Here is a 115,343-nt window from a genome sequence, read left to right on the forward strand (position 1 = left end):
CCGCCATGTGTCGGAGCCCTCGGCCCTGAAATTTTCAATAAGAAATGCTATGGTTCCAGCACATCAATTTCATGCTCAGGGAGTGAAGACCCGATGAACACGTTGGCACGCATCACCTCCCTGGCCACGCAAGATCCAGACATTGCCGCGCTCTGGCTGTATGGTTCGCGGGCGAGGGGAGATCATTATGCCGACAGCGATTATGACCTGGCCGTCGTCTTTAGCCGTTGGGTGGATAACCCGTTGGAGCGAAGGTTGCGCCCCGAAGAGCTGGCCATAGACTGGCAGCAGCGGCTGGGTATGTCTGAAGGCAGCATAAGCATAGTGGACCTGAGCATAGCGCCCATCCCTCTGGGATGGAGTATTGTCAGTCAGGGTAAGCTATTGCTGGACCAGGTACCCGAGGCCAGAATGAGAGCGGAGCAGCGAGTCTACTCCATGTGGGAGCTAGACTATGTACATCACCATAAACACTTTGGATGACTATGCCCAACACGCAAAATAACGCTTATTTGCTGGCATTGGCGGAACATATCAGCCAATGCGAACTGGACATAACAGAGCTGAAGCAGCGCTTGCGTCAGGCCCCCTGGAGCCGTTTTGAGCAAAAAGCGGCCGAGCGCACTCTACAGGTGTTGATTGAGGCCTGCATCGGAGTTGCCAAGCATTGGGTAAAGAAGGAAGTCGGGCAAACCAGTACCGAAGCGCTTAACTCCTTTAACAGACTGGCCGACAAAGGACTGATAGACCCGCAGACTCCGTGGCGAAAAGTCATTGGTCTGCGTAATGCACTGGTGCATGATTACCTGGAAGTGGATCCGCGGATAGTGCAGGACGTTATCCAGTCCAATTATTATCAACAGCTGATCGATTTTGGCCGTCAGGCCATTAAAGCGTTGCAATAAGCCAGCGGCATTGTGGGAGCGTCGACCCCGGCGCGATAATATCCGAAGGATATTTAATGCTTTGAGCCCATCGCCGCGGGCCGCGCCTCCCACGCTCACCGCCAGGTTTTGATTTTGCTGTAGGAGGGGCGACCTCGCCGCGATAATATCCGAAGGATATTTAATTGCTTAAGCCAATGACCCCGGGTCAGGCCTCCTGCCACTACATTTTGATGGCCTGTCGGCCAACTCACCGTGAAGCCGCGCCTCCCACAGGCTTCATGCCACACTCTGCCGCCCTGCTCCCTTTATATTCATCGGTTGAACCATAGCGCCATTGCCTCTTGCCGCAGTTGTTCGGCCTGTTGTTGTGTCGGCAGCCATAGCCGGTATCCTTCGACTGCCCGCAGCAAGAAATCGATTAAAACCAGGTGGCGGCGCAACACCCGCTGCTGTCGGTGCGGCTTGACCGGGTTGAACAGGCCGGTAAAGCGCAGCAGCTGCAGCGGATTTTTACGAACCCATAACCAGGAGCCCATCTCCAGGGTAAAGGGAGTAAATACCCCGGGCCGGTGTTGGGCCTGCAGGGTAAGGTGATCCCAGAGGTCGCCATGGGTCATGTAATGGAGCCACTGGGGTTCGATGGCGTAATAGTTATGGTTGGGGTAACTGGTTAGAAACAGCCTGCGCAGGGCGGTAATTGTCGCGATATTGGGTGGCGGCTCGCGGCGGCCGGCAAAGGGGAACCAGAGCCTGTCTTGACGGCCGTAGCCGGAGTGGCAATCCAGTGCCAGGCTGAAGGGGCGATCCATTAAATAGTGTGTAACGGCGCTACACAGGGCACTGGCTTCCGGCTCCATGACCTGGCCGCGAAACCAGGGCAAGTGGCGGGTTAGTCGCTGACCCCCCAGGGGCCAGGTCACGGGGCAGCTGGCCTCCACCGGGCTGTTACGCATCAAATCCACGCCATTACCATTGGCGCGCGTGGCCCGCATCAGGCCGACAGGATTGACGATGGGCATAAACACCAGGCTTACCCGCTCCAGCAGATCGTGAGTCAGACCGGACCAGCGCAGACTTTCTACCAGGGAGTGCAGATAGGCCAGCACTACCTGGGTGCCGATCCGCTCCACGCCATGAACACCGCCGAACAGGCCCAGGGCCGGTGCGTCGGCGGCCCGGGAGCCCAGGCGCAATACCTGCACGGGAAAAGTACCCGCTTTGGACTCAACCCAGGCCAGGGTGTGTAATTCGGCATGGGCCCCCGCCCGGGAGGCAAGATCCGCCAGTTGCTCTAACTCGGGCAAGGAGGTCGGCAACAAAGGCGGGGTTGGGGTCATGGGAAGAGGGCTGGCTGAAGACTGCTTTTCAGTGTAGACGGGAATCCACAGCTTGCCATACAGGAGCATTTTCCGGATTTTAATTTTGCCGTAGGAGCGTCGACTCCGCCGCGATAATATCCGAAGGATATTTAATGGCTTGAGCCAGTAAGCCCGGAGCGGGCTTCGTGCAATGACATCTTGATGGCCTGGCGGCCAACTCGCCGCTGGGCCATGCATCCCTCAGGGTCACTGCCGGATTCCGGTTGTGCTGTGGGAGCGTCGACCCCGGCGCGATAATATCCGGAGGATATTTAATAGCTTGAGCCAATGACCCCGGGTCAGGCTTCCTGCAATGACATCTTTATGCCCTGGTGACCATATCGCCGCGAGGTCGCGCCTCCCACATGCCACATATCAGCCTGGAGCAGGACCATCCACATATCGCTCCAAACCTTACCTGGTTCTGCCTTTCTCATGTTTGTTGGCCAACACGGCGATGGCACACAGCACCACGAAGGTGGCGGCGTTGGCGGGAATTTGCAGGTTGAAATCGGTAAAGGAGTGGATCATCAGCGCCAGTATGCCCATGCTGGCGGCAAAGCCCACTCCGCTGCGATACCAGGATTCCCGGTTCCACAGGGCGCGCAGGGCATGCCAGAATGCCAGCAGCACAAAGGCGGCGAGGGGCAAGGTACCGATCAGCCCGTATTCAATGGCGAATTGGATAAAGTCATTATGGGCATGGTCAAAATGATTCACCAGATCCGGTCCGGCATATTGGGGGAAAACGGCCTCGAAACTGCCGGCGCCGGTTCCGGTCAGCCAGTGTTGTTCCAGCAGGGGGATGGCATCCAGATAGGCATCGGCCCTGATTTCATTTTTACGGGCGACCACTACCTCATTAACTACCTGATCTTCAAAGCGGGTATTAACCAAGCGCTCTTTTAATTGATCCAGACCGAAATACTGGCTGATAACCAGGATATCAATCAGCACAAAGCTGGCGAGCAAAATAGAATTTCTGACCCTGTTTTCTTTATTCAACAGAATAAAAACACCACCAATAATTATAAGGCTGATAAAAAAGGCGCTATTACCCATACGTGAGCGGCTCATTACCAGGCCGATAACCATAATTACCAACCCGATGCGTAGCCGCGCCTTGGGACCCATTAGCAACTCCAGTATTGCCTTCCAGCTGAAGGAACCGCCGTCTCGCAGGGCCATCAGCAAACCAATACCGCAAGCCATGGTCAGCTCCAGATAACCGGCCAGGTGGTTGCGGTTAACAAAGGTGCCGGTAGCCACATGGCTGGCCTTGAAAAAGCCCCAATCTACGCCGGAAAGCGCAATAACAGTGCCGACAAATGCCTGCACAGTACCACTGGCAACCAATACCGCCAGCAGCACGGTCAAACGGCGGCGGGTATGGAATACGCTAAGCACCATGATAAACAGCAATGAATAGGCCAGACCCAACATTAGATACTGGAAGCTGGCGCCGATATCCAGGCTGATGCCAAGCCACAACTGCAGGGCGACCCAGCCTTGGGCCATCAACAGTAAGGCCAGCATGGGCCAGGCGGCGCGCAGGGCCCGGCTGAACGGTTTTTCCTGCTTAAGCCGACCTATGGCCCACAGTGTGGCCAGCACACCAACCAGCAAGACCAGTAGGCCCATCGACCAGTCCCGGTTGCTGCCCAGAGGCAAAGGTAGCCAGAGCAACAGTACCAGCAGGCCAAAATAAACAGAAGAATCAACCAGAGAGCGTTTTTCCATATTTTATCCGTTAATAAAGGTGAATCCTGCAGGGGCCCTTTGTGGGCCAGGCCTCTCAAATCCAATGGCATGTGGCCATATCGTCCTGGGACCGAGCTTGCCGTAGGAGCGTCGATCCCGGCGCGATAACATCCGAAGGATATTTAATGACCTGAGCCAGTCACCCTGGGGCCAGGCCTCTCAAATCTTTATGGCCTGTCGGCCAACTCGCCACGGGGTCGCGCCACCCACAGGGGTATTGGCCTGCACCAGGCTTTGTTGCCGGAGGGCAGCCCTGTGGGAGCGTCGACCCCGGCGCGATAATATCCGAAGGATATTTAATGGCTTGAGCCAATCACCCAGGGCCAGGCCTCTTAAATCTTTATGGCCTGTCGGCCAACTCGCTGCAGGGTTGCGCCCCCCACAAAGGCAACTCACTACCATACCAAACAAAAACAGGCATATTAAACAAAAGCGCGCCGTTTGGCGCGCTTTTTGGAACCATTCCCTGATCCGCTATCGTCATTCCCTGTGTTTTGTAACCTGCTTAGCTGGGGCTGGAAGAAGAACCGCCGCCGCCGCCACCGCCACCGGCGGAAGGAGTAGAACCGGTGTTGGTAGAGCCGGTCGCGGCACCACCTGTGGTACCACCGGTAGTGCTGCTGCCGGCAGCGGCTGCAACACCCTTAGCTACGGCGTTCTGCACGGCAACGGCAGCGGCAGGGGCTGCCTTGGTAGCAGCGGTGCTGATGCTGGCGGCAGCGGCAGGGGCAGATTGGGCGGCACCCTGGGCTACTGCGGCAGCCAGTGCCGGCTGGCTGGCAACCTTGGTGGCGGCAGCAGTGGTGATGCTAACCGCAGCAGCCGGGTTGGTAGCTACAACGGCAGCTACGGCGGCCTGCACGGCAGCGGCAGCCTGGGCGGCAGGCATGGTGGCGGCAATGGCAGAAACCACATTGGCTACTGCATCGGCAATAGCGGCTTCGCCTTCGGCAGCCAGCACTTCAGCAGCCAGTTCGGGGGTTAATTCCACACCGGCACCTTGCAGCGCGTCCAGCGCAGCCTGGTCGGCAAGGGCAGGGCCGGCGGCCAGGGCCGCAGCCAGAGAGAGAGCAGTAAGCGTTTTACGCATTGATAAACGTCCTCGTTTTAATATGTGGCCTGCATCCGTAGTGGCCATACGGCCAAACATCAAGGCGCAACCACACTGTGGTTAGAAACAACCATGCTCAAAAAACATTCGATTTTGCTGAATTGAGAGATCGGTTCCGATTGTATATCCCTCCATCACTGTGGGCAATCCGCTTTACAAAATTTCATAAAAGTAAAATGAAACCGTCGGATAAAAAACATGTGGGCCCTGGCACAGTGTAATAAATAAAATAGATCGGAATGTGTTGCCGGGAGGGAGATTATCAGCAGATAGAAGAGGGATATCCCGGACGGACCGAAAATAAGTGACCGCAGGCGTCACAAAATCAAAAGTAATGTTAATATTTTGTGCTGTCCCACTGGTCAGCTTTCTACCCCGGATGGCCATATCAATTTATGACAAGCACTTTATTAATGTATGCCTGTTGTGTAAAATCTTGGCCAAATTAGCGTGCGATAACCTGTCAGCAGCTTATAAGTGATTATAACTAACTGATTAATGAATTGTTTTATAAATGGCTCATTTTTTGGCCCTGCCATTGATTTGTCATTTTTATGCGGTAGGCTGGCATGCAAAGTTGCGATAGCAGCTACCGAAGCCGGCAAGCTGAACCCAGCCAACAGGTATTAACGGGGCTAAAAGCGATTTTTTGTTCATAAAATGGCCAACGGCCGGAGTTGAACACAAAATGCACGCTCGGTTAGTGTGGGTATGGGGCAGCGAGTTGGGTTGATGGAATGAGCTGGATGGCTCGCCCGGGGGAGAAGAGCACGGCAAGCCGGGATACTCCCCAGAAAGACAGCTTAATTTAGAAGAAGATAAATTAATAAAAACACGTTCAATTCCCCTTGCAAGCTGTAGTCATAAAGGGATTGCACATTTTTTAGTGGAATTTACAGGTGAAGGAATCCTGATTTATGAGCAAACAACACACACTGTTTACTCTGTCGGCGGTGGCAACCGGCATTATCTTTGCGGGCCAGGCGAGCGCCATCGAACCGCAACCCATAGATCTTGGCGGTGTTGGCCTGGTGCCCACCCTTAAAATCAGCGAAACCTATGATGATAACGTCAAGGAGGCCTCTGGCATTCCGGGCGATGAAGAGCGCTCGTCTTGGGTAACCACGATTGAGCCGAGCCTGACTCTGGCGGCCCGAGAGCGCCTGAACACCTATCAACTTAGCTATAGCCTGAGCAACTCTATCTACCATTCCAGCCATGAAGACGATCACACCGATCACTTTCTGCGAGCTGACAGCCACATGGAATTCAGCGCCCGCAGCCGCCTGGATTTGAATGCAGGTTACAGCAAGCAGCAGGATACCGTCGACAGCACCAATCGTGAGTTTGATGAGATCGGCAACAAGTATCACAGCACCAACGTCGGTGGCCTGTACGGCTTTGGCGCCCAAGCCGCCAAGATGCAGCTGGAACTGGGCGCCAATCACGAATGGCGCAAGTACGACAACAACCGCGACAGCGGCTCGTTGACCCGCGAAAAAGACCGCGACACTCTGAGCCTGGTCACCACCGGATATTATCGCGTGGCCCCCAAGACCCGTCTGCTGGCCGAAGTGCAGTATAGCGACTACGACTACACCACCAGCAATCTAGACAGCGAAGACTATCGTTACCTGGTGGGCGTGACTTGGGACGCTACCGCCAAGACCACAGGCACAGCCAAATTCGGTTACCAGGAAAAAGAATTTGATGACCCGAGCAAAGGCAGCACCAATGGTGGTGCCTGGGATGTGGGTGTTAGCTGGTCTCCAGTTACTTACTCAACCTTCAGTTTGAACACAGGCAGCAACATAGGCGAGGGCAGCTCGACTGAGGACTTTATTGATACCGACACCTATAGCCTGACCTGGTCTCATACCTGGGCACCCCGCTTCAGTTCTGATGTAGGTTACAGTCTGACCAAGAAAGATTACGAGGGCGGTTCCGGCAGCAGCAACGCTGGCCGTAAAGACGAGCTGGACAGCTACAACCTCAGCCTGAACTACAATATGCGTCGCTGGCTGGATCTCGGCCTGGGCTACAGCTACAAAGACAACAGTTCAAACTTTGACGATAGCCGTTTTGATCGTAACCAAGTGTTCTTTAACGTCAATATGAGCCTGTAATTTTCTAAACATGCCGGTGGTTTCGAGAGAGGCCACCGGCAAGCTGTGCTTATTTAAAGGAAAAATCAACGATGAAGGTGATAACCACCCTTTGCATCATGCTGAGCTGGTTGATAGCAGCTGGAGTGGCTCATGCCCAAAATGGTGACTCGCGCTACACCTTGGGCTCTGGTGATCAAATCCGGATCAGCGTGTTTGGCGAGCAAGATCTGAGCTTTGAGCAAATTCAGCTTAATGATGCAGGCACCTTCTCCTACCCCTTTTTAGGCTCGGTCAACGCTAAGGGGAAAACCGCCAAAGAGGTAGAAAACCTGATAGCGGGCGGACTGCGCGGCGATTATTTGATAGACCCAAAGGTATCCGTCAGCATACTTCAGTACCGTGAGTTCTATGTGAACGGTGAAGTCGGCAACCCCGGCGGCTACCCGTTCCAGCCCGGCATGACTTTGCGCAAGGCGGTGGCCCTGGCCGGCGGCTTTAGCGAGCGGGCGTCGCGCAGCGCCTACTATATTATTCGCGACACCGATCCCAGCCGTAAACCGCAAAAAATCACCCTGGACAGCCCGGTGATGCCAGGGGATATCATCACCATTGAACAGAGCTTCTTTTAATATGGATATGAACAAACTTCCCGGCATTGGCAATCAGGAGCAGGGTGAAGAAAGTGCCATCGATCTGGGGCAGCTGTGGCTGGCCGTCTACCGTCGCAAGTGGAGTATTATCGGCCTGACCCTAGTGGTGGCTATGCTCAGCGTGCTGGTGGTGTCTAATATAACCCGTATTTACAAGGCCAGTGCTACTCTGCTGATAGAGAACAAGGCTGCCAATGTAGTGTCTATCGAGCAAATCTACGGTATGGATGGCGCCGGTAACGAATATCTGCAGACCCAGTTCGAGCTGCTCAAGTCCCGGGCCATGGCCGAGCGGGTGGTACGGAAACTCAATCTGGTTACCCACCCGGAATTTGACCCCCGGCAGCAGCCCGCGCCGTTGGTGGACTGGCGCGGCATGATCAAGGGTGTGCTGCCGACTCTGCCCGGTGACCTGGAAGCAAAGGCACCGCCCACCGAAGCTCAGATTTTTGATTCGGTGGTGCGCGCCTTCCGCGGTCGCATCAGTGTATCGCCTCAGGGCAAGACCCAACTGGTGGAAGTGAGTGTGGAGATGGCCGATGCGGCCACCGCCGCTCTGGCCGCCAACGCCCTGGCCGACGGTTATATCGAAAGCCAGCTGGAAGCCAAGCTGGAAATGACCCAGACCGCCACCAGTTGGATGAACGAACGGCTTGTGGGGCTGAAAGACAACCTGGATAATTCAGAGCGTCGACTGCAGGCGTTTCTGGAACAGGAGAACCTGGTCAACCTGGATGGTATTACCACCATCAGTGCCGGTGAACTTAGTGGCATTAGCAGCAAGCTGACCGATGCCCGTCGCGAACGCAACGCCGCCGAAAGTATGTATCGTCAGGTCTCGGCCATCAGCGGCTCTGACTATCGCCGCTTGGCGAGTGTACCGGCGGTCATGTCTGATCCCCTCGTCTCCCAGTTCAAGGCGGCGGAAGCCACCGCCAGTGCCAAGGTACAGGAGCTGAGCCGCCGTTACGGGCCGAAACATCCGGTAATGATCGCGGCCCAGACCGACCTCAACTCTGCTCGGAGCAACCTCAAGGCTCAGGTAGAACAGGTGGTGGGCGGCATCGAAAATAATTACCGGCTGGCCATGGCCAACGAGCAGGGGCTGCAGAGCTCGTTCGAGCAGAACAAGGAGCAGGTACAGAGCATCAGCCGAAACGAATTCCGGCTGCGTGAACTACAGCGTGAGGTGGATACCAACCGTTCCCTGTACGACACCTTTATGACCCGGTTGAAGGAAACCAGCGCCACCCAGGATCTGGAAACCGTCAGTGCTCGGGTAGTGGACAGGGCGGTGACGCCGAACAGCCCGATCAAGCCGAAAAAGAGTATGATAGTCATGATGGCGACCCTGCTGGCATTGATGTCCGGTGTGGGACTGGCAGTACTGCTGGATATGCTCAACAACACCTTCAAGGGCACCTCCGACATAGAAAGCAGGCTGAACCTGCCGGTGCTGGGTATTCTTCCTCTGCTGAAGGACAAAACCGGCAACGTGGCGCGCCACTTCAAACAGGGCAAAGACAAGGCCTTTGCCGAGTCTGTGCGAACCATTCGCACCGGCATGGTGTTGTCGGGCATGGACAACCCCTACAAGGTCACGGTAGTGACTTCGTCGGTGCCCGGAGAGGGCAAGAGTTCGGTTTCCAGCAACCTGGCCGTAGCCCTGGGCCAGATGGAAAAGGTGCTGCTGATCGACGCCGACATGCGCCGCCCGACCGTGGCCAAAAATTACGAGTTTGCGGTGGGTACCCCCGGCCTGGCCAACCTGATTGCCGGCACCGCCCAGCTCAAAGATTGTATTCAGCAGACTGACGGCATAGATATTATGGCCGCGGGCATGGTGCCGCCCAACCCGCTGGAGCTGCTCTCCAGCGAGCGTTTCGGCAAGCTGCTGACGGAGCTGGGCGAGCAATATGAGCGCATTATCATCGACTCGGCCCCGACCCAGGCGGTGAGCGATGCCTTGGTGCTGGCCCAGCACGCCAATGCCGTTATCTATGTGGTTAAGAGCGAGTCTACCGCCATTCCCCATGTACAGGCGGGCATTGGCAAGCTGTTGCAACTGGGCGCACCGGTCAAGGGTGTGGTGCTCAACCAGCTGGATGTGAAAAAGGCCGCCAAATATGGCTACAGCTACGGTGGTTACTACGACTACTACGGCTACAGCAAGACAGCGGCAGAGGCATAAATGATGGCTGCACGGCTTGTTGACATTCATAACCACTTGCTGCCGGGCATAGACGACGGCGCCGCCAGCCTGGCTGACGCGGTGGCCCTGGCCCGGGCAGCGGTGGCGGATGGCATTACCCACTGCGTGTGCACCCCGCACATGCAGCCGGGCAAGTTCGACAATGACCGTGCCTCTATCAGTGCCACCTTCCATCAGCTGAAGGCGGCACTTACAGAGCACGCCGTTCCCCTGCACATCGCCATGGCCGCCGAAGTGCGTTTCGGCCTGGAACTGATGGCGCAGGTGAGCAACAACGAGATCCCCCTGCTGGGCGAGTGGCAGGGCAAGCAGGTGCTGCTGCTGGAATTCCCCCATAACGAGATCCCCTTTGCGGCGGAAAAACTGACCGAATGGCTGCTGAGGCAGGGCATAGTGCCGATGATCGCCCATCCGGAGCGCAACCGAGGCGTGCAGGAAAGCCCGCGTAAGCTGACTCCCTTCATCAACCAGGGCTGCCTGTTCCAGGTGACCGCCGGCTCGGTGACCGGTTACTTTGGCAAGCCCAGCCAGCAGCTGGCGGAGCAACTACTGAAAGAAGGCATAGTGACGGTGCTGGCCAGCGACGCCCACAACCTGCAATACCGCCCACCCATGCTGAAGCAGGGTAGGCTGGCTGCAGAAGCCATTGTCGGGGAGGTGGCCGCCATGCAGTTGACCAGCATCAACCCCTGGACCATGACCAAAACCCTGTTCACGGAGCAGCCGTGAGCCACAAAGAAGCCGTGAGCCAGAAACTCCCCCTGATCGCCCTGCTGCTGGGCGCGGTGACATTAAGCCTGACCGGCGGCTGCCTGCTGCTGGCCGGCACCTACCAGTATCAGACCGACTTGTTCCTGGATGACTGGGCCGCAAAAAATCGCCAGCCCGAACCCCTGGCCTGGATGGTGGCGGAAGAAGCCGCCCGCAAGGCTGCTTCCCTCTATCCGGTTGCCAATGGCGACTATCTGGACCGCCTGGGCCGGGTATATGACTGGCAGCAAATCAACGAACCCATCGCCGGTGAGCAGGCCAAAGGTAGCCGCCAGCAAGCCATCCATGCCTATAGGGCCGCGATTAAAGCCCGCCCAAACTGGCCCTTCAGCCATAACAACCTGGCCACCGCCAAGTTGCGGCAGGGCGAACTGGACGACGAATTCAAGCTGGCCATGGTAAACGGCTTTACCCTGGGCCCCTGGCGACAAAACGCCTACCGGCAAACCGCCTATCTGGGCCTGGTAAGCTGGCACACCTTAAATGCACAGCAACAACATACGGTAACAAAGGCCATTCACAATGGCCTGACACACACAACACAAAGCAAGCGCCAGACAGAACAATTACTAGCGCGCCTGCAGCGCCAGGATCTGCTAACAACCGCTGACTAGCTTCGTGGGAGGCGCGACCTCGCGGCGATATGGCCACCAGGCCATAAAAAATATAAGAAGCCCTGCGGGAAGGCCGACCCAGCAGCGAGATGGCTAACAGGCCATAAAAGTGCAGGCGACCGCTCGGTGTAAATTAACTAATAACCAACAAAAGGGAATATCAGCAGGGAGAGCTGCAGCACCTCTGAATATTTCCCCACAATCTATCAATCCGGCCCTAGGGGAAGCGCCAATAAAACCCTACGGGCGGTAGCTTACCTGTAACTCACATAATTTACTTCTGACCTCGATTCTAACTCGAATTGATTTGGGTTACTCGATTCTGCGTTTTGCGTAGAACCTCAATACTTAAAACACGGAATAAAAACAATATGAAAGCCATCATCCCCGTTGCTGGCCTGGGCACACGTATGCTGCCCGCCACCAAAGCCATTCCCAAAGAAATGTTGCCCATTGTAGATAAGCCACTCATTCAATACGTGGTCAGCGAAGCCATTGCAGCGGGAATAAAAGAAATTATTCTCGTCACTCACTCCAGCAAAAATTCCATTGAAAACCACTTTGATACCAGCTTCGAGCTAGAAGCCACCCTCGAAAAACGGGTCAAGCGCCAGCTGCTGGAAGAAGTGCGCAGCATTTGCCCGAATGACGTTACCATCATGCATGTGCGCCAGGGCGTGGCCAAAGGCCTGGGCCACGCGGTAATGTGTGCTTACCCGCTGGTGGGCGACAGCCCCTGCGTGGTGATATTGCCCGATGTGCTGATAGACGACGCCCAGAGCGACCTGAGCAAAGACAACCTGGCCAAAATGCTGGCCCGCTTTAATGACACCCAGCGCAGCCAGATAATGGTAGAGCCGGTAGCTCAAGTGCTGGTAAACCAATATGGCGTTGCCGACTGCATGGGGCATGCCCTTGCCTGCGGTGAAAGCAAGCTCATGACTGCCATTGTAGAAAAGCCCAAGCAAGAAGAAGCCCCTTCCAACCTGGCTGTGGTTGGTCGCTATGTGCTCAGCAAAAACATCTGGCCGCTGCTGGCCAACACAGCTCCCGGCGCCGGCGACGAAATACAGCTTACCGATGCTATAGCCACACTCATGGAACAAGAGCAGGTAGAGGCCTACAACATAGTGGGCAAAAGCCACGATTGCGGTAGCAAGCTGGGCTATATGCAGGCCAATGTGGAATACGCCCTGCGTCACCCCGAACTTGGCCAGGCCTTCAGCCAATACTTGCAGGAGCAGGCCGGAGCAACTTCAATCGAGCAGGAACAAGCATCCTAATCAGTTTCCCCCCCCATTAGCTAAGCCAAGGCCCGTCATTCCCGCGAAGGCGGGAATCCAGTTTTCTGTAGCCGCCACTTTAGTCGACGGAGCCTGCGCAGCAGGCTATATGTAGGCCCCATTGCAATGGGGCAACGCTGTTCACATTCAAGCAGATCATTTCGAATCCAAGTCACGGAGCAACACCAATCATGCAAACCCTGTCTCAGCAAACCCGCATTGCCGTTATTGGCCTGGGATACGTAGGCCTGCCCCTAGCGGTGGAGTTCGGTAAAAAATACCCCACCATGGGTTTTGATATTAACCAGGCCCGGGTAGCAGAACTGCAGGCAGGGCAGGATCATACGTTGGAAGTAAGCCCCGAAGAACTGGCCGAAGCCGACAAGCTCTTCTATACCGCCTCACTGGGGGAGCTGAGCGCTGCTACTGTTTATGTGGTTACTGTGCCGACCCCCATAGACGAGCACCGTCAGCCGGATCTTATGCCACTGCTCAAGGCTTCCGAGGCGCTGGGCAAGGTGCTGAAAAAAGACGATATCGTTATTTACGAGTCCACCGTTTACCCAGGCGCAACCGAAGAAGACTGCATTCCTGTGCTTGAAAAGGTTTCCGGCCTTAGATTTAACCAGGACTTCTTCGCTGGCTACAGCCCCGAGCGCATCAACCCGGGCGACAAGGAACACAGGGTAACCAACATTCTCAAGGTGACCTCAGGCTCTACCGAAGAAGTAGCCGACTTTGTGGACGCTCTCTACGCCAGCATCATCACCGCCGGCACCCACAAGGCCGAAAGCATCAAGGTGGCCGAAGCCGCCAAGGTGATTGAAAACACCCAGCGGGATCTGAACATAGCGCTGATCAACGAGCTGGCCGTGATCTTCAATAAAATGGGCATCAATACCGAGGCTGTGCTCAAGGCCGCCGGCACCAAGTGGAACTTTTTGCCTTTCCGTCCCGGACTGGTCGGTGGTCACTGTATTGGCGTTGACCCTTACTACCTGACCCACAAGGCTCAGGCCATTGGCTATAACCCCGAGGTGATTCTGGCCGGGCGCCGCATTAACGACAACATGGGCCGCTATGTTGTCTCCCAGTTGGTAAAGGAAATGCTCAAGCGCCGCCTGCACGTAAACGGCGCCAGAGTGCTGGTAATGGGTCTTACCTTTAAGGAAAACTGCCCCGACATTCGCAACACCAAGGTAGTGGACATCATTAAGGAACTGAACGACTACGGCGTAACTACCGAGGTATTTGATCCTTGGGTAAATGTAGCCGAAGCCAAGCTCGAATATGGTTTTACTCCTATCAAGGAACCCAATCGAGGCGACTACGATGCCATTATCTTGGCTGTAGCCCATAATCAGTTCCGAGAAATGGGAATAAAGGGCATTAAGGTATTGGCCAAACCTGAGCATGTTATCTATGATCTTAAATACGTGCTGGCTGCAGACGAAGCTGATATCCGTCTCTAATGTTGTATTTGGAATTGAAAAGCAAGATCTGAGTTTTTCTGTGAGGCAGGCGTGATAGCTAAAAAAATAGAGTATCGTCCTGAAATAGACGGTCTTAGAACTATCGCCGTAATGTTGGTGATCCTCCATCACTTAGAATTGGGTGCTCTTCCCGGTGGTTATGTTGGTGTTGATGTTTTTTTTGTTATATCCGGCTATTTGATAACTTCGATTATTTATTATGAAATTAACTCCAAACGGTTTTCTGTTGTTGAGTTCTATAAGCGTCGAATAACCCGCCTGGGACCAGCATACTTTCTGGTGATTTCGGCAACAAGTATTGCAACATTTATTTATATGTTGCCTGCAGAGATGCTGAACTACGGTGAAAGCGTCATATACTCAACATTTTTCATGGCCAACTTCTATATGTGGAATGAGGTGGGCGGATACTTCGGTGCTCAGTCTGAGGTCGTACCGCTACTACATCTTTGGTCACTGGCGGTTGAGGAGCAGTTCTATATATTTTGGCCAGTAGCCCTGCTGCTTACCCAGCGTTTGTTTGGTGTGCGTGCGGTGTTCATGCTTGTAGCGGTGGGTATACTTTCCGGTATTTTTATATCAGAATGGGGAGTGAATAATTATCGTGCTGCTGCATACTATTTACTACCAACGCGGTTTTTTGAGTTGCTTGTTGGTGCATTTGTGGCTCTGTTGCCATCAATCAATAAAAAAAGTGTAACTACTGAAATTTTTTCTATCGTAGGGGCTTTGTTTATAGTTTACTCTGCGTTCTTTTTTTCTAAAGGTCAATTTTTTCCAGGTGTGTCAGCGCTTGTCCCAACTTTAGGTGCGGCATTAATAATATATTTCTTGAATGATTCGGGTATTCTTGGGCGTATCCTTTCCAATTGTGTCATGGTATATATAGGAAAGATTTCATATCCTGCATATCTTTGGCATTGGCCTATTATTGCGTTTTTGAATTTAAACCTTGTTACGATTGATCTGTATACAGGTTTCTGTGTTCTTGTAGTAACGTTTTTTCTGTCTAGTATCACATACCACTATGTTGAAACACCATTTCGGCGCGCTGTAAGTCATAGTTATAAGAGAGTCTTTGGTGCCGGGTTTGTACTTCCTTCAGTAGCGGCAGCGCTGCTAGTATTTTCTATTTTTGGGAGTGCTGGTTTTCCGGGGCGATTCGATGTGTCGATTAACAAGAAAAGTGAGGCACTACAGAGCTACTCTAATAAAATAAGAGGGCGTTGTAACGAAGGATCTATAGATAATCCTCTTTCTGAAGATTTATGTGTGCTCGGTGAGGCTGGTGGAGAAGTTGACTTTCTTTTGATCGGGGATTCACACGCCAACCATTTTACAGGAATGATTGATGTACTCGCCAAGGGTGCTGGAGTTAGAGGGTATGATATCACGCAAAGTAATACAATATATCTTCCTGATGTAAAAAGGTATTATGATGTGGATGGTGAAAAAGTAGAGCATAGGAACTTTGAGTTAAGAAACAAGGTTTGGTCTGAGATAATTGGAAGTGAGCGGTACAGAGCTGTTGTTTTAGGTGGATCCTTTGCAGCTTATTATAATGAAGGTGAGTTTTTTTTAGATGGTGCTAGTAATTCTACCGACGCTTTCGAATTAGGATTTCGTAAGGCGGTTCAAAGTATTATTAAAGCGGGTTCAAAAGTATTTATCATCAAAGGAACTCCTGTTCTGAGTGGGGTCGATTATGATTGCAGTATTAAAAATGAGCGTTTTGAACTCAATGAATACTGTGACTTAAGTAAGGATGTTCACGACAAGCACTTTAATAAGTGGAGTGCGTTCCTATTGAGAATAAAGGATGAGTTTCCAGAAGTGTCTTTTATCGAGCCAGATAAAGTTATATGTGGTGAGCTGAGCTGTAAAACAGAAATTGATGGTATTCCCCTGTATAGGGATGATAATCACTTGAATCATCTGGGGTCTGAATTTATAGGGAGTGAATATATCAAAAGATACGGTAACCCCTTTTCCATTTTAAAAGAGTCTTGATATTGGTTATGAAAATGAATCGTTATACTTCTGAATGTAAAAAGTTAGAAGCGTACCCAAAGACTTGGCTGATCACCGGTGTAGCCGGCTTTATCGGCTCCAACCTGCTGGAGACTCTGCTCAAGCTGAACCAGGCCGTGGTTGGACTAGATAACTTTGCCACAGGTCATAAGCACAACCTGGATGAAGTGCAGGGCTCCGTCAGTACCGAGCAGTGGACCCGGTTCTGCTTTATTGAGGGCGATATCCGCAACTTGGAACACTGCCAGCAGGTGTGCCAGGGAGTAGATTATGTCCTCCACCAAGCTGCCCTAGGCTCAGTCCCGCGTTCCATCGCCGACCCCATCACCACCAACGCCGCCAACATCACCGGTTTCCTGAATATGCTGGTGGCTGCGCGTGATGCCGGAGTAAAAAGCTTTACCTATGCTGCCAGCAGCTCCACCTATGGCGACCATCCGGCATTACCCAAGGTGGAAGAAAACATCGGTAAACCGCTGTCGCCTTATGCGGTCACCAAATACGTAAACGAGCTTTATGCAGATGTATTTTCCAGAACTTATGGCTTTAACACCATAGGCCTGCGTTATTTCAACGTGTTTGGTAAACGCCAGGATCCCAATGGGGCCTATGCTGCTGTTATCCCAAAATGGACTGCTGCCATGATTAATGGTGAAGATCTTTTCATTAATGGCGATGGTGAAACCAGCCGAGACTTCTGCTTTATTGAAAACACCGTGCAAATGAACATTCTGGCTGCCACCGCCCCGGATGAGGCGAAGAATGAGGTTTATAATGTGGCGCTGGGCGATCGCACCAGCCTTAATACCCTGTTCGATGCCCTGAAAACAGCCCTGGCCGACAACGGCGTTGCCTATACCAAACCACCCATCTACCGGGAGTTTCGTACTGGCGATGTGCGCCATTCCCAAGCCGATATCTGCAAGGCTCAGAGAAAACTGGGTTATGCCCCCATACATCGGATTTATGATGGGATTGGACAGGCGATGCCTTGGTATGTTCAGATGCTTTGTAAATAAATATTATGTGCATTTTTCATTCAATGGTGGTGTGGCCCGAAAATGTCAACCACTTTAAATAAAATACGAAATAGCAGTTTTATCACCGGGGCTGGTGTCTATTTTGTATCCAATATTTTAAATGCAGCGATACCTTTTGCATTACTTCCTATATTAACTCGATACCTAGATCCCAGTGAGTATGGCCAAGTGGCAATGTTCCAGATCTTGTTAGGAGCACTTAGTGCCTTTATTGGTATCAGCTTTGTCGGAGCTGCCAGTCGTAAATACTACGATGCTAATCTTAGCGCTAGTGACTTGAGTAAGTTTGTTGGAGTCTGTCTGCAATTAATTCTCGCGTCATCACTTATTGCTTTGGTGGTTTTGTTTTTACTTCAAGAAAAGCTGTCAAAGTGGGTGTCGCTGGATCCTAAGTACATTATTTGGGCAGTATTTGTATCATTTGGTGGGATTTTAATTCAACTACGACTCGGACAATGGCAGGTTAGAAAGGAAGCTGTTAGCTATGGTGTACTTCAGGTGTCACAAAGTATATTCAATATGCTGCTGTCGTTAATTTTTGTTGTTGCCTTGTTACAGGGTGCTGAGGGACGAATAGATGCACAGATATTGGTAACTATTATCTTCTCACTATTATCATTAGCTCTTTTTAAGAGAGATAGGTTGTTTGTTTTTTTTTGTTGGAGCCCTAAATATCTCAAAGAAGCGATGAAGTTTGGCCTGCCGTTAATACCACATTTAGCTGGTACTTTTCTGCTTACATCAGTAGATCGCTTTGTTATTAATCAGGAGCTTGGCCTTGTAGAAGCTGGTATTTATATGGTGGCAGTACAATTAACTAGTGCCATGGGGATTGTTTTTGATGCTATAAATAAAGCTTATATACCATGGCTCTATGAGCATTTGAAGGGAAATGAAATATTTAAAAAGTGTCAGATAGTAAGGATGACTTACCTTTGGTATTCAGTAATATTGCTAGGTGTAGCTTTTTCATTTTTGATAGGGAACCATCTGGTTATCTGGATTGCTGGTGAAAAATACGCGAGAGCGGGAGAAGTGTTTGGTTGGCTAGCGCTTGGACAAGGGTTGCAAGGAATGTATTTGATGATGACTAATTATATATTCTACTCTAAAAAAACAGGTGTACTTTCATTCGTGTCAATAGGTTCAGGTGTTTTTAATGTTTTGCTTTTGTTGTTTCTTATCCAGGAGTGGGCGCTATCTGGCGCAGCAATTGCGTTTGCTATATCCATGGGGGTTAGGTTCTTGTTGACTTGGTGGGTCGCACAAATACGCCACCCAATGCCTTGGTTCAGTTTTCTTAATGTAAAGGGTTGTACATGAATTCAATTATCTCATTAATTGGCCGGGATAAAGAACTTTTTTCTGCTGATATCAACTCCCATGAAAGCGAGTTGTCTGATGCTGTTGGCTCGTCTCGCTTCCTAGTTCTCGGCGGTGCAGGTTCCATCGGCCAAGCGGTAACCAAAGAAATATTCAAGCGCAACCCGGCCAAACTGCATGTAGTAGACATCAGCGAGAACAACCTGGCCGAGCTGGTACGTGACATTCGCAGTAGCTTTGGATATATCAATGGTGACTTTCGCACCTTTGCACTGGATATTGGCTCGGTCGAGTACGATGCTTTCTTCAAGGCGGACGGCGAATATGACTATATTCTGAACCTGTCTGCGCTCAAGCATGTACGTAGCGAAAAAGATCCCTACACCCTGATGCGCATGATCGATGTCAACGTGTTCAATACCGACAAGACATTGCAGCAGGCCATCGATGCCGGGGTAAAAAAATACTTCTGCGTCTCTACCGACAAGGCGGCCAACCCGGTCAACATGATGGGCGCTTCCAAACGTATTATGGAAATGTTCCTGATGCGCCGCAGTCTGGAGATTGATATTTCCACCGCGCGTTTTGCCAATGTTGCCTTTTCCGACGGCTCCCTGCTGCACAGCTTCAACCAGCGACTGGAAAAACGCCAGCCTATCGTGGCACCGAATGATGTGCGCCGCTACTTTGTGACGCCGCAAGAGTCGGGCGAGCTGTGCCTGATGTCATGTATCTTTGGTGAAAACCGGGATATTTTCTTTCCCAAGCTCAGCGAAGCATTGCACCTGATCACCTTTGCCGATATCGCCATCAAATACCTGCAGCAAAAGGGACTGGAGCCGGTGTTGTGCAACAGTGAGGAAGAAGCCCGCGAACTGGCCAAAACCCTGCCGGACCAGGGCAAATGGCCCTGCCTGTTTACCGGCAGTGACACCACGGGCGAGAAGGATTTCGAGGAGTTCTTTACCGACCAGGAAACCCTGGACATGGAGCGCTTTGTCAACCTAGGGATCATCAAAAACGACCCTGCCTTTGATGCCGAACGTTTGGGTACCTTTGAGCGCCGTATCAGCGAGATGAAGGGCAACCTGGCCTGGAACAAGCAGGAGCTGGTGGAACTGTTTTTTGAGATGATCCCCGATTTCGGCCACAAGGAAACCGGCAAATATCTCGATGGTAAAATGTGAGGCCGGAATGCATCAGCAACTAATCGACTTTATTCGGGATACTTACGCCACCAGCGACTTTATCCCGCTGCATGCCCCGACCTTTGCCGGCAATGAAAAAGCCTATCTGGCCGACACCATCGACAGCACTTTTGTTTCCAGCGTGGGCAAATTTGTCGATGAGTTTGAAGCGAAAGTGCGTGAGTTCACTCATTCGGGCCGGGCGGTGGCCACCGTCAATGGTACCGCCGCGCTGCATGCCGCCCTTCACCTGGCCGGGGTACGAGCGGGTGATCTGGTGATCACCCAGGCCCTGACCTTTGTCGCCACCTGCAATGCCCTGCATCATATGGGCGCCAGGCCAGTGTTTGTTGATATTGAGCCCGGTGCCTTTGGACTCTGTCCGGTGGCCACGGCAACCTGGCTGCAGGCGCATGCGAAGCTGGATAATGATGGCGTTTGTCGCCACCAAAACAGCGGTGCCGTCATCAAGGCAGTCATGCCCATGCATACCTTTGGTCACCCGGCCAGGCTGGATGAGCTGATGGCGGTCTGTCAGCAGTGGAACCTGTGCCTGATCGAGGATGCCGCCGAAAGTCTGGGCTCTTTCTACAAGGGCCGGCACACCGGTACACTGGGCCGGTTTGGAGCGCTCAGTTTTAACGGTAACAAGGTGATCACCACCGGTGGTGGTGGCATGTTGTTGTGCCGAGAGGCGGAAGACGGTACTCGCGCCAAGCATGTTACCACCACGGCCAAAGTACCACATCCTTATGAATTTCATCACGACGAGCCCGGCTTCAACTACCGCATGCCCAACCTGAATGCGGCACTGGGCTGTGCCCAGATGGAGCGGCTTGAACACATTCTGGCGAGCAAGCGGCAGCTGGCTGCGCGCTATGCCGACTTTTTTCAGGGCACGGACTACCGTTTTGTCAAAGAGCCGGCCTACGCCCGCTCCAACTATTGGCTGAATGCGGTGCTGTGCCCAAATGTGGCGAGCCGCAACGCCTTGCTGGAAATCACCAATGCACAAGGGGTGATGACCCGTCCGGTATGGCAGCTGATGCACCGGCTGCCGATGTTTGCCGATGCACTGCGTGGAGACTTGACTCACTCCGAATGGGCCGAGGCTCACTTGGTGAACCTGCCCAGCTCACCAACGGGAGTCTGACATGCGAAACATTGCGGTATTTACCGGTACCCGGGCCGAATATGGCTTGCTGTATTGGTTGCTGAAGGATATTCAGCAGGACTCAGAGCTGACATTACAGTTGCTGGTGGCCGGCATGCATTTCTCGCCAGAGTTCGGCATGACCTATCAACAAATAGAAGCAGACGGCTTTCGTATCGACGAAAAAGTCGAAATGCTGCTGTCTTCCGATTCGGCGGTCGGCACGGCAAAAAGCATTGGTCTGGGCGTGATTGGCTTTGCAGATGCGCTGAGCCGCATGGCACCCGATGCGTTGGTGATCCTCGGCGACCGGTTTGAGGCACTGGCGGCGGCCCAGGCGGCGATGATCCTGCGTATTCCCGTTGCCCATATTCATGGGGGTGAAATCACCGAAGGTGCCTATGATGATGCCATCCGTCATGCCATTACCAAGCTGAGCCTGCTGCATTTCACTTCTACCGCCGAGCATCGGCAGCGGGTGATCCAGCTGGGAGAGCACCCCGATCGAGTGTACAACGTCGGTGCCATCGGGCTTGATCACTTGCAGCGCAGCAGCAGGATGTCCGTGGCCGAGCTGTCAACGTCATTAGACTTTGCGCTTGAGCGTCCTTATTTACTGGTGACCTATCATCCGGTGACGCTGGCATCTGAGCCTGCCAAGGCTTCATTTGAGCAGTTGCTACAGGCCCTGGATTATTTTCCTGAGCATCAGGTGATTCTGACCTATCCCAATGCCGATGACGGTGGCCGTGACATTATTCCGCTGCTGGAAGCCTATGCCAGTCGGCAAGCCGGCCGGGTAATGGCGATCCCCTCTCTGGGGCAGCAGCGTTATCTGAGTGCGGTCAAGCATGCCGCCGCCGTGGTGGGGAATTCATCCAGTGGCCTGATTGAAGTGCCTTCATTTGGCGTGCCAACGGTCAACATTGGCGCCCGCCAGCGCGGTCGGCTGGCAGCAAACAGCGTGCTGCATTGCGACGCCATCACCCCTGCCATTGTTGACGCGCTGCAGGTGGCGCTGGCAGCCGATTTTGGTCAGGTACGGAACCCGTACGGTCAGGGCAATACCAGTCAGTCTATTGTCAATACACTCAAGACGGCGGAGTTGTCCGTGATTAAAACTTTCTACGATATCCACAAGGAAAGCCAAGCATGATCAAGATTATCGCGGAAGCGGGCGTTAACCATAACGGCAGTGCCGAGCTGGCTTTTAAACTGGTGGACGCGGCCCATGCCGCCGGTGCCGATATTGTCAAATTTCAGACCTTCAAGGCCGGCAATCTGGTGACCCGGGCCGCGCAACAGGCGGAATATCAGACTCGCAACACCGGCGTGGCCGAATCGCAATACGCCATGCTCAGCCGGCTGGAGCTGGATTTCGACACCCATAAAGCACTGATCGCTCGTTGTCATGAGTTGGGCATTGAGTTCCTGTCCACGGCGTTTGACTCCGAAAGCCTGCTCTTTCTGGTTAAAGAGCTGGGTCTGACCACCCTGAAAATTCCGTCTGGTGAGCTGACCAATGCGCCCTTTGTGCTGGAGCATGCCCGCAGCGGCTGTGATCTGATTGTCTCAACCGGCATGGCCAGTCTGGCCGAGGTGGAGTCCGCGTTGGGCGTTATCTCCTTTGGTCTGACGGCGGATGAAGGCACTGCACCCAGTGAGCTTGCCTTTGCCGAAGCCTATGCCAGTGAGGCTGGCCGAGCGGCACTGAAGCGCAAGGTAACGCTGCTGCACTGCACCACCGAATACCCGGCACCCATGAATGAAATCAACCTGCGGGCCATGCACACCATGGCCACCGCCTTTGGGTTGACGCCGGGCTACTCCGATCATAGTGCGGGGATCACCATTCCGGTGGCAGCAGCTGCACTGGGCGCCCAGCTGATTGAAAAGCACTTCACACTCGACAAAAACATGGAAGGGCCGGATCACAAAGCCTCTCTTGAGCCCGATGAACTGGCCGCCATGGTGCATGCGGTACGCGATGTGGAGCTGGCCCTTGGCAATGGCATCAAGGGGCCGCAACCTTCTGAAGTCAAGAACAAGGCAGTGGCACGCAAGAGCCTGGTGGCCGCGGCACCCATCCGCGCCGGTGAGCTGTTTACAGAGCACAACCTGACTGTAAAACGCCCCGGTGATGGTCTTTCTCCCTATGGCTACTGGACCTGGCTGGGGAAACCGGCGGGGCGCGATTATCAGGAAGGAGATCTGATCCGTGACTAAGTCGCTGGTGATCCTGGGGGCGGGGGGGCATGCGGCCGTGCTTGCCGAGATCCTGAAGAAACAGGGGCGCTCGTTGCTGGGGGTAGTGTCCCCTCATCCGCTGGCGCCCCGTGGCCCTCTGGCTGATGTGCCTCATATCGACGGTGATGAGCGCTTGCTGGCCCAGTTCGGCCCGGAGCAGGTAGAGCTGGTGAACGGTGTGGGGGCCCTGCCAGGCAAAGACCTGAACTGGACGCTGTTTCAGCAGTTTACCGGCCTGGGTTACCGTTTTGCTTCGGTGATTTCACCGTACGCCATCCTATCCGAGTATGTCACCCTGGGGCAGGGGGTTCAGATTATGGCCGGTGTCATTGTCCAGGCAGGGGTGCAGATCGGTGACAACACCCTGCTTAACACCGGCTGCATTGTCGAACACGACTGTCGCCTGGGTGCCCACAATCATCTGGCCCCAAGGGCAACTCTGAGTGGCGGTGTCACCACGGGCTACAGCGTTCATATCGGCACCGGTGCCAATATTATTCAGGGACTGACCATTGGTGAGCGAGCGGTGATTGGTGCCGGGACCACCATAGCCAGAGACGTGCCGGCTCATCAGACCCTGATCCCTGCCCGCAGCCGTATTCTCAATTAAGGATTTTCATCTATGACAGAATGGAACAGCGTCGTCCTGGCAACAGGAGCGACCATTCGAGACGCCATGCGTATCATCGACCGGGCTGCCCTGCGCATAGCCCTGGTCTGTGACGAGCAACAGCGTTTGCAAGGTACGGTGACGGACGGGGACATTCGCCGTGGCCTGCTGGTGGACTGCAATATGGATGACCCGGTCGCCCGGGTCATGAATTCCCAGCCTAAAACCGCCAGGATAACCGACTCACGCACGCAGTGCCTGAAAATCATGGATAAATATGATCTGCTGGCCTTACCGGTAGTGAACGAACTAGGAGAGCTGTTGGGGCTGGAAACCCTGCACCATGCCCTGCAACCCACAAAACGTGACAATCCAGTGTTCATCATGGCCGGTGGTTTTGGCACCCGACTACGCCCGTTGACCGATCACTGCCCCAAACCCATGCTGCGGGTGGGAGAAAAACCCATGCTGGCACACCTGATCGACCGTTTTATCCAATTGGGCTTTCACCAGTTTTATATCTCCACCCACTATATGCCGGAGCAGATCCGCGACTACTTTGGCGATGGCAGTCGGCTTGGCGTGAGCATCCGCTATGTTCATGAAGACATTCCACTGGGCACCGGCGGTGCCTTGGGGTTGTTGCCCGGGGATATACCCCAGCTGCCACTGATTATGATGAATGGCGATGTGCTGACCAAGGTCGATTTTACCCACTTGCTTGCTCACCATGAACAGCAAGGGTTCGATGCCACCATGTGTGTGCGCGAGCTGGAACATCAGGTTCCTTTTGGTGTGATTGAGAGCAATGACTCCCTGATCACCGGGATGGTGGAAAAGCCGACTTATCGTTACCGCATCAATACGGGTATTTACGTGCTCAGCCCTGCATGTGTTGCTTCGGTCCAATCCGGCACAAAAATTGATATGCCAACACTATTGGAACAACGGATGGCTGAACAACAAAAGGTCGGCATCTACACCAGCCATGATTACTGGTTGGACATTGGCAGAAAGTCTGATTATGAGCAAGCACAAGCAGATATCAAAAGCTTTACTAATTGAGTGAAATATGAAAATTCTCGCTATAATTCCTGCTCGGGCTGGCAGCAAGCGACTTCCTAATAAGAATGTTAAGCCTTTACTGGGAAAACCTTTGATTGAATGGAGTATAGATGCTGCACTCGGTTGCCAGGATATTACGAAGGTAATGGTCAGTACCGATAGTGAGCAAATTGGCTCCATTGCTCGAAGTGCTGGAGCAGAAGTACCTTTTGTTCGTCCTCCTGAACTATCTACAGATACCAGCAGCAGCGGTGATGTAATTAAACACGCAATAGATTTTTATCATCAAAAAGACGAAGTTTTTGACCTTGTTATGTTGTTGCAACCAACGTCACCACTACGTACTCAACAACATATACAAGAAGCAATTCAACTATTTTACGAAAAGTCAGCGGACGCTGTTATTTCAGTTTGTCCTGTAGAGCACTCGCCGTTATGGTCAAACACAATTGCAGATGACTTGTCGATGGATGGCTTTTTGAGAAAGGAGCTCAAAAACAGTCGCAGCCAAGACCTACCACAATATTATCGCTTGAATGGTGCGATATACTTGGCGAAAATAGACCGTTTCATGGCTGAAACTGGCTTTTTTCTGTCAAAAAACATTTACGCTTATGAGATGCAAACAAAAGTGTCGGTTGATATCGATGAAGAGGTCGACTTTCTACTAGCTGAAACCATTTTGAAAAATAAGGGATTTTAACTAATGCATAACATTATGCTTATTGGTGCGGGTCAGCTCGGCAGTCGACACTTGCAGGGGATGCTGTTAAGTCACCATGAATTAAATATAGTAGTCGTTGATCCATTTTCGGACTCCTTGGTGGTTGCTGAAGAAAGAGCAAGTCAGGTAAGTCCCGCACACCCGCAAACCCGGATTAGCTATGTTACAGCTATCCCAAACCTTAATGTTGATATCTGCATTATTGCCACCGCTGCTCATATCCGGGCACAAGTAACTGAAGAGTTGCTCACCAAATGTCAGGTCAGGCATATTATCTTTGAAAAAGTGCTTTTTCAGAAGGAACCTGAATACCAGGCTGTAGTTAACTTGCTTGATAATAATGATACTCAAGGCTGGGTTAATTGCCCGAGGCGTCTATATCCAACATACCGTCAGATTAAGTCCATGTTGGCGTCCAGTGATGCCGCGTTACAAATGAAAGTAAGTGGCAGTAGCTGGGGGATGGCATGTAATAGTATTCATTTTATTGATCTATTTTCATATCTAGTAGAGGTGCCCGAGTATAATATATGCCTGAGTAATCTGGATGAAAAAATTTTAAGTAGTAAGCGTGCCGGATTTTATGAAGTGACGGGTGAGCTTAAAATGCTTGCGGGGGAACATGAGCTGATTATAAAGTGTGGCCAAGATGATTCGGTTGCGATTAAAGTAGAAATTAAATCAGGTAACCAAAGCTTCATTATTGATGAAACGGCTGGCGTTTGGTTTGTTTCCTTAAGTGAAGGGGAACATGAAGAGAAAGAGCATATGCCAACCTATCAAAGCCAGCTAACTGGTCAAAATATAGATGAACTTCTTGAGCATAATAAGTCATCGCTTACCACTTTTCATGATTCTGTCAGAATACATATTCCTTTCATCAGGAGCTTACAGGCTCACATGTCAAACTCGATGGGGATTGTGCTTAACTCCTGTCCAATCACTTAATTTATAGAGGTTAAAGATCATGATCTGGCTTATTGGCTGTGGACAGATGTCCATCGATTACTCTCGTGTCCTTGAGGCCCAAAACCAGAGTTATCTGGTTATCGGGCGTGGAAAAGAGTCAGCAGAAAATTTTGAACTGGCTACAGGTAAATCTGTTGTTACAGGTGGCCTTGAAAGCTTTTTAATGAAGAAGCCTGAATTACCCATCGCTGTCATAGTTAGCGTGGGTGTCGAACAACTGTATAGTTCAACGGTGCAGCTACTAGAGTATGGTGTAAAATCGATACTGGTTGAAAAGCCCGGCGCGCTAATAAAAACACAACTCGAACATGTTCAAGAGCTGTGTCGTTCAAGTAATGCTGATGTCTTCATTGCCTATAATCGACGTTTCTTTGCTTCTACAGAAACAGCTCGTGAAATGATTGCTAGAGATGGTGGTGCAACTTCATTCAATTTTGAATTTACTGAGTGGAGTCATGTAATTGAAAAGCTGGATAAACCCAAAGAGGTGCTGGAAAATTGGTTTTTAGCCAATTCAACACATGTAACTGACTTGGCATTTTTTCTTGGTGGGGCACCAAAAGAAGTAGCTTCATTTACAAGTGGAAGCTTGCCTTGGCACCAGGCTGCATCATCCTTTGCTGGAGCAGGTATAAGCGAGACCGGTGCATTATTTAACTATGCGGCTAACTGGGAATCAGCGGGACGCTGGTCGGTAGAGGTGCTTACAAAAGAAAACCGCTATGTCCTCCGTCCTATGGAATCGCTTCAGGTTCAAAAAAGAGGGACTATTCCACAGGAAGGAGTAGAAATTGACGATAAACTTGATCGTGATTTTAAGCCAGGCCTTTATAAACAAGTGCAATCATTTTTGAAAGGCGATTATTGTTATCTTTGTGATATTCACGAGCAGAGCATGATGTTTGATGTATATGAAAAAATAGCAGGGCATTCACATTAGTTGTCGTATTTTATTTTAGAATGCTGACATAAATTTAGATGGTTGATACGTCATCTATAAATAATTAAAAAAACAAGAAAGAATAGAGAGCCTACTATTTACCTCATCACTCTAAAGGTTAAACTTATAGAGTGATGGCGAGAGGTTGGTTTTTCATTTGATGTGAAGAACAAAAGTATATTTTACCTAGTTGCTTCATAATGTATGTTAAATGGAACTATATTGTGTTTAATCATGAGTTATAAATATTTTTTCTATTCATCATCAGTAAAGCCATTGTTAATTTACTGTATGTGTTATCCAAGTAGACTGGGTGAAACATTTTTTTTTCTAGAGGAAACTATTCATCATCAAATTTCATCACAACTTGATTCGCATATTTTAAAAACAGCTCCATATGATAATAAAATTAAATTTGTTTTATATATGCTTTTCGTTAGATTAAAAATTTTTTGCTTGGTTAAGTTTATGTCCGGTCGGGGAGAAACAACATTTTTCGGTACTGACAACCAATTGTTTTCACCTTTTTTTTATAGAAAAGGTAAGTTCATCTTGATAGAAGAAGGTGAAGGGAATCATATAGAAGGCTTTAACATTAACTTTGAGCCTTCGGGTCTCTTTAGAAAAATAAAGGATTTTATTATCTATGGGGGGTTAAGAAAAGCATACGGCCGATCCCCATATATTGATGAGATAATTTTGACGAAAAAAAGTAGTGCATCCTTAAGCTACACAAAAGGAAAAAGGGTATCGTACATTAACTTGAAAGAGTTGTTTAAGTCAGAAACGGTATCAAAAACAGTAGGCGAGATATTTTCATTTGGAAAACTAAAGAGTGAATTAGAACAGTGTGATGGAATGTTGACTGTAATATTCTCTCAGCCTCTACACCTTGATGGGATTATGTCTATTAAGGAGGAAAACTTTTTTTATCAAAAGGCTGTTCGCTTGTCACCACATGATAATATCATTGTAAAACCTCATCCTCGACAAAAAAAACTTCCTGAAACCCTAAAGAAATATAAGTCAATTGAGGGGGTTGCCCCAGCGGAGTTGCTACTGCTACTAGAGTCAAGGATAAGTTGTGTTATTACATATAACTCTGCCGCTGTAGATATTTTCAGACACAATAGTAATGTTAAAATCATTACAGCAGATGAAGTAAATTAAATCGAGTGAAGGGGTGTAAATGTTTTTTTTATTTACCTTTATTAGGCAAATCTTTTCAATTGTTCATGATTATATTGTGCTCAACAGGGTTGGCGAGAGTGTTTTGAAAAGGAAGTCTGGTGAGCCTAGTTTAAAAGTTATAAGTTTCGATTTGTTTGATACATGTATATTGAGAAAAGAAAACCTTTCCTATGAAAATCAATATAAAGTATGTAGTTTGCTTTATGATTATCTGAAGTGCAACAAAGACGCATGTGATTTAGATGAATTTATTGGAATGAGAAACTTTTTTTTTAATCTTTCAAAACCATCGATAGGTTATGAAGTCAATATTAATAAAGCTTATGAGTCACTTCTGCAGCACCTTATATTAACGGATGCCATTGCTCTAACAAGTGCTGAAGTGTCAGCCACTATTGAAAAAATGATAGATATCGAGGTTTGCCATGAAATCTCGAATTGTATTGCGAATGACAATATTTTTGATCTGATTAAAGAGATTAAAGTTAAAAATCAGCGTGTTATAGCTATTTCAGATATGTATCTACCTTTGGGGTGCATTAATAGAATACTGGATAGCATTGGGCTTTCTGATGTTTTTGATTGTGTCTATGTCTCTAGTGAAATGGAAGTTACGAAGTGTGGTGGAGAAATATTTGAAAAAGTATGTGAGCTTGAAGGTATTAAATTATGTAATTTGATGCATGTAGGTGATAACTATACCAGTGATGTTATAAAGCCGAGAAAGGCTGGGGTTAATGCGTTTTTTTATTTTGATATTAAAAATGAGCTTAAAAGAGCATGGTCATCATCTAGGAATGTATCAAGTCATGTCAAAGATAGTGCGAAATTAAAGAGGCCGGATACTGCTGAGGGGAGTATAAAGAAAACTATCACGGAGTTTATGGCTGTTTATTTTGCTGAGGTTATACGTGTAGCAAAAATAAACAAAGTGGGCAAGGTTAATTTCTGCACCAGAGATGCATCAATATTATTGGTGGTCTCAGAAAAAATTCAGAGCAAAGGTTTTTTTAATGATATCGAGTTTTCGTCCCTTTCCTTGAATAGGAGGTTATCTAGCTTTTTGAATGCCCAATACGTATGGGTTTATCGTGACTACCTTACTCTATATGAAAAGGTTGGGTTCGACTCTAAGTTTTACTCAGTTCAAGATAATGGTGCTGGTTGGGTTAAGCTAGCAGAAATTAATGGAAGTGGTTATGAATTGCTTCTTCAAGAAAGCTTCAGACCTATTTTAAATGGCTTTATTGAGCAAATTTCGTTGTTGAATAAATATTTCCATGACAAGCTTGATGATAGTGTAATTGTTGATATTGGTTATGCAGCGACAGCTTTTGAGGACTTGTATAGATATCAATTGCGTAACCAATTCAGTTGCAACAACTTTTTCATTCTTGGCGCATCATCTCAAAGAGTTTATCATACTTTACAAAAAGCTAATTCTACCTTTCCTTTGTGGCCTGGGTTCCTGCTCGATCACAGCAAGATCCCAGATTTGGCGACGTTGAGCTTCTCTTGGTTGGAATCAATTGTCTCAGATAAGCAACTTGGTCGGCTAGTTAGATATGAGTATGATAAAGGCGTTGTTCAGCCTGTGTTTGAAGAGTCAAAAGGAATAAATGATGTCAGTTTTATTGATGATATCGTTAGTAATGTAATTGATCTTTTATTGGATGATTACCTTAAAAACCCTGAAGTTAGAAAGCGCAGGATAAACAATTTAATAGATTTAGTTGGCGGTTCGGTAATATCTCCAAGCAGAAATGATGTTTTGTCAGTGATCAAACAAAGCCACAATGTTGGCGAATGTGATGAGTCTAGCTCGTCAATTGTTCGTCGCTTAAAAATACGAAACCCCATCAAGGAGGTTCGGTGTCTGATAAAGGAAGACCGCTGGGTTAGTGGGTGTTTAAAACTGTCAGGTTTGGGGAGGATGAATGGCTTTTTTTCTGCACTAATTTGTGCTGAGAAATATATAAGATCAAATATTGCTGGTGGTAGGTGATATGGTCGAAACTTAAAGAGATGCATGGGTGTTGCCATTATTTAGCTGCATGTTTTTTGATGATGTTTGAGGTGATGATTGAAAATTGTTTTTCTTGGTGGGAATTTCAATAATTCAGGTGGCACTGAACGTGTAGCGTCCGTTATCGCTAATGAGCTTTCGCGCTCTGGTCATGAAGTGGTTTTAGCGAGTATGGTTGAGGGTAATACTCCATTTTTTCCATTAGAGTCAAAGGTTAGTATAGTTTCTGTGCTTAATGGAGCAGGTCGAATCCTGTATAGAGTGCCATCCCTAATACGAGGTATAAGAAGGCTTCTAATAGAAGAAAAAGCTGATGTTTTAATCGTTGTGGAAAGTATGTCGGTATTGTATACAGCTCCTGCAACAGTTGGGCTTCCTATAAAGCATATTTGTTGGGAGCATTTTAATTATAATATCGATCTGGGTCAGAAAGGGCGGCGTTTGGCACGCCATATGGCAGCTTGGCTTTGTGATGTCGTTGTTACACTTACCGAACAAGACAAGGAATACTGGCTAAAACATACAAGACATAGGGCTCAGATTACTACAATACCCAACCCCTCTCCATTTCCTGTGAAAAATGTTTCCTTAAATACTGAAAGTAAGGTTGTATTGGCTGCAGGAAGGCTAACCTACCAAAAGGGATTCGATCTTTTACTTCTTGCTTGGAAAAAGGTTAATAACTCCTACCCAGATTGGAAGCTTCATATAGTAGGTGATGGAGAGGATAAGAATGCGTTGGAAAATTCTGCTGCTGAGTATGGTATTTCTGGTAGTGTGGAGTTTGTAGGCAACAAACAAGATATGGAAAAGTATTATCAGAAATCTGCTATTTATTGCTTGAGCTCTAGGTTTGAGGGGTTTGGCATGGTTTTGGTTGAGGCAATGTCATATGGGCTCCCAATAGTAAGCTTTAACTGTGAATTGGGACCGTCAGAAATTTTGAGCGGTACTGACTCACGCCTGATTCCAGTGGGTGATACTGACGAGCTAGCAAACTCATTAATAGAGCTGATGGCAGACGAAAAGGAAAGAGAACGGCTTTCACGCCAGAGCGAAGTAAAGGCCAAACAATATCAGCCTGATAAGATAATTGGTCAGTGGCTGGAGGTTATTGTTTAGATTTAGCTGTTTTAAATGCGATGTGTTGTGTGGTCAATGAATTAATCTTTGAGGTATGGCTGAAGTGAAGATATTGCTTGTTATAACTGGGCTGGGAGTTGGCGGGGCTGAGCGATTAGTAGCCAATATGGCTGATCAGTATGTAGCTCATGGTCATGAAGTTGTAATTGCATTTTTTCATGGGCTTGTAGAAATTCAACCCCTTGATAAACGGGTGCGTTTGGTCAATCTTGGCCTGGAAAAAACATTGCTAGGTGTATTTAAAGGGTTATTGAACCTAAGGCGCCTAATTCAAGACTATCAGCCTGATGTAGTGAACAGTCATATGCTCCATCCTAATATACTGTGCCGGTTGCTAAGGGTTGCCACACCAATGAAGCGATTGGTAAGCAGCGCACATAATACCAATGAAGGTGATAGTGTTGTTATGCTGGCCTATCGACTTACTAATGGTCTGGCTGATGCTTTTACTAATGTATCTCATGAGGCAGTTAAGACTTTTGAGAAGAAAAAAGCAGCGCCCAGCGGGCATATTGTGGCAATACCTAATGGCATAGATACAACTACCTTCATATACGATGATCAAGCCCGTAAAAAAGTGCGTAATGAGCTTTGTTTAGATGATGGTACGCCAGTTTTTCTTGCTGTAGGTCGTCTTTGGGAACAGAAAGATTACCCTAATTTACTTTCGGCTATCAGTCATCTTTCTAAGCAAGGACATAAGCCCTATGTTCTCGTCGCCGGTGATGGTCCTTTACGAAGCAAGCTCGAAGAGCAGGCCAGATCACTATCCGTAGTTGAGCAATTTCGTTTTTTGGGTGTGCGAAATGATGTGCTTGACTTGATGTCTGCCTGCGACTTTTATGTTATGTCTTCCGCTTGGGAAGGTCTGCCTATGGTAATTCTTGAAGCGATGTCCTGTCATTGCCCGATTATCTCCACTGATTGCGGTGGAGTAAGAGAGGCTATTGGTGGTTCTGGTATTTTAGTCCCGACAAGCGATTCCTTGGCTTTGGCTAATGCCTTGAAAAGGGCTTTGTCGTGGAGTAAAGAAGAGCGGGCTGAGATAGGGAAGATTGCTCGCGAGCGTGTAGTTGAGAATTACTCTCTGAACAAAACAGTAAGCCACTATTTGGACTTGTATCAATCCAAGCAACCCCTTTAAAGAAGAACATTGAAGATATGTGCGGTTTAAACGGCTTTTTCAGCTTACAGCCAATATTGGCTACAGAAGAAATTATTCTCAATATGAATGCCTCCCTCCAGCATCGAGGCCCCGATGCCGGTGATTACTGGCATGATCAAGTTGCCGGCCTAGTACTGGGACACCGGCGCCTGGCCATTCAGGATGTTTCTCCGGCCGGTGCTCAGCCCATGCACTCGACTTGTGGTCGTTATGTGCTGGTGTTTAATGGCGAAATTTACAATCACCTTAAACTGCGTGATAAGCTGGCCCGGCATGGTCATGCCGTGGCCTGGCAGGGGCATTCCGATACCGAAACCTTGCTGGCCTGTTTTGCTACCTGGGGCATTGAACACACCCTGCAGGCCACGGTAGGCATGTTTGCCATTGCCCTGTGGGACAGGAAAAACAGCGAACTGACCCTGGCCCGGGATCGTATGGGGGAAAAACCTCTTTACTACGGCTGGCAGAGAGAAACCTTTCTGTTTGGCTCTGAGCTAAAGGCGCTGAAAGCGCATCCCGCCTTTACTGCGGAAGTGGATCGCAATGCCCTGACGCTGTTGTTGCGTCATAACTATATTCCAGCGCCTCACAGTATCTACCAAGGGGTTAGTAAGCTGTTGCCGGGCCACTTTCTTACTTTGCCTCTGGGTATACCAGAGCAGGCTAAGCTAGCGCAGCCCCAGGCGTACTGGAGCTTTAATCAGGCGGTAGAGCAGGGAAAGGCCAACGCCTTTGCCGGCACCGAGCAAGAGGCTGTTAATGCCCTGCGCCAGCAGCTGAGTGGCAGTATTGGTGAACAAATGCTGTCCGATGTACCCCTAGGTGCCTTTTTAAGCGGCGGGATAGACAGCAGCACCATAGTGGCGCTGATGCAGGAGCAAAGCCGCCAACCGGTGCGCACCTTTACCATGGGGTTTGCCGAAGGTGGCTATAACGAGGCGGAGCATGCCAAGCAGGTGGCTCGCCACCTGGGCACTGAGCATACTGAGCTGTACGTTTCACCAGACGACGCCCTGAGTGTTATTCCCAAACTACCTGCAATGTATTGCGAGCCTTTTGCCGACAGTTCGCAAATTCCTACCTTTATGGTCAGTCAGCTGGCCCGGCAGCATGTTACCGTGGCGCTCAGTGGTGATGGTGGCGATGAGCTTTTTGGCGGCTATAACCGTTATCTTATGGCACGGCGAGTATGGGGCAGAATGCAAAAGCTTCCCAACCCTGCTCGCAAAGCTGCTGCCCATGGCCTGAGGGCGCTTTCCCCTAATGCATGGGACAAGCTGTTTAGCCTGGCCGGTCCTGTATTGCCGGGTAAACTGCGCCTGCGCACCCCCGGCGATAAGGCTCACAAACTGGCTGGGGTACTGGATCTAAACAATGGTGAGCAGTTTTTTCATCGTTTAACCAGCCACTGGCAGGATCCTGCCAGTGTCGTATTGGGAGCCAGTGAACCGGCTACTTTGCTTACCACCCCAGAGGCATGGCCTGAAACCGACAGCTTTGAGCACTGGATGATGGCCATGGATGCACAAACCTATATGGCCGACGATATTCTGGTGAAGGTGGACAGGGCCGCCATGGCCACCAGTCTGGAAACCCGGGTACCCATGCTGGATCACCGGGTGGTGGAGCTGGCCTGGCAAATGCCGCTGCACTACAAAATTCGTAACGGCGAGGGCAAGTGGTTGCTGCGCCAGGTGTTGTACCGCCATGTGCCTGAAGAGCTGATAGAGCGCCCTAAAATGGGTTTTGCCATCCCGCTGGATGACTGGCTGCGTGGCCCGCTGCGTGAGTGGGCTGAAGCATTACTGAATGAACAGCGTTTGGCCGAGGAAGGCTTCTTTAATGTATCTGCCATCCGGCAAATCTGGCATGAACACATTAGTGGGAAATATAACCACGCCACCCGGCTGTGGCCGGTACTGATGTTCCAGGCCTGGCTCGAAAACGAGACAAACTGAATGTTTACCTATTGGATTATGTTTTTAATGGCGGCACTGGCCGCCAGCACTGGCCGGGTCCGGCAGGTACAGGGCGAGGTGGCTCGCCACAGTGGTGCCACCTTGCCGCTTTGGTGGCTGGCCTGGCTATTGCTGGCGCTGGTGGTGGGCCTGCGTTTTGAGGTGGGGGGAGACTGGTTTAACTACTTTCGCTACATCTGGATGGTGCAATCTCAGAGCCTGGGCCAGGTGCTGGCCATGAGCGACCCCGGCTATATGCTATTTAACTGGCTTGGCGTGCAAAGTGGTTGGGGTATTTATATGGTAAACCTGCTATGTGCGCTGGTGTTTGTTGCCGGGCTAGTGGTGTTTTGCCGGGCTCAACCCCGGCCAGCACTGGCACTGGTGATCGCCATTCCCTATCTGGTGCTGGTGCTGGGCATGGGCTACACCCGCCAGGGAGTGGCACTGGGCCTGGGGATGATTGGCTTGGTGTCACTGGTTCGTGGCTCTACCCTTTGGTTTGTGTTTTGGGTGGTGCTGGCCGCTACTTTTCATAAATCGGCAGTGCTGCTTATTCCTGTTGCAGCTTTGGCTGCCTCCAAAAACAAGTACTGGACGGTAGCTTGGGTATCGGTAGCAGCCCTTTTGGCCTATGCGGTATTGTTGGAAGACGAGGTTGAAGCGCTCTACGCCAACTATGTTTTGGCGGAATACCAATCCCAAGGCGCACTTATCCGTCTGTTAATGAATGCCGTGCCAGCCGCACTGTTTTTACTTTATCGCAAGCGCTTTCGTTTTAGTTCGGAAGAACACAAGCTCTGGCTGTGGATTTCCTTGATTTCTCTGCTGATGCTGGTATTGCTGGCGGTGTCTTCCTCCTCAACAGCGGTTGATCGGGTGGCTCTCTACTTTCTTCCTTTGCAGCTGGTTATTTTCTCCCGTCTGCCTGAGGTGCTGGGAAGCTGGAGTAAAAGTAATCAATCCTGGGTGTTGTTGGTTATTGCCTACTATGGGCTGGTGCAGTTTGTGTGGCTTAATTTTGCCAATCATGCCTATGCCTGGTTGCCATATAAGTTTGCACCATTTCAGTAGAAGCGCTGGCCACTTGCATACATTTCATCGTTTACGTCATAAAGGAGTGGTCACGTTTTGAGCGAGACTATCACCCTGTCTGCCAATACTTCCTGGTATTTATATAACTTTCGTGCTTCTACCATTCGCCGGTTACAGGCTGAGGGATACCGTGTGGTTTGTCTGTCTCCGATGGATGACTACAGTCAGCGCCTGGAGTCGGATCTGGGTTGTTGTTGGTATCCGCTGGCGATGGATAATCAGGGCAGCAACCCGGTCCGCGATTTGGGTCTGGTGTACCGCCTGTGGTGTTACTACCGGCGTGAGCGCCCGGTGGCAGCGCTGCATTTCACCATCAAGAATAATGTCTATGGCACCTGGGCGGCCCGTGCTGCTGGTGTGCCGGCACTGAACAATGTGTCTGGCCTTGGAACAGCCTTTATTCGCACCGGCCCCGTTGCAGCCATTGTGCGGATGCTCTACAAAACCAGCCAGCCGCTGGCGCAGCGGGTGTTTTGCCAGAATGAAGAAGATCACCAACTGCTGGTGGATAAACGCTTGGTGCCTCGTCAGCGGCTTGAATTGCTGCCGGGATCCGGCGTTAATCTGGAACGCTTTCACCCCAATAAACGTCGTGGCCATGATGGCCCATTCCGCTTCCTCTATGCTGGCCGCATGCTCGCCGACAAGGGCCTGCATGAATTGATTGAGGCGGTGCGTGGTATTAACGCCAGGGGGCAGGTCTGCAGCCTCTGGCTTTGCGGCTTTGCCGATGTCAGCAATGTGTCTGCCATCAGTGAGTCCCAGCTGGAGCAGTGGGCCAAAGAGCCGGGCATTGAATGGCTTGGGCCGACGGACGCCATGGAAGAGGTTCTGGCGCAGGTAGATGCCATGGTGCTGCCATCCTATCGCGAAGGCATGCCCCGCAGTGTGCTGGAAGCCGGCGCCATGGGGTTGCCGGTGGTCACCACCAATGTGCCTGGTTGCCGCAACGTGGTGAGCGACGGCGTTAATGGCCTGCTGTGCGAAGCGCGCAACAGCCGCTCGCTGCAGCAGGCGATGCAAAAAATGCTGAATATGAATGCCGAGGAGCGCCAGCGTCTGGCTGATAACGGCCGCCGGCTGGTTGAAGAAAAGTTCGACGAGAACCTGGTGGTTGAGGCCACGCTGAGGGCGATTTGAAGCGAGCAGTGTCAGCTGCCTGGCACTGGGATAAAAAGATATTAAAACCTGATGATAACCAATAAGAAAGGAGAGCACTCTCGTGGATAAGGTGATCCGTTTACGGGGTTCGATGTGGAGAGGGCAGTGGTTGCAAAAGTGGCCCATTCGCTTTTTGCTGGGCACTTTACTCGTTCTGGGAGGGCCTGCTTTGCTGGTGTGGGGCCCTGGATTTGTTATGGAACTGGACAGCTGGCGGCTTAACAGCCTTACAGGCGCAGCGCTGGCTTATGCCATCAGCTTTTTAACTCTTCGAAAATTGTTGAGTTTTCCAGGCTCCAGTTCAGCCAGCTATATTCTGCCAACCCTGCTTATATATTACAGTATGCTGGCATTGCTGTTTTGGGCCTTCCGTATGGACTACTCGGTGTATTACCTGAGTTATGCGTTGGGGCTGAATATTCTGTTCAGCTTTGGCTGTTATTTTACGGTGGTACGTCACATTCGTCAGCGGCTGGCGCTGGTGCCCATGGGTAAGGCGAAGAACATGGAAAAGCTACCTGGCGCTCACTGGTTGCGGCTTGAAGGCCCTAGGCTAAGTGGTGAGCGGGTAGATGCGGTGGTAGCCGATTTGCACGCAGACATTCCCAATGAATGGGAGCGATTTCTGGCCCGTTGCACACTGGCAGGTGTGCCCGTTTATCATTACAAGCACATTCGCGAGTCGCTTACCGGCAAGGTGAAGGTAGAACACTTGTCCGAAAATGAGTTTGGTTCGCTGCAACCCTCATTGATTTATTCCATCTTTAAGCGACTGGTTGATTTGGCGATGTCGTTGCTCATGTTGCCCTTGTTGCTGCCGGTGCTGGGTCTGGTATCTCTGTGGATTAAAAAAGATAGCGATGGTCCGGCCTTGTTTATTCAGGAGCGAATGGGTTACCGGGGAGAGCTGTTTCGGGTATACAAATTTCGTAGTATGTATATTGATCGTGAAGGTAGTGGCTTTACCGAAGGCGAAAATGATCCACGTATTACTCCTGTAGGAAAAATCATCCGTAAATACCGGATTGATGAGTTGCCACAAATTTTTAATGTAATCAAGGGCGATATGAGCTTTATTGGTCCAAGGCCTGAGTCTCGCTCTCTTTCTGAATGGTATGAGCGTGATGTACCTTTTTTCAGCTACCGGCACATAGTGCGCCCCGGTATTTCGGGTTGGGCTCAGGTAGAGCAGGGTTACGCCGCCGAGGTAGACGGCATGAAGGAAAAGCTTGAATACGATTTTTACTACATTAAAAACTTTACCCTGTGGCTGGATGCTCTGATTGTTTATAAAACTATCCGAACCCTGCTAACCGGCTTTGGGGCTAGGTAGGGTTAGGTCAGCGGATCACTATACGAAATGATATGTCGGTAGGGCAGCATTTATTTTGTTGGTAGCTTAGCAGGTTTGAAACCTGTTCTAAAAAGATATGCGGAATCTACGGGTGAGCTACCGGCAAGATGATGGATGTGAAAGGGTCGCTATAGCGTCTTTCGTCAAGTCGATATGACGATGATTGGACGGGAAAAAGATAAGTATGTGACATTTCAGCGTAGAAAAAGAGTACAGGATAATTTGTGGAAAATCAGGAATAGGCGTTTCATGATTTTGTCTTGGAATAGCGACATTATTAATAATAAATTATGGGATTGGAATGAAATCTTTGCACCAGCAGTCACGGATTGTAGCGTTACAGGAGCTCAGGCTTCGTGAAAAGGCAGTGGGTCTGAGCCAGCGTTTTGCCGATGACCCTGCACGGTTCGAACGTTTTTGTTTTTCATTTGGTCAACACATGCGAGTGGATTTGTCTCGTCAGCACTGGTCTGCCGACGTGCTGGCCATGTTGTGCGATCTGGCGCGAGACATGGAGCTGCTGCCGGCCATAGAGGCCTTGTTCGGCAACAATCTGTTTAACCATTCCGAAGAACGAGCTGTGTTGCACACTGCGTTACGTATGCCAGAGGGGGCGATTGCCGAGCTGAACGGGTTGAATGTGGTGCCGCGGGTTCATGAGGAACTGGCCCGGCTACGGGTTTTCTGTGAGCGGGTGCATGCCGGTGACTGGCGCGGCTTTGGCGGCCAACCCATTACTGATGTGGTCAACATCGGTATCGGTGGCTCCGACTTGGGGCCGGCCATGGTGGTCGAGGCCCTGGCGCCCTATCAGGACAAGGGAATTCGGGCACACTTTGTGTCTAATATGGACGGTGCCCAGCTGGTCTCGGTACTGGCAGAGGTGGAGCCGGCCCGTACCTTGTTTGTGGTATCTTCCAAAACCTTTACCACCGACGAAACAATGACCAACGCCCATGCCGCCAGGGCCTGGCTGCTGGCGGCATGTGGTGATCGGGAGCAGGTTAAAAAGCATTTTGTGGCGGTATCGACCAATGCTTCTGCGGTGCAGGCGTTTGGCATTGACCCCGAGCATATGTTCGAATTTTGGAGCTGGGTGGGCGGGCGCTTTTCGCTGTGGTCCGCCATCGGCCTGCCTATTGCACTTGCTCTTGGATTTGATCGATTTGAGCAGTTGCTGGCGGGTGCCCACGAGATGGATCAACATCTGAGAGAGACCCCCTTTGAGCGTAATATTCCTGTATTACTTGCGCTGCTTAGTATCTGGAATATCAATGTGCTGGGCCTGAGTAGCGAAGGGGTATTTCCTTACAGTCATCACTTGAAGCGTTTTCCGGCCTATCTGCAGCAGCTGAATATGGAGTCTAATGGTAAGAGTGTAGATAGCTGTGGCAGGCCGATAACCTATAGTACCGGCCCCTTGGTATGGGGAGAGGTGGGTACTAATGGCCAGCATGCGTTTTTTCAGCTGCTGCACCAGGGCAGCCTGGTCGTGCCGGCTGATTTTATCGGTTTTGCTCGAACCTCTTATCCGTATCCTGAGCATCAACGTAAATTGTTGGCCAACATGCTGGCCCAGGCCCAGGCACTGGCTTTTGGTAAAACTAGGCAGCAGGTAGAAGCTGAGCTTGAAGCTGAAGGGCTGAGTGCAGAAGAAATTGCACGGCTGGCACCCTACAAAACGATGGAAGGTAACCGCCCCAGCACGACCATACTGTGTGATGAGCTGAATCCTTATAACCTGGGCGCCCTGATTGCCATGTATGAACACAAGACCTTTGTGCAGGGGGTATTGTGGAACATCAACAGTTTTGATCAATGGGGGGTGGAGTTGGGGAAAAAGCTGGCAGCTCAACTTGTTGATGAACTGGCCGGCATTGGTAACGGGCAACAAGATTCAGCCACTCAGGGGCTTTTGCAGCAGATCGCCAGCTGGCAGGTGAAGTGTAAAGAGTAATATAGGTTGCCATTAGTGTGGGTGGGTTGGCCTCGCGCGATGATATCTGATGATGTTTGATGGCCTTACGGCCATATCGCCGCGAGGTCGCGCCTTCCACAAGGTTCTCTGCCGGGTTTAGGCTTTGCTGTGGGAGCGTCGACCCCGGCGCGATGATATTCGAAGGATATTTGTTGGCCTTAGGCCATATCACCGCGGGTGCGCGCCTCCACCGAGGGCTGTTCTCTATTTTATAAGGTGCTATGCGTGTGTTAGCGGTTGGTTCTTCCCGTTGGATGCTGGCTCTTTTCGGCCTGCTTTGCCTGTTAGGCCAGCATATTTTTATGCACCACCTGGGAGGGGTGGGGTTGGCATTACCCTTTAACGCCGTTACCTGGTTGTTTATTGGGGCCATGCTGGCCGCGGGGGCCTTTGCGTTGCGGCCCATGCTGGTGAGTTCCGATTTTTGGTGGTTTTTATTGTTGGGGGCAGCCATATTGTGGCTGCCCTTTTTTTATGCTCACGCCGAACCCACTCGGGTACAGGCATTACCGCGTTTGCTGGGGTTGAGCGGAGGCGTGCTGTTTTATCTGGTGTTGCAGCAATGCCGGTTTAATGCCTCGCAACGGCGTTTGTTGCTGTGCCTGCTGCTGGGGCTGGCAACCCTGCAGATGCTGTTTGGCCTGGTGCAGTTTTTTTTGCTGCCGGCGGACAACTGGTTTCGATTTAATACCCGGGTACGCTTGCCTTACGGCATTTTTATGCAGCGCAATGTGATGTCCAGTTTTGTGGGCAGCGGTGTGGTGCTGGCCTTGTATCTGCTGGTGGTCATGCGCGCCGGTCGGGCCCGGTGGCTGATGTGGCTGTGGTGTGTGCTGGTTGCGGTAATGGGCATTGTGCTGGTGGTGCTGTTGCAAAGCCGGGCCGGGTTATATGGCCTGCTGGCCGGTTTGCTGCTGTTGTTGCCGGTGTGCTGGTTGCGTTTGAGTACCTGGCCGCAACGCTGGCTGCTGGTTGGTATGGTGCTGCTTGGGGCCTGTGCCGGAATAGTGCTGTTACTGCAGAGCGATGCCTATAAACGCACCTTGGAGGTGTATGGTGAGCTGGGTGTGCGGTATGAGATCTGGGCGACGACTCTGAGCATGATTGTTCGCCATCTTTGGCTGGGCGTGGGCTATGGCGGTTTCGAGCCGGCCTATTATGCCGAGGCAGCCCGTTTGCTAGCGGCCGGAGGGCCAATACCGCAGATGCCTGGCGGCCTGCACCATCCCCATAACGAGGTGCTGCTGTGGCTGGCCGAAGGCGGTGCTATTACCCTGTTGGCTTTCATGCTGCTGGCCCTGGGGCTGTGCCGTTTATTGCTCCATCTGCCCTGGAGTGAACGGCTGGCGCTGTTGGCCCTGATCTTGCCCTTGATGGGCCACTTGATGTCGGAATATCCGCTGGGTCACTCCAGTGTGCATTGGCTGTGGCTGCTGGTGGTGCTGTGGTTTTTCGACAGCGAATATGGCCGGGGGCGATTGTACTATCGGTTGCCTGCCTGGCCCGGAAGAGCCTTGTTGCTCACGGTGGGCCTGGTGACCATGTTCTATATGGCCACCGGGCTGCAAACTACCTGGCAACTGACTCACTTTGAACGAGAGCGATTTGCCAATGAAGAGCGACTAACGGCAGTGTGGAACCCCTGGTTTTGGCAAGACAGGCGCGAACTGTATCAGCACAGTGCGGAACTAGAGGCGGCATTGGCGGAAGGCGACCAGTCCGGATTACAGGCCTATCTGGCCTGGTCAACACCCATGATTGCCCGCCTGCCGAGGAGCAGCCTGCTGCACAACCACCTGGTGGCGTTACTGGCTCTGGGTAGGGAGCAAGAGGCACAAACCCTGGCGGAGCGGTTGCGGCTGGAGTATCCCCATGCCCGGCAGTTTTCCGTTGTGTCATTGGCCGCCATCAAGGCAAGGCTGGCGGCAGGAGAGGCTTTGAAGGTGCACCGGCACTTGTCCGAGCCGGTGGGCAGTGCTACCTATTATCAGAATTGGTATTTTGAGTAATACTCAAATCAGTCACTGAAGGCGATACAACCGGTCATGCATTAATCGTGACTTACTTACCTTCTCGGTAGACAAACTGGCTCTCAAGCAGTGGTACAGCTATTAATATCATGGTCGCAGGGGCTGTGGTTTCCACTTGTTCAAGAGGTATTCAATGCAACTCCTGAGCTGTTTCAAGGCCTACGATATTCGTGGGCGGCTGGGTGATGAACTGAACGAAGACATTGCTTATCGCATTGGTCGGGCTTACGGCGAGGTCCTCAGGCCCAAAACCGTGGTGGTGGGGGGCGATATTCGGCTCACCAGTGAGGCGTTGAAACTGGCCGTGACCAATGGATTGGCCGATGCGGGCGCCGATGTACTCGATCTGGGCATGACAGGTACCGAGGAGGTATATTTCGCCACCTTCCACCTGGGGATGGACGGCGGTATTGAAGTGACCGCATCCCACAATCCTATCGACTACAACGGCATGAAGCTGGTGCGTGAAGGTAGTAGGCCCATTTCCGGCGATAGCGGCCTGAAAAACATCCAGCGGCTGGCAGAAAGCCAGGCATGGGGAGAGGTGGTGAAGCGGGGCAGTATCAAGCCGATAAGACTTAAAGCCGAGTATGCACGGCATATGGTGTCTTACATCAACCCTGGCCGGCTCAGGCCACTGAAGCTGGTGGTGAATGCCGGCAATGGCGCCGCCGGGCCGGCGCTGGATGCCATTGCGCGGGAGCTGAGTTCACTGGGGGTGGCCTTTGAGTTTATCAGGGTGCACCATCAGCCTGACGGCCACTTTCCTCACGGTATTCCCAACCCCTTGCTGCCCGAGAACCGCGTTGTTACACGTGATGCGGTGCTAGCCCATGGCGCCGACATGGGCATTGCCTGGGATGGTGACTTCGATCGCTGTTTTTTGTTCGACGAACAGGGCAACTTCATTGAGGGCTATTATATCGTCGGCCTGCTGGCTGAGGCGTTTTTGCAAAATCAGCCCGGTGGCCGAATCATTCACGATCCGCGCCTGATCTGGAATACCATCGATGTGGTTACCCGGGCCGGTGGGGTGCCGGTGCAGTCCAAAACCGGCCATGCCTTTATTAAGGAGCGGATGCGTCTTGAGGATGCCGTCTATGGCGGGGAAATGAGTGCGCACCATTACTTTCGTGATTTTGCCTACTGCGATAGCGGCATGATCCCCTGGCTGTTGGTGGCCGAGCTGATGTGTGTTAGTGGCAAAGCGCTGTCACAACTGCTAGCCGAGCGCATGGCGGCGTACCCTTCTTCCGGCGAAATCAACAGCAAGCTGCCCGATGCCAAGGCGACCATTGCGCGGGTGCAAGAGGCTTATCAGCCCCATGTGCTATCGGTGGATACCACAGACGGCATCAGCCTGGATATGGGCGACTGGCGGTTTAATCTGCGTAGTTCCAACACCGAGCCGGTGGTGCGATTGAATGTGGAAAGCCGTCATGATGTTGAGTTGATGCAGCAAAAGACCAAGGAACTGCTTTTATTATTAAGAGGCTCATAAGCGAAATATTGGTCAGGGTTGCTATGTGCATAGGCCGATTCCGGCGTGATGATCTTCTGGTTTTATTAGCCCGGTGCTGTGAGTCAGCACCGGGCTTTTTTGTTTCTGGTGAACTAAATTGGAGTTGTTTGAGTTCAGTTCTGGCCGGAGGTGGCATGAATAACGGCAGGATCGAGGTGTTGCATCACGGGGCGGTGAAGGGGGTGACTGGCTCCTGTCATGAACTGCGGCTGGACGGGGCCGGCATTCTTATCGATTGTGGCCTGTTTCAGGGTACGGAGCGGCGGGACGATCTGACCATCGATTTTGAGATCGGTCATATCAGGGCGCTGGTGGTAACTCATGTGCATATCGACCATGTGGGGCGCATCCCCTATTTGCTGGGCGCCGGTTTCAAGGGGCCGGTAATCTGTTCGGAGCCATCGGCCCTGCTGTTGCCAGCCATGCTGGAGGATGCGCTTAAAATCGGCTTTACCCGCGATAAAAAACTGATCAATCGGGTGTTGAAGGTACTCAGATCACGGCTGGTGCCGTTGCCCTATAACCAGTGGCATCGGGTGGCGGGAACCGATATGAAGGTTCGCCTGCAGCGGGCCGGGCATATTCTGGGCTCGGCCTATGTGGAATGCCAGGCCGGGGATGAGCGGTCGGTGTTCAGCGGCGATCTGGGTGCACCTTATTCCCCGTTGTTGATGTCGCCTGTGCCACCCGAGCGGTGCGATATGCTGGTGCTGGAAAGCACCTACGGCGACAGAGATCACGAAAGCAGGCGAGATCGGCGTCTGCGGCTGAAGGATGCCATTGAGCATGCGCTGGCCGATGGCGGTACCTTGCTGATCCCGGCATTCAGCCTGGGGCGCACCCAGGATCTGCTGTATGAAATTGAAAGCCTGATTGCCGAGTTCGGCAGCCAGGCTGCGGCCCCCGATTTGCCCTGGAACGAGTTGGAGATAGTAGTTGACTCGCCCCTGGCTGCCAATTTTACCTCCCTGTACCGCAAGCTTAAGCCGTTTTGGAATGCCGAGGCGAAAGCGCGGCTGGCCGAGGGGCGCCATCCGCTGTCATTTGAGCAATTAACGGTGATCAACAGCCACCGGGATCATCTGAACGCGGTGAATTATCTGGCCCGCTCGCACCGGCCCTGCGTCGTGTTGGCGGGATCGGGCATGTGCGCCGGGGGCCGGGTGGTCAACTACCTGAAAGCGCTGCTTGGTGATGCCCGCAATGATGTGTTGTTTGTGGGCTACCAGGCCGAGGGCACACCTGGGCGGGATATTCTGGAATACGGTGCCCATTACGGTTCTGGGTCCACTTCGGGTGGCGGCTGGGTAGAGCTGGATGGCGAGCGCTATCCAATTCGCGCCCAGGTACATCAGGTGAGCGGTTACTCGGCTCATGCGGGACGGCAGGATCTGATAAATTTTGCCACCGGCATTACCCCTGCACCGGCACAAATTCGGCTGATCCACGGCGATGCGCCGGCCAAACAGGCGCTGAAGGCGGATCTTGAAGGTGTATTGCCCAATACCGAGGTGGTGATAGCCCACTAGTGTGGCAGGGTGATTGAAGATAGGGGGGGAGTGGAAATGTCGGACTTGGTGGGGGGCACCCCTGGCACGATGATATATGGATGATATTTGATGGCCTTACGGCCAACTCGCCGCGGGGGCGCGCCTCCCACAGGATCACTGCCGTGTTCTGATATTGCTGTAGGAGGGCGCCCGGCGTGATGGTATGTGCTGATATTTGATGGCTTTGTGGGAGGGGCGACCTCGGCGGGATGGTTTGTGGTAGGATTCAATCGGTTTGGGGCCTACCAGCTATATCGCCGCAGGGTCACGCCTCCCACAAGGGGCTCAGCGGTTTCTTTTTATCATTTAATAATTTGAGCAAGCGGGAGTGATAATGACGATTTTGGTGACCGGTGGCGCCGGTTATATTGGTTCTCATACCCTGGTCGAGCTGCTGAATAGCGGTGAACAGGTGGTGGTGCTGGATAATTTAAGCAACTCGTCGCCCGAGTCGCTGAAGCGGGTTGAGCGGATCACCGGCAAGGAAGTGAGCTTTGTGGCCGGCGATATTCGCGACCGAGGTCTGCTGCAGTGTATTTTTGCCGAGTATGCCATTGAGGCCGTGGTACATTTTGCCGGGCTCAAGGCGGTGGGCGAAAGTGTGCAAAAGCCGCTGGATTACTACGACAACAACATCAACGGCACCCTGGTGCTGCTGGACGAAATGCGCAGGGCCGGGGTGTTCCGACTGGTGTTCAGCTCATCCGCCACCGTGTATGGCGAGCCGGAAGCCATGCCCATCAACGAGGACTTTGCTGTCGGCGGAACGACCAATCCCTACGGCACCTCCAAGTTTATGGTGGAACAAATTCTTAAGGACCTGGCACAGTCAGATGAGCGCTGGCGTATTGCGGTGCTGCGTTATTTTAATCCTGTGGGCGCCCATATTTCCGGGCTGATAGGGGAGAACCCCAACGGTATTCCCAACAATCTGTTGCCTTATATTGCCCAGGTAGCGGTGGGCCGGCTGGATAAGTTGAGGGTGTTCGGCAGCGACTACCCCACTAAAGATGGCACTGGTGTGCGCGATTATATCCATGTGGTTGACCTGGCCCTGGGGCATCTGAAGGCGCTTGATAAGCTGGCCAGTGCCTCCGGCTGGCTGGTGTATAACCTGGGCACCGGCAAAGGCTATTCGGTGCTGGAAATGGTTGCGGCGTTTGAGCAGGCCTCGGGCAGGCCGGTGCCCTATGAGCTGGTGGACCGGCGACCGGGCGATATTGCCGAGTGTTATGCCGAACCGTCCAGGGCGGCGGCTGAGCTAGGCTGGCGAGCGGAGCGCGGTCTTGCCGAGATGATGATGGATACCTGGCGCTGGCAGGCAGAAAATCCGCTGGGTTACGGAAACAGCGGCGATTTGTAGGAGGAGCGGCCCAGGCCATAACTCCTGCCAACTCATCGCGCCGATTTAGCTTCAAGGCCATTAAATATCCTTCGGATATTATCGCGCCGGGGTCGACGCTCCCACAGTAAAGTCCAAATTCGGTAGATGCCCTTGTGGGAGGCGCGACCCCGCGGCGATATGACCGGCAGGCCATAGAAAATAGCAAACCCGGCCCAGGCTAAACCCCTGCTAACTCATCGCGCCGGGGTCGACGCTCCCACAGTAAAGTCCAAATTCGGTAGATGCCCTTGTAGGAGGCCCGACCCCGCGGCGATATGGCCGGCAGGCCATAAAAAATAGCAAACCCGGCCCAGGCTAAACCCCTGCTAACTCATCGCGCCGGGGTCGACGCTCCCACAGTAAAGTCCAAATTCGGTAGATGTCCTTGTAGGAGGCCCGACCCCGCGGCGATATGGCCGGCAGGCCATAAAAAATAGCAAACCCGGCCCAGGCTAAACCCCTGCTAACTCATCGCGCCGGTTTGGCTTCAAGGCCATTAAATATCCTTCGGATATTATCGCGCCGGGGTCGACGCTCCTACAGCGGAGGTGCGACCCCGCGGCGAGTTGGCCGGCAGGCCATAAAAACACAGCAAACCCGGCCCAGGCCGATAAACTTTGCCTCCCCACCATGCGCCGTCGGCGCATTCTTTAGCTCCTCTTACTCCTTCAAACTTTTCTTCCCCCTCAGCTTGGGCTGGCGGGGTCATGTCTACTACTCCTGTTGCTTTCTGGTTGGGGCGCGTTTTGTGGCGATTTGTGCTGCTTGTAAATAACGGAAGACAAGCCATTGCTCACCGCATTGTCTATTGCCCGTGTGGCGCCGGGCACGGAGGATTTGGCGGCTTTGGCGATATTTTTAGATTGGTTGGGAGCGGCTGCTACCGCGGCTTCGACCACTGTCGCTACCAGGTTTGGAGAGTCGGCCAGCGCCCTGGAGGTGGCGCTCACAATGGCTGTGGCCAGATGTGGGCGAACGGTAACCATGGTGTTGACCGCAGCCTTGATGGTAACGGCAGCCTCATCGGCAGGGGTGATCGCCGCTACCGAGGCGACTAACTTTTCCATGGTAGCAGTGATATCCTCTGCTTCTCTGGCATTTCGTATGGCATTGCTCTGATCGTTGCTTAGCCTTACTCCGGCTGTGGTCAGTGCGTCCAGATCGGCCTGGGCGGCAAGAACAGAGCCGGCAGCGAGGAGGGCAACCAGCAATAAGGCGGGAGATGTTTTATGCATGGGGAGCTGCCCTCTCTAAGTATCTAATATCAGTGCAGTTACAACCAATACGCGCCGGCAAAAGCAGGCAAGTTTGAATCCTTCTTAATGCTGAGCGACCGGTTATCTTTAAATGGGCCTTACGCCTGAACCTAGTGTAGAACACGGATAAAAATTAGCCTACATACCCAATTCCGGTTCGGCTGGAGCAAAGAGACTTTCCATCGGTTACACAGATTTTGCGGCAAGGACTTTGTGCATATCCTATGCTTTTACCTATGAAGCATCCTGCTTTTGAAGCTTGTTTCACTTTTCGGATTCAAATGGATTGAACCGGAGAGAAATAGCAAAGTGCAAGGCTTTTGATGCCACTGATGGTTATAAAAGGTAAGCAAATGTTTGCCAATGGAAATATCAACTGAGCTAACGCTGTTTCAGCAATTAATACCGGAGGCTGCTTTACCTTTGTTAGTAGTTTAAAGGGAATTAACATGATGAAGGTGATAGGAATATTGTGCATCTTATTGGGTTTTGGGCTGACCATCGGGGCTGCTCAGGCTCAATATATCGACTCGCGTTATATCCTGGGTCCGGGTGATAAAATCCGCATCAGTGTATTTGGTGAGGCAGACTTGAGTTTTGACCGGGTACAACTCAACGATGCCAGTACTTTCTCCTATCCTTTCCTGGGCACAGTCAGCGCCAAAGGAAAAACCATCAAGGATGTTGAATATCTTATTACCAAAGGCTTGAGGGGCGATTATCTGGTCGACCCCAAGGTGACGGTGAGTATCCTTGAATACCGTGAATTCTACGTTAATGGTGAAGTGCGTAATCCCGGTGGTTATCCGTTTCAGCCCGGCATGACATTGCGCAAGGCGGTGGCGCTGGCCGGCGGCTTTAGCGAGCGGGCGTCGCGCAGCGCTTTCTATATTATTCATGACCAAGATCCAAACCGAAAATCCAGGAAGGCCAACCTGGATACCCAGGTGATGCCCGGTGACATTATCACCATAGAGGAGAGCTTCTTCTAATGGACATCATTAAACTCCCCGGTGTTGGCCATGATGAAAAGAAATCAATGGATCTTTTGGCCCCAGTTCTGCTTTGGCGTTTTATTGCCGGCCGTATATGGAGCATTATTTTTTTCACCCTGATCGTGGCCACCTTGACAGTTCTGCTGGTCTCTAATATGACCCGAATTTACCGGGCTACAGCCACGCTGCTTTTTGAAAACAAGGCGGCCAATGTTTTGTCTATTGAGCAGATCTATGGCGTGGAGGGGGGAGATGATTATCTGGTCACACAGTTTGAATTGCTCAAGTCCAGGGCATTGGCCGAGCGGGTGGTACGCAACCTGGGCCTGGATACTCATCCTGAGTTTGACCCTCGACAACAACCTGGGCCCTTCATTGACTGGCAGTTCTTGCTGAGCAAGCTGAATCCCATTATCAAACCGGAGCAGCTTGAAGAAGACGTAGAACCGGTAGCACTCAGTGAAATCGACATTTTCGATCAGGTGGTCGAGGATTTTCAGCGGCGAGTAAGCGTTTCGATAGTGGGTCGAACTCAGCTGATAGAGGTCAGTACAGACATGGCTGATGCCACCACCGCTGCCCTGGCTGCCAATGCCCTGGCCGATGGATATATAGAAAGCCAGTTGGAAGCCAAGATGGAAATGACCCAAACCGCCACCAACTGGATGAATGAACGTCTTATTTCCCTGAAAAACACCCTGAGTGATTCTGAGCGTCGGCTGCAAGAATTTCTGGAACAAGAAAACCTGCTGAATCTTGAAGGCATTACGACCGTCAGCGCCACCGAGTTGAGTGGGATCAGTGGCAAATTGACCGATGCCCGCCAGGAACGCAATGCGGCGGAAAGCCAGTATAACCAGTTGATGGCAATGAAAGGTGCAAGTTATCGTCGGCTGGCCAGTGTGCCGGCAGTGATGGCCGACCCGCTTGTGGCCCAGTTCAAGGCGGCCGAAGCCACTGCTAATGCCAAGGTTCAGGAGCTTTCCCGCCGGTACGGCTCTAAACACCCTGCCATGGTGGTGGCCCAGACCGAACTAAACTCGGCCCGGGCCAATTTGAAGGCCCAGGTAGAGCAGGTGGTGGCGTCCATTAAAAACAGTTATCAACTGGCGGTGGCCAGTGAGCGCGGCCTGCAAAGTTCGTTTGAGCAAAACAAGGAACAGGTTCAGAGCATTAGTCGCAATGAGTTTCGCTTGCGTGAGTTACAGCGCGAGGTAGAAAGCAACCGTACCTTGTACGATACCTTTATGACCCGGCTGAAAGAAACCACGGCAACCCAGGATTTGGATACGGTCAATGCCAGGGTGGTAGACCGGGCCTTGGTGCCCAAGAGACCCATTAAACCCCAGATGCTAACACTGGTTATGGCTGCTTCTGTGGTTGCCTTGATTGTCGCCACGGGAGTGGTGATTTTACAGGGGGTACTGGATCGCACCTTCAAGGGTGATGAAGAGGTGGAAAATAACCTGAATCAGCCGGTGCTGGGAGTCATTCCCCTGGTCAAGGGCAAGCCAGGCAAACTGACGCAATTATTCAGGCAAGACACCGATCCGGCATTTTCCGAATCGATACGCTCCCTGCGCACCAGTTTGGTGCTTGCAAGTATGGATCGCAGTTACAAGGTCATCATGGTGACCTCAAGTGTGCCAAGTGAAGGCAAGACGTCTCTTTCCAGCAACCTGGCTATGGCATTGGGACAGATTGAAAAAACGCTGCTGATAGATGCCGACATGCGCCGGCCATCCATCGCGAAAACATTCGACTTACCGGCAGGTACGCCGGGCCTGGCCAACCTGATTATCGGTAGCGCCGAAATTCAAGACTGTATTATTAAGCTTGAGGGAATTGATGTAATAACAACAGGTACAGTGCCACCCAACCCTCAGGAATTACTGTCTTCAGAGCGGCTTTCAGGGATTTTGAAGCAACTGGAAGCCCAGTATGAACGGATTATTATTGATACGGCACCTACTCTGGGAGTGAGCGATGCCTTATTGCTGTCGCGTTATACCAACGCGGTGATTTTTGTAGTGAAAAGTGATGCTACCTCTATTCCCGTTGCACAATCCGGGCTGGGTAAATTACTGCAGGTGGGAGCACCTGTGAAAGGAGTTGTACTTAATCAACTGGATGTGAAAAAGGCTCAAAAGTATGGCTATGGGTATAGCGGGTATTATGGTGATTACAATAAGCCTGAAGCCTGAAGCCTGAAGCCTGAAGCCTGAAGCCTGGAGTGTGTTTTGGTTAGTTTTTTTTCGTACTGCCGGCCAATTTGCTTATGGAACGGTTGAGTTATTATGGCCCTTGAATAAGGTGTGCTCGTTATCACTTATAATCTCTGGTTGATTATTATGTGATGCATTATGCTCACTGGTTATTTGTTTTCGAATTGCGGGTTGATAGGGATAAACCAATAAACCCGGCTGGCGGTAGCGTGCTTTATTATTGTGGGTTGTTTCTTCATGATGTTCTAATTATCGCGTTTAATAATGGAACTGTGTTTATGCATCGTGACTCAACACTTGTCAGCCACGCTGTACCATCTCTACATTTTAGGGAGTCTGGCAAGCCATTAATGTAACTTTGCCAGGAATGGTTGTTTGAAAGTTGTCTTGTTTTACCGATGTATTGTCTTGTTGGTAATGACAAGGGGTAATGTGTGTTAATGGAGTTATCATGCAGATACTATCGGAGCACACTCGGATTGCAGTTATTGGCCTGGGTTATGTAGGGTTGCCGTTAGCAGTCGAGTTTGGAAAGAAATACCCTACTATTGGCTTTGATATAAACAAACAGAGGGTGGATGAATTACACTCGGGGCGTGATCATACACTGGAGGTGAGTGCTGACGAGCTGAGTCAGGCAAATAAGTTAATATACAGCTCAGAAACAGAAGAGCTACGAGTTGCAACCGTTTATATTATTACCGTACCTACTCCGATAGATAAACATCGTCAACCCGATCTGACGCCACTTAAAAAAGCCTCTGAAATTGTGGGGGGGGTGATAAAAAAAGACGATATCATCATTTATGAGTCTACTGTCTATCCGGGGGCGACAGAAGAAGACTGTGTACCTGTGCTGGAGAGAATATCCGGTCTCAAGTTCAATGAAGACTTCTATGCCGGCTACAGCCCGGAAAGGATCAACCCGGGTGATAAAGACCACAGGGTCGCCTCCATTATGAAAGTGACATCCGGATCTACCCCGGAAGTGGCTGACTTTGTCGATGTCCTCTATGGCAGCATAATTGGTGCCGGTACCCACAAGGCCGGCAGTATCAAGGTGGCTGAAGCGGCCAAGGTGATTGAGAACACCCAGCGTGATCTGAACATCGCCTTGATTAACGAGCTGGCAGTCATTTTTAACAAGATGGGGATTGACACCGAAGCCGTGCTCAAGGCTTCTGGGTCAAAGTGGAATTTCTTGCCGTTCCGCCCCGGTCTGGTTGGTGGCCACTGCATTGGCGTTGACCCTTATTACCTTACGCATAAAGCACAGGCCATTGGCTACTATCCGGAAGTCATTCTCGCCGGCCGTCGCATCAACGACGCCATGGGCCGCTATGTGGCATCTCAGTTGGTGAAGGGTATGCTCAAACGCCGTATTCATGTCAATGGTGCCAAGGTGCTGGTCTTGGGCCTGACCTTTAAAGAGAACTGTCCTGATATCCGCAATACCAAGGTGGTGGATATTATCCGCGAGCTGAAAGAATACGGGGTAAAAGTAGACGTATTTGACCCTTGGGTAAATACAGCCGAGGCTGAACAGGAGTACGGTATTGTCCCTGTTCTGGCGCCGGAGCAAGGTGCATATAATGCGGTTATTCTGGCTGTTGCCCATCATCAGTTCCGCTCACTTGGCGCCGGGGGTATCAAGGCGTTTACCAAGCAAGAGCATGTTATCTATGACCTTAAGTATGTGTTAAGTGCCGAGGAAGTTGATATCAGGTTGTGATGGATGCATTGCAGCTTGCTGCCTGCACTTAGTCGGCTGACGAACCGAACATCCAGTGAATGTTTTTAACCTTATCCAACGCAGGTGGCCTTGGACTAGGGCGTGCCTGCTCTCGGATCTGATTTTTGTAGCACATTTAGGAACAGTTATTTATATATAAAGAGGGTTGCCATGACTCGTTATGGGAAAATCCAGAAAGACCTTCAAGCCAATCCAAAAGTGTGGCTTATTACCGGAGTCGCCGGGTTCATCGGTTCTAATTTACTCGAATCCTTGTTGAGGCTAAATCAGTATGTTGTAGGCTTGGATAATTTTTCAACCGGCTATGCACATAATCTTAATGAAGTCGAAAAGCAAGTTGGTCCTGTCCAGTGGGCGCGATTTCACTTTATAGAGGGTGATATATGTAGCAAGACAGATTGTCAGTGTGCAATGTATTATCCTGGGGCCTTATATGAAAAACAGGGTGAAAAAGACTTGGGCTCTTCAGGAGAAGAACTGATAGTGAGTGTTGATTACGTCCTCCATCAGGCCGCCTTGGGCTCAGTCCCTCGTAGTATTGCTGACCCTGTTGCTACCAATGCCGTTAATGTCGATGGTTTTTTAAATTTATTAAATGCAGCCAGAGAAGCGAGAGTTGAAAGTTTTATTTATGCTTCCAGTAGCTCCGTCTATGGAGATCATCCCACGTTACCCAAGAAGGAGGAGCATATCGGTAATCCACTGTCACCATACTCGGTGACCAAGTATGTTAACGAGTTATATGCAGGTGTATTTTCAAAAGTATATGGTATTAATAGTATAGGTTTGCGTTATTTCAATGTTTTTGGTCAACGACAAGATCCCAATGGTGCTTATGCTGCAGTGATCCCGATATGGACGGCAGCCATGATAAAAGATGAAATTGTGTACATCAATGGCGATGGTGAAACCAGTCGCGACTTCTGCTTTGTCGAAAATGTTGTACAAATGAATATCTTGGCGGCTACCGCCCCGGATGAGGCTAAAAACACCGTATACAACGTGGCCGTGGGAGATAGAACCTCACTTAACGCCCTATTTTATGCCCTTAAATCGGCCCTGGCCGGTTGTGGTGTTTTCTATGAAAAAACACCTGACTATCTAGGTTTTCGTGCCGGTGATATTCGACATTCCCAGGCAGATATCAGTAAAGCCAGAGATAAAGTGGGCTACACTCCAACCCACCGTATTGGTGACGGTCTCGGGCAAGCCATGCCCTGGTATGTAAAAAATATTAAAGGGGATCTTTAATGCCCGGCGGTAAAGCGTATTCAAGCAGGTGCAGTGATTGTCATGGCACACCGGAGAAAACAGGTTGTTGATGATATGATGAGGTTGATATCAAGGCGATGCTTTGGAATATTAGACTCTAGAGCAAACCATTGATGACCAAAGTAAAGTCTGCGACCGAAAACGGTTATGTGACTAATGTAGATAAAGCCGATATGGCCGGTAAGGCCCGCAAGGGAATAAAATGGTCTGCCGTGCAGATTATTGCCCGTAATGTCCTGAGTTTGGGAACGACGGCGGTATTGGCACGTCTTCTAAGCCCTGGTGATTTTGGCCTGGTAGGCATGGTCGCTACCCTTACGGCCTTGTTGCAGATATTTTCCGATATGGGCCTGAGCTGGGCCACCATCCAGAGCCAGCAGCTGAGCAAGGATCAAATCAGCAATCTATTCTGGATAAATACCGGTGTTGGCCTATTGCTCTGGGGTATTTGTATATTGGGTGCTCCCGGTGTAGCCAGTTTCTACGGTGAGCAGGAGCTTATAGGAATCACGGCCGTCCTTGGTGTCAGCTTCCTGCTGAGTGGCTCCGCCGCTCAACCCATTGCATTGCTGAACCGCACCATGAATTACAAAGCTGCAGCCCAGATCGAAGTTTTTTCCATCATTGCTGGTTGTGCTGCTGCACTGGTCAGTGCCTTTTGGGGGGCAGGCTATTGGGCCCTGGTTATTCAAAGCGTGGTGAATGCAGCTGTACGTGCGCTGTTGGCATTTCCCATGAGTGGTATTACCATTTTTTTCCCAAGGAAAGATGTGGGCACTCGTAAATTGGTCACATTTGGTGGGCTAATGGCTACAAGCGGGCTTTTTAATTATTTGGCCTGTAGTCTGGATAGTGTCCTTGTCGGTAAATACTGGGGGGCGGAAGCCCTTGGGTTTTATAATCGGGCATATTTTTTAATGTTGTTACCAAGTGTTCTCAGTTCGGGAGTGCTGACAAAGGTGATGGTGGCAGCACTCTCGGTTATAAACGATGATCAAGAACGTTTTGCTGCTGTGTTTAGAAAAGGCATTAAGTTCTCCTTGTTTGTTGGTTGCCCTATGGCGCTAGGATTGATACTGACAGCCGATGAAATGGTTTTTATCATATATGGCGCTCAATGGCAGCCCACGGTACCTATCTTTATGTGGTTAAGCATTATCAGCATAGCGCAGCCAATCAATAATGCTGCTAGTTGGCTTTTTACCGCAGCGGGCAAGGCAAAAGCCTACCTCTACTTCAATGTGATTGCTGGCCTTATTCTTGGTGTTTGTTTTTATTTTGCAGCGCCGTGGGGAACACTGGCCATTGCGAGGGTGAATGGGATTGTAATGGGGTTTGGTATTATATCCTTTTCTCTCTGGTTGTCTCACAGGGTTTCGGGGTTGTCTCTCAAAGAAACTGTTTTATGTGTTTTACCTGTTGCCCCCTGTCTTTTTTTGATGGCAGTTTCTGTACTTATTATTGAGTATGCTTGTGAGTTGTTTGTTCTTGGTTTTATGGCCACCTTGGTGCTGAAGGTTTTCGCTGGTGTTGTGTCATATATCTTGTTTTCCTTTATGTTTATGGGCGACTTTTTAAGGAAAGATATTATTCCTTTTTTGTGGGTGAATAAGTGAAGTGATTAATTTTGTGTTTTTATCTAAATGGCTGCTACTAATGCCACATAATGTCGAGACAGAACTCAGGATTCGATAAGCAGACACTCCGCAACAAGAGGGAGTTACGGCGAGTCTGCGTTCGAGCCTGATTTCTGTAGGCACAGTTAGGAACAGTTATTTAGGTTTACCTCGGAGCCTTGGTTGGCTGTCGGATATATAAAGGGTTGAGGCAGGTGATGAATGACCTTGTTCTTTTGAGCTACGATTATCCCCCCAATGATGGTGGAATCAGCCGGTTGGCGGCGGCGTTTTCATCGGGCCTTGCCGCTGATGGAGTGGCGGTAGAGGTTTGTACCCTTGGCGGTAATGCCACCTCGGAGGGGCTGCCCCGTCCCGAGTTGGCCACAGTCGAGCTGCCACGCAGCAGAATCTGGCGTGAGTTTGCTTTGTTGCGTTATCTGCTTTCCCGCCCCAAAAACATCAGGATCATCACCACGGTCTGGAATCCGGAGGCAACCTTGGCCTGGCTGTTGGGGCGACGAAATCTGTATGTACTGGCCCATGGCAATGAGGTCATGCCGTATCCCCAGGGAATGACATTCAGGCTGAAAGCCTGGCTGCGCAAGAAGGTGCTGGCTTCAGCCCGCTGTGTGATCTGCAATAGTCGCTATACAGAACATCTGGTCAGCTCGATAGCAGTCGATGCCACTACCGCCGTGGTAAACCCGGGTGTCGATACCGCACATTTCAATGTTGAGTTGACACAGGACGAGGCCAGGGCGCGGCTGGGTCTGCCTCAAAACAAGCGCCTGTTACTGAGTGTTTCTCGCATCGATGACTACAAGGGGCATGATGTCGTACTGGATGCTCTGGTTGCCTTAACAGAAGAGCAGCGCCGGCAGTTGCATTATGTGGTTGCGGGTAAGGGGGGGCACCTGAAAGCGCTGCAACGGCGAGCCAGCGAGCTTGGTCTGGAAGCCTCTATCAGCTGGCTGGGGTTTGTAGCAGATGAGTCATTGCCCCTGCTTTATAAGGCGGCAGACCTTTTTGTGCTGTGCACCCGCGAAGATAAAGCCCTGCGTGGTGTGGAAGGCTTCGGGATGGTGTTTCTCGAGGCGCAGGCTGCCGGTCTGGCGGTGGTCGGGACCAGAGCCGGGGGCATACCCGATGCCGTCCGGGAGGGGCGGGGGGGCTGGCTGATCGATCAGGATGACAGCCTGGCCTTTGGCAAGCACCTCGAAACCTTGCTTAACAGACCCGAACAAGTAAACGAGCAGGGACGTTTGGGTCAGGAGCGGGCCCGTACCGAGTGCGGCTGGCGTCAATACACGCAGAATCTACTGGATGTTCTGGAAAAATATTGATGAGTTACCTTAATTCTGGATCGATGAGGACGGTATTTGCATCAGTTATTATTTTCTCCCCATGTAAAGGCAATTACGTGAACGGCCGACTTATATGTTTTTAAATTTTGTTTTTTACAGTTTAATTGGTGTTTTTTTTATCGTTTTTTTTATAAAAAAAGACCATGAACTTGCCAGGGAGGGAATGGTCCTTTATGTATTTATCTCGGTGATTTGGCTGTGGATGATATTGGTTTTTCGCGAGCCTGTGGGAGATCCAGGGCGTTATGTCCTGGAACTCGATTTCATTGCTGGACTTGGTTTAGATGAGCTGCTTAGCTTCGATAAAGTGCCATTGGGGTTTGCCCTGTTAAACTGGCTAACCGCACTTGTCAGTACAGATTCTGCTTTTTTCTTCTCGATGGTATATGTTTTCTGCGTCGTTCCATTGTATCTATCCTTTCGGGAGCGATTCGACAAGGTTGATGCTGCCGTATTGATGATGCTGTATCTGCTATATCCTTTTTATCTAAGCGGTCTGGGTAACATTTTTAAGCAGGGAATTGCATCCGGATTTATGCTCTGGGGCTTAACCTGTCTGTTGGATCAGGAAAAGCCAAAGACAGTCAAGGGAATAATGATTCTTTTTTCCTCGGTATTATTCCATTCGGCATTTTTGATTCCAATTTTTTCTGTTATTGCCTGGTATGTTTTTTTCAGAAAAAGACATATTGCTTGGGCGCTGTGGTTGCTTGGAGGGGCTGTGACTATTGCCATGTTTGGTTTGAGCGAGGCGGTAGTTACAGCTTTTATTCCAAAGGATATCATTGAGGATCTGGGGTTTGGAGTATATTTTGATACTAACTACCGTTTGAATGGCAGTTTTTTACTATTGAACTATGTCACGGGGTTTAGACTGGATTTTACTCTCTTTACTATTATGCCTTTGCTCGGGGTTTTGTATGTTAGACGGAAGGTTGATTTAGCCGTTAGTGATGAGATGATTAAAGTTTATTGTCTTCTTTCAACTTCATATTTCTTGCTGTGTTTTATTCCGTATGCGGATAGGCTGGCTTCTATCTCCTGGTTTATTGTGCCTTATTTAATTTATTTTTATCTTTCAAAAAGTTACATGAAGGGTATGCGTGATCAGCTTGTTATTATCACAGTGGCTTTTCATGCAGTACTCATGCTGGATTATAACAAGGAGTATTTTCAATGGTTACCATTCTAACGCCGACCTATAATCGAGCACATACTTTGCCCCGGTTGTTTTATTCACTACTTGAACAGACCACACATGATTTCGAGTGGTTGGTGGTTGACGATGGCAGTGATGACAATACCGAGTCAATTATTGACGAATTCAAAAAAGATTCGCCATTTCCTGTTCGATATATTAAAAAAAACAACGGTGGAAAACATACGGCTCTTAATGTTGGGTTTATTAAGGCGGATCGAGAATGGATTTTTGTTTTGGATAGTGACGACTGGCTTAGAAATGACTGTATCGATAAGATAATATCAGAATTGACCAGCAATGACTTTAATTATAACTCACTTTCATTTTTGAGGGTGTATGAAAGTGGCGAGGTGATAGGTGATCCTTTTCCTGACGGGTTAAATGATTTTTTAGATAGGGAGCTATTTAAAGTAAAAGGAGATAAGGCCGAGGTGTTTAACAAGAGCTGCCTTGAGGGATTTTGCTTTCCATCATATGACGGTGAGAATTTTATGGCAGAGGCACCCTTGTATATATGGTATGGGCAACGTTTTAATACAAGGTTTATAAACTATGGTGGGTACATTTGTGAGTATCAGAGTGATGGCTTAAGTACTAATAGTATAATAAATAGATATAAATCATTGAATTCTACCCTTTATGTCACAGAGGTGAAGTACAAAGCGCATGATGATTTTCCATTTAAGGCTCGGGCGGCTATTAACTGGTGGCGCTTCAAATCCTCTCGTATTGCCATGAAGAAAGAGTGGCGACCTCCTCTTGTTTACCTTCCGATTGGTATGCTGCTGTTTCTTTTTGACTTGGTAAGAGGGAGAAGAATTCCACTATCAAGAGTTTGATTTTCAAAATAAACAACTGTATAGAAAGTTATTTATATTAGCGATTTTACCGCGGTCTGACTTTTTTGGGTGTTATTGTTGCGCTATATGGCTGTTGTGATATAACCAGGAGGTTAGGAAATCATGAAGGAGTTTATTTTAAAGTATGCGCCATTATTAATCCAGAACATGGCTATTAGCGTGTACAATAGCTTTTTATATAAAGTTCGGCATGCAGGAAAATATAAGGTATTAAGGGATTATTATGCTCTTTTCGATAGGGCGGATATAAAGCTGGTCGAAGAAGAGGCCAGGAGGCGTTTAAAAATATTTTTAGAAACAGCGACATCAGACTCTGAGTGGTATAGAAAATTCAAAGGAAAGTCATTGAATGAGTTTCCTGTATTGGAAAAAGAAGAGCTGATCAATAATTTTGAAACGATCAGAACAGTTCCAGATAGAAAATCCATTGTTAGTTATACGGGGGGGACTACCGGTGCATCGATGAAGGTGGTTTATACTTATCCAGATATGCAGGAGCGTTTTGCATTGATTGACCACTTTCGAGCTAAGTATGGATATAAACTAGGAAAGCGTACTGCCTGGTTTAGTGGTAGAACGTTAGTTCAGACTAAAGATTTGAAACGTGGAATATGCTACCGAGATGACTATATAAATAAAATTAGATTTTTTTCAAGCTTTCATATTAGCGAAGATAACTTTGATATTTATTGTCGTGCCTTTCGCGAATTCAAGCCTGAATTTATAGTGGGGTCACCATCCAGTGTGTATGATTTGTGTAAATTTGCCTTGAAAAGGGGACTTAAGGCAAAAGGTATTGTCAAAGTCTTCTTCTCGACGGCTGAAACTGTTTTACCTCACCATTGTGAAGTTATTGTTGATGTTTTAGGGTGCGAGATTGTTGATCAGTATGCATCATCAGAAGGGGCCCCGTTTATTCTTCAATGTAAATCCGGCTCTATGCACATTCACCCATTAAGCGGTTTTTTCGAAGTGGTAGATGAAGAAATGAACCCGGCAACAGAAGGTGAGATGTTGGTTACTTCATTTACCACACATGGTGCTCCATTAATTAGGTATAGAATCGGTGATAGAATCAAATTGGCCCCCAATGATTATAAATGCCCATGTGGGTCCCCTTTTCCGGTGGTTGAAAGTATTGATGGTAGGAGTACAGACTTTATATGGTCACCTGAGAACGGAAAAATTAACCTTGGTAATATAAGTAATTGTACAAAAAACATTTATGGGTTGATTTGTTTTCAAGTTATCCAATGCCATGAAAATGAAATTAATGTAAAGGTTGTCTGCTCCTCAAGATTCGATGAAAAGGAAGAGGCGAGGTTTTTGAAAGCGATTAAGGTGCGGGTAGGAATGAATATGGTAGTTAATATTGAGCGTGTTTCCAGTATACCAAGAGAAAAAAGCGGAAAGTTCAGGATTGTAAAAAATACATTGGTTTTAAATAACTGTTCCTAATTCTGCTACAGAAATCAGGCTCGAACGCAGACTCGCCATAAACCCATCCTTGGGGGCGCCGCCGCGCCACTGACCGCCACGCATGGCGGGAATACGGGAATGGCAGGCGCATTTTCCGGCCCAGGCGCGAGGGTCTGTTTACTGGACCCTGACCTCTTCCTCTTAATGTTGCGGTATTTGTATCGGTGATTTAAGGCCAGGCTTCATCAACAGTAACTGTGTTTGTTAACGGTGGATTTTATATGATTACTCCTGTGATTCTTGCCGGTGGTACCGGCAGCCGTCTCTGGCCTCTTTCCAGAGCCATGTATCCCAAGCAGTTTTTGCCCTTGATGGGCAGCGAAAGCATGCTTAATGCAACCATGGCTCGCCTGCAGGGACTTCCCTGTGGACCAGGTATTGTCATCTGTAACGAGGAGCATCGTTTCATTGCGGCCGAACAGTTGAGGCAGCTATCGAAAATGCCCGCTATTTTGCTTGAACCCGTAGCCAGAAACACGGCTCCTGCTGTCGCTTTGGCGGCTTTAAAGGCAGGGGAAGACGGCGATGATCCTATATTGCTTATCCTGGCCTCCGATCACATGATTGAAAACAAGGTCGCCTTCGGCAAGGCTATCAAGCAAGCTTTGCCATTGGCAGAACAAGGCAAACTGGTTACTTTCGGCATTGTTGCTACCAGCCCGGAGACAGGTTACGGCTACGTAAAACGTGGTGAACTGTTGGCAGACGAGTCCAGCTATGCTGTAAGCCGATTTGTTGAAAAACCAAACCTGGCAACTGCCGAGTCGTATATGAAGAGCGGAGACTATTACTGGAACAGTGGAATGTTCATGTTCCGTGCCAGCCGTTATCTGGAAGAAATCAAGGCTCATTGTCCGGACATCCTTTCAGCTTGTGAAAAAGCCATGGCGAATACAGTGACAGATCTTGACTTTATCAGGGTCGACAAGGACGCCTTTACTCATTGTCCGGAAGACTCTATTGATTATGCAATAATGGAAAAGGCCACTGATGCTGTAGTGGTCCCCATGGTGGCCGGTTGGAGTGACGTAGGTTCCTGGTCGGCATTTTGGGATATCGGCGAAAAGGATGACAGGGGTAATGTCATCAAGGGCGATGCTTTGGTTCACGACAGTGATAATAATCTGGTCTACGCCGGCAGCAGACTGGTAGCGACGGTGGGAATTGAGAATACTGTGGTTATCGAAACCAAAGATGCAGTTTTGGTAGCGGTTAGAGACAAGGTGCAGGATGTTAAGTGCATTGTGACCCAACTTAAAAAGGCTGGACGGGGTGAATCGGATTTACACCGCGAAGTATATCGCCCCTGGGGAAAATATGACTCTATCGATGCCGGTGCCCGTTACCAGGTGAAGCACATTACCGTAAAGCCGGGAGAAAAGCTGTCTGTTCAGATACATCATCACAGGGCTGAACACTGGATAGTGGTGTCCGGTACAGCGAAGGTCACCAATGGTGATAAAGAACTACTACTAACGGAAAATCAATCCACCTATATACCGGTAGGAGTGATTCATGCTTTGGAAAATCCAGGCAGAATTCCTCTGGAAATGATAGAGGTGCAATCAGGCAGCTATTTGGGAGAGGATGATATCATACGGTTTTCTGACAGGTATGGCAGGGACTGAGTGTAAATAACACGCTTGGTGAATGCTTTGTGATTTTCAATGTGGGTTATAGAAATGTTATTTATGTCTATCTCATATTGTAACTGTAGTGTGTTTTAGTTTAGAGCCAAAGTAACACTTTCCTAAATGAAAACAAATCTAAAAAGTTCGAGGGTGGTCGATGATGGCTGATGTTTTTCTACTTATTGCCAGCTACCCGGATTCCCTTATAAAGTTTCGTGGACCTTTGATTGACGCCCTGTTGGATAAGGGATTAGATGTACATGTGGCTGTGCCTGACCTGGCTGAAACCAACGAGATATATCATACACTCACAGACAAACATGTAATTGTGCATACCATTGGCCTGCAACGAACAGGAATAAATCCAGTGGTGGATTTGGGATCCATCATTGAGCTATACCAACTCATGAGAAGTATAGCGCCGACTTATGTACTGGGCTACACGGCCAAGCCTGTTATATATGGTTCACTAGCGGCCTGGCTTGCCAGGATACCCCATCGTTTTGTCTTGATTACCGGGCTGGGCTATGCCTTTACCGGTGAAGGTTATGGCGGGCGGCGTGGTTTGATCAAGGCCGTTGTCCAGTTGTTGTATCGCTTTGCTCTTGAGTGGGTCGAAAAGGCTTTCTTTCAAAATCCAGACGATGAAGGGCTTTTTCGGCAGCAAGGTATCCTGCCGGCTGCTGTACCCTCATGTATTATAAACGGCTCTGGAGTGGATGTGGTCGAGTATAGGCAGGCACCATTTCCCAGTTCACCCTGTTTTTTACTCATTGCCCGTTTATTGGGAGATAAGGGAGTAAGGGAATATGCGCTTGCTGCCGAACAGGTAAAACAGCATTTTCCACAAGTTCAGTTCCAGCTGGTAGGCTGGATAGACGATAACCCTGATGCCATTACCCAAAAGGAACTGGATACATGGGTTAAGCAGGGAACAGTCGTGTATTTGGGTAAATTGAGTGACGTACGCCAAGCGATTGCAGGGTGCAGTGTCTATGTGCTGCCCTCTTATCGGGAAGGAACGCCGCGGACCGTGCTGGAGGCCATGGCCATGGGCCGCCCGGTGATCACTACGGATGCCCCTGGCTGTCGTGAAACTGTAAAAGAGGGCGATAATGGATTTTTGGTGCCGGTTAAAGGGGTGGCTGAGTTAATTTCGGCGATGGAGCAATTTATTATTCATCCTGAATTGATGGCCCGAATGGGGCAGCGTTCCCGAGAAATAGTTGAAGAAAAATATGATGTACATATGGTAAATAGCATTATGTTGTCAGATATGGGGCTGAAAAAATAACTCAATTACGACTCTTTTATACTTGAGCATGATATTTGACTGGGATCTTTAGAAACGCTTCCTAATTGTGCTGCTGAAGACAGTATACGAACCTAGGTTTTTCGTAGCTTAAGGCGCATTTTTCGTTCCTGGCGCGGTGGGGCTGTTTTAGAATTATGATTTTTTATCTACATGGAGAGGTACTTCTCTCAGTTATCATATCAGTTGTACCTGTCGTAAAATTGCTTTTTACATCATTAAGATGTCAGGAGGGTGGGTGAATGAATATTGATATATACCCAAGAAACGTATTGATTGGTTTGTTGTGGATTATAACAGGGTTGTTGCTCTTAAATGTTTTGGGGGTAATATCTTCACTCTATATTAATAATCAATATATCAATGGTTTTGTTAAGTTGTTTAATTTTGATAGAGAGAGAAATATACCAGCCATTTATTCTTCGGCTGCTCTTTTCTTATCAGGCTTTTTGTTGTTTGTTATTGCAATGGCTCACAGAGTGAATTCCTATCCTTGTTTTTACTGGCTGGGGTTGACCGCGATTTTCTTGTTTTTATCTTTCGATGAGATGTTTTCAATCCATGAAAGGCTGTCGCGATTTATTCGGGAGTCATTTGATATGACAGGATTGTTTTATTTTTCATGGGTTATTCCGTATGGTTTGGCTTTGGTTTTTTTATTGTTGTTTTATATTAGGTTCTTGATAAGGTTGCCCAGAAATACCATAGTGCTATTTTTTGTATCAGGCTTGGTGTTTGTTTCCGGTGCTATAGGTTTTGAAATGGTTTCAGGTAGCTATGTTGAGATGTATGGCAGAGGAAGCCTTTTTTATGCATTGCTATATACATGCGAAGAGTTTTTTGAAATGCTCGGTGTTGTCATATTTATCTACGCTTTATTAATGTATATCGTTGATGAATTTAAAGTGCTTGCAATAAATGTTAATGATCCGAACACGAAACCAGTGGAAAGTATCTTACGTGCTGTTCCAAAGAGATCCTCAACAGCTGCTGATAACACGTGGAAGTGATGGATGCTCAATTGTAGTGGGTGTATTAGCTTTTTAATAATGGAGCTTGTGTCATGGTTAAGCGAGTATTTGATATGGTTGTATCACTTCTGGCTTTGATTACATTGTTTCCGGTTTTTTTTATTGTTTGTTTAGCGATTAAATGGAATATGGGGTCTCCTGTATTGTTCAAACAGCTAAGGCCAGGAAAAACGGGTAAGCCTTTCGAGATAGTTAAATTTCGAACCATGCGGGAGATAGTAGATGCAGCAGGAAATCCATTGCCAGATAAAAATAGAATGACACCCTTGGGTTCATTTTTACGCTCGACCAGCCTGGATGAATTACCAGAATTTTGGAATGTATTAAAGGGTGATATGAGCCTGGTTGGACCCAGGCCACTACTGATGGAATACTTGCCTTTATATAGTGAAAGGCAATCCCGGCGACACGAAATAAGACCGGGTATCACCGGTTGGGCGCAGGTAAATGGGCGTAATGCGATCACTTGGGATGAGAAACTCAAGATGGACGTCTGGTATGTCGATAACCACTCTTTCTTTCTTGATGTTAAAATAATTATTTTAACTATCAAAAAAGTGTTGGTACGTGATGGTATTTCAGAAAAAGGACATGTGACAGTGAGCTTTTTTAAAGGTGGTGATAAAGACTGATTTTATATTTAAGACTTTTGGTTGTTGGTTAAAATGAACTCAGTAAACATAATTAATGATAAAGTTGGTTGGGATAAAGCATTATCCAAGTGTACCAATTATGACTTTTATCATACATGGGAATACCATAGTGTTTCATGTTCAAATGGAGAAGGGGAACCCATTTTATTCGATACTTATATCGGTTCTATAGGTTTGGTTTTTCCGCTTTTGGAGCGTTCAATTTATGGCAGTGACAAGAAGGATTTGACGTCTGTTTACGGATATCCTGGCCCCTTGTTATATGGTGATGTTAATGCCTTAAATATTGAGAGAGTATGGCGAGCATTCAAGATTTTTTTAATTGAAAGTGAATATGTCAGTATTTTTTCAAGATGTCACCCCTTGTATGTTGATCATTGCCTTGAAAAATATTCATGTTGCAGTGGCAAAGTTGTCATTATAGATTTAGATAAACCTGAAGAGGAGCAGCTGAGATGTTATCGCTCAAATCATAAGAGAGGCATCAATAAGCTTAATAAGATGGGCATAGTGTGTCATTTCGATAATAGTCACCCCAGGCTATCTGATTTTATAGACAACTACAATGCAACAATGCAGTCACTAGCTGCTTCTGATTCTTATTTTTTTAATGATGCTTACTACTCTAAGTTAATAGGGTCAAAAGGGTTTAGTACAAGGTTGTACTCGTGTGAGTATAATGGCTGTGTTATATGTAGCGGTTTGTTTATGTTTTGCGGAGAGGTGGTTCAATATCACTTGGGAGGAACCAAACCGGGGTTCAATAATTTGTCACCCACTAAGTTGATGTTTGATCAGGTAAGAAAAGATGCAATGGCGTTGGGCTATAGGTACTTTTGTCTTGGTGGTGGGGTTGGTAGTTGTGAAGACTCACTTTTTAATTTTAAACTTGGTTTTTCAAAGCATGTTGAAAATTTTAGGCTAATTAAGATTATCTTGGATGAATGTGAATATAGAAAGCTAACTCGTAATATTATAGATAGTAGTTCATTTTTCCCTTTATATCGTGCCAAGCTTAGTCGTTAATTACCATGTTTATAATAGAGGGACGGTATGATAAATACACCATTTTCTCCATGGCCCAGCTTCACTGAAGACGAAGCCAATATGGTAAGCCAGGTTTTACTTTCCAATAAAGTTAACTACTGGACAGGTCAGGAATGCCGACAGTTTGAAAAGGAATTTTCCGCCTGGGTGGGGACCGATTATGCCGTCGCGTTGGCAAACGGCTCTTTGGCACTCGATGCCGCGTTAAAAGCGTTGGAGATAGGCTCTGGTGATGATGTTATCGTTACCCCTCGTACATTTTTAGCCTCTGTATCATCGGTTGTCTCTGCCGGAGCAAATCCGATCTTTGCCGATGTCGATCTCAATACCCAAAGCATTACCGCAGAGAGCATAAAGGCCGTACTTACCCCCAATACTAAAGCCGCTATCGTCGTACACTTGGGGGGCATGCCGGCTGAAATGGATGCTATTATGGCCCTGGCAGAAGCACACCAGTTTTATGTAATAGAAGATTGTGCTCAGGCCCACGGTGCCAGGTACAAGGGCCGCTCGGTAGGTAGTATTGGTCATATTGGTGCCTGGTCTTTCTGCCAGGACAAGATCATGACGACCGGCGGTGAGGGAGGCATGGTCACGACCCACAGCCGTGCATTGTGGTCCAGGATGTGGAGCTATAAAGATCATGGTAAAAGCTATGAAGCCGTCTGCGGATGCGGGCATCAATCAGGCTTCCGCTGGGTGCACGAGAGCTTCGGTAGCAACTGGCGAATGATGGAAATACAGGCGACCATTGGCCGGATTCAGCTCAGGCGAATGCGCGACTGGACGCTTGCCCGGCAGGCTAACGGCGCACGTATTGATCAGGTAGCCCGTCGTTATAGCGCAGTAGAGACAGTAAAAGTTCCCGGTTATGTCGAACCTGCCGAGTACAAGCATTATATTTTTGTCAATCCAGGACGGCTGGCTCCGGGCTGGAGTCGTGATCGTATCATCGATGAAATCGTGGCCCGTGGTGTACCTTGTTATCAAGGCAGCTGTTCAGAGGTGTATCTGGAGAAGGCATTTGATAATACTCCCTGGAGGCCGGCCAATCGTTTGCCCAATGCAAAACGGTTGGGTGAAACGAGCCTTATGTTTTTAGTTCATCCAACTCTTAAGGTTGAGGAGATAGACAAGACCTGTGTTGTATTAGATGAGGTGCTGAGGCAAGCCCAAAGATGATGGGGGTAATATATTAATAACTGTTTTAGAGTATATTGTTAGAGCTTTTTTTATTTCTATAGATACCTTCTGCTTAGCTGAATAACTTCTTCATCTTCTATTTGCTCAGTGTTTTTATTATTGGATGGTGAAGTTTTCATTTTTTGTTTGTTATCATGCGGGTTGATTATATCTTTGGTTTCATTGTTTTCCATCCATATTAGATCACAAATACCATCTTGAGGGTGAAACTCGGTCGGCGCTTTAATCAACAAGTCGCGGATACGAAACAAGTCATAGAGATCACAAGCAGTATGCAATTCGGCTAATAGTTTGGCAACTTGATCCCATGGCAAGTATGCTTCATTTGATGTTCTGATGCGAGGATGTTGAGTTGGCTTATTATCGCCACCGATAAGCAGTTCTTCATATAATTTTTCGCCCGGGCGTAGTCCGGTTATCTTTATTTCTATATCACCTCCAGGGTTATGTTTGTCTTTTATTCTATAGCCCATCAAATAAAGCATCTTGTGGGCCAAGTCTATGATACGTACCGGCTTACCCATGTCCAGAACAAATACATCCCCCCCCTTTGCCATGCTGCCTGCCTGGATTACCAGCTGGGCAGCTTCGGGGATAGTCATAAAGTAACGGGTTATATTCTCATGAGTAAGAGTGATGGGCCCTCCGGAGCGGATTTGCTTTTTAAAAAGTGGCACCACAGATCCTGATGAGCCGAGTACGTTACCAAAACGCACGATACTGAAGCGGGGGCCGTCTTGACGTAAAGCCAGGCCCTGTAATACCAGTTCCGCCAGGCGCTTACTGGTTCCCATCACATTGGTGGGGCGTACAGCCTTATCGGAGGAGATAAGTACAAATGTTTCCACCTTGCAGTTAATGGCAGCTTCGGCTGCCCGCCAGGTACCGAATACATTATTGCGCACTCCCTCCACGACATTATATTCAACCATAGGTACATGTTTAAAGGCGGCGGCATGGTATACCGTCTGTACACCAAAAGTTCGCATGGCCGTTTCCAATCTACTTTGCCGCTGTACCGTACCCAGTAACGGCATGACCCTGGCTTTCAAACCGCTGCGCTGGCATATGCCGGAAAGCTCTTGCTCTATCATATAAAGGGCATATTCCGACATCTCGAACAGCACCAGAATTTTGGGATTTTGTTGTATTATCTGTCGGCACAGCTCCGAGCCAATTGACCCACCGGCACCGGTAACCATGACGACTTTGTCGCGGATGTTTGCGGAAATCAACTCAGGAAAAGGGGCAACAGGATCGCGGCCCAACAATTCTTCTATACTGAGTTCACGCAAGTCATTAATCCTTGTCTTACCGCTCACAATATCTGCGATGCCGGGGATGGAGAGTATTTCCAAATGGATATGCTCCAGCCCTTCTACAATCTCTCGCCGGCGCTGACGGGTAATGCCAGGCATTGCCAACAGCAGTTTTTTTGCGTCAAAGTATTCGACAAGCCAGGGTATTTTAGATGGAGGATATACGGTCACTCCATGTAGCAAGCTACGGTGTAATGCACTATTGTCATCAATGAATGCTACAGCGCGATATTCGTTACCCAGCCGGAAGGCGATATGTAGTTGGCGTCCAGCGTCACCCGCACCGTAAATGATGACAGGTGTTTTTTTCCACTCGGTACTTTTGTTATAAATCGCATGAGCCGAGCTGCGAACACCACCACACAATATAAAAGCAAAGGCAGAGTAAATAACAGGTACCGAACGGGGGAGAAAAGCATCTAAATAATTACTGACAAGTACCATTACCACTGCAGACATGACGATGCCGAATAACATGTTCATAATGGCATGATATCCGAGGTAGCGTAGTACGGCTCTATATAGCCCCAGCCGGATAAAGAATAATAAAGAGACAGGCACCAGAACCATCAGTACCCACCAGTGATTAGGAGAGTTAACCTGTTCCAGGCTTTCCAGCCTGACAATAAAAGCAGACCAGAAAGCCAACGTTATAAATATTATATCCACTGCTAAAATAATTAACCGCTTGATCTTTCGCGGTTGACGAAACAGCCAACGAATTGCTTTATCCATTTTAGGTGCCCACTTCCCATGTGCTTCAGTCGAGGTAAAGGGCTGGTGTCCTCCATTCCTTGTATCCTCGACTGCGTCAAGGTGGCCGCTGTCTCATTGCCTGCTCCTTTTTCATACACTTGTTAATGTTAGTTTGAATCTATTGCTTTTGCTTGGATTTAGGTGGGATTTGTCAAGTTCTTTTATTTTTCAATTATCTAAGTTGTTAGGTATCTCTGTTACTGCACTATATAAGCCTTGGTCATAGCCAAATGGGTAACAAGGTGGGGCATGAAAAGCGGTTTCCTGTCGCAGCCGTTATCCGCACCCATATGCGCGAGTGGCTATTTAAATCCGGTAGTAGTCATACAGGACCTATTTACATTGGACAATCCCCCTGGGGTGTGCCGTGAGTTTTAATGATCAAGGTCGATGAGTGTCTCTTATGAATCTAATTTTAACGTTTTGTCTTGGAGTAGAAGGCCTGGACTTTCTTTGTTGCCTCTTCTTTAACACAGCGTTGTCCGATGACGGTGTTAACAGGCGACGCTGTCGCATCAGGGGGCAAAGGGAGCTCTCCTGCGAGCATCAGCTGACAGGGCCAACAACGGCTCCTGCCATGTTGGCATTCCCGCCATCTTTGGCTATCAGATGTCAGGGGCTGAACATCACACGGATATGCTTGAAGCGGGTCGGTGGAGCAGAGGCTTTGCCTGATATTGACACAGGATGAAAGGGATTAATTGATAACTGGGATGGATATTAACTGGTTGATACAAAACAAAAAGGCCCCTTGCGGGGCCTTTCCAATCGATTGGTGGAGCTGGCGGGATTTGAACCCGCGTCCGAAAAACCTACGTCGTCGGTACTACATGCTTAGTCAGTCATTAAATTCGCCACCTGCTGCGGACAGACACGCCACAGAATGACTATCCTGAATTGGTTTTAACGCTTCAACCGTCAGGCACGGCATCCACGCGATTCTGTGAAGGATGACCTTCCGATTCCCTAAGTCACAGACAAGTTAGGGCAGAAGGGCTCTATGCAGGTTATTAAGCTGCTAGTGCGTAGTTTTCGTCGTTTGCGACTATTTTTTTGCGATTGTTTAACGAGGCCTATCGCACCTCGGCATGCACCTAGGAGTTCGAGAATCTCGTCGAATCCTGAATCAGCCCCAAGTAACCTTCATGATATGGTAATCACCGCCTGATAACAAGCCTTAGCGGGATTTATGTTTCATCATGCGGTCTTTCTCCCGCTTCCAGTCGCGCTCCTTCACATCCTGGCGTTTGTCGTGGGATTTCTTGCCCTTCACCAGGCCGATTTCCGCCTTTACCCAGGATTTGTGCCAATACAGGGCCAGGGGCACCAGGGTATAACCTTCGCGTTCGGTCAGGCCGGCAAGGCGATCCAGCTCGCGTCTTTTCAGCAGCAGCTTGCGGGTTCGCTGTGGGTCACAGACCACATGGGTTGAGGCGACGTTTAGTGGCGTTATGGTGGCGCCAAACAAAAAGGCTTCACCGTTTTTCAGGAATACGTAGGCGTCACCGATGTTGGCCTTGCCGGCGCGCATCGCTTTGACTTCCCATCCTTGCAGTTCCAGACCGGCTTCGAATTTTTCTTCTACAAAATATTCGTGCCTTGCCTTCCGGTTGAGGGCAATGGTGCTGGAAGTGGATTTTTTCTTGGCGTTGTTTTTTGTCATAGTGGCGACATTATACGGTGCCGGCGGGTGCTTTGGAATTGGCTACTTGGCAACCGCTTGTTTTTTAAGCGATGTTAGTTGTGTGAGGGGGCATCATTGGTGATAAAATCCGGGGGTTTTAGTGGTAGGAGTGGTTATGCCGAGTATTACCCGTAGCGCACTGGTGATGTTCAGTGCGAAACAGATGTATGATCTGGTCAATGATGTGGATGCATACCCCAAATTTTTACCGGGGTGTGTTGCCAGCCGGGTGTTGTCGGAATCAGAGAACTCCATTACCGCGGCCCTTGAGGTGGCCAAGGCCGGGATCCGCAAGACATTTACAACCCGCAATCGCCTTGAGCAGGACAGCAAGATACATATGGAGCTTGTTGATGGTCCTTTTAAATCGCTGACCGGCGGTTGGACCTTCACCCCCCTGGATGTTGATGCCTGCAAGGTCGAGTTGAAACTGCATTTTGAGTTTACCTCGCGCCTGGTTGAGATGGCCTTTGGCGGTATATTTAAAGAGTTAACCAATGCCATGGTGCATGCGTTTAGTGAGCGGGCACGGGAGGTTTACGGCAGTGAATCTTATTCGGGTTGAGGTTGTCTATGCGCTGCCTCACAAGCAGACGGTGCTTACCCTGAAGGTAATGGCGGATGAGCCGGTACGTCAGATAATCGAGAATTCGGGGATTTTACAGCATTACCCGGAAATTGACCTGGACACCAATATGGTGGGCATATTTGGTCGTCAGGCCAAGCTGGATCAGCGGGTGCATGATGGTGATCGTATCGAGATTTACCGGCCTCTTTTGGCTGACCCCAAGGATATTCGCCGCCGCCGGGCCGAGCAGGCCAAGGCCGAAGGCCGGGCAGACAAGGTCACCGGTGGTCGTCCGGATCCTAAAAGAACGAAAAACTGACAGGGGCGGGACAGCTCTCCGTAGCTTGCTCCCAGGCCCTGAACATCAAATGCCTTGGTAGAAGGCCTCCGGTAACGGGAAGTCGCCGCTAACCGTCCCCAAGCCGTCGTTGACGAACTCCAGGATCAGCTGTTTCTGTTCCTTGTCACCGCGGCCTGGTTGGAAGTAATACATATATACCCATCTGTCGTTGTTGAAGCCGTCCAGGCTCATGGGATTGCCCAGCAGGAATTGTACCTGCTCCTTGGTCATTCCCTGGCGCAGCTGGGCGACCTGCTTCTCTTCTATGTAGTTACCCTGGGGAATATCCACCTTATAAACCAGGCCGCAGCCAGCCAGAGGCAGTGATAAAAGTACTGGTAAAATCAAGGTCTTGAGCTGCATAGGGAGCATTGTTTCCTGTGTGACTTGGGTGGCATGATAGCGGTTAGCGATTAGCTTGTAAAAGAGAGACCAAAAAACGGGTCATTGGTTCAGTGTGCCTTGTCGTGGCCATTTGAGTAAGACTGGCCTAGTATCTTCACATCTAATTATTGTTGTTGCGGGGAATGTAGGATGAACACACAGGTTTTTCATTTAGGTATTACCAAGGCGGATATAGAGGGCGCTACCCTGGCCATTATTCCCGGTGATCCCGAGCGGGTGAAACGTATTGCCGAGGGACTGAACAAGCCACGCCATCTGGCCAGTAAGCGGGAGTTCACTTCCTGGCTGGGAGAATTGGATGGCAAACCTGTCGTGGTGTGCTCTACCGGTATTGGGGGGCCTTCTACTTCTATAGCGGTAGAAGAACTGGCCCAGCTGGGGGTCACTACCTTTTTGCGTATCGGTACTACCGGCGCCATCCAGCCTCACATCAAGGTGGGTGACATGATTGTGACCATGGGCTCGGTACGGCTCGATGGCGCCAGCAGCCATTTTGCGCCGATGGAGTTTCCGGCGGTGGCGAATTTTGATTGTACCTGCGCCCTGGTAGACGCGGCACGGGAGTTGGGTGTGAGTCCACATGTGGGGATTACCGCTTCATCGGATACCTTCTACCCGGGACAGGAGCGCTATGACACCCATTCAGCCCGGGTGCTGCGGAAATATCAGGGCAGCATGAAAGAGTGGCAGGCAATGGGGGTGCTCAACTACGAAATGGAGTCGGCTACCCTGTTTACCATGTGCGCCAGCCAGGGGTTAAAGGCCGGCTGTGTGGCCGGGGTGATCGTGAATCGAACCCAGCAAGAAACGCCAGACGACACGACCATGCAAAAAGCCGAGCAACAGGCCATTGATATCGTGATCGGTGCCGCGAGAAGGCTGGTTTAGGCCGGTGCGGCGATGATATCCGAAGGATATTTAATGGCCTGAGCCAGTGACCCGGGGGCGGCGACCCATTTTTTTATGGCCTGGCGGCCAACTCGCCGAGAGGTTGCGCCTCCCACCGTAAATCTGAAGATCTTCGATGGCCTGTGGCCAACTCGCCCTGGGCTCGGGCCAGCTATGCATCCATCAGCAGTTCTCGCGCATTGGCCAGGGTGTTGCTGGTTATCTTGTTGCCGCCGAGCAGGCGGGCCAGTTCTTGCAGGCGGCTGGGGTTGTCCAGTTCGTGCATATGAGTCTGGGTATCGTTGGCGTCACTGCTTTTGCTAACGAAAAAGTGCTGATGGCCATTGCCTGCCACCTGGGGCAGGTGAGTGATCACCACCACCTGGGTGGATTCACCCAGCCGGCGTAATAACTTGCCTACCACGGCGGCGGTAGGACCGCTTACGCCGACATCCACTTCATCGAATATAAGAGTGGGGGTTTCCACCTTCTGGGCGGTGATTACCTGGATGGCCAGGCTGATCCGCGACAGTTCGCCACCGGAGGCGACCTTGGCCAGTGGGCTCATCGGCTGTCCGGGGTTGGTGCTGACCAGGAAATCGACCCTGTCGATACCGAGCGGGCTATAGCCGGTATCGGCATCCGGGGTCACCCGAATCTCGAAGCGGCCACGCTCCATGCTGAGCTGATGCAGGCTTTGGGTGATCTGTGTATTGAGCGATTCGGCATAACGCTGCCGGCTCTGGCTCAGTCGCTCCGAGGCCTGCAGGAACTCGCTTTTCGCCAGTGCTACTTCTTCATCCAGGCCATGCAGCCGGGAGTCATTTTGTTCCATCTGCTCCAGTTGGCGGCGAATATCCTGATGGAAGGCGGCCAGCTCGGCCGGTGGCACATGGTGCTTGCGGGCCAGCTCCATCACCTTGCTCAAGCGGGCTTCAATTTCATACAGACGCTCGGGATCCAGCTCTAGCCGATCGAAATAACGGTTGAGTTCGCTATGGCCTTCTTCCAGCTGGATCAGGCTGTTCTGTACCAGCTCCAGCACCGGGCCCAGGCGCTCATCCATCTGGCTGAGATCGATCAGGGTCTTCAGCCCCTGTTGCAGCAGGGAGAGGGCATTGGTTTCTTCACCGTCGCCCAGGATATTAAGTGCCAGCTGACAGTCATTAATCAGCTCGGCACCGTTGGCCAGCCGCTTGTGTTCGGCCTCCAGGGTGGGGAACTCATCGTCGGCCAGGGCCAGTTCATCCAGCTCGGCCACCTGATATTGCAGCAGCTGACGTTGGGCTTCCCACTGGCTTTGTTCTGCCTGCAGCTGTTTGCGCTCGTTACTGAGCTGACGCCAGTGCTGGTAGCCCCGGCTGACCTCTTGCAGCAGCTGATGGTGACCGGCATAGGCGTCGAGCAGGGTACGCTGGTAGTCGGGCTTTTGCAGCTCCTGGTGGGCATGCTGGCCGTGAATATTGACCAACAGTTGGCCCAGGGCCTTGAGTTGTGCCAGCGGCACGGGCGTACCGTTGATATAGCCACGGGAGCGGCCTTCCCGGCTCAGGGTCCGGCGGAGTATGCATTCGTCCTGTTCATCCAGCTCCTGGGCGCACAGCCAGGCCTTGACCTTGGGCAGTTTATCGATGCGGAAACGGGCGCTGATATCGGCTTTTTCGGCTCCGGGACGGACTGAATCTGCATCGGCTCTATCACCCAATGCCAGGGCGAGGGCATCGATGGCGATGGACTTGCCGGCTCCGGTCTCGCCGGTAATGCTGGTCATGCCCGGCCGTAAGTCGAGTTCCAGGAAAGAAACAATGGCAAAATTGCTGATGGTGAGCTGTAGCAACATGATGAATCCCCGAACGGAAATGTGCTGTATGTTGATACAGTATACTGGGCTTTTGTACAGTGGCAAGTGCCGGACATTGGGTTTGTTGTGGGAGCTGCGACCCAGTGTGCGGCGACTCCGGTGCGATAATATCCGCAGGATATTTATTGGCCTTGAAGCCATAGCGGCGCGATGATGGCAAGTGGGGTTATCGTTCTTGGCGCGGGTTTGCTACATCTTTATGGCCTTTCGGCCAACTCGCCGCGGGGTCGCGCCTCCCACAGGAAATCTGAAAATTTTCGATGGCCTGTGGCCCATTGCCCCGGGTCGGGCCTCCTGTAACTACATTTTTATGGCCTGTGGCCCATCGCCGCGGGGGCACGCCTCCCACAAACCGCCGCGAGTCGCGCCGCCTAATGCTCGCCCGGGGTCACTCAGGGTCAAAACAGCTTGCTGCCCCAGCCCAGCTTGCTGCGCAGTACATCAAAGTAGCTGTGACCTCGGGGGTGCAGCAGGCGTAGCTTGTAAGGGCTTTTGCTGATATGGATCTCATCGCCCGGCTGTACCGCCAGCGATACATGGCCGTCACAGCTCACCAGCATCTGATCGGTTTTATTGGTGGGGGCGACCATCAGTTTAATATGGGCGTCCGCGTCGATGACGATGGGCCGGCAGCTCAGGGTGTGGGGAAACATGGGCACCAGCGTCATGGCATTGAGGTTGGGGGTGAGGATAGGGCCGCCCGCCGAAAGCGAATAGGCGGTGGAGCCGGTGGGGGTGGCCACTATCATGCCGTCGGCCCGCTGGCTGTACATGAAGTTGCCGTTGATATAGACCTCGAACTCGATCATGTGGGCAATCTGCCCCGGGTGCAACACCGCCTCGTTCATGGCGGTGTTACTGGCCTTGAGCTGGCCATGTCTGTGTACCTGGGCCTCCAGCAGGAAGCGGTATTCGGTTTGAAAATCCCCGGACAGCAGCCGTTCGAGGGATTCCTCGAAGCTGTCCGGCGACAAGTCGGTCAAGAACCCCAGGTTGCCCCGGTTAACGCCGACCACCGCCACGTCGTAACGGGCCAGTACCCGGGCGGCACCCAGCATATTGCCGTCCCCGCCCACGACGATGGCGAGATCGGCCCGTTCGCCCAGCTCGACCATTTCCAGCAATTCGACATTTTCCAGGTTGAGCTGTTCGCCCACCCGCCGCTCGATAACGATATTCAGGTTGAACTGGTTCAGATACTGGTGCAGTGCGACCAGGGTCTGATTGGCACCCTGGTGATCCGGTTTGCCGATAAGGGCAATGGTATTGAAGCTGGTTTCCATAGTTGCGATATGCCTGGCTGGTGACGGGTGCGCAAGCGCAATTCCCTGGCGGACTTCGTTGCTGGCTATTCTAGCCGTGCAATTCAAGACTTGAAACTCTAATCAGAGGCCCCATATAGGCAAAAGTTGAATAACACAGATGGGAGACGACATGAGCAGCAAAAAGCACCAGGTTGAAACAGAGCAGGCCCCCGAGCAGGAAGAAGTGACGGTGGAAACGACCTCTGTCGAGCCTGAAGATACTCAGGCAGAACAGCCGGATGCAGCTTATGTGGCTGAATTAGAAGCAAAACTGGCCGAGGCGGAAGCCGCCGTGGCCGCCGAGAAAGACAATGCCCTGCGCACCCTGGCCGAGATGGAGAACATCCGTCGTCGTGCCGCCCAGGATGTGGAAAAGGCGCAGAAGTTTGCCCTGGAAAAATTTGCAGGCGAGTTGCTGCCGGTGATCGACAGCCTGGAGCGGGCGCTGGAGCATACCGATAAAGAAGACAATGCCTTCAAGGCGGTGATGGAAGGCGTTGAGCTGACCCTGAAGTCGCTGCTGAGCACGGTGGAAAAATTTGGTGTGGCCCAGATCGATCCCCAGGGCCAGCCTTTCGACCCCAACAAGCATCAGGCGATGAGCATGGTCGAAAATGCCGAACTGGCGCCCAACTCGGTGCTGGCGGTGATGATGAAAGGTTATGAACTCAATGGCCGTGTGCTACGCCCTGCCATGGTGATGGTCACCAAGGCACCCGAGGCATAAGTGGCTCAATAAAAACGGATGAGTGCCTAAAAAATTGTGATGCCTGTCTTGAAAGCGTAAAGCGGCAACCACATATAGGCACTAAAGCAAAAATGTAAAAACGCGTATTACCGTATTCAAGAAATTTAGAGAGGATTTTATGGGTAGAATCATCGGCATCGATCTGGGTACCACTAACTCTTGCGTTGCCATCCTGGACGGGGATACCCCGAGGGTCATTGAAAACGCCGAGGGTGCTCGTACTACTCCTTCTATCATTGCCTATACCGACGACGGTGAGACCCTGGTTGGCCAGCCCGCCAAACGCCAGGCGGTCACCAACCCGAAAAACACCCTGTTCGCCATCAAGCGTCTGATTGGCCGTCGCTTCGAAGATGAAGAAGTACAGCGTGATATCAAGATCATGCCGTTCAGCATCATTAACGCCGACAACGGTGATGCCTGGGTGAGCGCCAAAGACAAGAAAATGGCCCCGCCGCAGATTTCTGCCGAAGTGCTGAAAAAGATGAAGAAGACCGCCGAAGACTACCTTGGCGAAGCGGTGACCGAAGCGGTTATTACCGTACCGGCCTATTTCAACGATGCCCAGCGCCAGGCCACCAAAGACGCCGGCCGTATCGCCGGTCTGGACGTCAAGCGGATCATCAACGAGCCGACTGCGGCCGCTTTCGCCTATGGCGTCAACAAGACCAAGGGCGACCGCAAGGTAGCTGTGTATGACCTGGGTGGTGGTACCTTCGATATCTCCATCATCGAAATTGATGATATGGAAGGCGAAAAGACCTTTGAAGTACTGGCCACCAACGGCGATACCCACCTGGGTGGTGAAGACTTCGACAACCGTCTGATCACCTACCTGGTGGAAGAGTTCAAGCGTGAGCAGGGTTTTGATCTGCGCAACGACATGCTGGCCCTGCAGCGTCTGAAAGAAGCCGCCGAAAAAGCCAAGTGCGAGCTGTCTTCCGCCCAGCAGACCGAGGTGAACCTGCCTTATATCACCGCCGATGCTTCCGGTCCCAAGCACCTGAACATCAAGGTGACCCGCGCCAAGCTGGAATCCCTGGTCGAGGACATGGTGAAAAAATCCCTGGGTCCGGTTGCAACCGCGCTGAAGGATGCCGGCCTGTCCGTATCCGATATCGACGATGTGATCCTGGTTGGTGGTCAGACCCGTATGCCACTGGTGCAGAAAGCGGTCAGCGATTTCTTCGGTAAAGAGCCCCGTAAGGACGTAAACCCGGATGAAGCCGTGGCCGTGGGCGCCGCCATCCAGGGCGCGGTATTGTCCGGCGACAAGAAAGACGTGCTGCTGCTGGACGTGACCCCGCTGTCGCTGGGTATCGAAACCATGGGCGGCGTGATGACTGCGCTGATCGAGAAGAACACCACCATCCCGACCAAGAAGTCTCAGGTGTTCTCCACCGCCGACGACAACCAGTCTGCCGTGACCATCCACGTACTGCAGGGTGAACGCAAGCGCTCCGGCGACAACAAGTCTCTGGGCCAGTTCAACCTGGAAGGCATTCGTCCGGCGCCGCGCGGCCTGCCGCAGATCGAAGTTACCTTCGATATCGACGCCGACGGTATCCTGCATGTGTCCGCCAAGGACAAGGACACCGGCAAGGAGCAGAAGATCACCATCCAGGCGTCTTCCGGTCTGAGCGAGGAAGAAATCGAAGCCATGGTGCGTGCCGCCGAAGCCAATGCCGCGGAAGACAAGAAATTCGAAGAGCTGGTACAGGCCCGTAACCAGGCCGATGGTCTGGTACACGCCACCCGCAAACAACTGGAAGAAGCCGGTGATGCCCTGGCTGCCGATGACAAGAGCGCCATCGAGAGCGCCCTGAGCGCCCTGGAAACCGCCGTACGCGGCGAAGACAAGGCCGACATCGAAGCCAAGCAACAGGCCCTGATGGAAGTGTCGCAAAAGCTGATGGAGGCCGCCCAGGCCCAGGCGCAGGCCCAGGCATCTGACGCCGGTGCCCAGGATGCGGGCAAGGCGAAGGCCGACGACGACGTGGTCGATGCCGAGTTTGAAGAAGTCAAAGACGACAAGAAATAAGGGTCACCCGGCGCAGTGACGCTAACAGTGCGGGCGTTGGGACTCCAACGCCCGCCTTTGTGTAATTGAGACCAGGTAAAACGATAACCTATGTCGAAGCGAGATTATTACGAAGTGCTCGGTGTGGCCAAGGGAGCCGACGAGCGCGAAATCAAGAAGGCCTACAAACGGCTGGCGATGAAATACCATCCTGATCGCAACAAGGATGATGCCGACGGCGTTGAAAAGTTCAAGGAAGCGACCGAAGCCTATGAAGTGCTGACCGATGCCCAGAAGCGGGCCGCCTATGATCAGTTTGGTCATGCGGGCGTTAACGGCCAGCAAGGGGGCGGTCACGGCTTTGGCGGCGGCGGTGATTTCAGCGATATTTTTGGCGACGTGTTCGGTGATATCTTCGGTGGCGGCCAGCGCCGTCAGCAGCGTGCGAGCCGCGGTGCCGATTTGCGCTACAACATGGAGCTGACCCTGGAAGAAGCGGTACGGGGCGTGACCAAAGAGATCAAGGTGCCCACCCTGGTCGGTTGTGAGCTCTGTGACGGCAGCGGGGCAAAGCCCGGCTCCGAGGCGAAGACCTGTTCCACCTGTCATGGTGCCGGCCAGGTGCATATGCGTCAGGGTTTCTTTACCGTGCAGCAGGCCTGTCCCCATTGCCGGGGCAAGGGCAAGATCATCAGCGATCCCTGCCATAAGTGTCACGGCGAAGGCCGTTACCAGAAAACCAAGACCCTGTCGGTCAAGATCCCGTCCGGTGTGGATACCGGCGATCGTATCCGGCTGTCGGGTGAAGGGGAGGCCGGAGAATCGGGTGCGCCGGCGGGGGATCTGTATGTGCAGGTGCATGTACGTGAGCACGAAATCTTTGTACGTGACGGCAATAACCTCTATTGCGAGGTGCCGATCAGCTTCAGCGCGGCGGCCCTGGGCGGAGAGGTGGAAGTACCCACCCTCGATGGCCGGGTCAAGCTGAAGATCCCCGCCGAAACCCAGACCGGCCGTATGTTCCGCCTGAAAGACAAGGGTGTGCGCTCGGCTCGTAACGGGTTGATGGGGGATCTGGTGTGCAAGGTGTATATCGAGACGCCGGTGAAACTGACCGAAGAGCAAAAGAGCCTGTTACGCCAGCTGGAGGAGTCCTTCGGTGGGGCGGCAGGGAAAAAGCACAAGCCCAAATCGGAAGGTTTTTTCGAAGGGGTGAAACGCTTCTTCGATGATTTGACCCGCTAGCCCGACTGTATTAGTCTGAACAGCTGACACAGATTGGGCCGACAGGCCGAATTCTTGAGATATGAGCCCTATGCCGACTATTCGGACGGGCTCTTGTTGTTTTATTGTTGAAGGAACCAGGTTTCCACTATGAATCAAACGCCGATGACCATTCGCGGTGCGCAGAAACTGCGTGAAGAGCTGGACTACCTGAAGTCGGTCCGCCGCCCGGAAATTATCGAAGCCATCGCCGATGCCCGTGAACACGGTGACCTGAAGGAAAACGCCGAATACCATGCCGCCCGCGAGCAGCAGGGTTTCTGCGAAGGCCGTATTCAGGAAATAGAAGCGAAGCTGTCCAATGCCCAGATCATCGACATCACCAAGCTGGTTAACAACGGCAAGGTGATTTTCGGCGCCACAGTGACACTGTTGAAGATCGACGATGAAAAGGAAATCACCTACCGCATCGTGGGTGATGACGAATCCAACATCAAAGCCAACCTGATCTCTGTCAATTCTCCTATCGCCCGCGCGCTGATCGGCAAGGAAGAGGAAGATGAAGTCGTGGTGAAAACCCCGGGTGGTGATGTGGAATACGAAATCATCAAGGTAGAATATCTGTAAGCGCGGTATACCTGCGGGGAAGAGCGGGGGGATTGTTCCCCGCTCTTCCCTTACCGAGCCCTCAGCGGGGCAAGGTGATCTTTTTCAGCTCGCTGGCACGATACAGGGTCAGCACATGGCCGATGGTTTGTACCTTGATGGCATTGGTTTCACGGACAATGGCGTCCATGATCAGCGTTTTGACTTCCCTGTCTTCCGCGGCAACCTTTACCTTGATCAGTTCGTGATGGTTGAGCGCTAGCTCTATCTCGGCGAGAACGCCTTCGGTAAGGCCGTGCTGGCCGAGCAATACCACCGGCTTGAGGCTGTGAGCCAGCCCTTTGAGGTATTGTTTTTGCTTATTGTTCAGGGTCATTGCAAAATGCTTCGATTGTTTTAGGTTGAAAGATGGTCATTGTACCCCCATCTAGGCTTCAATGGTAAGAGTAGAGCGATAATTTAATGAGTAAGAGTAAACGCTCGGCCAGCTCGGCGCGCTGGCTGCAAGAGCATTTTAACGACAAATATGTCAAACAGGCCCAGAAAAAGGGCCTGCGCTCTCGTGCCGTGTTCAAGTTGGAAGAATTGCAAGGCCGAGATCGCCTGCTCAAGCCGGGGATGACGGTCGTGGACCTGGGCGCGGCGCCGGGGGGCTGGAGTCAGTTTGCTGTAGAGCAGGTCGGCCAGCAGGGACAGGTGATTGCCTGTGACATATTGCCGATGGACCCGATCGCCGGCGTGGACTTCCTGCAAGGTGATTTCCGCGACGAGGAAGTGCTCAACGCCCTGCTCGCGCGGGTGGGGGACGACAAGGTCGATGTGCTGTTGTCGGACATGGCGCCCAATATGAGCGGTACCCCCGAGGTGGATCAGCCCAGGGCCATGTATCTGGTCGAATTGGCGCTGGATATGTGCCGTCAGGTGCTGGCATCGAAGGGCAGTTTTGTGGTCAAGGTATTTCAGGGCGCCGGCTTCGATGAGTTCCTGCTGGAAGTCCGTCGTTCTTTCAGTGTTGTCAGGGTACGTAAACCCGATTCGTCCCGACCCCGTTCGAGGGAAGTCTACATTGTGGCTACAGGTTTTAAACTGTAGTACTCTCTAGGTCATAAACTGTCAGCCGGTGAGGTTAGTAATTTGAGTGACATGGCGAAAAATTTGATCCTGTGGTTGGTCATAGCCGTGGTGTTAATGTCTGTATTTCAGAGCTTTAGCCCCAGTGAACCGGCGGGACGCCAGCAGGACTATTCTGCCTTCGTGCAAGAAGTAGCCCAGGGGCAGATCCGGGAAGTCCGCATGGATGGCAAGACCATCAACGGTGTGAAACGCAGTGGTGATCGTTTTACCACCGTGATGCCGACGGAAGACCCCCAGCTGCTCAACGATTTGCTGAACAACAATGTACGGGTGGTGGGTGAGAAGCCGGAAGAGCCGAGCTTGCTGACTTCCATCTTTATTTCCTGGTTCCCCATGCTGCTGCTGATCGGTGTCTGGGTGTTCTTTATGCGCCAGATGCAAGGCGGTGGCGGTAAGGGCGCCATGACCTTCGGTAAGAGCAAGGCCCGTTTGATGGGCGAGGATCAGGTCAAGACCACCTTTGCCGATGTGGCCGGCTGTGATGAAGCCAAGGAAGACGTCAAGGAACTGGTGGACTACCTGCGCGATCCCAGCCGTTTCCAGAAGCTGGGTGGCCGTATTCCGACCGGTATCCTGCTGGTAGGTCCTCCGGGGACCGGTAAGACCCTGCTGGCCAAGGCCATTGCCGGTGAGGCCAAGGTGCCCTTCTTTACCATTTCCGGCTCCGATTTTGTCGAAATGTTTGTGGGTGTGGGTGCGTCCCGCGTGCGCGACATGTTCGAGCAGGCCAAGAAATCGGCTCCCTGTATCGTGTTTATCGATGAGATCGACGCCGTCGGTCGCCAGCGTGGCGCCGGTCTGGGTGGCGGTCATGATGAGCGTGAGCAGACCCTGAACCAGATGCTGGTTGAGATGGACGGTTTTGAGGGCAACGAGGGCGTGATCGTCATTGCCGCCACCAACCGCCCCGACGTACTGGATCCGGCGTTGCTGCGTCCGGGCCGGTTCGACCGCCAGGTGGTGGTGGGCCTGCCCGATGTGCGTGGCCGTGAGCAAATTCTCAAGGTGCATATGCGTCGCGTCCCCCTGGGTGACGACGTCAATGCCAGCGTGATTGCCCGTGGTACGCCCGGCTTCAGCGGGGCCGATCTGGCCAACCTGGTGAACGAGGCGGCCTTGTTTGCCGCCCGCTCGGCCCGCCGCCTGGTGTCGATGGAAGAATTCGAGAAGGCCAAAGACAAGATCATGATGGGTGCCGAACGCCGCTCCATGGTGATGTCCGAGTCCGAGAAGGAAATGACCGCCTATCATGAAGCGGGCCATGCCATCGTCGGCCGTATGGTGCCCGAGCATGATCCCGTCTACAAGGTGTCGATCATTCCCCGCGGCCGTGCCCTGGGGGTGACCATGTACCTGCCTGAGCAGGACAGGTTCAGCTACAGCAAACAGCATCTGGAATCGATGATCTCCAGCCTATACGGCGGGCGGCTGGCCGAAGAGCTTATTTATGGCTTTGACAAGGTCACCACGGGGGCGTCCAACGATATCGAGCGGGCCACCGAAATTGCCCACAAGATGGTCACCCAGTGGGGTCTGTCGGAGAGGATGGGGCCCCTGCTGTATGCAGATGAAGAAGGCGAAGTCTTCCTCGGCCGTACCGCGGCCAAGGTCAAGCATATGTCTGATGAGACCGCCAAGGCCATTGATGCGGAGGTGAAGCAGGTGATCGAGCGAAACTTCGCCCGCGCCAAGCAGATACTGACCGACAACATCGATATCCTGCACACCATGAAAGACGCGCTGATGAAGTACGAGACCATCGATGCCAAGCAAATCGATGATCTGATGGCCCGTCGTGATGTGCGGCCGCCGGCAGACTGGAAAGATGAGGTGGATGACACGCCCCAGGGGCCGACTTCCGGTGCCCAGGACAAGAAAGAAGCCGAGTCCAAACCGGGCACACCGGATTTGAACAAGCCTTCCGATGCCCCCAGCAACTAGGTTTTTATGATAAATTAGCCCCGTTCACCCTGTGACCGGGGCTTTTTATTTTTCGGGAACTCAGCCTTATGTTGTTAGCAAGCAAAACGCGTAGCCTTGACCTGAGCCGCCCCCAGGTAATGGGGATCCTCAACCTGACCCCCGATTCCTTCTCCGATGGCGGCAGCTATACCGACAGGGACGTTGCCCTGCGCCATGCCCTGCAGCTGGTGCTGGACGGCGCCACCATTATCGATGTGGGCGGTGAGTCGACCCGCCCCGGCGCCGCCGAGGTCGGTGAGCAACAGGAACTGGATCGCGTCGTGCCGGTAATCGAACGGTTACGGCAGGAGCTGGATTGCTGGATTTCGGTAGACACCAGCAAGGCGGCGGTGATGGGCGAAGCCGTGCATGCCGGCGCCGATCTGATCAATGACGTCCGTGCCTTGCGCGAGCCGGGGGCCTTGCAGGTAGCGGCGGACAGCGGGGCCGCCATCTGCCTGATGCACATGCAGGGACAGCCCAGAAGCATGCAGCAGGCGCCGGATTATCGGGATGTCACCGCAGAGGTGACAGGCTTCCTACGGGAGCGGCTGGTCGCCTGTGACGAGGCCGGCATTTCACGCGGGCGCATCTGCCTGGATCCGGGCTATGGGTTTGGCAAGTCACTAGAGCACAATTATGAACTGCTGGGAAAGCTCGGCCGGCTGCACGAGCTGGAGCTGCCTCTGCTGGTCGGCATGTCGCGCAAATCGATGCTGGGTCAGCTGCTTGAACGGGACGTCCATCAACGCCTGGCCGGCGGCCTGGCGGCCCATCTGTTTGCGGTCAGCCAGGGGGCGCAGATCATCCGGGTGCATGACGTTAAGGAAATGGCCGATGCCCTGCGGGTATGGCAGAAAGCAACACAATACAAGGGATAACAATAAATGAAGAGTCGGAAATATTTTGGTACAGATGGCATACGCGGCCGGGTGGGGGAGTATCCCATTACCCCCGAGTTTGTGATGAAGCTGGGCTGGGCCGCGGGCAAGGTATTGTCGCAGACCGGCACCCGGAAAGTGTTGATTGGCAAGGATACCCGTATTTCCGGCTATATGCTGGAGGCGGCGCTGGAGGCGGGATTATCTGCCGCCGGCCTCAAGGCGACCCTGCTCGGCCCCATGCCGACCCCGGCGATTGCCTACCTGACCCGCACCTTCCGGGGCGAGGCGGGTATCGTGATCAGCGCCTCTCACAATCCCTACTATGACAATGGTATCAAGTTTTTCTCCCATGACGGCACCAAGCTGCCCGATGAGGTAGAGTTGGCGATCGAGGCCATGCTGGATCAACCGATGGACTGCGTTTCTTCCGATCAGCTGGGCAAGGCCATGCGCATCAATGATGCGCCCGGCCGTTATATCGAGTTCTGCAAGAGTACCTTCCCCTCGGAAATGCACCTGGACGGACTCAAGATAGTGCTCGACTGCGCCCATGGCGCTACCTATCACATCGCACCGGCGGTGTTTGAAGAGCTGGGAGCCGAAGTGATTCGGACCGGCATCAGCCCCAATGGCCTTAACATCAATGATCAGGTGGGCTCGACCGCCCCCTCGGCCCTGGTTCAGGCGGTTGTGGAGCATGAGGCGGATCTGGGGATCGCCTTCGATGGCGACGGCGATCGGCTGATCATGGTGGATCACACCGGTGCTCTGGTCGACGGTGATGAAATACTCTACATCATGGCCCGGGATGCCCAGCGTCGCGGCGTTCTACAGGGCGGCGTGGTCGGTACCCTGATGTCGAACATGGCCCTGGAGCTGGCCCTGGCCCGGCTGGAGATCCCCTTCCTGCGCGCGAAAGTGGGTGATCGCTATGTGATGGAGCTGCTCAGGGAGCATGGCTGGCGGCTGGGAGGAGAAAACTCCGGCCATATTATCAGCCTGGAACACAATACCACCGGGGATGGCATCATCGCCGCGCTGCAGGTCTTGCGCGCCATGGTGGGAGAGGGCGTGGGCCTGGCTGCCTTGCGTAGCGAGCTGACCCTGTTCCCCCAGGTGCTGGTCAATGTGCGCTTCGAGACCGGCACGGATCCGCTGGCCAATGCCGAGGTGCAGGCGCGGGTACAGGCGGCCGAGGCCGAGCTGGCCGGCAAGGGCCGGGTGCTGTTGAGAAAATCCGGCACCGAGCCCTTGATCCGGGTGATGGTGGAAGGCGCGGATCAGGCTCAGGTGCAGCGCCTGGCCGAGTATATTGCCGCAGCGATACCGGCGCTAACAGCCTGAAGCTGTAAGCGATAAGCCGGAAGCGCTCAGCGGCCCGACGTGGTTTGGCGGTCTTGTATAGGGGCCATGATTTTCAGTTGCCCGTATCGATCTCAACAACAACGCCGGGCTGCTGCAAGCCTCCGGCTTCAAGCTTTCAGCTTGGGTAAAACGGTTTTTGCTGTCTTTTTATGCATTTGAACTTAAATCTTGAATTTACGCTTGTATCGGGGAAAGCGGATCGCTAGTATTAGCCCCGCTCCCGACAGCAGCCTGGTGACGGGGTTTAGGCGCCAAGCAAAGGTATAGCTTAAAATGTACGAGATTCTTCTAGTGGTGTATCTGCTTATCTCACTGGCCCTGATAGGCCTGGTGCTGATACAGCAAGGGAAAGGTGCCGATATGGGTGCCTCCTTCGGAGCGGGTGCATCCAATACGGTTTTTGGTTCCAGCGGGTCGGGTAACTTCCTGACCAAGGCGACAACGCTGCTGGCGACCGGTTTCTTTGTAGTAAGTCTGGTGTTGGGGAATCTGTCCACCAACGGCAGCAAGCAGGGGAGCGAGTGGGAAGACCTTTCTCAGCCCGAAGTGGTGGAAAGTCAGACCCAGGGTGATGTTCCGGTCAGCAATGACAGCGACATACCCAACTAAGTAAGAGTTTTGCCGAGGTGGTGGAATTGGTAGACACGCTATCTTGAGGGGGTAGTGCCTGTATAGGCGTGCGGGTTCAAGTCCCGCTCTCGGCACCAAGTTATAGATTAACTGAATAGGTTGAGATTTTTCGCCAAGTTAACTATAATCTCGCACGATTTCGGACGCGGGGTGGAGCAGTCTGGTAGCTCGTCGGGCTCATAACCCGAAGGTCGTCGGTTCAAATCCGGCCCCCGCAACCAATTTCACGTCCACTGCCTGCTCGCGGTGGATGGTCGTCGCGAGGCGACAATCAGGGTCCAGGAGAATAGCCCCGATTTGAAGATCGGGGCTTTTTGTTATCTGCACTTTGGCATCTGCAAGACAGATGCGGATTCACTGGGCTGCGAGCCCTTTTTTTGTTTTTGGAGGGGGTAGCTTTGGCTACATTGGAACAACGATTGACCGATATGCTCAGCGAGCCGGTAGAGGCGCTGGGCTTTGAACTGCTTGGGCTGGAATTTGTCCGTGCCGGGCGCCATTCCACCCTGCGCCTGTATATCGACAGTGAAAATGGCATCGAGGTGAATGACTGCGCGGAAGTCAGCCGGCAAGTCAGTGCCGTACTCGATGTGGAAGATCCCATCGCCACTGAATACGATCTGGAAGTCTCCTCTCCCGGTATGGCTCGCCCCCTGTTCAAACCGGCGCATTACCAGGCCATTATCGGCCAGGAGGCAGAACTGGCTCTGCGCATGGCGGTAAATAACAGACGTAAACTTAAAGGAAAAGTGGTGGCGGTTGAAGACACCCTGGTCCGGCTGGAGGTAGAAGGGAAAGAGTTTCCCGTTGCCTTTGCTAATATCCAAAAAGCGAATCTGGTTCCGAACTTTGACTAACGAGGCGATCGGACATGAATAAAGAAATATTGCTCGTTGTAGACGCGGTTTCCCATGAGAAGGCGGTGCCTCGTGAAAAAATCTTCGAGGCCCTGGAGACTGCCCTGGCGACGGCAACCAAAAAGAAATACGAAGGTGATATCGAAGTCCGGGTTGCCATCGACCGTAAGAGTGGCGATTTCGACACCTTTCGTCGCTGGCAGGTAGTGGAAGACCAGGAATCCCTGACCAATCCCTACCGGGAAATAACCCTGGAAGCGGCGCAGATCGATGAGCCGGAAATCCAGCCGGGTGACTACGTCGAAGATCAGATTGAATCTGTCAAGTTCGACCGTATCACCACCCAGACCGCCAAACAGGTCATAGTGCAGAAAGTGCGTGAAGCCGAGCGCATGCAGGTGGTCGAGCAATTCCAGGACCAGGAAGGCGAAATCATCACCGGTGTGGTCAAAAAAGCCACCCGTGAGAGTGTCATCTTGGATCTGGGTAACAATGCCGAAGCCGTGATCTACCGGGATGACCTGTTGCCGCGCGAGTCGTTCCGCTCCGGCGACCGGGTGCGTGGCCTGCTGTATGCGGTACGGCCCGAAGCCCGTGGTGCCCAGCTGTTTGTCAGCCGTACCCACCCGGACTTCCTGAAAGAGCTGTTCCGCATCGAGGTGCCGGAAATCGGTGAAGAGCTGATCGAAATCATGGGCGCCGCCCGGGATCCGGGCAGCCGTGCCAAGATATCGGTCAAGACCAATGATCGGCGGATCGACCCCATCGGTGCTTGTGTCGGCATGCGTGGTGCCCGGGTGCAGGCGGTGTCCGGTGAGCTGGGCGGCGAGCGGGTCGATATCGTGCTGTGGGACGACAACCCCGCCCAGTTCGTGATCAACTCCATGGCCCCGGCGGATGTGGCCTCCATCATAGTGGACGAAGATGCCCACTCCATGGACATCGCCGTCGAGTCCGGCAATCTGGCCCAGGCCATCGGTCGTAATGGCCAGAACGTGCGTCTGGCTTCCCAGCTGACCGGCTGGGAACTGAACGTGATGACGGTGGAAGATCTGCAGAGCAAGCATCAGATTGAAAGCGACAAGATCATGAATCTGTTTGTCCAGTATCTGGATATCGATGAGGATTTTGCCGCCCTGCTGATGGAGGAAGGCTTCTCCACCCTCGAAGAAATCGCCTATGTACCGGTCAGTGAGCTGATGAGCGTGGAAGGCCTGGACGAAGACATGGTGGAAGAGCTGCGTAATCGCGCCAAAGACGCTCTGACGACACGCGCCCTGGCGCAGGAAGAATCTTTTGAAGGGGTGGAGCCGGCAGAGGAACTGCTCGCACTGCCCTCCATGACCCGGGAACTGGCCTATCAGCTTGCCGCCCGTGGTATCGCGGATCTGGAAGAGCTGGCAGAACAGGGTATTGATGACCTTGAAGGGATAGAAAGCCTGGATGAGAGCCTGGCAGGCGAACTCATCATGGCTGCCCGCAATATCTGCTGGTTCGGAGACCAGAACGAAGAATAAGATCAACGGAGGTAAATGAATGGCAGAAGTCTCATTAACGCAACTTGCCAATGACATCGACACACCGGTTGATCGTCTAGTCCAGCAGTTTCGTGAAGCAGGTATGGAGAAATCCAGTGCCGATACGGTCACCGAAACCGAAAAGGCCGCCTTGCTGGCGTTTTTAAAGAAACAGCACGGTGCTAATGACGATAATGAACCTAAACGGATGACCTTGAACCGCAAGACCAAGAGCACCTTGAGTGTGCAGGGTGCCGGCGGTAAGAACAAGGCCGTACAGGTAGAGGTGCGCAAGAAACGTACTTATGTAAGACGCGATGCGGCTGAAGAGCAGCAGCGTCAGCAGGAAGCAGAAGAGCAGGCCCGTCTGGAAGCAGAAGCCCAGGCCAAGCGCGAGGCTGAAGAAAAAGCCCAGCGCGAAGCCGAGGCCAAGGCCAAGCGCGAGGCTGAAGAAAAAGCCAAGCGTGAAGCGGAAGAAAAAGCCCGCCAGGCTCAGCTGCAAGCTCAGAACACGACGGAGCAGGGCGCCAAGCCCCAAAGCAAAGAGCAGAAAAAGGCGGACGATATGGCCAAGAGCGAAGCAGAAAAATTAAAGCGTCAGCGTGAGGAAGAAGCCTTGCGCAAGGCCGAGCTGGAGGCCCAAATCAAGGCTGAAGAAGTACGTAAACTGGCGGAAGAAAACGAAAAGCGCTGGGCCGAAGAAGCAGCCAAGAAGCCGGAAGATGCGGACTATCACGTGATGACCAATCCTCACGCCAAGGCAGCCGAAGACGAAGCCGACCAGACCGAAGAGCAGAAGGCCCGCCGTACCGGTGGCAAGAAGCGCAAGGGCGGCAAGTCCAAGGAAGACAGGGAAGATCGTGAGAGCCGTGCCGATCGCCAGAGAAAAGGCAAGCGCGCCAAGGTGATGACCCCGAGATCCATGAAGCATGGTTTCCAGAAGCCGGCACAGCCGGTCAACCGGGACGTGGAGATCGGTGAAACCATCACGGTTGCCGAGCTGGCCAACAAGATGGCGGTCAAGGGTGCCGAAGTCATCAAGGCGATGATGAAGATGGGCGCCATGGTCACCATCAACCAGGTGATCGATCAGGAAACCGCCCAGCTGGTGGCGGAAGAGATGGGCCATAAAGTGACCCTGCGTCGTGAAAACGAGCTGGAACAGAAGGTGCTGTCCGACCGTGATACCGACGCCGAGCGCAGAACCCGCGCCCCCGTGGTGACCATCATGGGTCATGTCGACCACGGCAAGACCTCGACCCTGGATTATATCCGCCGTGCCAAGGTCGCCGCCGGTGAAGCCGGTGGTATTACCCAGCATATCGGTGCCTATCATGTTGAAACCGAAAACGGCATGATCACCTTCCTGGATACCCCGGGCCACGCCGCCTTTACCGCCATGCGTGCCCGTGGTGCCGGCGCCACCGATATCGTGGTACTGGTGGTCGCCGCCGATGATGGCGTGATGCCACAGACCGTCGAGGCGATTCAACACGCCAAGGCAGCCGGTGTCCCGCTGATCGTCGCCGTCAACAAGATGGACAAGCCCGATGCGGATATCGATCGGGTGAAGAACGAGCTGGCTCAGCACGGCGTCATGTCGGAAGACTGGGGTGGCGAGAACATGTTCGTCTACATCTCGGCCAAGACCGGCATGGGCATAGATGAACTGCTGGAAGGCATCCTGCTGCAGGCCGAAGTGCTGGAGCTGAACGCCGTACACGATGGCATGGCTTCCGGCGTGGTGATCGAGTCCCGTCTCGACAAGGGCCGCGGGCCGGTAGCCACTGTGCTGGTTCAGGAAGGGACCCTCAATCAGGGTGATATCGTGCTCTGTGGTCTGGAATACGGCCGGGTTCGCGCCATGAAGGACGAGCTGGGCCGCGAGATCAAATCTGCCGGCCCTTCCATTCCGGTCGAGATCCTGGGCTTGTCCGGGGTACCGGCTGCCGGTGACGAGGCGACCGTGGTTCGTGACGAGAAGAAGGCGCGCGAAGTGGCGACCTATCGTCAGGGCAAGTTCCGTGAAGTCAAGCTGGCCCGTCAGCAGAAGTCCAAGCTGGAGAACATGTTCTCCAACATGACCGAAGGCGAAGTAGCCGAGGTTAACCTGGTACTGAAGGCCGACGTGCAGGGTTCCATCGAGGCGATTTCCGATTCCTTGCAGAAGCTGTCGACCGACGAAGTCAAGGTCAAGATCATCGGCTCCGGCGTAGGCGGTATTACCGAGACCGATGCCAGCCTGGCGGCGGCGTCCAACGCCATCATCCTGGGCTTCAACGTGCGTGCCGATGCGGCTGCCCGCAAGGTGATCGAGGCCGAAGAAATCGACCTGCGCTACTACAGCGTGATCTACGAGTTGCTGGACGAAGTTAGACAGGCAATGACCGGCATGCTGGCGCCCGAGTTCAAGCAGGAGATTATCGGCCTGGCTCAGGTGCGTGACGTGTTCCGCTCGCCCAAGTTCGGCGCCGTGGCCGGTTGTATGGTCACCGAGGGCAACGTCAAGCGCAGCAACCCGATCCGGGTACTGCGTGACAACGTGGTGATTTACGAAGGCGAGCTGGAATCCCTGCGTCGCTTCAAGGACGATGTGCAGGAAGTGCGTAATGGCATGGAATGCGGCATCGCCGTGAAGAACTACAATGATGTACGAGTCGGTGACCAGATCGAGGTCTATCAGATCGTGGAAGTACAGCGTACCCTGTAAGGGTGATATCGGCTCCGGTTGCAGCCGGTGCCGAAAGGCACAGCCCGCCGACACGCCAGGGTCTAAGGTCATCGGCGCTTTGCACCCGCTGCGAACATTCACTGGATGTTCGTTCAGGCACAAAGCTTGATGCAGGCAGTAGGCTACCCCATCGGGGCTGACGGCGGCACTGACCGCCATGGATGGCGGAAATGTCGAAAAAGCAGGAGCATTTTTCGGCCTTGCCGCCAACAGTCGGCTCAGCTGTATCCTTTCGTCACCTGGATTGATATTAAGGGGCCTCTTGGCTCCTTTTTTTATTGGATAAAAATGTTATGGCCAGAGAATTCAGCCGCACCCGCCGGGTTGGGCAGGAATTGCAGAAAGAAATTGCGATGATCCTGCAGCGGGAAATCAAAGATGATCGCCTCAAGTTGGTGACAGTCTCAGGGGTCGAGTTGTCCCGGGATCTGAATTATGCCAAGGTGTTCGTGACCTTTCTGGAAAATGATCCGGAAAAAATCGAACAGGGCATGAAGGTACTGAAAGACGCCAGCGGCTTCATCCGCAGCCTGGTTGGCAAGGCGATGCGCTTGCGGGTCACCCCGGAACTGCGCTTTAGCTACGATCAGAGCCTGGTCGAAGGCATGCGCATTTCCACCCTGGTGTCGAGCACCATAGCGGAAGACAAGCGACGGATGCAGGCATCCGACCGTGATGAGCAAGATCAAGAGGAAAAGGACTGAAGATGGGGCGTCAGCGTCGATTTCGTGGCCGTGAAGTAGACGGCATCCTGTTGTTGGACAAACCCGCCGGTATTACCTCCAACGATGCCTTGCAGAAGGTCAAACGCATCTATGCCGCCGCCAAGGCCGGCCATACCGGTGCCCTGGATCCCCTGGCCACCGGTATGCTGCCGATTTGCCTGGGCGAGGCGACCAAGTTTTCCCAGTTCCTGCTGGAGGCGGACAAACGCTATCGGGTGATCGCCAAGCTGGGCGAGCGCACCGATACCAGTGATGCCGATGGCGAAGTGGTACAGACACGGCCGGTTAAGGTCGCCACCGGTGAGCTGATTGAAGCCCTGGATCATTTCCGCGGCGACATAGAGCAGGTGCCGTCCATGTACTCGGCGCTGAAGTACCAAGGCAAGCCCCTGTACCAATATGCCCGCGAGGGCATAGAGGTTCCCCGGGAAGCCAGGCCGATCACCGTCTATGAACTGACGCTGATCCGTTTCGAAGGCGAGGAAGTCGAGCTGGAAATCCATTGCAGCAAGGGAACCTATATCCGCACCATAGTGGATGATCTGGGGGAAATGCTTGGTTGTGGTGCCCATGTCACCATGCTCAGGCGGCTGGCGGTGGCCGGCTATCCGGCCGAGCGCATGCTGACCCTGGAGCAGCTGGAGTGCATCCTGGAGAACTGCCGTGCTCAGGAAATCTCTCCCCGACTGGAGCTGGATCCGCTGCTGCTGCCGATGGATACCGCGGTGGCGAGCCTGCCGGAGGTCAATATGTCCGAGCTGGTGGCCGGCTACGTCAATCAGGGACAGGCGGTGCAGGTATCCGGCGCGCCCTTGTCGGGGTTTGTCCGCATGACCATGGGCCCCGAACAGCAGTTTATCGGCGTGGGGGAAATCGACGACGACGGCAAGGTCGCGCCCAAACGGCTGGTACGCTGAACTTTGCACATTTTCCGGTTGCCAACCCCGGCTTAGCTGGTAGAATGCGCAGCTCTGTTTCCGGCTGAATTAGTGATCGGCTGGAAGAACCATTCATCTCTTTGGAGTAATCAAGATGTCACTAAATGCTGAAACCAAAGCCCAAATCGTTGCTGACTTTGCTCGTGGCGAAGGCGACACCGGCTCTCCTGAAGTTCAGGTTGCCCTGCTGAGCGCCCAGATCAATCATCTGCAAGGCCATTTCAAGCAGCACATCCATGACCACCACAGCCGTCGTGGTCTGCTGCGCATGGTATCCCAGCGTCGTAGCCTGCTGGACTACCTGAAGCGCAAAGACGTTGAGCGTTACCGTTCACTGATCGAAAAACTGGGCCTGCGTCGTTAATCGACCCATCCGGTTCAAGAAAAAAGGAGCTTCGGCTCCTTTTTTCGTTTCATAACGGTCAGTTGTACGGTTTTCCTTGATATTGCCGGTGTTGGCACCGGTGCCTGTCATTCCCCCGCTACAAAACGATAAAGTCCTCCCAATTCTCTTATTGTTTCCTGATGGTTAACAATTAATTCCGCCAGGGCCGGTTTATCTCAAGATTGGGGTCCGCTAGAGTCTATATTGATTATTTTTGTGAGGAAATTTCAGTATGGCCCGATTGCCGACCCTGTTTGTGTCCCATGGGGCGCCGACCTTTGCCCTAGAGCCCGGCCGTGCCGGCCCGCTGTTGCAGGCGGTGGGCGAGTGCCTGCCCAGGCCGAAGGCGGTGCTGGTGGTGTCTCCTCACTGGATCACCAGGGAAATAGCGGTCACCGCCAGTGCCCGGCCGGCTACCATCCACGATTTCGGTGGCTTCCCCGATGCCCTGTATCAATTACAGTATCCGGCTCCGGGGGCCCCCATGCTGGCCGAAACCGTCATGGCCCTGTTGCGTGACCAGGGTTACCCGGCGACCTGTGATCCCGAGCGCGGCCTGGATCATGGCGCCTGGGTACCCTTGCGTTACCTGTATCCGGATGCGGCTGTGCCGGTCATACAAGTTTCCATGCCGGCCAGTCTGGACCCTCATTCCGCCTGGCGGTTGGGGCAGGCATTGGCACCGCTGGCGGAAGCCGGGGTGCTGGTTGTCGGTTCGGGCAGCCTGACCCACAACCTGTACGAGTTTCGCATGGGGAGCGATGAACAAGCGGACTATGCCTGGGAATTCGTGCACTGGGCACGACAGGCGGTCAGGGGCCATGACAAGGCGGCCCTGATGGACTATCTGCACCGGGCGCCTCACGGCCGGCGGGCCCATCCTACTCCGGAGCACTATCTGCCCTTGCTGGTGGCGGCGGCGGCCGCCACGCCCGGTGGTGAGGTGGACGTGCTTGAGGGCGGCATGAGCCACGGTGTACTGTCGATGGAGTCCTATCTGTTTCATTAACTCGCCGCTGAGAGGGACGCTCGAAAGATAAAACGGTCAGGGGCGCCGAAGCCGGTTACCGACGGATTTGTGTGATGGTTGGCGGCGTGCTTTTCGGCCATTTCCCCATCATTGATTCTGGGTTTTAAGGGTGAATCAAGTATACTGTGCGGGCAAATTAGAGATCATACATATTAAGGAATCTACAACGTGAATCCTATCGTAAAAACCTTCCAATACGGCCAGCATACGGTCACCCTTGAAACCGGTGTGATGGCCCGCCAGGCTTCCGGCGCCGTGATGGCCAGCATCGATGATACCGCAGTCCTGGTGACCGTGGTCGGCAAGCGCGAAGCCGATGAAAGCCGTGATTTTTTCCCATTGACCGTGAACTACCAGGAGCGTACCTACGCGGCCGGTCGTATCCCGGGCAGCTTCTTCAAGCGTGAAGGCCGCCCGACGGAAGGTGAAACCCTGACAGCCCGGCTGATCGACCGCCCGATCCGCCCGCTGTTCCCCGATGGATTCAAGAACGAAGTCCAGGTCATCGCTACCGTGGTATCGGTTAACCCGGAGATCGCCCCGGACATCATCGCCATGCTGGGCACCTCTGCCGCCCTGGCCATTTCCGGCATTCCCTTTGCGGGCCCTATCGGCGCCGCTCGTGTCGGTTATATGAACGGCGAATATGTACTCAACCCGACCATCTCCGAGCTGAAAGAAAGTCAGCTGGATCTGGTGGTGGCCGGTACCGCCAATGCGGTATTGATGGTGGAGTCCGAAGCCGCCGTACTGCCCGAAGATGTGATGCTGGGCGCCGTGGTCTACGGCCACGAGCAGATGGCGACCGCCATCAATGCCATCAACGAATTCGCCGCCGAAGTAGGTACCCAGCCCTGGGATTGGCAGCCTGCCGCCGAGAACGAAGCGCTGAAAGCCAAAGTCGCCGAACTGGCCTCCGCCGAGCTGGGTGAAGCCTATCGCATTACCGACAAGACTGCCCGTCGCGATGCCATCAGCGCCATCAAGACCAGGGTACAGGATGCCATCCTGACCGAAACTCCGGAACAGGGCATCAAGGAAATTCAGGACCAACTGGGCAAGCTGGAAAAAACCATTGTCCGTGGTCGTGTGGTACGTGGCGAACCCCGTATCGATGGTCGTGAACCCGATATGATCCGTGCCCTGCATGTGGCCACCGGCCTGCTGCCCCGCACCCATGGCTCTGCCTTGTTCACCCGTGGTGAAACCCAGGCGCTGGTTGCCGCCACCCTGGGTACCGAGCGTGATGCCCAGCTGATCGACGAGCTGACCGGCGAGCGCGCCAACCGCTTTATGCTGCACTATAACTTCCCTCCTTACTGTGTGGGTGAAACCGGCATGGTCGGCAGCCCCAAGCGTCGTGAAATCGGCCACGGCCGGCTGGCCAAGCGCGGTGTTGCCGCGGTAATGCCGAGCCAGGAAGAGTTCCCCTACACGGTGCGCGTGGTCTCTGAAATCACCGAGTCCAACGGCTCTTCCTCCATGGCTTCCGTGTGTGGTACGTCACTGGCCCTGATGGATGCCGGTGTGCCGATCAAGGCCTCCGTGGCCGGTATTGCCATGGGTCTGGTGAAGGAAGAACAAGGCTTTGTGGTACTGTCCGATATCCTGGGCGATGAAGATCACCTGGGTGATATGGATTTCAAGGTAGCCGGTACCACCGAGGGTGTGACCGCCCTGCAGATGGATATCAAGATCGAAGGCATCACCCGGGAAATCATGGAAGTGGCCCTGAAACAGGCCCGTGGCGCCCGCCTGCATATCCTGAAGGTCATGGACGAGGCCCTTAACCAGCCTCGCGCCGAGATCTCCAGCTTTGCACCGCGCATCCATACCATCAAGATCAACCCCGAGAAGATCCGCGATGTGATCGGTAAGGGCGGCTCCACCATCCGTGCCCTGACCGAAGAAACCGGTACCACCATCGAGCTGGACGATGACGGCACCGTCAAGATCGCCGCTGTCGACGGCGAAGCCGCCAAGCTGGCCATCCGTCGTATCGAGCAGCTGACCGCAGAAGTGGAAAGCGGCACCCTGTATGACGGTGAGGTGGTACGCCTGGCCGATTTCGGCGCCTTCGTCAACATCCTGCCCGGCAAGGACGGTCTGGTGCATATTTCCCAGATCACCGAAGAGCGGGTCAAGAATGTGTCCGATCACCTGAAAGTGGGTGACAAGGTGAAGGTGAAGGTTCTGGAAGTGGATCGTCAGGGCCGTATCCGCCTGTCCATCAAGGAAGCCAACAAGCCTGCCGAAGCCGAAGCGCCTGCCGCCGAAGCCAAGGCCGAAACGCCGGTTGAAAATAACGCCGAGTAATCGTCTCACGGAACAAGCGAGACGTTTCAAGGCCTGGGCCGGGGAGTGATCCCCGGCCTTTTTTTATCCGGGCTGTTTACCCTTTGTGGGAGTGAGGCCAGTGGCCAATCGCCCCGGGGCTTCCTACAGGATCATCTGCTGGGCTTCCTACATTAAATCCATCCCCGCCGCCGGAAGTACCATACCTGCAGCGCCACCATCAGCACCAGGGTTGCCACGAAAACACCGAAGGCGGCGACGTTATCGGCCAGCGGTATACCGGCCAGGTTGACACCCAGCAGACCGGTCATAAAGCTTAACGGCAGGAACAGGGCGGTGATCATCGACAGCACAAACATGCGCTTGTTCAGTTGTTCCGACAGCTGGTTGGCCCTGGCGTCGTCGAGGGCGATGGAGCGCTCCCGGATGGCGTCCATGTTTTCCAGGTAACGGTGCAGGCTGTCCTGGGTTTCCCGCAGGCTGGTCTTGGCTTCCGGGCCCAGCCAGCCATTGTCTTTGTCCATCAACAGCCGTCCCAGGGCTTCTCTTTGCGGGCTTAAATAACGGCGAAACTCGATAAGCCGGCGGCGTTGGGTCATCAGCTCCCCTCGGGAGGTTTCCAGGATGCCATCCAGAAAGCGGGTTTCCAGTTCATCAATCTGATCATCCAGCTCTTCCACTATTTCGCCGAGGGGGCGTTGCAATTCGAAGGCCAGCTCAGCCAGCAGGGTATCGCTATTGGCGGGGCCCTTGCCCTGCGCCAGCCGGGCGGCGATGGTCTGCACCGATGCCAGCTGCCGGTTGCGGGTGCTGATGATGCGCTGTGGCTCCAGCCACAGCCGCATGGCCACCATGTCTTCCGGATCCGCGCCCGGGTTGAGGTTGACTTCGCGCAGGGCGATCAGCAATCCCTGGCCGTGGCCGGTGGCCCGGGGGCGGGTCGCCTCGCTCAGCAGGGCGGAAACGGCCACCTTGTCCAGCTCGCTGTGTTGTTCCAGCCAGCGACGGGTATCCGGCTGACGGTAGTCGAAGTGCAGCCAGAGGCAGCCTTGTTCCGGTTGCCAGCGGTTCACTTGCTGGTCGTCCAGCAGCCGGGCCCCACCTTGTCCGTCCAGCAGCAGGGCATGAATAAGTCCTTGATTCATGTTGTCTTCTATTAAAAGGGGGATGCCCCTATATATAGAGAAGTTGGGAGCGGATGACAACTTGCCAAGCCCCGGCCCCCGGCGCACAATATTGACCATCTGAAATCCATGAGGAAAGCATGATGGAGCTGGCCGACTTTCGGCGGGACTATACCCAGGGCGGACTGAGACGCAAAGACCTGCCCGACGATCCCTTGACCCTGTTCGAGTTATGGATGGAACAGGCGGTAACGGCGGGGATCACGGATCCCACCGCCATGGTGGTGGCCACGGTCGATGAGCGAGGGCAGCCCTATCAGCGCATTGTGCTGCTCAAACACCTGGATGCCCATGGCTTTGTGTTCTACACCAACATGGGCAGCCGCAAGGCCGGCCAACTGGCGAAAAACCCCCGCATCAGCCTGTTATTCCCCTGGCATATGCTGGAGCGGCAGGTCCATGTCACCGGCCAGGTGGAACAGCTGTCGACCCTCGAGGTCATGAAGTATTTTCATAGCCGTCCGAAGGACAGCCAGCTCGGTGCCTGGGTCTCCCAGCAGTCGGCCCGTATTTCTGCCCGCAGCATACTGGAAAGCAAGTTTCTCGAGATAAAGCAGAAATTTGCCAGTGGCGAAGTGCCACTGCCCAGCTTCTGGGGTGGCTTCCGGGTGAAATTCGACTCGGTGGAGTTCTGGCAGGGAGGAGCCCGGCGGCTACATGATCGTTTCCTGTATCAAAGGAATACAGACGGCTGGACCATTGACCGTCTGGCGCCTTGAGGAGCCCTTATGCTGTTGTTCAGAACCGAACGCCCCGGTGACGGTGACGAGATTGACGAGGTGGTGTATGCCGCCTTTAATCGACCGATGGAGGCGGATCTGGTGCTGGCCCTGCGTGAACAGGGCGCCATCAGCATCAGCCAGGTGGCGGAATACGAAGGGGCCATCATCGGTCACCTGACCATGAGTCCGGTGCTGATCGACGGGCAGGATCTGGGCTGGCTGGGGCTGGCGCCGGTAAGTGTCTGGCCCGACTGCCAGCGGCAGGGGGTGGGGTCGGGGATGATCCGGGAGGCCATCAACTCGGCTCATGAACTGGACTGGGCCGGCTTGGTGGTGCTGGGCGACGTGGATTTCTATGGTCGCTTCGGCTTCAAGCCGGCCGGCAAGTTTGGCCTGCGTTGTCCCTATCCGGGCGCCGAGGCCGCCTTTATGGCCCTGCCATTCAAGCAGCCGGTACCGGCCGGGCTGGTGACCTATCATCCCGCATTCGACAATCTGGGCTAGAAGCTAGAAGCTAGAAGCTAGAAGCTAGAAGCTAGAAGCGATTCAATTCTTCCGGCTTCCGGCTTCCGGCTTCCGGCTTCCGGCTTCCGGCTTCCGGCTTCCGGCTTCCGGCTTTATTCCTCGTCTTCCTCGAAATACCAGTAGCCCTGGTTGACCAGCGGCAGCAGCACCTCCAGCAGGGCCTGGGGCTGGGCCAGGCAGGCCACTTCCGGGCCGCAGATGCGCGCCTGATCGCACAGCAGGGCGATGGCGTCGGCATCGGGCTGGGCCAGTCGGTAACGGTCACCATCCAGGTAGAATTCCTGCTGGTTGCCTTCCATATAAAAACAGCGTGCGCCGGCGAGGCGATACAGGTGATCGCCGTGATCCAGGCGCAATACCAGTTCTTCCAGGCTGTAGAGCGGATCTACAGGCTCGAGATCCAGATCGTGCTTGGCTTCCGACATCATTTCGCCAAACCAGTCGGTCAGCCGCACAGGATCGTCCAGCAATTCGGTCATCAGGGATTTGATCTGGGCCAATACCTGGTGATCGATACGGCCGTGGTGCCGGCAGGGTGACATGGCGGCATCATCGAAGCGGCGGGACTGCTCGGTATGGGCCAATACATGATCGGCAAAGCTGGAGATCAGATCCCTGGCATCGGGGGCACGAAAGCCGATGGAGTAGTTCAGTGCCGGAGTTTCGGCATAGCCTTCATGGGGGCAGCCGGGGGGAATATAAATGACATCGCCCGGCTCCAGCAGTGCGTCGATCTCGGCTTCGAAGGCCTCACAATGACGCAGGGCGCCGTGGGAGGCGAACTCTTTCAGGCTTTGCTGCTTGCCCACCCGCCAACGACGGCTGCCTTCTCCCTGAATGATAAAGACGCCGTACTGGTCGATATGGGGCCCGACCCCTCCCTTGGGGGTGGAAAAGCTGACCATGACATCGTCGAACCGCCAGCCGGGGATAAAGCGAAACGGTTCCGCCAGATCCTGCACCTGAGGGTGCCATTGATTGGCTGCCTGCACCAACAGGGTCCAGTTTTCTTCTCCCAGGTGGTCATAGCTTTCGAAGGGGCCGCTTTCTGCCTGCCAGCGCTCGCCTTCCCGCCAGACCCGGCGGGACTCGATATGGGGTTCCAGCGCCAGGCCGGCCAGCTCGTCGGGGCTAAGGGGATCTTCAAAGCCGGGAAAGCCCTGCTTGATCAGCAGGGGCTTGCGTTGCCAGTAGTTGGCCAAAAAGTCATCGATATCCAGTTTCAGTGCGCTGTACATGGGGACCTGTCATGATGGGGCTAATGCATTAAGAATAACGGGCTATTATGCCGAGGGGCAGCAGAGAATGATAGATTTCAGGCTATCAGCGGTAAGCGGGAAGAAAACAGCTGCTCTGCCTGTTTTGATGTTTTCTGTCGGCGTAAATTTATTCTCGGTGTTTTTGTTTGCCCGTCCCATAAATCCTCCTTGGAGGCTCCGCCGCGCAACTGACCGCTATGGATGGCGGGAATACCGGAACGGCAGGAGCATTTTCCGGCCCGGCGCGGAGGGTCTGCTTATCGAATCCTCGTAATGTCGCAGTATTTGTATCAGTTATTTAGACGGGCAAACAAAAACACCGAGCCGGTTGGCTCGGTGATTTATCCTAACTTCCAGCTTGACGCTATCTTTACAGTTCGTCGGTCAGCTTGACGGCACGGCCGATATAGTTGGCCGGGGTCAGCAGCTTGAGCTCATCCTTGACCGACTCGGGCAGCTCCAGGCCATCGATAAAGGCACGCATGCCTTCGGCATCGACCCGTTTGCCCCGGGTCAGCTCTTTCAGCTTCTCGTAGGGCTTTTCGATGCCGTAGCGGCGCATCACCGTCTGGATCGGCTCGGCCAGCACTTCCCAGTTCTGATCCAGGTCGGCGGCCAGGGCGACCGGGTTGGCTTCCAGCTTGCTGATGCCTTTCAGGGTCGCCTGGTAGGCGATCAAGGAATAGCCGGCGGCCACGCCCAGGTTGCGCAGAACTGTGCTGTCGGTCAGATCCCGCTGCCAGCGGGACACCGGCAGTTTGGCCGCCAGGTGGTTGAAGATGGCGTTGGCCAGGCCCAGGTTACCTTCGGAGTTTTCAAAGTCGATGGGATTGACCTTGTGCGGCATGGTGCTGGAGCCGATTTCGCCTGCGACTGTCTTCTGCTTGAAGTAGCCGACCGAGATATAGCCCCACACGTCCCGGTCGAAGTCGATCAGTATGGTGTTGAAACGGGCTAGGGCGTCGAACAGCTCGGCAATGTAGTCATGGGGTTCGATCTGGGTAGTGTAGGGGTTCCAGGTCAGCCCCAGACGGGTCACAAATTTCTGGGCAAATGCGTGCCAGTCTACTTCCGGATAGGCGGACATATGGGCATTGTAGTTGCCTACGGCACCGTTGATCTTGGCCAGCAGCTCGACCGCTTCGATCTGCTTGAACTGGCGCTCCAGGCGATAGGCGACGTTGGCCATTTCCTTGCCCAGGGTGGTGGGAGAGGCGGGCTGACCATGGGTACGGCTGAGCATGGGGACGTCACGATATTGGCTGGCCAGCTGCTTGACCGCGTCGATCAGCTTGCGGCAGTAAGGGGCTATGACTTCTTCCCGACCGGCTTTCAGCATTAGTGCGTGGGCGTTGTTGTTGATGTCTTCACTGGTACAGGCGAAGTGAATGAATTCACTGACCGCGGCCAGCTCGGGCAGGGCCTCGACCTTTTCCTTCAGGAAGTATTCCACCGCCTTCACATCGTGGTTGGTGGTACTTTCTATGTCCTTGATACGCTGGCCATCGGCCTCGTTGAAGTTGGCGACTATCTGATCCAGATAAGCATTGGCTTCGGCGGACAGGGCCGGAACTTCGCGGATATCAGCATGTTCGGCCAGGGCCTGCAACCAGCGAACTTCCACTTCAACGCGAAAGCGCAATAATCCAAATTCGGAAAAGATGGCGCGCAGCTCCTGCGTTTTGGCGCCGTAACGGCCATCGACGGGGGAGATGGCAGTTAGTGCTGACAATTCCATGAAAGGCGACTCCTGAGTTGGGGGGTAACAAATAACAACGGTCATTAATATCGCAAGGCGCTTTGGGCTTGCGCCACCAGCTTCTTGCGGGAAAACAGTATGTGGCGGCGTCGGCCACCCAGTTGGCGCCACAGTACGGCGGCACGAATTCCGGCCAGCAGCAGGGCTCGGATCTGGTGTTGTACCAGCGACTGTTGCAGGTAGGTCGGGTTGCCGGCCACCTGGATGCGCGGACCTATGGGACTGACGATGTCGCTGTAGATGCCGGCCAGGTTGGCCAGCACTTGTTCGTCGAGCAGTTCGAAATGGTGCAGCTGGCGTTTGACTTGCTGGATGCGCTCACCCAGCATGGCCAGCAGATCCCGGCGCTTGGCCAGCTTGCGTTCCAGCGCCACCAGGCCGACCAGATAACGGGTCAGCTCGGCATTCTTTTTGCTGCTGTCGCTGTTCAGTTGATCGATCAGTGTCTGGTAGCCCAGGCGGAGATTGTCGTGGCTGCCGTAGATGTCTATCGTCTGCTCGGCATCGGTGGCAAGAATGCTGTTGAGGGTACAGTTTAAGGTGTCTTTATCTTCTATCGCTCCCTGGCGGGCCACCTGCTGCACCAGGGCAGCGGCCTGGCACATGCCGGCGAAGGCCAGGGTCTGATTTTCTAGGTTATTGCTCACACTTGCTCCTGACTGAATCTGGATTCGATAACGCCACCACCCAGGCAGATCTCGCCGTCATAGAACACCGCCGACTGGCCCGGGGTCACCGCAGCCTGTGGGCTGTCGAAGATGACCTTGATGGTATCGTCGTCGAGGGGGAAGACCTGGCAGGGGAGATCGGTCTGGCGATAACGGGTCTTGATCGTGCAGCGGAACGGCTGGGTGATCGGCTGGCGGTTGACCCAATGCAGCTGACGGGCGATCAGGCCGTCTGAGTAGAGGCGGGGATGATCGCCCTGGGCCACCACCAGCACATTGCGCTGCAGGTCTTTATCAACCACATACCAGGGTTCGTCGGTGGCATTTTTCAGGCCGCCGATGCCCAGCCCCTTGCGTTGTCCCAGGGTATGATACATGAGTCCCTGATGCTCGCCGACTTTGGCGCCGTCAACATCTTCGATGGTGCCGGGCTGGGCGGGGAGGTAGCGGGCGAGGAAATCGCGAAACTTGCGCTCACCGATAAAGCAGATCCCGGTGGAGTCTTTTTTCTTGGCGGTAACCAGCTCCAGCTGTTCGGCGATACGACGTACCTCGGGTTTCTCCAGCTCGCCGACCGGGAACAGGCTCCTGGCTATCTGCTGCGCGCTCAGGGTATAGAGAAAGTAGCTCTGGTCCTTGTTGCCGTCCAGGCCCCGCAGCAGTTTCGGCTGCTCATCGAAGCTACGGCGCACATAATGGCCGGTGGCGATGTAGTCCGCGCCCAGGTCCTCGGCCGCAAACTCGAGGAAGGCCTTGAACTTGATTTCCTTGTTGCACAGTATGTCCGGATTGGGGGTTCGCCCGGCCTGGTATTCGGCAAGGAAGTGCTCAAAGACATTGTCCCAGTATTCGGCGGCAAAGTTGATGGTATGCAACTCTATGCCCAGCTTGTCGCACACCGCCTGGGCGTCATGCAGATCCTCGGCGGCGGAGCAGTATTCGTCGTTGTCGTCTTCTTCCCAGTTCTTCATAAACAGGCCTTCGACCTGATAGCCCTGCTGTTGCAGCAACCAGGCCGAAACCGAGGAATCCACACCGCCGGACATGCCGACTATGACTTTAAGATGACTGTTATCGCTCATACCTGCCGTTACCTGATTGCAAAACGGGCGGTATTTTACCAGACAAATGCCGCGAGCGGGAGGCTGGAAGCCCATGGGGGCAATTTATTGAACCGACAGCCGCGCGGCGGCGAATTTCATCGACCGGGGAGGCCGCCGGAGCGAGGGAATACGGCGGTGGGTGTGCCCCCAGCAGGGTGTAAAGCCGAGCTGTCAGCGCAGATGGAGAGGCAACGGCGGCACCTTCACCAACCGCTTCATCACATGCTGTGGCGCGGCGGAGCCGTTATATGAATTCACGGTGCGCCGGAGGGCTCGTACCCTTTGGCCGACAGTCTCCGCCTTGCCGGCAGTCAATCAGATCTGTGCTCGAGAGGGAATGGGGAGTACCTGCATGGTAACCCCTGTGGTGCTCTAGAACTTTCAGGGCCCTGAGCGGGAAGCGCTGTCCGGCCAGGTAATCCCGGAACGAGGCCAGGACCAGTGGGCTGCGCAGTCGATCGCCCAGGGCCTCGATTTCCGCCAGGGTCAGCCAGTGGCAGCGGATAATGTCACCGTCCGGATCCTGTGGGTGCGTCGCCAGCGGCTCGGGCACCTCGGCACAGAAGGTAAAGCGTACAAAGTGTTTGCCGTTGTCCGGGGCCTGATACTGATAAATCGCCACTGCCTGCTCCAGCGGCAGGGCCAGGCCGGTTTCTTCCAGCAGCTCGCGGCAGGCACCGTCGAGCAGGCTTTCTCCCGGCTCCAGGTGGCCGGCGGGCTGATTGTACATCACCCGGCCCTGCTGCCACTCTTCCACCATCAGGAAACGCTCGCCGGCACGGACTATTACCGCCAGGGTGACGGCGTGGGTCAGACTCATGCTTTCCTCCATTGGCCAGGCTGCAGGCCCTCCAGGGTCCATGGCCCCAGGGCATAGCGGATCAGGCGCAGGGTGGGGAAACCGATATGGGCGGTCATGCGTCGCACCTGGCGGTTGCGGCCTTCGGTGATTTTGATTTCCAGCCAACTGGTCGGGATGGATTGGCGTTCGCGAATGGGCGGATGGCGCGGCCAGATGTCCGGAGTTGGCATCAGCCTCACCTCGGCCGGCCGGGTTGGTCCGTCATTCAGGGTTACACCCCGGCGAAGCTTGTCCAGGTCCGCCTCGGAAGGGCGCCCCTCCACCTGGGCCCAGTAGGTTTTGGTGGTCTTGCGGCCAGGTTGGGTCAAGCGGGCATTGAGTGTGCCGTCGTTGGTCAGTACCAGCAGACCTTCGCTGTCGCGATCCAGTCTACCGGCGGCATAGACGCCCGCTTCGGACACAAAATCCGCGAGGGTCTGCCGGCCCTGGCCATCGGTAAACTGGCATAGCACCATATAGGGTTTGTTCAGCAGCAGGGTGACCGGGTTGTCGACCGGTGGTTTGGCCGGCGTACGCCGCGTCGGGCGAGGGGGGGATCTTCTGGCTTTCATGATAAACAAACTGACAGTCCGAGGGGACAGTCAGGATAACAAAGCCGGCGGCGGTGAGCTAATGTCTTAATGTGATCAGTCCTGATTAAGATAATGTAACTCCCGTGTTAAATAAATTAAGATGCCGGTACCCGTGATTTTCAGGCAGATCCCTGAAAGCGGGGACACCAAACAAACGGAGCTAGGAGATGCTGATGGATTCAAAAGTGGTCGTACCTTCCGAAGGGCAAAAAATCACCCTGGATGCCAATGGTCAACTGGTTGTTCCCGACAACCCTGTTATTCCCTTTATCGAAGGTGACGGCATCGGTATCGATGTCACCCCGGCGATGAAAACCGTGGTCGATGCCGCCGTGGCCAAAGCCTACCAGGGTAAGCGCAAGATCAGCTGGATGGAAATCTATACGGGGGAGAAATCCACCCATGTCTATGGTGAAAACACCTGGCTGCCGGAGGAGACCCTGGATTTTATCCGCGACTATCATGTGGCCATCAAGGGGCCGCTGACCACGCCGGTGGGCGGCGGTATCCGTTCGCTCAATGTGGCCCTGCGTCAGGAGCTGGATCTCTACGTGTGTCTGCGTCCGGTTCGCTACTATCAGGGCACGCCCAGTCCGGTGAAGCATCCCGAGCAGACCGACATGGTGATTTTCCGGGAAAACAGTGAAGACATCTATGCCGGTATCGAATGGAAGGCCGGCTCGGCGGAGGCCGAGAAGGTCATTTCTTTCCTGCGTGATGAGATGGGGGTACAGAAAATCCGCTTCCCCGACGATTGCGGCATCGGCATCAAACCGACTTCGAAGGCCGGCACCGAGCGGTTGGTGCGGGCGGCTCTGCAGTATGCCATCGACAATGATCGTGACTCCCTGACCCTGGTGCACAAGGGCAACATCATGAAGTTTACCGAAGGAGCCTTCAAGGACTGGGGCTATGCCCTGGCGCGAGAGGAATTCGGCGCCGAGCTTATCAACGGCGGCCCCTGGTGCTCCTTCAAAAACCCCAATACCGGGCGGGAGATCATCGTCAAGGACGTGATTGCCGATGCCTTCCTGCAGCAGATACTGTTGCGTCCGGCGGAATATGATGTCATTGCCTGCATGAACCTGAACGGTGACTATATTTCCGATGCCCTGGCGGCCCAGGTCGGCGGCATAGGTATCGCGCCCGGCGCCAATATCGGTGACGGTGTGGCCCTGTTTGAAGCGACCCATGGTACCGCGCCCAAGTACGCCGGCCAGGACAAGGTCAACCCGGGTTCATTGATCCTGTCGGCCGAGATGATGTTGCGCCACCTCGGCTGGGTAGAGGCCGCCGATCTGATCATCAAGGGCATGGAAGGGGCCATTGCCAACAAGACGGTCACCTATGATTTCGAACGGCTGATGGACGGTGCCACCCTGCGCAGCTGTTCCGAATTCGCCGACGATATCGTGGCGCAGATGTAAGCCAAAAGAGCCCAGGCGTTCTCATGCTTGTCAGTTAAGCGTAAAACGGGATCAATTGGCTTCCTACCGACACGCCGTAAACCCATCCATGGGGGCTCTGCTGCGCCATCCCTGGCGCAAAAGGTCGGCTTGAAAGCCAATCAATCCCGTTAACTGACCGGCATTAGGCCAGGCGGCCTTTTTATTAAAGGATTGGGAAGCGGCGATAGGGGGTTGGATGAAGTCCGATCCCCTATCGTTATTATGCTTATTCCCCGGCCTTGATAATGCGCGGCAGGTTATCGTCCGAGCGCAGGGTCAGCACTTCACAACCCTCTTCGGTGACCAGTATGGTGTGTTCGTACTGGGCGGACAGGCTGCGATCCTTGGTGACCACGGTCCAGCCGTCACCCAGCATCTTGCTGTGGCGCTTGCCGGCGTTGATCATCGGCTCTATGGTCAGGCACATGCCGGCCTTCAGTACCTCGCCGGTCCCCGGCTTGCCGTAGTGCAGCACCTGGGGTTCTTCATGGAATTCACGGCCGATGCCGTGACCGCAGTATTCCCGTACCACTGAGTAATGGTGGTTTTCCGCATGTTTCTGGATGGCGGCGCCGATATCGCCCAGGTGTACCCCGTGTTTCACCATCTTGATACCGAGCTCCATGCATTCCTGCGTGACCCGGCACAAGCGTTCGGCCAGGATGCTGGCCTTGCCGACCGTGAACATCTTGGAGGTATCGCCGTGGTAGCCGTCCTTGATCACGGTAATGTCGATGTTGATGATGTCGCCGTCCTTCAGCTTCTTGTCCGCCGGTATGCCGTGGCAGATCACATGGTTGACTGAAGTACAGATCGACTTGGGAAAACCGTGGTAGTTCAACGGTGCCGGAACGGCCTGCTGAACATTGACGATATAGTCATGGCAGATCTGGTTCAGCTCGTCTGTGGTGATGCCGGCCTTCACATGGGGTTCGATCATTTCCAGCACATCGGCGGCCAGGCGGCCCGCGACGCGCATTTTTTCTATTTCGTCTGCCGTTTTAATCGTGATGCTCATACTTGTCTCAGTCTGCTGACGCCCGGTTCTGCTGCACCGGCGGTGGCGGGGGGGGCGAGATGGCTCGGCCCGTGGAAAGGGGCAAAGTGTACCTGCAAGCGAAGACGACTTCCAGCGTTCGGCCGGCCACAAATCCTCGCTCAGGCTGGCGCGCCCTGGCTGTTTATGGTATAAAGCGCGCCGTGGTAACCACGCCTTGTGTCTTGTCGGGTCTTGGCCTTGTTGAGGTGCGGGGGGTTATTATATTCATATTCACTTTTTTAACACACACACACATCGGCACATGCTCCAGGGTGCCCTTTGGGTCGGAGTCATGGGATGTGTGGAGGCCTAACCCAATTCATTTATAGAGGAAATCATGGCACAAGTATCTATGCGCGACATGCTGAAAGCAGGTGTTCACTTCGGTCACCAGACTCGTTACTGGAACCCCAAGATGAAGCCTTTCATTTTCGGCGCCAGCAACCGGGTTCACATCATCAACCTGGAAAAAACAGTACCTATGTTCAACGATGCGTTGAACTTCCTGGGTAGCACTGCTGCCAAGAAAGGTAAAATCCTGTTTGTTGGTACCAAGCGCGCAGCCTCTGAAGCCGTTAAAGAATCCGCGACCAAGTGTGATCAGTACTATGTGAACCACCGCTGGTTGGGTGGCATGCTGACCAACTGGAAAACCGTGCGTCAATCCATCAACCGCCTGAAAGATCTGGAAAGCCAGTCTCAAGACGGTACTTTTGACAAGCTGACCAAGAAAGAGGCGCTGATGCGTACTCGCGAAATGGAAAAGCTGGAAAAGTCCCTGGGCGGTATCAAGGACATGGGCGGTCTGCCTGACGTTCTGTTCGTAATCGACGCCGATCACGAGCACATCGCCATCAAGGAAGCCAACAACCTGGGCATTCCCGTGGTATCCGTGGTAGACACCAACTCTAACCCGGACGGTATCGACTACATTGTTCCTGGTAACGATGACGCCATCCGCGCGGTACAGCTGTACCTGAATGCCGCTGCCGACGCCGTGATTGCCGCTCGTGCACAAGATCTGGCTGTACAGGCCGAAGACAACTACGTCGTTGAAGAGTAATAAAGTCGAAGCCTAGGCTTCAGCCTTTATTAACCATACGAAAGTAATGGGTTAACAGGGGCCTTGCGCCCCTGTTTTCTTACAGAACAAGACCGAGGATATTAGACATGGCAACTATTACCGCCGCCCTGGTAAAAGAACTGCGTGAGCGCACTGGCGCCGGCATGATGGATTGTAAAAAAGCCCTGACCGAAGCCAATGGTGACATCGAGCAGGCCATCGAAGACATGCGCAAATCCGGTCAGGCCAAGGCCGCCAAGAAAGCCGGCCGTATCGCCGCCGAAGGTATCATCCTGGTGCGCCAGGCGGGCAACACCGCCGTGATGATCGAGCTGAACAGCGAAACCGACTTCGTGGCCAAAGATGCGGGCTTCCGTGCCTTCGGCGACAAGATTGCCGACATCGCCCTGGCCAACAAGATTGCCGACCTGGATGCGCTGAAAGCCGCCGAATACGAAAACGGCGAGAGCGTTGAGACCACGCTGACCAACCTGATCGCCAAGATCGGTGAGAACATGAGCCTGCGTCGTATCGTGCTGGTGGAAGGTGACAACCTGACCACTTACCTGCACGGTACCCGTATCGGTGTTATCGCCAACCTGAAAGGTGGCGATGAAGAAGTGGCCAAAGACGTGGCGATGCACGTTGCTGCCTCCAACCCGCAGTTCGTCAAGCCCGAAGACGTGTCTGAAGAAGTTGTGGCCAAAGAGCGTGAAATTCAGGTCGACATCGCCATCAACTCCGGCAAGCCGAAAGAAATCGCCGAGAAGATGGTTGAAGGCCGGATGAAGAAGTTCACCGGTGAAATCTCCCTGACCGGTCAGCCCTTCGTCAAGGATCCGTCCATTTCCGTAGCCGAGCGCCTCAAGCAGGCCGGTGCCGATGCCATCGGTTTTGTCCGCTTTGAAGTGGGTGAAGGCATCGAGCGCAAAGAAGAAGATTTCGCTGCCGAAGTACAGGCGCAAATCGCTGCTTCCAAGGGTTAATTCCCGCTATTTTAATGCTATCCAGACCGCGACACCCGTCGCGGTCTTTCTATGACCAGGAATAGAAAGCATGAGTACCAATCCAAAACCCGCATACAGACGCATTCTTCTTAAACTGAGCGGTGAAGCGCTGCAAGGGGAAGAAGGCTTTGGCATTGATCCCGCTGTGCTGGAGCGCATGGCCCAGGAAATCAAGGAACTGGCGGAGCTGGGTGTACAAGTTGGCCTGGTGATCGGCGGCGGCAACCTGTTTCGTGGCGCTGGCCTGGCCAAGGCGGGAATGAACCGCGTGGTGGGCGACCACATGGGTATGTTGGCGACCGTGATGAACGGCTTGGCTATGCGTGATGCCCTGCATCGTGCTTATGTGAATGCCCGCCTGATGTCTGCCATTACCCTGGAAGGCATGTGCGATGCCTACAATTGGGCGGAAGCGATCAGCCTGTTGCGCAAGGGCCGGGTGGTGATTTTTTCTGCCGGTACCGGCAATCCTTTCTTTACCACCGATTCTGCCGCCTGTTTGCGTGGTATTGAAATTGAAGCCGACGTAGTATTGAAGGCGACCAAGGTGGATGGCGTATACAGTGAGGACCCGATGAAAAACCCGGATGCCCAGCTGTACCACCACCTCGATTATGAAGATGTACTGGAGCGCGAGCTGAAGGTCATGGATTTGGCCGCCTTTACCCTGGCGCGGGATCATAATCTGCCGATCCGGGTCTTTAATATGAATAAGCCGGGTGCGCTGCGACGCGCCGTGATGGGGGAAACCGAAGGTACCCTTATCTGCCGTAAATGATTCGCGGGCGCTGCCTCTTCAAGTCATAGCAAAGGATAAAGACAGTGATTAACGACATTAAGAACGACGCCAAAGTGCGTATGGAAAAAAGCGTGGAAGCGCTGAAGACCCAGATGAACAAGGTCCGTACCGGCCGAGCCCATCCCAGCCTGCTGGACACCATCTATGTGGATTATTACGGCGCCTCGACCCCGCTCAAGCAGGTGGCCAACATTACCACAGAAGACTCCCGTACCCTGGCGGTGACCGTCTTCGATCGCTCCATGAGCCAGGCCGTGGAAAAGGCCATCATGAACTCGGATCTGGGCCTGAATCCTTCCAGTGCCGGCTCCACCCTCCGCATTCCGCTGCCGCCGCTCAACGAAGAGCGTCGCAAGGAACTGATCAAGGTGGTTCGTAACGAAGCCGAACAGGGCCGGGTGGCGATCCGCAATATCCGTCGCGATGCCAACGGCGATCTGAAAGCGCTGTTGAAAGATAAGGAAATTTCCGAGGACGAGGACAGACGCGCCCAGGACGATATCCAGAAACTGACCGATCTCTATATCAAGCAGGTGGATGAAGCCCTGGCCGCCAAAGAGAAAGAGTTAATGGAAATCTGATACTTACATCAGGTATAGTAGCCGACGCCGTGTAGCTGCCTGCACGGCGTTTGTCTTTGTGCAGGAGTGATTCGATGTCAACAACGGCAGCATTCGACGGCCAATCCCAGCTTCCCCGCCATGTCGCCATCATCATGGACGGCAACGGCCGTTGGGCTGAACAACGCGGAAAATTCAGGGTATCCGGCCACAAGGCCGGGGTTAAAGCGGTACGTGAAGCCGTGACCTTCGCCTATAAACTCAAGCTGGATGCCCTTACCCTGTTCGCCTTTTCCAGCGAAAACTGGCGCCGTCCGCAAGACGAAGTCAGCGCCTTGATGGGGCTGTTTGTCGCTGTGCTGGGCTCCGAGGTTCGCAAGCTGCACCGCAACAATATCCGGCTGCGTATCATCGGTGACCGCAGCGCCTTCAGTAGCAGTTTACAAGGCAAAATCGCCGATGCTGAGCAGCTGACCGCCAACAACAGCGGGCTGACGCTCAATATCGCCGCCAACTACGGTGGGCGTTGGGATATTTCCCAGGCCTGCCGCCAACTGGCCGTACAGGTAGCCGAGGGAGGACTGCAGCCGGAGCAGATCGATGAACGCCTGCTGGGAGAGCACCTTACCCTGGCCGAACAGGCGCCGGTGGACTTATTGATCCGTACCGGCGGCGAACAACGCATCAGCAATTTCCTACTGTGGCAACTGGCCTACGCCGAGTTCTATTTTACCCCCGTACTCTGGCCCGATTTCGGTGAAGAGTCCTTCAGCGAGGCGATTGCCTCTTTTGTCGGGCGTGAACGCCGCTTTGGCTGCACCGGTGCGCAGATCCGCGCCCTGGTGGCAAAACAGCCTTAAGCCGGCTATAACGAAAGAGGATATCTCTTGCTAAAACTTCGTATCATAACGGCCGTGTGCCTGATCCCCCTGGTGCTGAGCGCTATTTTCCTGTTGCCGTTGCCCTTTTTTGCCCTGTTTGTCACCCTGATTTTCCTGTTGGCCGGCAGGGAGTGGGGGAGGTTTATCGATATTCAAAGAGCAAATGTGGTGATGGTCAGCCTGGGACTCATTCTGATTGGGCTGATGGCCGCCGTACCCATAGAGCATATCTGGTCGCCGGGCCTGCATCCCTGGATCAGCACCCTGCTGTGCGCGGGGGTCGGCTGGTGGCTGGCGTCGCTGGGGTTGGTGCTGGCCTACCCGCGGAGCGCCGGGCTGTGGCGGAGCCAACGCTGGCTGAAGGCATTGTTCGCGATTCTTACCCTGGTGCCTTTTTTCTGGTCCGTGCTGGCGCTGCGCAGCTATCAGTACGATGAAAGCAGTTATTTCGGAGCCTGGTTATTGCTGTTTGTAATGTCGCTGGTGTGGTTTGCCGATACCGGTGCCTACTTTGTCGGCAAGGCCCTGGGCCGGCACAAGTTGTGCCCCAAGGTCAGTCCGGGCAAGACCATTGAAGGCATGTTGGGGGGCGTCGCTTTTGCCAGCCTGCTGGCATGGTCGGTCATCCAGTTTCTGACGCTGGACGGCCCGCAAGGAACAGTATTGCTGATTGCCTCGGTGGCGGCGGTGCTCGCTTCCGTGCTGGGTGATCTGGTGGAGAGCATGTTCAAGCGGGAAGCGGGCCTCAAGGACTCGGGACAGATATTGCCCGGTCATGGGGGCATAATGGACAGGATCGACAGCCTGACCGCCGCCTTGCCGGTATTTGTGGTGACCGTGAGGTTGCTAAGCTGATGGAACATCTGACCATACTGGGCGCCACCGGCTCCATCGGGCAAAGTACCCTGGCTGTGGTGCGCCGTCATCCCGGACGATTCCGGATATTCGCCCTGACCGCCTCGCGCAGCGTGCCCCGGATGCTGGCCGATTGTCTGGAGTTCTCCCCTGAGTATGCGGTGCTGGTGGATGACATGGCGGCGCGGCAACTGGCCGCCGAGCTGCGCACCCATGGCAGCCGGACCCGGGTGCTGAGCGGTACCGCGGCCCTGGCCGAGGTGGCCCGCGATGCGCAGGTGGATACGGTGATGGCGGCGATCGTCGGTGCGGCCGGCCTGCTGCCGACCCTGGCGGCGGTGCAGGCCGGCAAGCGGGTATTGCTGGCCAACAAGGAAGCGCTGGTGATGAGCGGAGAGTTGTTTATCGAGGCGGTGGCCCAATCGGGGGCGCAGCTGCTGCCGGTCGACAGCGAGCATAATGCCATTTTCCAGTGTCTGCCGACGGCCCTGCAACAAGCGCCCGGTAAAGGCAGCCTGTCGGCTGCCGGGGTCAGCAAGATACTGCTGACCGGCTCCGGGGGACCCTTCCGCTATACTCCGGTGGAGCAGCTGAACCAGGTAACGCCGGCTCAGGCAGTGGCGCATCCCAACTGGTCGATGGGGCCGAAAATTTCGGTAGACTCCGCCACCATGATGAACAAGGGGCTGGAATACATAGAGGCACGCTGGCTGTTCAATGCCGCCCCGGATCAGCTTGAGGTGGTGGTGCATCCCCAGTCGGTGATCCACTCCATGGTTCAGTACTCGGACGGCTCCGTATTGGCCCAGCTTGGCCAGCCGGATATGATGACCCCCATCGCCCACGCCCTGGCGTACCCTGAGCGT

At 52.8% G+C, this 115,343-nt stretch carries 96 protein-coding genes, 2 tRNA genes, 1 other RNA gene and 1 pseudogene (1 of these 100 cut by a window edge); 81 read left to right on the forward strand and 19 right to left on the reverse strand.

The genetic code is table 11. The annotated features are described in order from the left end of the window. Positions 1–93 precede the first annotated feature (93 nt). Both mntA and hepT read left to right on the forward strand, forming a co-directional pair. Positions 94–483: a type VII toxin-antitoxin system MntA family adenylyltransferase antitoxin gene (gene mntA / locus DCS96_RS00280; protein WP_116472394.1), complete on the forward strand. Its 390-nt coding sequence runs from the start codon at positions 94–96 to the stop codon at positions 481–483. Between the two features lie 2 nt (positions 484–485). Further along, a complete protein-coding gene (gene hepT / locus DCS96_RS00285) occupies positions 486–905 on the forward strand; it encodes a type VII toxin-antitoxin system HepT family RNase toxin (protein ID WP_116472395.1) in 420 nt (139 codons plus the stop codon). 293 nt (positions 906–1,198) lie between these two features. Here the strand turns inward: hepT and DCS96_RS00290 are convergent, their stop codons facing one another. The 3 genes from DCS96_RS00290 to DCS96_RS00300 all read right to left on the reverse strand — a co-directional run bounded on the left by DCS96_RS00290 (position 1,199) and on the right by DCS96_RS00300 (position 5,096). Further along, complete coding sequence (locus DCS96_RS00290) at positions 1,199–2,224, reverse strand: DUF2817 domain-containing protein (RefSeq protein ID WP_157953543.1); 1,026 nt, start codon at positions 2,222–2,224, stop codon at positions 1,199–1,201. 435 nt (positions 2,225–2,659) lie between these two features. Then, positions 2,660–3,985, reverse strand: a complete 1,326-nt coding sequence (locus tag DCS96_RS00295) for an O-antigen ligase family protein (protein ID WP_116472397.1) — start codon at positions 3,983–3,985, stop codon at positions 2,660–2,662. Positions 3,986–4,511: 526 nt separating this feature from the next. Continuing rightward, complete coding sequence (locus tag DCS96_RS00300; RefSeq protein WP_116472398.1) at positions 4,512–5,096, reverse strand: hypothetical protein; 585 nt, start codon at positions 5,094–5,096, stop codon at positions 4,512–4,514. Between the two features lie 938 nt (positions 5,097–6,034). On the opposite strand from DCS96_RS00300, the gene DCS96_RS00305 reads away from it, so the two are divergent. The 32 genes from DCS96_RS00305 (at position 6,035) to galE (ending at position 47,073) form a co-directional block, all read left to right on the forward strand. Further along, entirely contained in the window at positions 6,035–7,243 is a 1,209-nt protein-coding gene (locus DCS96_RS00305) for an outer membrane beta-barrel protein (protein WP_116472399.1), read from the forward strand. 71 nt (positions 7,244–7,314) lie between these two features. Beyond that, on the forward strand, positions 7,315–7,854 hold the full coding sequence (locus DCS96_RS00310; RefSeq protein WP_116472400.1) for a polysaccharide biosynthesis/export family protein: 540 nt from the start codon (positions 7,315–7,317) through the stop codon (positions 7,852–7,854). Between the two features lie 7 nt (positions 7,855–7,861). Beyond that, positions 7,862–10,066 (forward strand): GumC family protein, encoded by a 2,205-nt coding sequence (locus tag DCS96_RS00315; protein WP_198649881.1) that lies wholly within the window; start codon positions 7,862–7,864, stop codon positions 10,064–10,066. A gap of 3 nt (positions 10,067–10,069) precedes the next feature. Further along, the gene (locus DCS96_RS00320) at positions 10,070–10,816 is read left to right on the forward strand and encodes a tyrosine-protein phosphatase (protein WP_116474467.1); all 747 of its coding nucleotides are present in this window, start codon (positions 10,070–10,072) and stop codon (positions 10,814–10,816) included. Further along, positions 10,813–11,472, forward strand: coding sequence for a hypothetical protein (locus tag DCS96_RS00325; protein WP_116472402.1), 660 nt, complete (start codon positions 10,813–10,815; stop codon positions 11,470–11,472). The genes DCS96_RS00320 and DCS96_RS00325 overlap by 4 nt, the downstream gene beginning before the upstream one ends. Before the next feature lie 371 nt (positions 11,473–11,843). Continuing rightward, positions 11,844–12,755, forward strand: a complete 912-nt coding sequence (galU, locus tag DCS96_RS00330) for a UTP--glucose-1-phosphate uridylyltransferase GalU (RefSeq protein WP_116472403.1) — start codon at positions 11,844–11,846, stop codon at positions 12,753–12,755. Between the two features lie 191 nt (positions 12,756–12,946). Beyond that, positions 12,947–14,227: a Vi polysaccharide biosynthesis UDP-N-acetylglucosamine C-6 dehydrogenase TviB gene (tviB, locus tag DCS96_RS00335; RefSeq protein WP_116472404.1), complete on the forward strand. Its 1,281-nt coding sequence runs from the start codon at positions 12,947–12,949 to the stop codon at positions 14,225–14,227. Between the two features lie 51 nt (positions 14,228–14,278). Continuing rightward, positions 14,279–16,258 carry an acyltransferase family protein gene (locus DCS96_RS00340; protein WP_116472405.1) on the forward strand — a complete coding sequence of 660 codons (1,980 nt, stop codon included), beginning with the start codon at positions 14,279–14,281 and terminating at the stop codon, positions 16,256–16,258. An 8-nt stretch (positions 16,259–16,266) separates the two neighbouring features. Beyond that, the gene (locus tag DCS96_RS00345; protein WP_269801888.1) at positions 16,267–17,298 is read left to right on the forward strand and encodes an SDR family oxidoreductase; all 1,032 of its coding nucleotides are present in this window, start codon (positions 16,267–16,269) and stop codon (positions 17,296–17,298) included. Positions 17,299–17,340: 42 nt separating this feature from the next. Beyond that, positions 17,341–18,642 (forward strand): lipopolysaccharide biosynthesis protein, encoded by a 1,302-nt coding sequence (locus tag DCS96_RS00350; protein WP_116472406.1) that lies wholly within the window; start codon positions 17,341–17,343, stop codon positions 18,640–18,642. 71 nt (positions 18,643–18,713) lie between these two features. Next, on the forward strand, positions 18,714–19,829 hold the full coding sequence (locus tag DCS96_RS00355) for a UDP-N-acetylglucosamine 4,6-dehydratase (protein WP_198649882.1): 1,116 nt from the start codon (positions 18,714–18,716) through the stop codon (positions 19,827–19,829). A 7-nt stretch (positions 19,830–19,836) separates the two neighbouring features. Further along, entirely contained in the window at positions 19,837–20,982 is a 1,146-nt protein-coding gene (locus DCS96_RS00360) for a LegC family aminotransferase (RefSeq protein ID WP_116474469.1), read from the forward strand. Between the two features lies 1 nt (position 20,983). Next, positions 20,984–22,138 (forward strand): UDP-N-acetylglucosamine 2-epimerase, encoded by a 1,155-nt coding sequence (gene neuC / locus DCS96_RS00365; protein WP_116472408.1) that lies wholly within the window; start codon positions 20,984–20,986, stop codon positions 22,136–22,138. Next, on the forward strand, positions 22,135–23,208 hold the full coding sequence (neuB, locus tag DCS96_RS00370; protein ID WP_116472409.1) for an N-acetylneuraminate synthase: 1,074 nt from the start codon (positions 22,135–22,137) through the stop codon (positions 23,206–23,208). The genes neuC and neuB overlap by 4 nt, the downstream gene beginning before the upstream one ends. Continuing rightward, positions 23,201–23,839, forward strand: a complete 639-nt coding sequence (locus DCS96_RS00375; RefSeq protein ID WP_116472410.1) for an acetyltransferase — start codon at positions 23,201–23,203, stop codon at positions 23,837–23,839. The genes neuB and DCS96_RS00375 overlap by 8 nt, the downstream gene beginning before the upstream one ends. 12 nt (positions 23,840–23,851) lie before the next feature. Further along, on the forward strand, positions 23,852–24,904 hold the full coding sequence (locus DCS96_RS00380; RefSeq protein WP_116472411.1) for a nucleotidyltransferase family protein: 1,053 nt from the start codon (positions 23,852–23,854) through the stop codon (positions 24,902–24,904). A 7-nt stretch (positions 24,905–24,911) separates the two neighbouring features. After that, on the forward strand, positions 24,912–25,607 hold the full coding sequence (locus tag DCS96_RS00385; protein WP_116472412.1) for an acylneuraminate cytidylyltransferase family protein: 696 nt from the start codon (positions 24,912–24,914) through the stop codon (positions 25,605–25,607). Positions 25,608–25,610: 3 nt separating this feature from the next. Then, on the forward strand, positions 25,611–26,576 hold the full coding sequence (locus DCS96_RS00390) for a Gfo/Idh/MocA family oxidoreductase (RefSeq protein WP_116472413.1): 966 nt from the start codon (positions 25,611–25,613) through the stop codon (positions 26,574–26,576). Positions 26,577–26,595: 19 nt separating this feature from the next. Next, positions 26,596–27,537, forward strand: coding sequence for a Gfo/Idh/MocA family oxidoreductase (locus DCS96_RS00395; RefSeq protein ID WP_116472414.1), 942 nt, complete (start codon positions 26,596–26,598; stop codon positions 27,535–27,537). 234 nt (positions 27,538–27,771) lie between these two features. Then, positions 27,772–28,707, forward strand: a complete 936-nt coding sequence (locus tag DCS96_RS00400; protein WP_157953544.1) for a polysialyltransferase family glycosyltransferase — start codon at positions 27,772–27,774, stop codon at positions 28,705–28,707. Positions 28,708–28,726: 19 nt separating this feature from the next. Continuing rightward, entirely contained in the window at positions 28,727–30,733 is a 2,007-nt protein-coding gene (locus DCS96_RS00405) for an HAD family hydrolase (RefSeq protein ID WP_116472416.1), read from the forward strand. Positions 30,734–30,811: 78 nt separating this feature from the next. Further along, positions 30,812–31,876 carry a glycosyltransferase family 4 protein gene (locus tag DCS96_RS00410; protein ID WP_116472417.1) on the forward strand — a complete coding sequence of 355 codons (1,065 nt, stop codon included), beginning with the start codon at positions 30,812–30,814 and terminating at the stop codon, positions 31,874–31,876. 55 nt (positions 31,877–31,931) lie between these two features. After that, positions 31,932–33,041: a glycosyltransferase gene (locus tag DCS96_RS00415; RefSeq protein WP_116472418.1), complete on the forward strand. Its 1,110-nt coding sequence runs from the start codon at positions 31,932–31,934 to the stop codon at positions 33,039–33,041. Between the two features lie 17 nt (positions 33,042–33,058). After that, a complete protein-coding gene (gene asnB, locus DCS96_RS00420; RefSeq protein WP_116472419.1) occupies positions 33,059–35,020 on the forward strand; it encodes an asparagine synthase (glutamine-hydrolyzing) in 1,962 nt (653 codons plus the stop codon). A gap of 27 nt (positions 35,021–35,047) precedes the next feature. After that, positions 35,048–36,094 (forward strand): EpsG family protein, encoded by a 1,047-nt coding sequence (locus tag DCS96_RS00425; protein WP_269801908.1) that lies wholly within the window; start codon positions 35,048–35,050, stop codon positions 36,092–36,094. Positions 36,095–36,151: 57 nt separating this feature from the next. Beyond that, the gene (locus tag DCS96_RS00430) at positions 36,152–37,255 is read left to right on the forward strand and encodes a glycosyltransferase family 4 protein (protein WP_116472421.1); all 1,104 of its coding nucleotides are present in this window, start codon (positions 36,152–36,154) and stop codon (positions 37,253–37,255) included. 82 nt (positions 37,256–37,337) lie between these two features. Then, a complete protein-coding gene (locus tag DCS96_RS00435) occupies positions 37,338–38,609 on the forward strand; it encodes an exopolysaccharide biosynthesis polyprenyl glycosylphosphotransferase (RefSeq protein ID WP_232818149.1) in 1,272 nt (423 codons plus the stop codon). Positions 38,610–38,931: 322 nt separating this feature from the next. Then, the gene (gene pgi, locus DCS96_RS00440; RefSeq protein WP_116472422.1) at positions 38,932–40,587 is read left to right on the forward strand and encodes a glucose-6-phosphate isomerase; all 1,656 of its coding nucleotides are present in this window, start codon (positions 38,932–38,934) and stop codon (positions 40,585–40,587) included. Positions 40,588–40,910: 323 nt separating this feature from the next. Beyond that, on the forward strand, positions 40,911–42,617 hold the full coding sequence (locus tag DCS96_RS00445; protein WP_198649887.1) for a PglL family O-oligosaccharyltransferase: 1,707 nt from the start codon (positions 40,911–40,913) through the stop codon (positions 42,615–42,617). 154 nt (positions 42,618–42,771) lie between these two features. Continuing rightward, positions 42,772–44,139, forward strand: a complete 1,368-nt coding sequence (locus tag DCS96_RS00450) for a phosphohexomutase domain-containing protein (RefSeq protein ID WP_116472424.1) — start codon at positions 42,772–42,774, stop codon at positions 44,137–44,139. Between the two features lie 155 nt (positions 44,140–44,294). Continuing rightward, entirely contained in the window at positions 44,295–45,689 is a 1,395-nt protein-coding gene (locus tag DCS96_RS00455) for an MBL fold metallo-hydrolase (RefSeq protein ID WP_116472425.1), read from the forward strand. 355 nt (positions 45,690–46,044) lie between these two features. Then, complete coding sequence (gene galE / locus DCS96_RS00460) at positions 46,045–47,073, forward strand: UDP-glucose 4-epimerase GalE (RefSeq protein ID WP_116472426.1); 1,029 nt, start codon at positions 46,045–46,047, stop codon at positions 47,071–47,073. Between the two features lie 707 nt (positions 47,074–47,780). Here galE and DCS96_RS00470 read toward each other — a convergent pair. Next, entirely contained in the window at positions 47,781–48,329 is a 549-nt protein-coding gene (locus tag DCS96_RS00470; protein ID WP_116472428.1) for a hypothetical protein, read from the reverse strand. Positions 48,330–48,799: 470 nt separating this feature from the next. On the opposite strand from DCS96_RS00470, the gene DCS96_RS00475 reads away from it, so the two are divergent. The 15 genes from DCS96_RS00475 (at position 48,800) to DCS96_RS00545 (ending at position 67,974) form a co-directional block, all read left to right on the forward strand. Then, entirely contained in the window at positions 48,800–49,342 is a 543-nt protein-coding gene (locus tag DCS96_RS00475) for a polysaccharide biosynthesis/export family protein (RefSeq protein ID WP_116472429.1), read from the forward strand. After that, positions 49,342–51,549 carry a GumC family protein gene (locus DCS96_RS00480; RefSeq protein ID WP_116472430.1) on the forward strand — a complete coding sequence of 736 codons (2,208 nt, stop codon included), beginning with the start codon at positions 49,342–49,344 and terminating at the stop codon, positions 51,547–51,549. Before DCS96_RS00475 ends, DCS96_RS00480 begins: the two co-directional genes overlap by 1 nt. Before the next feature lie 472 nt (positions 51,550–52,021). Further along, entirely contained in the window at positions 52,022–53,302 is a 1,281-nt protein-coding gene (gene tviB, locus DCS96_RS00485) for a Vi polysaccharide biosynthesis UDP-N-acetylglucosamine C-6 dehydrogenase TviB (RefSeq protein ID WP_116472431.1), read from the forward strand. A 171-nt stretch (positions 53,303–53,473) separates the two neighbouring features. Next, positions 53,474–54,574, forward strand: a complete 1,101-nt coding sequence (locus DCS96_RS00490; protein ID WP_116472432.1) for an SDR family oxidoreductase — start codon at positions 53,474–53,476, stop codon at positions 54,572–54,574. 134 nt (positions 54,575–54,708) lie between these two features. Then, complete coding sequence (locus DCS96_RS00495; protein ID WP_116472433.1) at positions 54,709–56,211, forward strand: lipopolysaccharide biosynthesis protein; 1,503 nt, start codon at positions 54,709–54,711, stop codon at positions 56,209–56,211. A 218-nt stretch (positions 56,212–56,429) separates the two neighbouring features. Continuing rightward, positions 56,430–57,557 (forward strand): glycosyltransferase family 4 protein, encoded by a 1,128-nt coding sequence (locus DCS96_RS00500; protein ID WP_116472434.1) that lies wholly within the window; start codon positions 56,430–56,432, stop codon positions 57,555–57,557. 94 nt (positions 57,558–57,651) lie between these two features. Next, positions 57,652–58,770: an EpsG family protein gene (locus tag DCS96_RS00505; RefSeq protein ID WP_116472435.1), complete on the forward strand. Its 1,119-nt coding sequence runs from the start codon at positions 57,652–57,654 to the stop codon at positions 58,768–58,770. Then, complete coding sequence (locus DCS96_RS00510; RefSeq protein WP_116472436.1) at positions 58,755–59,618, forward strand: glycosyltransferase family 2 protein; 864 nt, start codon at positions 58,755–58,757, stop codon at positions 59,616–59,618. The genes DCS96_RS00505 and DCS96_RS00510 overlap by 16 nt, the downstream gene beginning before the upstream one ends. Before the next feature lie 123 nt (positions 59,619–59,741). Beyond that, positions 59,742–61,097: a phenylacetate--CoA ligase family protein gene (locus DCS96_RS00515; RefSeq protein ID WP_116472437.1), complete on the forward strand. Its 1,356-nt coding sequence runs from the start codon at positions 59,742–59,744 to the stop codon at positions 61,095–61,097. Between the two features lie 242 nt (positions 61,098–61,339). Continuing rightward, the gene (locus tag DCS96_RS00520) at positions 61,340–62,746 is read left to right on the forward strand and encodes a mannose-1-phosphate guanylyltransferase/mannose-6-phosphate isomerase (RefSeq protein WP_116472438.1); all 1,407 of its coding nucleotides are present in this window, start codon (positions 61,340–61,342) and stop codon (positions 62,744–62,746) included. A 160-nt stretch (positions 62,747–62,906) separates the two neighbouring features. After that, complete coding sequence (locus DCS96_RS00525; RefSeq protein ID WP_198649889.1) at positions 62,907–64,043, forward strand: glycosyltransferase family 4 protein; 1,137 nt, start codon at positions 62,907–62,909, stop codon at positions 64,041–64,043. A 260-nt stretch (positions 64,044–64,303) separates the two neighbouring features. Next, positions 64,304–65,071 carry a hypothetical protein gene (locus DCS96_RS00530; protein WP_116472439.1) on the forward strand — a complete coding sequence of 256 codons (768 nt, stop codon included), beginning with the start codon at positions 64,304–64,306 and terminating at the stop codon, positions 65,069–65,071. Between the two features lie 53 nt (positions 65,072–65,124). Then, positions 65,125–65,724 carry a sugar transferase gene (locus tag DCS96_RS00535; RefSeq protein ID WP_116472440.1) on the forward strand — a complete coding sequence of 200 codons (600 nt, stop codon included), beginning with the start codon at positions 65,125–65,127 and terminating at the stop codon, positions 65,722–65,724. A 33-nt stretch (positions 65,725–65,757) separates the two neighbouring features. Further along, positions 65,758–66,771 (forward strand): GNAT family N-acetyltransferase, encoded by a 1,014-nt coding sequence (locus DCS96_RS00540; protein WP_116472441.1) that lies wholly within the window; start codon positions 65,758–65,760, stop codon positions 66,769–66,771. A gap of 27 nt (positions 66,772–66,798) precedes the next feature. Beyond that, a complete protein-coding gene (locus DCS96_RS00545; RefSeq protein WP_116472442.1) occupies positions 66,799–67,974 on the forward strand; it encodes a DegT/DnrJ/EryC1/StrS family aminotransferase in 1,176 nt (391 codons plus the stop codon). Positions 67,975–68,030: 56 nt separating this feature from the next. Here DCS96_RS00545 and DCS96_RS00550 read toward each other — a convergent pair whose 3' ends face one another. The 3 genes from DCS96_RS00550 to smpB all read right to left on the reverse strand — a co-directional run bounded on the left by DCS96_RS00550 (position 68,031) and on the right by smpB (position 71,733). Beyond that, positions 68,031–70,049 (reverse strand): nucleoside-diphosphate sugar epimerase/dehydratase, encoded by a 2,019-nt coding sequence (locus DCS96_RS00550; protein WP_116472443.1) that lies wholly within the window; start codon positions 70,047–70,049, stop codon positions 68,031–68,033. 794 nt (positions 70,050–70,843) lie between these two features. After that, positions 70,844–71,204: a transfer-messenger RNA gene (gene ssrA / locus DCS96_RS00555) on the reverse strand. Positions 71,205–71,247: 43 nt separating this feature from the next. Further along, the gene (smpB, locus tag DCS96_RS00560; RefSeq protein ID WP_116472444.1) at positions 71,248–71,733 is read right to left on the reverse strand and encodes an SsrA-binding protein SmpB; all 486 of its coding nucleotides are present in this window, start codon (positions 71,731–71,733) and stop codon (positions 71,248–71,250) included. A 136-nt stretch (positions 71,734–71,869) separates the two neighbouring features. Here smpB and DCS96_RS00565 point away from each other — a divergent pair, with 136 nt between their 5' ends. After that, complete coding sequence (locus DCS96_RS00565; RefSeq protein WP_116472445.1) at positions 71,870–72,319, forward strand: SRPBCC family protein; 450 nt, start codon at positions 71,870–71,872, stop codon at positions 72,317–72,319. After that, the gene (locus DCS96_RS00570; protein ID WP_232818150.1) at positions 72,300–72,641 is read left to right on the forward strand and encodes an RnfH family protein; all 342 of its coding nucleotides are present in this window, start codon (positions 72,300–72,302) and stop codon (positions 72,639–72,641) included. The genes DCS96_RS00565 and DCS96_RS00570 overlap by 20 nt, the downstream gene beginning before the upstream one ends. Positions 72,642–72,686: 45 nt before the next feature. On the opposite strand, the gene DCS96_RS00575 is transcribed toward DCS96_RS00570, so the two are convergent. Further along, on the reverse strand, positions 72,687–73,025 hold the full coding sequence (locus DCS96_RS00575) for an outer membrane protein assembly factor BamE (protein ID WP_116472447.1): 339 nt from the start codon (positions 73,023–73,025) through the stop codon (positions 72,687–72,689). A 171-nt stretch (positions 73,026–73,196) separates the two neighbouring features. Here DCS96_RS00575 and udp point away from each other — a divergent pair, with 171 nt between their 5' ends. Then, complete coding sequence (udp, locus tag DCS96_RS00580) at positions 73,197–73,955, forward strand: uridine phosphorylase (RefSeq protein WP_116472448.1); 759 nt, start codon at positions 73,197–73,199, stop codon at positions 73,953–73,955. A gap of 172 nt (positions 73,956–74,127) precedes the next feature. On the opposite strand, the gene recN is transcribed toward udp, so the two are convergent. After that, positions 74,128–75,795: a DNA repair protein RecN gene (gene recN / locus DCS96_RS00585; protein WP_116472449.1), complete on the reverse strand. Its 1,668-nt coding sequence runs from the start codon at positions 75,793–75,795 to the stop codon at positions 74,128–74,130. Between the two features lie 419 nt (positions 75,796–76,214). Further along, a complete protein-coding gene (nadK, locus tag DCS96_RS00590) occupies positions 76,215–77,099 on the reverse strand; it encodes an NAD(+) kinase (protein WP_116472450.1) in 885 nt (294 codons plus the stop codon). A gap of 151 nt (positions 77,100–77,250) precedes the next feature. Between nadK and grpE the strand changes: the two genes are divergently transcribed. From grpE to greA, 4 genes are all read left to right on the forward strand, one after another. Then, positions 77,251–77,847, forward strand: coding sequence for a nucleotide exchange factor GrpE (gene grpE / locus DCS96_RS00595; protein WP_116472451.1), 597 nt, complete (start codon positions 77,251–77,253; stop codon positions 77,845–77,847). Positions 77,848–77,986: 139 nt separating this feature from the next. After that, entirely contained in the window at positions 77,987–79,909 is a 1,923-nt protein-coding gene (gene dnaK, locus DCS96_RS00600; RefSeq protein ID WP_116472452.1) for a molecular chaperone DnaK, read from the forward strand. A gap of 90 nt (positions 79,910–79,999) precedes the next feature. Then, positions 80,000–81,133 (forward strand): molecular chaperone DnaJ, encoded by a 1,134-nt coding sequence (gene dnaJ / locus DCS96_RS00605; RefSeq protein WP_116472453.1) that lies wholly within the window; start codon positions 80,000–80,002, stop codon positions 81,131–81,133. Between the two features lie 129 nt (positions 81,134–81,262). After that, positions 81,263–81,739, forward strand: a complete 477-nt coding sequence (greA, locus tag DCS96_RS00610) for a transcription elongation factor GreA (protein ID WP_116472454.1) — start codon at positions 81,263–81,265, stop codon at positions 81,737–81,739. A gap of 61 nt (positions 81,740–81,800) precedes the next feature. On the opposite strand, the gene yhbY is transcribed toward greA, so the two are convergent. Further along, positions 81,801–82,094, reverse strand: coding sequence for a ribosome assembly RNA-binding protein YhbY (gene yhbY, locus DCS96_RS00615; RefSeq protein WP_116472455.1), 294 nt, complete (start codon positions 82,092–82,094; stop codon positions 81,801–81,803). An 86-nt stretch (positions 82,095–82,180) separates the two neighbouring features. Between yhbY and rlmE the strand changes: the two genes are divergently transcribed. The 15 genes from rlmE to pnp all read left to right on the forward strand — a co-directional run bounded on the left by rlmE (position 82,181) and on the right by pnp (position 98,192). After that, positions 82,181–82,810, forward strand: a complete 630-nt coding sequence (gene rlmE, locus DCS96_RS00620; protein WP_116472456.1) for a 23S rRNA (uridine(2552)-2'-O)-methyltransferase RlmE — start codon at positions 82,181–82,183, stop codon at positions 82,808–82,810. A 42-nt stretch (positions 82,811–82,852) separates the two neighbouring features. Continuing rightward, positions 82,853–84,793 carry an ATP-dependent zinc metalloprotease FtsH gene (gene ftsH, locus DCS96_RS00625; RefSeq protein WP_116472457.1) on the forward strand — a complete coding sequence of 647 codons (1,941 nt, stop codon included), beginning with the start codon at positions 82,853–82,855 and terminating at the stop codon, positions 84,791–84,793. 68 nt (positions 84,794–84,861) lie between these two features. Further along, entirely contained in the window at positions 84,862–85,695 is an 834-nt protein-coding gene (gene folP / locus DCS96_RS00630; protein WP_116472458.1) for a dihydropteroate synthase, read from the forward strand. A gap of 6 nt (positions 85,696–85,701) precedes the next feature. Continuing rightward, the gene (glmM, locus tag DCS96_RS00635) at positions 85,702–87,042 is read left to right on the forward strand and encodes a phosphoglucosamine mutase (protein WP_116472459.1); all 1,341 of its coding nucleotides are present in this window, start codon (positions 85,702–85,704) and stop codon (positions 87,040–87,042) included. 294 nt (positions 87,043–87,336) lie between these two features. Then, positions 87,337–87,672, forward strand: coding sequence for a preprotein translocase subunit SecG (gene secG, locus DCS96_RS00640; RefSeq protein ID WP_116472460.1), 336 nt, complete (start codon positions 87,337–87,339; stop codon positions 87,670–87,672). Positions 87,673–87,683: 11 nt separating this feature from the next. Then, a tRNA-Leu gene (locus DCS96_RS00645) sits at positions 87,684–87,770 on the forward strand. Between the two features lie 67 nt (positions 87,771–87,837). Further along, positions 87,838–87,914, forward strand: a tRNA-Met gene (locus DCS96_RS00650). Between the two features lie 177 nt (positions 87,915–88,091). Further along, entirely contained in the window at positions 88,092–88,550 is a 459-nt protein-coding gene (rimP, locus tag DCS96_RS00655; protein WP_116472461.1) for a ribosome maturation factor RimP, read from the forward strand. A gap of 14 nt (positions 88,551–88,564) precedes the next feature. Next, on the forward strand, positions 88,565–90,067 hold the full coding sequence (gene nusA, locus DCS96_RS00660) for a transcription termination factor NusA (RefSeq protein ID WP_116472462.1): 1,503 nt from the start codon (positions 88,565–88,567) through the stop codon (positions 90,065–90,067). 19 nt (positions 90,068–90,086) lie between these two features. After that, the gene (gene infB, locus DCS96_RS00665; protein WP_116472463.1) at positions 90,087–92,777 is read left to right on the forward strand and encodes a translation initiation factor IF-2; all 2,691 of its coding nucleotides are present in this window, start codon (positions 90,087–90,089) and stop codon (positions 92,775–92,777) included. 314 nt (positions 92,778–93,091) lie between these two features. Beyond that, entirely contained in the window at positions 93,092–93,502 is a 411-nt protein-coding gene (gene rbfA, locus DCS96_RS00670) for a 30S ribosome-binding factor RbfA (RefSeq protein ID WP_116472464.1), read from the forward strand. Between the two features lie 2 nt (positions 93,503–93,504). Continuing rightward, positions 93,505–94,440 (forward strand): tRNA pseudouridine(55) synthase TruB, encoded by a 936-nt coding sequence (gene truB, locus DCS96_RS00675; protein ID WP_116472465.1) that lies wholly within the window; start codon positions 93,505–93,507, stop codon positions 94,438–94,440. 115 nt (positions 94,441–94,555) lie between these two features. Continuing rightward, positions 94,556–94,825 (forward strand): 30S ribosomal protein S15, encoded by a 270-nt coding sequence (gene rpsO, locus DCS96_RS00680; RefSeq protein WP_071473214.1) that lies wholly within the window; start codon positions 94,556–94,558, stop codon positions 94,823–94,825. Between the two features lie 253 nt (positions 94,826–95,078). Beyond that, positions 95,079–95,855 carry a DODA-type extradiol aromatic ring-opening family dioxygenase gene (locus tag DCS96_RS00685; protein WP_116472466.1) on the forward strand — a complete coding sequence of 259 codons (777 nt, stop codon included), beginning with the start codon at positions 95,079–95,081 and terminating at the stop codon, positions 95,853–95,855. A gap of 252 nt (positions 95,856–96,107) precedes the next feature. Beyond that, on the forward strand, positions 96,108–98,192 hold the full coding sequence (pnp, locus tag DCS96_RS00690; RefSeq protein WP_408646004.1) for a polyribonucleotide nucleotidyltransferase: 2,085 nt from the start codon (positions 96,108–96,110) through the stop codon (positions 98,190–98,192). Positions 98,193–98,344: 152 nt separating this feature from the next. Here the strand turns inward: pnp and DCS96_RS00695 are convergent, their stop codons facing one another. Next, complete coding sequence (locus DCS96_RS00695; RefSeq protein ID WP_116472468.1) at positions 98,345–99,316, reverse strand: zinc transporter ZntB; 972 nt, start codon at positions 99,314–99,316, stop codon at positions 98,345–98,347. A 119-nt stretch (positions 99,317–99,435) separates the two neighbouring features. On the opposite strand from DCS96_RS00695, the gene pdxH reads away from it, so the two are divergent. Both pdxH and DCS96_RS00705 read left to right on the forward strand, forming a co-directional pair. Beyond that, entirely contained in the window at positions 99,436–100,074 is a 639-nt protein-coding gene (gene pdxH / locus DCS96_RS00700; RefSeq protein ID WP_198649890.1) for a pyridoxamine 5'-phosphate oxidase, read from the forward strand. Between the two features lie 9 nt (positions 100,075–100,083). Next, on the forward strand, positions 100,084–100,581 hold the full coding sequence (locus DCS96_RS00705) for a GNAT family N-acetyltransferase (RefSeq protein ID WP_116472470.1): 498 nt from the start codon (positions 100,084–100,086) through the stop codon (positions 100,579–100,581). Positions 100,582–100,694: 113 nt separating this feature from the next. On the opposite strand, the gene DCS96_RS00710 is transcribed toward DCS96_RS00705, so the two are convergent. From DCS96_RS00710 to DCS96_RS00735, 6 genes and pseudogenes are all read right to left on the reverse strand, one after another. Continuing rightward, complete coding sequence (locus DCS96_RS00710; protein WP_116472471.1) at positions 100,695–101,840, reverse strand: ribosomal protein uL16 3-hydroxylase; 1,146 nt, start codon at positions 101,838–101,840, stop codon at positions 100,695–100,697. A 391-nt stretch (positions 101,841–102,231) separates the two neighbouring features. Then, positions 102,232–103,599 (reverse strand): adenylosuccinate lyase, encoded by a 1,368-nt coding sequence (gene purB / locus DCS96_RS00715; protein WP_116472472.1) that lies wholly within the window; start codon positions 103,597–103,599, stop codon positions 102,232–102,234. 44 nt (positions 103,600–103,643) lie between these two features. Continuing rightward, complete coding sequence (gene hflD / locus DCS96_RS00720) at positions 103,644–104,267, reverse strand: high frequency lysogenization protein HflD (RefSeq protein WP_116472473.1); 624 nt, start codon at positions 104,265–104,267, stop codon at positions 103,644–103,646. Further along, positions 104,264–105,445 carry a tRNA 2-thiouridine(34) synthase MnmA gene (gene mnmA / locus DCS96_RS00725; RefSeq protein ID WP_116472474.1) on the reverse strand — a complete coding sequence of 394 codons (1,182 nt, stop codon included), beginning with the start codon at positions 105,443–105,445 and terminating at the stop codon, positions 104,264–104,266. The genes hflD and mnmA overlap by 4 nt, the downstream gene beginning before the upstream one ends. 190 nt (positions 105,446–105,635) lie before the next feature. Beyond that, on the reverse strand, positions 105,636–106,211 hold the full coding sequence (locus tag DCS96_RS00730; RefSeq protein ID WP_198649891.1) for an NUDIX hydrolase: 576 nt from the start codon (positions 106,209–106,211) through the stop codon (positions 105,636–105,638). 5 nt (positions 106,212–106,216) lie between these two features. Beyond that, a pseudogene (locus tag DCS96_RS00735) lies at positions 106,217–106,804 on the reverse strand (pseudouridine synthase); the annotation flags it as partial. Positions 106,805–106,998: 194 nt separating this feature from the next. On the opposite strand from DCS96_RS00735, the gene icd reads away from it, so the two are divergent. Beyond that, positions 106,999–108,252, forward strand: coding sequence for an NADP-dependent isocitrate dehydrogenase (icd, locus tag DCS96_RS00740; protein WP_116474474.1), 1,254 nt, complete (start codon positions 106,999–107,001; stop codon positions 108,250–108,252). A gap of 247 nt (positions 108,253–108,499) precedes the next feature. On the opposite strand, the gene map is transcribed toward icd, so the two are convergent. After that, complete coding sequence (gene map, locus DCS96_RS00745) at positions 108,500–109,291, reverse strand: type I methionyl aminopeptidase (RefSeq protein ID WP_116472475.1); 792 nt, start codon at positions 109,289–109,291, stop codon at positions 108,500–108,502. Positions 109,292–109,649: 358 nt separating this feature from the next. Between map and rpsB the strand changes: the two genes are divergently transcribed. The 7 genes from rpsB to ispC form a co-directional block, all read left to right on the forward strand. Beyond that, complete coding sequence (gene rpsB, locus DCS96_RS00750; protein ID WP_116472476.1) at positions 109,650–110,375, forward strand: 30S ribosomal protein S2; 726 nt, start codon at positions 109,650–109,652, stop codon at positions 110,373–110,375. Positions 110,376–110,482: 107 nt separating this feature from the next. Continuing rightward, positions 110,483–111,361 carry a translation elongation factor Ts gene (gene tsf, locus DCS96_RS00755; protein ID WP_116472477.1) on the forward strand — a complete coding sequence of 293 codons (879 nt, stop codon included), beginning with the start codon at positions 110,483–110,485 and terminating at the stop codon, positions 111,359–111,361. A gap of 70 nt (positions 111,362–111,431) precedes the next feature. Then, on the forward strand, positions 111,432–112,160 hold the full coding sequence (pyrH, locus tag DCS96_RS00760) for a UMP kinase (RefSeq protein WP_116472478.1): 729 nt from the start codon (positions 111,432–111,434) through the stop codon (positions 112,158–112,160). 44 nt (positions 112,161–112,204) lie between these two features. Then, positions 112,205–112,762 carry a ribosome recycling factor gene (gene frr, locus DCS96_RS00765; RefSeq protein WP_116472479.1) on the forward strand — a complete coding sequence of 186 codons (558 nt, stop codon included), beginning with the start codon at positions 112,205–112,207 and terminating at the stop codon, positions 112,760–112,762. Positions 112,763–112,836: 74 nt separating this feature from the next. Beyond that, positions 112,837–113,601, forward strand: a complete 765-nt coding sequence (uppS, locus tag DCS96_RS00770; RefSeq protein WP_116472480.1) for a polyprenyl diphosphate synthase — start codon at positions 112,837–112,839, stop codon at positions 113,599–113,601. 27 nt (positions 113,602–113,628) lie between these two features. Beyond that, entirely contained in the window at positions 113,629–114,477 is an 849-nt protein-coding gene (locus DCS96_RS00775) for a phosphatidate cytidylyltransferase (protein WP_116472481.1), read from the forward strand. After that, on the forward strand, positions 114,477–115,343 hold the 5' portion of the coding sequence (ispC, locus tag DCS96_RS00780) for a 1-deoxy-D-xylulose-5-phosphate reductoisomerase (protein ID WP_116472482.1). Its footprint extends 327 nt past the window's final position; 867 of the gene's 1,194 nt are visible here — the first part of the coding sequence; the start codon lies at positions 114,477–114,479; its stop codon lies beyond the right edge, outside the window. The genes DCS96_RS00775 and ispC overlap by 1 nt, the downstream gene beginning before the upstream one ends.

The organism is Zobellella maritima, from assembly GCF_003075035.1.
Taxonomy (GTDB): Bacteria; Pseudomonadota; Gammaproteobacteria; order Enterobacterales; family Aeromonadaceae; genus Oceanimonas; species Oceanimonas maritima.

Bases quoted from the DNA above. Each gene is read 5' to 3' on its own strand.
- DCS96_RS00685 (WP_116472466.1), top strand. From the start codon at position 95,079: ATGGCCCGATTGCCGACCCTGTTTGTGTCCCATGGGGCGCCGACCTTT.
- dnaJ (WP_116472453.1), top strand. From the start codon at position 80,000: ATGTCGAAGCGAGATTATTACGAAGTGCTCGGTGTGGCCAAGGGAGCC.
- uppS (WP_116472480.1), top strand. From the start codon at position 112,837: ATGTCAACAACGGCAGCATTCGACGGCCAATCCCAGCTTCCCCGCCAT.
- nusA (WP_116472462.1), top strand. From the start codon at position 88,565: ATGAATAAAGAAATATTGCTCGTTGTAGACGCGGTTTCCCATGAGAAG.
- grpE (WP_116472451.1), top strand. From the start codon at position 77,251: ATGAGCAGCAAAAAGCACCAGGTTGAAACAGAGCAGGCCCCCGAGCAG.
- DCS96_RS00480 (WP_116472430.1), top strand. From the start codon at position 49,342: ATGGACATCATTAAACTCCCCGGTGTTGGCCATGATGAAAAGAAATCA.
- DCS96_RS00530 (WP_116472439.1), top strand. From the start codon at position 64,304: ATGAATATTGATATATACCCAAGAAACGTATTGATTGGTTTGTTGTGG.
- DCS96_RS00310 (WP_116472400.1), top strand. From the start codon at position 7,315: ATGAAGGTGATAACCACCCTTTGCATCATGCTGAGCTGGTTGATAGCA.
- pdxH (WP_198649890.1), top strand. From the start codon at position 99,436: ATGATGGAGCTGGCCGACTTTCGGCGGGACTATACCCAGGGCGGACTG.
- galU (WP_116472403.1), top strand. From the start codon at position 11,844: ATGAAAGCCATCATCCCCGTTGCTGGCCTGGGCACACGTATGCTGCCC.
- asnB (WP_116472419.1), top strand. From the start codon at position 33,059: ATGTGCGGTTTAAACGGCTTTTTCAGCTTACAGCCAATATTGGCTACA.
- DCS96_RS00525 (WP_198649889.1), top strand. From the start codon at position 62,907: ATGATGGCTGATGTTTTTCTACTTATTGCCAGCTACCCGGATTCCCTT.
- DCS96_RS00510 (WP_116472436.1), top strand. From the start codon at position 58,755: ATGGTTACCATTCTAACGCCGACCTATAATCGAGCACATACTTTGCCC.
- glmM (WP_116472459.1), top strand. From the start codon at position 85,702: ATGAAGAGTCGGAAATATTTTGGTACAGATGGCATACGCGGCCGGGTG.
- DCS96_RS00295 (WP_116472397.1), bottom strand. From the start codon at position 3,985: ATGGAAAAACGCTCTCTGGTTGATTCTTCTGTTTATTTTGGCCTGCTG.
- DCS96_RS00505 (WP_116472435.1), top strand. From the start codon at position 57,652: ATGTTTTTAAATTTTGTTTTTTACAGTTTAATTGGTGTTTTTTTTATC.
- recN (WP_116472449.1), bottom strand. From the start codon at position 75,795: ATGTTGCTACAGCTCACCATCAGCAATTTTGCCATTGTTTCTTTCCTG.
- DCS96_RS00695 (WP_116472468.1), bottom strand. From the start codon at position 99,316: ATGAATCAAGGACTTATTCATGCCCTGCTGCTGGACGGACAAGGTGGG.
- tviB (WP_116472431.1), top strand. From the start codon at position 52,022: ATGCAGATACTATCGGAGCACACTCGGATTGCAGTTATTGGCCTGGGT.
- DCS96_RS00290 (WP_157953543.1), bottom strand. From the start codon at position 2,224: ATGACCCCAACCCCGCCTTTGTTGCCGACCTCCTTGCCCGAGTTAGAG.
- folP (WP_116472458.1), top strand. From the start codon at position 84,862: ATGTTGTTAGCAAGCAAAACGCGTAGCCTTGACCTGAGCCGCCCCCAG.
- galE (WP_116472426.1), top strand. From the start codon at position 46,045: ATGACGATTTTGGTGACCGGTGGCGCCGGTTATATTGGTTCTCATACC.
- pgi (WP_116472422.1), top strand. From the start codon at position 38,932: ATGAAATCTTTGCACCAGCAGTCACGGATTGTAGCGTTACAGGAGCTC.
- neuB (WP_116472409.1), top strand. From the start codon at position 22,135: ATGATCAAGATTATCGCGGAAGCGGGCGTTAACCATAACGGCAGTGCC.
- dnaK (WP_116472452.1), top strand. From the start codon at position 77,987: ATGGGTAGAATCATCGGCATCGATCTGGGTACCACTAACTCTTGCGTT.
- DCS96_RS00445 (WP_198649887.1), top strand. From the start codon at position 40,911: ATGCACCACCTGGGAGGGGTGGGGTTGGCATTACCCTTTAACGCCGTT.
- DCS96_RS00495 (WP_116472433.1), top strand. From the start codon at position 54,709: ATGACCAAAGTAAAGTCTGCGACCGAAAACGGTTATGTGACTAATGTA.
- DCS96_RS00405 (WP_116472416.1), top strand. From the start codon at position 28,727: ATGTTTTTTTTATTTACCTTTATTAGGCAAATCTTTTCAATTGTTCAT.
- DCS96_RS00385 (WP_116472412.1), top strand. From the start codon at position 24,912: ATGAAAATTCTCGCTATAATTCCTGCTCGGGCTGGCAGCAAGCGACTT.
- purB (WP_116472472.1), bottom strand. From the start codon at position 103,599: ATGGAATTGTCAGCACTAACTGCCATCTCCCCCGTCGATGGCCGTTAC.
- map (WP_116472475.1), bottom strand. From the start codon at position 109,291: ATGAGCATCACGATTAAAACGGCAGACGAAATAGAAAAAATGCGCGTC.
- rpsB (WP_116472476.1), top strand. From the start codon at position 109,650: ATGGCACAAGTATCTATGCGCGACATGCTGAAAGCAGGTGTTCACTTC.
- DCS96_RS00345 (WP_269801888.1), top strand. From the start codon at position 16,267: ATGAAAATGAATCGTTATACTTCTGAATGTAAAAAGTTAGAAGCGTAC.
- DCS96_RS00540 (WP_116472441.1), top strand. From the start codon at position 65,758: ATGAACTCAGTAAACATAATTAATGATAAAGTTGGTTGGGATAAAGCA.
- DCS96_RS00390 (WP_116472413.1), top strand. From the start codon at position 25,611: ATGCATAACATTATGCTTATTGGTGCGGGTCAGCTCGGCAGTCGACAC.
- DCS96_RS00565 (WP_116472445.1), top strand. From the start codon at position 71,870: ATGCCGAGTATTACCCGTAGCGCACTGGTGATGTTCAGTGCGAAACAG.
- pyrH (WP_116472478.1), top strand. From the start codon at position 111,432: ATGAGTACCAATCCAAAACCCGCATACAGACGCATTCTTCTTAAACTG.
- hepT (WP_116472395.1), top strand. From the start codon at position 486: ATGCCCAACACGCAAAATAACGCTTATTTGCTGGCATTGGCGGAACAT.
- DCS96_RS00500 (WP_116472434.1), top strand. From the start codon at position 56,430: ATGAATGACCTTGTTCTTTTGAGCTACGATTATCCCCCCAATGATGGT.
- DCS96_RS00575 (WP_116472447.1), bottom strand. From the start codon at position 73,025: ATGCAGCTCAAGACCTTGATTTTACCAGTACTTTTATCACTGCCTCTG.
- DCS96_RS00320 (WP_116474467.1), top strand. From the start codon at position 10,070: ATGGCTGCACGGCTTGTTGACATTCATAACCACTTGCTGCCGGGCATA.
- DCS96_RS00545 (WP_116472442.1), top strand. From the start codon at position 66,799: ATGATAAATACACCATTTTCTCCATGGCCCAGCTTCACTGAAGACGAA.
- DCS96_RS00515 (WP_116472437.1), top strand. From the start codon at position 59,742: ATGAAGGAGTTTATTTTAAAGTATGCGCCATTATTAATCCAGAACATG.
- tsf (WP_116472477.1), top strand. From the start codon at position 110,483: ATGGCAACTATTACCGCCGCCCTGGTAAAAGAACTGCGTGAGCGCACT.
- tviB (WP_116472404.1), top strand. From the start codon at position 12,947: ATGCAAACCCTGTCTCAGCAAACCCGCATTGCCGTTATTGGCCTGGGA.
- yhbY (WP_116472455.1), bottom strand. From the start codon at position 82,094: ATGACCCTGAACAATAAGCAAAAACAATACCTCAAAGGGCTGGCTCAC.
- DCS96_RS00705 (WP_116472470.1), top strand. From the start codon at position 100,084: ATGCTGTTGTTCAGAACCGAACGCCCCGGTGACGGTGACGAGATTGAC.
- neuC (WP_116472408.1), top strand. From the start codon at position 20,984: ATGCGAAACATTGCGGTATTTACCGGTACCCGGGCCGAATATGGCTTG.
- icd (WP_116474474.1), top strand. From the start codon at position 106,999: ATGGATTCAAAAGTGGTCGTACCTTCCGAAGGGCAAAAAATCACCCTG.
- DCS96_RS00520 (WP_116472438.1), top strand. From the start codon at position 61,340: ATGATTACTCCTGTGATTCTTGCCGGTGGTACCGGCAGCCGTCTCTGG.
- DCS96_RS00710 (WP_116472471.1), bottom strand. From the start codon at position 101,840: ATGTACAGCGCACTGAAACTGGATATCGATGACTTTTTGGCCAACTAC.
- DCS96_RS00455 (WP_116472425.1), top strand. From the start codon at position 44,295: ATGAATAACGGCAGGATCGAGGTGTTGCATCACGGGGCGGTGAAGGGG.
- DCS96_RS00450 (WP_116472424.1), top strand. From the start codon at position 42,772: ATGCAACTCCTGAGCTGTTTCAAGGCCTACGATATTCGTGGGCGGCTG.
- DCS96_RS00400 (WP_157953544.1), top strand. From the start codon at position 27,772: ATGAGTTATAAATATTTTTTCTATTCATCATCAGTAAAGCCATTGTTA.
- DCS96_RS00360 (WP_116474469.1), top strand. From the start codon at position 19,837: ATGCATCAGCAACTAATCGACTTTATTCGGGATACTTACGCCACCAGC.
- udp (WP_116472448.1), top strand. From the start codon at position 73,197: ATGAACACACAGGTTTTTCATTTAGGTATTACCAAGGCGGATATAGAG.
- greA (WP_116472454.1), top strand. From the start codon at position 81,263: ATGAATCAAACGCCGATGACCATTCGCGGTGCGCAGAAACTGCGTGAA.
- rlmE (WP_116472456.1), top strand. From the start codon at position 82,181: ATGAGTAAGAGTAAACGCTCGGCCAGCTCGGCGCGCTGGCTGCAAGAG.
- DCS96_RS00415 (WP_116472418.1), top strand. From the start codon at position 31,932: ATGGCTGAAGTGAAGATATTGCTTGTTATAACTGGGCTGGGAGTTGGC.
- DCS96_RS00730 (WP_198649891.1), bottom strand. From the start codon at position 106,211: ATGAGTCTGACCCACGCCGTCACCCTGGCGGTAATAGTCCGTGCCGGC.
- DCS96_RS00350 (WP_116472406.1), top strand. From the start codon at position 17,341: ATGTCAACCACTTTAAATAAAATACGAAATAGCAGTTTTATCACCGGG.
- mntA (WP_116472394.1), top strand. From the start codon at position 94: ATGAACACGTTGGCACGCATCACCTCCCTGGCCACGCAAGATCCAGAC.
- DCS96_RS00380 (WP_116472411.1), top strand. From the start codon at position 23,852: ATGACAGAATGGAACAGCGTCGTCCTGGCAACAGGAGCGACCATTCGA.
- infB (WP_116472463.1), top strand. From the start codon at position 90,087: ATGGCAGAAGTCTCATTAACGCAACTTGCCAATGACATCGACACACCG.
- DCS96_RS00475 (WP_116472429.1), top strand. From the start codon at position 48,800: ATGATGAAGGTGATAGGAATATTGTGCATCTTATTGGGTTTTGGGCTG.
- DCS96_RS00305 (WP_116472399.1), top strand. From the start codon at position 6,035: ATGAGCAAACAACACACACTGTTTACTCTGTCGGCGGTGGCAACCGGC.
- DCS96_RS00300 (WP_116472398.1), bottom strand. From the start codon at position 5,096: ATGCGTAAAACGCTTACTGCTCTCTCTCTGGCTGCGGCCCTGGCCGCC.
- rpsO (WP_071473214.1), top strand. From the start codon at position 94,556: ATGTCACTAAATGCTGAAACCAAAGCCCAAATCGTTGCTGACTTTGCT.
- nadK (WP_116472450.1), bottom strand. From the start codon at position 77,099: ATGGAAACCAGCTTCAATACCATTGCCCTTATCGGCAAACCGGATCAC.
- mnmA (WP_116472474.1), bottom strand. From the start codon at position 105,445: ATGGGCTTCCAGCCTCCCGCTCGCGGCATTTGTCTGGTAAAATACCGC.
- DCS96_RS00395 (WP_116472414.1), top strand. From the start codon at position 26,596: ATGATCTGGCTTATTGGCTGTGGACAGATGTCCATCGATTACTCTCGT.
- DCS96_RS00470 (WP_116472428.1), bottom strand. From the start codon at position 48,329: ATGCATAAAACATCTCCCGCCTTATTGCTGGTTGCCCTCCTCGCTGCC.
- DCS96_RS00550 (WP_116472443.1), bottom strand. From the start codon at position 70,049: ATGGATAAAGCAATTCGTTGGCTGTTTCGTCAACCGCGAAAGATCAAG.
- secG (WP_116472460.1), top strand. From the start codon at position 87,337: ATGTACGAGATTCTTCTAGTGGTGTATCTGCTTATCTCACTGGCCCTG.
- pnp (WP_408646004.1), top strand. From the start codon at position 96,108: ATGGCCCGCCAGGCTTCCGGCGCCGTGATGGCCAGCATCGATGATACC.
- smpB (WP_116472444.1), bottom strand. From the start codon at position 71,733: ATGACAAAAAACAACGCCAAGAAAAAATCCACTTCCAGCACCATTGCC.
- rbfA (WP_116472464.1), top strand. From the start codon at position 93,092: ATGGCCAGAGAATTCAGCCGCACCCGCCGGGTTGGGCAGGAATTGCAG.
- DCS96_RS00425 (WP_269801908.1), top strand. From the start codon at position 35,048: ATGGCGGCACTGGCCGCCAGCACTGGCCGGGTCCGGCAGGTACAGGGC.
- DCS96_RS00490 (WP_116472432.1), top strand. From the start codon at position 53,474: ATGACTCGTTATGGGAAAATCCAGAAAGACCTTCAAGCCAATCCAAAA.
- DCS96_RS00315 (WP_198649881.1), top strand. From the start codon at position 7,862: ATGAACAAACTTCCCGGCATTGGCAATCAGGAGCAGGGTGAAGAAAGT.
- truB (WP_116472465.1), top strand. From the start codon at position 93,505: ATGGGGCGTCAGCGTCGATTTCGTGGCCGTGAAGTAGACGGCATCCTG.
- DCS96_RS00535 (WP_116472440.1), top strand. From the start codon at position 65,125: ATGGTTAAGCGAGTATTTGATATGGTTGTATCACTTCTGGCTTTGATT.